109 protein-coding genes, 2 pseudogenes and 1 riboswitch (2 of these 112 cut by a window edge) are annotated in these 111865 nt (G+C 62.0%); of the genes and pseudogenes, 71 read left to right on the plus strand and 40 right to left on the minus strand.

The genetic code is table 11. From position 1 onward, the window contains the following. From ATY76_RS04715 to ATY76_RS04725, 3 genes are all read left to right on the plus strand, one after another. Positions 1-234, plus strand: partial view of a hypothetical protein gene (locus ATY76_RS04715; RefSeq protein WP_088673770.1) — the 3' portion only. It extends 162 nt beyond the left edge of the window; the window shows 234 of its 396 coding nt (coding positions 163-396); its start codon lies beyond the left edge, outside the window; the stop codon is at positions 232-234. Positions 235-378: 144 nt separating this feature from the next. Then, positions 379-1191 (plus strand): hypothetical protein, encoded by an 813-nt coding sequence (locus tag ATY76_RS04720; protein ID WP_088673571.1) that lies wholly within the window; start codon positions 379-381, stop codon positions 1189-1191. Positions 1192-1537: 346 nt separating this feature from the next. Further along, the gene (locus ATY76_RS04725) at positions 1538-2494 is read left to right on the plus strand and encodes a trypsin-like peptidase domain-containing protein (protein ID WP_088673572.1); all 957 of its coding nucleotides are present in this window, start codon (positions 1538-1540) and stop codon (positions 2492-2494) included. A gap of 344 nt (positions 2495-2838) precedes the next feature. On the opposite strand, the gene ATY76_RS04730 is transcribed toward ATY76_RS04725, so the two are convergent. After that, entirely contained in the window at positions 2839-3459 is a 621-nt protein-coding gene (locus ATY76_RS04730; RefSeq protein WP_088673573.1) for a helix-turn-helix transcriptional regulator, read from the minus strand. 362 nt (positions 3460-3821) lie between these two features. On the opposite strand from ATY76_RS04730, the gene ATY76_RS04735 reads away from it, so the two are divergent. The 6 genes from ATY76_RS04735 to ATY76_RS04760 all read left to right on the plus strand — a co-directional run bounded on the left by ATY76_RS04735 (position 3822) and on the right by ATY76_RS04760 (position 8290). Further along, positions 3822-4055, plus strand: coding sequence for a hypothetical protein (locus tag ATY76_RS04735; protein WP_088673574.1), 234 nt, complete (start codon positions 3822-3824; stop codon positions 4053-4055). Further along, on the plus strand, positions 4052-4264 hold the full coding sequence (locus ATY76_RS04740; RefSeq protein ID WP_088673575.1) for a hypothetical protein: 213 nt from the start codon (positions 4052-4054) through the stop codon (positions 4262-4264). The genes ATY76_RS04735 and ATY76_RS04740 overlap by 4 nt, the downstream gene beginning before the upstream one ends. A 96-nt stretch (positions 4265-4360) precedes the next feature. Continuing rightward, positions 4361-4825, plus strand: a complete 465-nt coding sequence (locus ATY76_RS04745) for a hypothetical protein (RefSeq protein WP_245309701.1) — start codon at positions 4361-4363, stop codon at positions 4823-4825. 86 nt (positions 4826-4911) lie between these two features. Then, positions 4912-5808, plus strand: coding sequence for a CHC2 zinc finger domain-containing protein (locus tag ATY76_RS04750; RefSeq protein WP_088673576.1), 897 nt, complete (start codon positions 4912-4914; stop codon positions 5806-5808). A 17-nt stretch (positions 5809-5825) separates the two neighbouring features. After that, complete coding sequence (locus ATY76_RS04755; RefSeq protein ID WP_088673577.1) at positions 5826-7256, plus strand: virulence-associated E family protein; 1431 nt, start codon at positions 5826-5828, stop codon at positions 7254-7256. 233 nt (positions 7257-7489) lie between these two features. Further along, entirely contained in the window at positions 7490-8290 is an 801-nt protein-coding gene (locus tag ATY76_RS04760) for a glycosyl hydrolase 108 family protein (protein ID WP_190233587.1), read from the plus strand. 433 nt (positions 8291-8723) lie between these two features. Here ATY76_RS04760 and dusA read toward each other — a convergent pair whose 3' ends face one another. The 6 genes from dusA to ATY76_RS04790 form a co-directional block, all read right to left on the minus strand. Continuing rightward, entirely contained in the window at positions 8724-9722 is a 999-nt protein-coding gene (dusA, locus tag ATY76_RS04765; RefSeq protein ID WP_088673579.1) for a tRNA dihydrouridine(20/20a) synthase DusA, read from the minus strand. A 180-nt stretch (positions 9723-9902) separates the two neighbouring features. Then, positions 9903-10115 (minus strand): cold-shock protein, encoded by a 213-nt coding sequence (locus tag ATY76_RS04770; RefSeq protein ID WP_003540801.1) that lies wholly within the window; start codon positions 10113-10115, stop codon positions 9903-9905. 507 nt (positions 10116-10622) lie between these two features. Further along, positions 10623-10823: a hypothetical protein gene (locus tag ATY76_RS04775; protein ID WP_088673580.1), complete on the minus strand. Its 201-nt coding sequence runs from the start codon at positions 10821-10823 to the stop codon at positions 10623-10625. A 23-nt stretch (positions 10824-10846) separates the two neighbouring features. Further along, positions 10847-13624, minus strand: a complete 2778-nt coding sequence (locus ATY76_RS04780; protein WP_088673581.1) for a cadherin domain-containing protein — start codon at positions 13622-13624, stop codon at positions 10847-10849. 392 nt (positions 13625-14016) lie between these two features. Next, positions 14017-14484: a DUF3828 domain-containing protein gene (locus tag ATY76_RS04785; protein ID WP_088673582.1), complete on the minus strand. Its 468-nt coding sequence runs from the start codon at positions 14482-14484 to the stop codon at positions 14017-14019. 112 nt (positions 14485-14596) lie between these two features. Then, positions 14597-14983, minus strand: a complete 387-nt coding sequence (locus tag ATY76_RS04790) for a GNAT family N-acetyltransferase (protein WP_088673583.1) — start codon at positions 14981-14983, stop codon at positions 14597-14599. Positions 14984-15140: 157 nt separating this feature from the next. Here ATY76_RS04790 and ATY76_RS04795 point away from each other — a divergent pair, with 157 nt between their 5' ends. Both ATY76_RS04795 and ATY76_RS04800 read left to right on the plus strand, forming a co-directional pair. After that, positions 15141-15863, plus strand: a complete 723-nt coding sequence (locus tag ATY76_RS04795; RefSeq protein ID WP_088673584.1) for an SOS response-associated peptidase — start codon at positions 15141-15143, stop codon at positions 15861-15863. 118 nt (positions 15864-15981) lie between these two features. Continuing rightward, positions 15982-16680: a hypothetical protein gene (locus tag ATY76_RS04800; protein WP_088673585.1), complete on the plus strand. Its 699-nt coding sequence runs from the start codon at positions 15982-15984 to the stop codon at positions 16678-16680. A 296-nt stretch (positions 16681-16976) separates the two neighbouring features. Here ATY76_RS04800 and ATY76_RS04805 read toward each other — a convergent pair whose 3' ends face one another. Beyond that, complete coding sequence (locus ATY76_RS04805; RefSeq protein ID WP_210199512.1) at positions 16977-18071, minus strand: hypothetical protein; 1095 nt, start codon at positions 18069-18071, stop codon at positions 16977-16979. A 176-nt stretch (positions 18072-18247) separates the two neighbouring features. Between ATY76_RS04805 and ATY76_RS04810 the strand changes: the two genes are divergently transcribed. Next, positions 18248-19630, plus strand: a complete 1383-nt coding sequence (locus tag ATY76_RS04810; RefSeq protein ID WP_141104986.1) for a hypothetical protein — start codon at positions 18248-18250, stop codon at positions 19628-19630. A gap of 67 nt (positions 19631-19697) precedes the next feature. On the opposite strand, the gene uvrB is transcribed toward ATY76_RS04810, so the two are convergent. Beyond that, positions 19698-22667 carry an excinuclease ABC subunit UvrB gene (uvrB, locus tag ATY76_RS04815; RefSeq protein ID WP_088673587.1) on the minus strand — a complete coding sequence of 990 codons (2970 nt, stop codon included), beginning with the start codon at positions 22665-22667 and terminating at the stop codon, positions 19698-19700. 214 nt (positions 22668-22881) lie between these two features. Here uvrB and ATY76_RS04820 point away from each other — a divergent pair, with 214 nt between their 5' ends. From ATY76_RS04820 to ATY76_RS04830, 3 genes are all read left to right on the plus strand, one after another. Further along, positions 22882-23223, plus strand: coding sequence for a lipoprotein (locus ATY76_RS04820; protein ID WP_088673588.1), 342 nt, complete (start codon positions 22882-22884; stop codon positions 23221-23223). Between the two features lie 245 nt (positions 23224-23468). Continuing rightward, positions 23469-23699, plus strand: a complete 231-nt coding sequence (locus ATY76_RS04825) for a DUF982 domain-containing protein (protein ID WP_245309727.1) — start codon at positions 23469-23471, stop codon at positions 23697-23699. Between the two features lie 148 nt (positions 23700-23847). Beyond that, on the plus strand, positions 23848-24237 hold the full coding sequence (locus ATY76_RS04830; protein ID WP_088673590.1) for a hypothetical protein: 390 nt from the start codon (positions 23848-23850) through the stop codon (positions 24235-24237). A gap of 56 nt (positions 24238-24293) precedes the next feature. Here the strand turns inward: ATY76_RS04830 and ATY76_RS04835 are convergent, their stop codons facing one another. From ATY76_RS04835 to ATY76_RS04845, 3 genes are all read right to left on the minus strand, one after another. Next, positions 24294-24695, minus strand: a complete 402-nt coding sequence (locus tag ATY76_RS04835; protein ID WP_088673591.1) for a GFA family protein — start codon at positions 24693-24695, stop codon at positions 24294-24296. 87 nt (positions 24696-24782) lie between these two features. After that, complete coding sequence (locus ATY76_RS04840; protein WP_088673592.1) at positions 24783-25238, minus strand: DUF805 domain-containing protein; 456 nt, start codon at positions 25236-25238, stop codon at positions 24783-24785. 139 nt (positions 25239-25377) lie between these two features. Then, entirely contained in the window at positions 25378-26145 is a 768-nt protein-coding gene (locus tag ATY76_RS04845) for an adenylate/guanylate cyclase domain-containing protein (RefSeq protein ID WP_088673772.1), read from the minus strand. Positions 26146-26367: 222 nt separating this feature from the next. Between ATY76_RS04845 and ATY76_RS04850 the strand changes: the two genes are divergently transcribed. From ATY76_RS04850 to ATY76_RS04870, 5 genes are all read left to right on the plus strand, one after another. Further along, entirely contained in the window at positions 26368-27156 is a 789-nt protein-coding gene (locus ATY76_RS04850; RefSeq protein ID WP_088673773.1) for a DUF899 domain-containing protein, read from the plus strand. Between the two features lie 335 nt (positions 27157-27491). Beyond that, positions 27492-27857, plus strand: coding sequence for a DUF4087 domain-containing protein (locus ATY76_RS04855; protein WP_088673593.1), 366 nt, complete (start codon positions 27492-27494; stop codon positions 27855-27857). 133 nt (positions 27858-27990) lie between these two features. Next, a complete protein-coding gene (locus ATY76_RS04860; protein ID WP_088673594.1) occupies positions 27991-28551 on the plus strand; it encodes an NADH-quinone oxidoreductase subunit B in 561 nt (186 codons plus the stop codon). A gap of 137 nt (positions 28552-28688) precedes the next feature. Beyond that, positions 28689-29066, plus strand: coding sequence for a response regulator (locus tag ATY76_RS04865; protein WP_088673595.1), 378 nt, complete (start codon positions 28689-28691; stop codon positions 29064-29066). A 73-nt stretch (positions 29067-29139) separates the two neighbouring features. Next, positions 29140-29391, plus strand: coding sequence for a hypothetical protein (locus ATY76_RS04870; protein ID WP_088673596.1), 252 nt, complete (start codon positions 29140-29142; stop codon positions 29389-29391). A 22-nt stretch (positions 29392-29413) separates the two neighbouring features. On the opposite strand, the gene ATY76_RS04875 is transcribed toward ATY76_RS04870, so the two are convergent. Beyond that, the gene (locus ATY76_RS04875; protein WP_088673597.1) at positions 29414-29713 is read right to left on the minus strand and encodes a HigA family addiction module antitoxin; all 300 of its coding nucleotides are present in this window, start codon (positions 29711-29713) and stop codon (positions 29414-29416) included. A gap of 63 nt (positions 29714-29776) precedes the next feature. Further along, a complete protein-coding gene (locus ATY76_RS04880; protein ID WP_088673598.1) occupies positions 29777-30058 on the minus strand; it encodes a type II toxin-antitoxin system RelE/ParE family toxin in 282 nt (93 codons plus the stop codon). Positions 30059-30240: 182 nt separating this feature from the next. Here ATY76_RS04880 and ATY76_RS04885 point away from each other — a divergent pair, with 182 nt between their 5' ends. The 3 genes from ATY76_RS04885 to ATY76_RS04895 all read left to right on the plus strand — a co-directional run bounded on the left by ATY76_RS04885 (position 30241) and on the right by ATY76_RS04895 (position 33935). After that, positions 30241-31041: a class I SAM-dependent methyltransferase gene (locus ATY76_RS04885; RefSeq protein ID WP_088673599.1), complete on the plus strand. Its 801-nt coding sequence runs from the start codon at positions 30241-30243 to the stop codon at positions 31039-31041. A gap of 375 nt (positions 31042-31416) precedes the next feature. Further along, positions 31417-32388, plus strand: coding sequence for a transposase (locus ATY76_RS04890; RefSeq protein ID WP_141104988.1), 972 nt, complete (start codon positions 31417-31419; stop codon positions 32386-32388). A gap of 293 nt (positions 32389-32681) precedes the next feature. After that, entirely contained in the window at positions 32682-33935 is a 1254-nt protein-coding gene (locus tag ATY76_RS04895) for an MFS transporter (protein WP_088673600.1), read from the plus strand. A 49-nt stretch (positions 33936-33984) separates the two neighbouring features. On the opposite strand, the gene ATY76_RS04900 is transcribed toward ATY76_RS04895, so the two are convergent. Continuing rightward, complete coding sequence (locus ATY76_RS04900; RefSeq protein WP_088673601.1) at positions 33985-34944, minus strand: RDD family protein; 960 nt, start codon at positions 34942-34944, stop codon at positions 33985-33987. A 215-nt stretch (positions 34945-35159) separates the two neighbouring features. Here ATY76_RS04900 and ATY76_RS04905 point away from each other — a divergent pair, with 215 nt between their 5' ends. The 3 genes from ATY76_RS04905 to ATY76_RS04915 all read left to right on the plus strand — a co-directional run bounded on the left by ATY76_RS04905 (position 35160) and on the right by ATY76_RS04915 (position 38325). Then, the gene (locus ATY76_RS04905; protein ID WP_088673602.1) at positions 35160-35507 is read left to right on the plus strand and encodes a DMT family protein; all 348 of its coding nucleotides are present in this window, start codon (positions 35160-35162) and stop codon (positions 35505-35507) included. Positions 35508-35628: 121 nt separating this feature from the next. Further along, positions 35629-37140, plus strand: coding sequence for a DUF1800 domain-containing protein (locus ATY76_RS04910; RefSeq protein WP_088673603.1), 1512 nt, complete (start codon positions 35629-35631; stop codon positions 37138-37140). A 12-nt stretch (positions 37141-37152) separates the two neighbouring features. After that, entirely contained in the window at positions 37153-38325 is a 1173-nt protein-coding gene (locus tag ATY76_RS04915) for a DUF1501 domain-containing protein (protein WP_088673604.1), read from the plus strand. Between the two features lie 344 nt (positions 38326-38669). Here ATY76_RS04915 and ATY76_RS04920 read toward each other — a convergent pair whose 3' ends face one another. Together ATY76_RS04920 and ATY76_RS04925 are read right to left on the minus strand one after the other, a co-directional pair. Then, complete coding sequence (locus tag ATY76_RS04920) at positions 38670-39257, minus strand: hypothetical protein (protein WP_088673605.1); 588 nt, start codon at positions 39255-39257, stop codon at positions 38670-38672. 25 nt (positions 39258-39282) lie between these two features. Then, entirely contained in the window at positions 39283-39669 is a 387-nt protein-coding gene (locus ATY76_RS04925) for an acyl-CoA thioesterase (protein WP_088673606.1), read from the minus strand. 659 nt (positions 39670-40328) lie between these two features. On the opposite strand from ATY76_RS04925, the gene ATY76_RS04935 reads away from it, so the two are divergent. The 9 genes and pseudogenes from ATY76_RS04935 to ATY76_RS04975 all read left to right on the plus strand — a co-directional run bounded on the left by ATY76_RS04935 (position 40329) and on the right by ATY76_RS04975 (position 52163). Then, complete coding sequence (locus tag ATY76_RS04935; RefSeq protein ID WP_088673608.1) at positions 40329-42149, plus strand: methyl-accepting chemotaxis protein; 1821 nt, start codon at positions 40329-40331, stop codon at positions 42147-42149. A gap of 210 nt (positions 42150-42359) precedes the next feature. Next, positions 42360-44927 carry an AMP-binding protein gene (locus ATY76_RS04940; RefSeq protein WP_245309702.1) on the plus strand — a complete coding sequence of 856 codons (2568 nt, stop codon included), beginning with the start codon at positions 42360-42362 and terminating at the stop codon, positions 44925-44927. Between the two features lie 259 nt (positions 44928-45186). Continuing rightward, complete coding sequence (locus tag ATY76_RS04945; RefSeq protein WP_088673610.1) at positions 45187-46488, plus strand: extensin family protein; 1302 nt, start codon at positions 45187-45189, stop codon at positions 46486-46488. Positions 46489-46638: 150 nt separating this feature from the next. Beyond that, on the plus strand, positions 46639-46986 hold the full coding sequence (locus tag ATY76_RS04950; protein ID WP_008535048.1) for a hypothetical protein: 348 nt from the start codon (positions 46639-46641) through the stop codon (positions 46984-46986). A 233-nt stretch (positions 46987-47219) separates the two neighbouring features. Beyond that, the gene (locus ATY76_RS04955; protein WP_088673611.1) at positions 47220-49151 is read left to right on the plus strand and encodes a hypothetical protein; all 1932 of its coding nucleotides are present in this window, start codon (positions 47220-47222) and stop codon (positions 49149-49151) included. Positions 49152-49177: 26 nt separating this feature from the next. After that, complete coding sequence (locus ATY76_RS04960) at positions 49178-49396, plus strand: hypothetical protein (RefSeq protein WP_088673612.1); 219 nt, start codon at positions 49178-49180, stop codon at positions 49394-49396. 296 nt (positions 49397-49692) lie between these two features. After that, complete coding sequence (locus ATY76_RS04965; RefSeq protein WP_088673613.1) at positions 49693-50325, plus strand: TetR/AcrR family transcriptional regulator; 633 nt, start codon at positions 49693-49695, stop codon at positions 50323-50325. Next, positions 50322-51470, plus strand: a complete 1149-nt coding sequence (locus ATY76_RS04970; RefSeq protein ID WP_088673614.1) for an NAD(P)/FAD-dependent oxidoreductase — start codon at positions 50322-50324, stop codon at positions 51468-51470. Before ATY76_RS04965 ends, ATY76_RS04970 begins: the two co-directional genes overlap by 4 nt. 72 nt (positions 51471-51542) lie before the next feature. Beyond that, positions 51543-52163, plus strand: a pseudogene (locus tag ATY76_RS04975) (hypothetical protein). Between the two features lie 9 nt (positions 52164-52172). Here the strand turns inward: ATY76_RS04975 and ATY76_RS04980 are convergent. Then, positions 52173-52811: a TetR/AcrR family transcriptional regulator gene (locus ATY76_RS04980; protein ID WP_088673615.1), complete on the minus strand. Its 639-nt coding sequence runs from the start codon at positions 52809-52811 to the stop codon at positions 52173-52175. Positions 52812-52954: 143 nt separating this feature from the next. On the opposite strand from ATY76_RS04980, the gene ATY76_RS04985 reads away from it, so the two are divergent. The 3 genes from ATY76_RS04985 (at position 52955) to ATY76_RS04995 (ending at position 55828) form a co-directional block, all read left to right on the plus strand. Then, positions 52955-54151, plus strand: a complete 1197-nt coding sequence (locus ATY76_RS04985; protein ID WP_088673616.1) for a TCR/Tet family MFS transporter — start codon at positions 52955-52957, stop codon at positions 54149-54151. Between the two features lie 141 nt (positions 54152-54292). Next, on the plus strand, positions 54293-54688 hold the full coding sequence (locus ATY76_RS04990; RefSeq protein WP_088673617.1) for an Ohr family peroxiredoxin: 396 nt from the start codon (positions 54293-54295) through the stop codon (positions 54686-54688). Positions 54689-54781: 93 nt separating this feature from the next. Then, complete coding sequence (locus tag ATY76_RS04995; RefSeq protein ID WP_088673618.1) at positions 54782-55828, plus strand: DUF3095 family protein; 1047 nt, start codon at positions 54782-54784, stop codon at positions 55826-55828. Positions 55829-56167: 339 nt separating this feature from the next. Here the strand turns inward: ATY76_RS04995 and ATY76_RS05000 are convergent, their stop codons facing one another. The 3 genes from ATY76_RS05000 to ATY76_RS05010 all read right to left on the minus strand — a co-directional run bounded on the left by ATY76_RS05000 (position 56168) and on the right by ATY76_RS05010 (position 58745). Beyond that, positions 56168-56641 carry a MarR family transcriptional regulator gene (locus ATY76_RS05000; protein ID WP_088673619.1) on the minus strand — a complete coding sequence of 158 codons (474 nt, stop codon included), beginning with the start codon at positions 56639-56641 and terminating at the stop codon, positions 56168-56170. 286 nt (positions 56642-56927) lie between these two features. Continuing rightward, on the minus strand, positions 56928-57818 hold the full coding sequence (locus ATY76_RS05005; RefSeq protein ID WP_088673620.1) for a DUF3800 domain-containing protein: 891 nt from the start codon (positions 57816-57818) through the stop codon (positions 56928-56930). A 156-nt stretch (positions 57819-57974) separates the two neighbouring features. After that, positions 57975-58745: a siderophore-interacting protein gene (locus ATY76_RS05010; RefSeq protein WP_088673621.1), complete on the minus strand. Its 771-nt coding sequence runs from the start codon at positions 58743-58745 to the stop codon at positions 57975-57977. A gap of 359 nt (positions 58746-59104) precedes the next feature. Between ATY76_RS05010 and ATY76_RS05015 the strand changes: the two genes are divergently transcribed. Next, a complete protein-coding gene (locus ATY76_RS05015) occupies positions 59105-59500 on the plus strand; it encodes a Rap1a/Tai family immunity protein (RefSeq protein WP_088673622.1) in 396 nt (131 codons plus the stop codon). A gap of 7 nt (positions 59501-59507) precedes the next feature. Here ATY76_RS05015 and ATY76_RS05020 read toward each other — a convergent pair whose 3' ends face one another. Continuing rightward, a complete protein-coding gene (locus ATY76_RS05020; protein ID WP_088673623.1) occupies positions 59508-60191 on the minus strand; it encodes a GntR family transcriptional regulator in 684 nt (227 codons plus the stop codon). Between the two features lie 326 nt (positions 60192-60517). Between ATY76_RS05020 and ATY76_RS05025 the strand changes: the two genes are divergently transcribed. From ATY76_RS05025 to ATY76_RS05035, 3 genes and pseudogenes are all read left to right on the plus strand, one after another. Next, positions 60518-61291 carry an alpha/beta hydrolase gene (locus tag ATY76_RS05025; RefSeq protein WP_088673624.1) on the plus strand — a complete coding sequence of 258 codons (774 nt, stop codon included), beginning with the start codon at positions 60518-60520 and terminating at the stop codon, positions 61289-61291. Positions 61292-61632: 341 nt separating this feature from the next. Then, on the plus strand, positions 61633-62592 hold the full coding sequence (locus ATY76_RS05030; RefSeq protein WP_088673625.1) for an acetylxylan esterase: 960 nt from the start codon (positions 61633-61635) through the stop codon (positions 62590-62592). Positions 62593-62678: 86 nt separating this feature from the next. Next, a pseudogene (locus tag ATY76_RS05035) lies at positions 62679-63406 on the plus strand (alpha/beta hydrolase-fold protein). A gap of 9 nt (positions 63407-63415) precedes the next feature. Here the strand turns inward: ATY76_RS05035 and ATY76_RS05040 are convergent. Beyond that, a complete protein-coding gene (locus ATY76_RS05040) occupies positions 63416-65056 on the minus strand; it encodes a dihydroxyacetone kinase subunit DhaK (protein ID WP_088673626.1) in 1641 nt (546 codons plus the stop codon). Between the two features lie 421 nt (positions 65057-65477). On the opposite strand from ATY76_RS05040, the gene ATY76_RS05045 reads away from it, so the two are divergent. The 5 genes from ATY76_RS05045 to ATY76_RS05065 all read left to right on the plus strand — a co-directional run bounded on the left by ATY76_RS05045 (position 65478) and on the right by ATY76_RS05065 (position 71960). After that, on the plus strand, positions 65478-66923 hold the full coding sequence (locus ATY76_RS05045) for an MFS transporter (RefSeq protein WP_088673627.1): 1446 nt from the start codon (positions 65478-65480) through the stop codon (positions 66921-66923). Positions 66924-67052: 129 nt separating this feature from the next. Then, complete coding sequence (locus tag ATY76_RS05050) at positions 67053-68117, plus strand: histidine kinase dimerization/phosphoacceptor domain -containing protein (protein ID WP_088673628.1); 1065 nt, start codon at positions 67053-67055, stop codon at positions 68115-68117. Between the two features lie 239 nt (positions 68118-68356). Further along, a complete protein-coding gene (locus ATY76_RS05055; RefSeq protein WP_088673629.1) occupies positions 68357-68908 on the plus strand; it encodes a DUF924 family protein in 552 nt (183 codons plus the stop codon). Between the two features lie 150 nt (positions 68909-69058). Then, the gene (locus tag ATY76_RS05060) at positions 69059-71581 is read left to right on the plus strand and encodes a mechanosensitive ion channel family protein (RefSeq protein WP_088673774.1); all 2523 of its coding nucleotides are present in this window, start codon (positions 69059-69061) and stop codon (positions 71579-71581) included. Between the two features lie 112 nt (positions 71582-71693). Next, complete coding sequence (locus tag ATY76_RS05065) at positions 71694-71960, plus strand: hypothetical protein (protein ID WP_088673630.1); 267 nt, start codon at positions 71694-71696, stop codon at positions 71958-71960. Positions 71961-71964: 4 nt separating this feature from the next. Here the strand turns inward: ATY76_RS05065 and arsK are convergent, their stop codons facing one another. Genes arsK through ATY76_RS05090 form a run of 5 tightly spaced genes read right to left on the minus strand, consistent with a single transcriptional unit; the run spans position 71965 to position 75421 of the window. After that, positions 71965-73200, minus strand: a complete 1236-nt coding sequence (gene arsK / locus ATY76_RS05070) for an arsenite efflux MFS transporter ArsK (RefSeq protein ID WP_088673631.1) — start codon at positions 73198-73200, stop codon at positions 71965-71967. Then, positions 73197-73922 (minus strand): arsenical resistance protein ArsH, encoded by a 726-nt coding sequence (arsH, locus tag ATY76_RS05075; RefSeq protein ID WP_190233588.1) that lies wholly within the window; start codon positions 73920-73922, stop codon positions 73197-73199. Before arsH ends, arsK begins: the two co-directional genes overlap by 4 nt. Next, on the minus strand, positions 73897-74319 hold the full coding sequence (gene arsC, locus ATY76_RS05080; RefSeq protein WP_088673632.1) for an arsenate reductase (glutaredoxin): 423 nt from the start codon (positions 74317-74319) through the stop codon (positions 73897-73899). The genes arsH and arsC overlap by 26 nt, the downstream gene beginning before the upstream one ends. Then, positions 74316-75014, minus strand: a complete 699-nt coding sequence (locus tag ATY76_RS05085; RefSeq protein WP_088673633.1) for an MIP/aquaporin family protein — start codon at positions 75012-75014, stop codon at positions 74316-74318. Before ATY76_RS05085 ends, arsC begins: the two co-directional genes overlap by 4 nt. Next, the gene (locus ATY76_RS05090) at positions 75014-75421 is read right to left on the minus strand and encodes a metalloregulator ArsR/SmtB family transcription factor (RefSeq protein ID WP_088673634.1); all 408 of its coding nucleotides are present in this window, start codon (positions 75419-75421) and stop codon (positions 75014-75016) included. Before ATY76_RS05090 ends, ATY76_RS05085 begins: the two co-directional genes overlap by 1 nt. A gap of 42 nt (positions 75422-75463) precedes the next feature. On the opposite strand from ATY76_RS05090, the gene ATY76_RS05095 reads away from it, so the two are divergent. Beyond that, positions 75464-75943, plus strand: a complete 480-nt coding sequence (locus ATY76_RS05095) for a hypothetical protein (protein WP_088673635.1) — start codon at positions 75464-75466, stop codon at positions 75941-75943. 85 nt (positions 75944-76028) lie between these two features. Here the strand turns inward: ATY76_RS05095 and ATY76_RS05100 are convergent, their stop codons facing one another. Then, the gene (locus ATY76_RS05100; RefSeq protein ID WP_088673636.1) at positions 76029-77012 is read right to left on the minus strand and encodes a squalene cyclase; all 984 of its coding nucleotides are present in this window, start codon (positions 77010-77012) and stop codon (positions 76029-76031) included. Between the two features lie 217 nt (positions 77013-77229). On the opposite strand from ATY76_RS05100, the gene ATY76_RS05105 reads away from it, so the two are divergent. Next, positions 77230-78060, plus strand: coding sequence for a response regulator (locus ATY76_RS05105; RefSeq protein ID WP_088673637.1), 831 nt, complete (start codon positions 77230-77232; stop codon positions 78058-78060). Positions 78061-78246: 186 nt separating this feature from the next. Then, positions 78247-79578 carry a diguanylate cyclase gene (locus ATY76_RS05110; protein ID WP_088673638.1) on the plus strand — a complete coding sequence of 444 codons (1332 nt, stop codon included), beginning with the start codon at positions 78247-78249 and terminating at the stop codon, positions 79576-79578. 134 nt (positions 79579-79712) lie between these two features. On the opposite strand, the gene ATY76_RS05115 is transcribed toward ATY76_RS05110, so the two are convergent. Further along, positions 79713-80732, minus strand: coding sequence for a GlxA family transcriptional regulator (locus ATY76_RS05115; RefSeq protein ID WP_088673776.1), 1020 nt, complete (start codon positions 80730-80732; stop codon positions 79713-79715). 461 nt (positions 80733-81193) lie between these two features. Here ATY76_RS05115 and ATY76_RS05125 point away from each other — a divergent pair, with 461 nt between their 5' ends. Then, entirely contained in the window at positions 81194-83986 is a 2793-nt protein-coding gene (locus ATY76_RS05125) for a DEAD/DEAH box helicase family protein (RefSeq protein WP_088673639.1), read from the plus strand. A 124-nt stretch (positions 83987-84110) separates the two neighbouring features. On the opposite strand, the gene ATY76_RS05130 is transcribed toward ATY76_RS05125, so the two are convergent. Then, entirely contained in the window at positions 84111-84311 is a 201-nt protein-coding gene (locus tag ATY76_RS05130; protein ID WP_088673640.1) for a hypothetical protein, read from the minus strand. 244 nt (positions 84312-84555) lie between these two features. Between ATY76_RS05130 and ATY76_RS05135 the strand changes: the two genes are divergently transcribed. From ATY76_RS05135 to ATY76_RS05145, 3 genes are read left to right on the plus strand one after another with little or no spacing between them, the layout of a single operon-like run. Further along, positions 84556-84789: a DUF2171 domain-containing protein gene (locus ATY76_RS05135; protein ID WP_088673641.1), complete on the plus strand. Its 234-nt coding sequence runs from the start codon at positions 84556-84558 to the stop codon at positions 84787-84789. A 50-nt stretch (positions 84790-84839) separates the two neighbouring features. After that, positions 84840-85049: a DUF2945 domain-containing protein gene (locus ATY76_RS05140; RefSeq protein WP_088673642.1), complete on the plus strand. Its 210-nt coding sequence runs from the start codon at positions 84840-84842 to the stop codon at positions 85047-85049. A gap of 18 nt (positions 85050-85067) precedes the next feature. Beyond that, the gene (locus ATY76_RS05145; RefSeq protein ID WP_003564288.1) at positions 85068-85253 is read left to right on the plus strand and encodes a DUF3008 family protein; all 186 of its coding nucleotides are present in this window, start codon (positions 85068-85070) and stop codon (positions 85251-85253) included. 24 nt (positions 85254-85277) lie between these two features. Here ATY76_RS05145 and ATY76_RS05150 read toward each other — a convergent pair whose 3' ends face one another. Continuing rightward, positions 85278-85997, minus strand: coding sequence for an MgtC/SapB family protein (locus ATY76_RS05150; RefSeq protein ID WP_088673643.1), 720 nt, complete (start codon positions 85995-85997; stop codon positions 85278-85280). A 211-nt stretch (positions 85998-86208) separates the two neighbouring features. Between ATY76_RS05150 and greA the strand changes: the two genes are divergently transcribed. Both greA and ATY76_RS05160 read left to right on the plus strand, forming a co-directional pair. Beyond that, complete coding sequence (greA, locus tag ATY76_RS05155) at positions 86209-86691, plus strand: transcription elongation factor GreA (protein ID WP_088673644.1); 483 nt, start codon at positions 86209-86211, stop codon at positions 86689-86691. Between the two features lie 116 nt (positions 86692-86807). Beyond that, entirely contained in the window at positions 86808-87149 is a 342-nt protein-coding gene (locus ATY76_RS05160) for a hypothetical protein (protein WP_088673645.1), read from the plus strand. A gap of 17 nt (positions 87150-87166) precedes the next feature. On the opposite strand, the gene ATY76_RS05165 is transcribed toward ATY76_RS05160, so the two are convergent. Then, positions 87167-88060 (minus strand): LysR family transcriptional regulator ArgP, encoded by an 894-nt coding sequence (locus ATY76_RS05165; protein WP_088673646.1) that lies wholly within the window; start codon positions 88058-88060, stop codon positions 87167-87169. 99 nt (positions 88061-88159) lie between these two features. Between ATY76_RS05165 and ATY76_RS05170 the strand changes: the two genes are divergently transcribed. Then, positions 88160-88768 (plus strand): LysE/ArgO family amino acid transporter, encoded by a 609-nt coding sequence (locus ATY76_RS05170; RefSeq protein WP_088673777.1) that lies wholly within the window; start codon positions 88160-88162, stop codon positions 88766-88768. A gap of 107 nt (positions 88769-88875) precedes the next feature. Here ATY76_RS05170 and ATY76_RS34060 read toward each other — a convergent pair whose 3' ends face one another. Beyond that, the gene (locus ATY76_RS34060) at positions 88876-89094 is read right to left on the minus strand and encodes a hypothetical protein (protein ID WP_088673647.1); all 219 of its coding nucleotides are present in this window, start codon (positions 89092-89094) and stop codon (positions 88876-88878) included. 72 nt (positions 89095-89166) lie between these two features. Between ATY76_RS34060 and ATY76_RS05180 the strand changes: the two genes are divergently transcribed. Continuing rightward, positions 89167-90108, plus strand: a complete 942-nt coding sequence (locus ATY76_RS05180) for a LysR substrate-binding domain-containing protein (RefSeq protein WP_190233589.1) — start codon at positions 89167-89169, stop codon at positions 90106-90108. A 99-nt stretch (positions 90109-90207) separates the two neighbouring features. Further along, positions 90208-90363, plus strand: a complete 156-nt coding sequence (locus tag ATY76_RS05185; RefSeq protein ID WP_088673648.1) for an entericidin A/B family lipoprotein — start codon at positions 90208-90210, stop codon at positions 90361-90363. Positions 90364-90469: 106 nt separating this feature from the next. Here the strand turns inward: ATY76_RS05185 and ATY76_RS05190 are convergent, their stop codons facing one another. After that, positions 90470-90817: a hypothetical protein gene (locus ATY76_RS05190; RefSeq protein WP_088673649.1), complete on the minus strand. Its 348-nt coding sequence runs from the start codon at positions 90815-90817 to the stop codon at positions 90470-90472. 34 nt (positions 90818-90851) lie between these two features. Then, entirely contained in the window at positions 90852-91853 is a 1002-nt protein-coding gene (locus ATY76_RS05195) for a glycine betaine ABC transporter substrate-binding protein (protein ID WP_190233590.1), read from the minus strand. A 641-nt stretch (positions 91854-92494) separates the two neighbouring features. On the opposite strand from ATY76_RS05195, the gene ATY76_RS05200 reads away from it, so the two are divergent. The 3 genes from ATY76_RS05200 to ATY76_RS05210 all read left to right on the plus strand — a co-directional run bounded on the left by ATY76_RS05200 (position 92495) and on the right by ATY76_RS05210 (position 96441). Next, positions 92495-93949, plus strand: coding sequence for a cobyric acid synthase (locus ATY76_RS05200; RefSeq protein WP_088673650.1), 1455 nt, complete (start codon positions 92495-92497; stop codon positions 93947-93949). A 368-nt stretch (positions 93950-94317) separates the two neighbouring features. Continuing rightward, positions 94318-95088 (plus strand): SDR family oxidoreductase, encoded by a 771-nt coding sequence (locus tag ATY76_RS05205; RefSeq protein WP_088673651.1) that lies wholly within the window; start codon positions 94318-94320, stop codon positions 95086-95088. A gap of 309 nt (positions 95089-95397) precedes the next feature. Then, entirely contained in the window at positions 95398-96441 is a 1044-nt protein-coding gene (locus ATY76_RS05210; protein ID WP_245309706.1) for an adenylate/guanylate cyclase domain-containing protein, read from the plus strand. Between the two features lie 3 nt (positions 96442-96444). Here the strand turns inward: ATY76_RS05210 and ATY76_RS05215 are convergent, their stop codons facing one another. Continuing rightward, a complete protein-coding gene (locus ATY76_RS05215) occupies positions 96445-98235 on the minus strand; it encodes a chloride channel protein (RefSeq protein ID WP_088673653.1) in 1791 nt (596 codons plus the stop codon). A gap of 258 nt (positions 98236-98493) precedes the next feature. Beyond that, a riboswitch (cobalamin riboswitch) is annotated at positions 98494-98890 on the plus strand. Between the two features lie 368 nt (positions 98891-99258). Here ATY76_RS05215 and cobU point away from each other — a divergent pair. The 4 genes from cobU to cobO are packed head-to-tail and all read left to right on the plus strand — an operon-like array spanning position 99259 to position 105558. Then, the gene (gene cobU, locus ATY76_RS05225; RefSeq protein WP_088673655.1) at positions 99259-99780 is read left to right on the plus strand and encodes a bifunctional adenosylcobinamide kinase/adenosylcobinamide-phosphate guanylyltransferase; all 522 of its coding nucleotides are present in this window, start codon (positions 99259-99261) and stop codon (positions 99778-99780) included. Positions 99781-99786: 6 nt separating this feature from the next. After that, positions 99787-100836, plus strand: a complete 1050-nt coding sequence (gene cobW / locus ATY76_RS05230) for a cobalamin biosynthesis protein CobW (protein WP_088673656.1) — start codon at positions 99787-99789, stop codon at positions 100834-100836. Positions 100837-100840: 4 nt separating this feature from the next. After that, positions 100841-104929 (plus strand): cobaltochelatase subunit CobN, encoded by a 4089-nt coding sequence (gene cobN, locus ATY76_RS05235; protein WP_088673657.1) that lies wholly within the window; start codon positions 100841-100843, stop codon positions 104927-104929. After that, positions 104926-105558 (plus strand): cob(I)yrinic acid a,c-diamide adenosyltransferase, encoded by a 633-nt coding sequence (gene cobO, locus ATY76_RS05240; protein ID WP_088673658.1) that lies wholly within the window; start codon positions 104926-104928, stop codon positions 105556-105558. Before cobN ends, cobO begins: the two co-directional genes overlap by 4 nt. Positions 105559-105589: 31 nt before the next feature. Here the strand turns inward: cobO and ATY76_RS05245 are convergent, their stop codons facing one another. The 3 genes from ATY76_RS05245 to ATY76_RS05255 are packed head-to-tail and all read right to left on the minus strand — an operon-like array spanning position 105590 to position 107632. Further along, positions 105590-106384, minus strand: coding sequence for a helix-turn-helix transcriptional regulator (locus tag ATY76_RS05245; RefSeq protein ID WP_088673659.1), 795 nt, complete (start codon positions 106382-106384; stop codon positions 105590-105592). Then, complete coding sequence (locus ATY76_RS05250; protein ID WP_190233591.1) at positions 106384-106797, minus strand: nuclear transport factor 2 family protein; 414 nt, start codon at positions 106795-106797, stop codon at positions 106384-106386. The genes ATY76_RS05245 and ATY76_RS05250 overlap by 1 nt, the downstream gene beginning before the upstream one ends. A 49-nt stretch (positions 106798-106846) precedes the next feature. Continuing rightward, a complete protein-coding gene (locus ATY76_RS05255) occupies positions 106847-107632 on the minus strand; it encodes a TSUP family transporter (RefSeq protein ID WP_088673661.1) in 786 nt (261 codons plus the stop codon). A 99-nt stretch (positions 107633-107731) separates the two neighbouring features. Between ATY76_RS05255 and ATY76_RS05260 the strand changes: the two genes are divergently transcribed. From ATY76_RS05260 to cobD, 5 genes are all read left to right on the plus strand, one after another. Continuing rightward, complete coding sequence (locus ATY76_RS05260; RefSeq protein ID WP_088673662.1) at positions 107732-108151, plus strand: cobalamin biosynthesis protein; 420 nt, start codon at positions 107732-107734, stop codon at positions 108149-108151. 69 nt (positions 108152-108220) lie between these two features. After that, positions 108221-109171, plus strand: a complete 951-nt coding sequence (locus ATY76_RS05265) for a nucleoside hydrolase (RefSeq protein ID WP_088673663.1) — start codon at positions 108221-108223, stop codon at positions 109169-109171. A 312-nt stretch (positions 109172-109483) separates the two neighbouring features. Beyond that, positions 109484-110323: a uroporphyrinogen-III C-methyltransferase gene (gene cobA, locus ATY76_RS05270; RefSeq protein ID WP_088673664.1), complete on the plus strand. Its 840-nt coding sequence runs from the start codon at positions 109484-109486 to the stop codon at positions 110321-110323. Then, positions 110320-111627 carry a cobyrinate a,c-diamide synthase gene (locus tag ATY76_RS05275; protein WP_088673665.1) on the plus strand — a complete coding sequence of 436 codons (1308 nt, stop codon included), beginning with the start codon at positions 110320-110322 and terminating at the stop codon, positions 111625-111627. The genes cobA and ATY76_RS05275 overlap by 4 nt, the downstream gene beginning before the upstream one ends. Further along, positions 111624-111865: the beginning of a threonine-phosphate decarboxylase CobD gene (cobD, locus tag ATY76_RS05280; protein ID WP_088673666.1), read on the plus strand. The gene runs 781 nt beyond the window's last position; 242 of the gene's 1023 nt are visible here — the first part of the coding sequence; its start codon is at positions 111624-111626; the stop codon falls past the right edge of the window. The genes ATY76_RS05275 and cobD overlap by 4 nt, the downstream gene beginning before the upstream one ends.

A 111865-nucleotide genomic window follows, 5' to 3' on the forward strand; every position in this document is an offset into this window, starting at 1 on the left:
GCCGAGGCTGCAGACCGCTGGAGCGCGATGAGGGTCGGCCGCTGGCTGATCGTCGTTCCCTTCGGCATCTGGTGGGCGTCGATCTATCTCGTTCAGATCGTCAATCCGTGGTTCGGGCTTCATCTTGTCGTAGTCGACGTTCCACCTGATATTCACAGTATGGCGTTAGTGCTGGTTCCGGCTATCGTGATCGGCGATGCTGGCGCGCTGATCGCGCGGCGAATTGCCCTCTGATATGTATGCCGATAGTACTATCTCCAATCGCCGTGTGGATTGTGGTGGACCACGTTCGTGTAAATACCGGAAGACCAAACATGAGTTGATTGCTGGGATCGATAGAAGTAGGAACTGCTCATCTGGCTATCCAAGTGGGTGAACATGCTATCGAAATTTGCGATTAAAATGCGGAATGCACTCGGCAAACGATGGCACTCATGGCATAACGAAACGCCAGGCGAGGTTTCTCCTAATCGCTGGATCGCCATCGGTGATGACCTTCCGATAGGTTATGAGTGGAAGGTCTATAAAAACAGCATTGATTTCGACGCGGATATTGTGCCCGTGCCTGTGACGGACGACACTCTCGCGCCGGGTGAAATCACTGTTGGCGTTAATTCCGACGGTGCTCGGGCGATCGTGTTGGCGGCAGCCTACGTATTCGCGAAGGTCTCACGGGAGCAGAACTCTATTTCTGTGCTCGATTTTGGCGGCGCGGCCGGGGGGTATTACCGGATCGCCCGAAACGCAATTCCCGAAGTCAAAATAGATTACACTGTTCAAGAATTGCCGGAATTATGTAGATTTGGATCGCGAGCACGGCCCGACGTACGCTTTGTTTCTGACAATGATTTACTTGCTACCGGCTACGATCTGGTATTCGCTTCCGGTGCAATTCAATATGTTTTGGACTGGCGGAAGCAGTTCGATCTCCTAGCAACGAGAGCTGATCCATGGCTCTTTGTTACGCGTGTGATGTCCCTGAGACGCACGAGTAAGATCATCGAACAAACTATAGATGGCGACGTAATATCCGTTTGGGCTATTGGACAAGAGGACCTTCTCGAGGAGGCGCGCCGACATGATATGAAATTGGTCGATATCTTTGATCTTCAAAGTGAATTCGAGCCAATCGTCGGGCTTAATGAATCGCCTGTTGTAAAGGGCTACCTTTTTCGGCGAGAGAATATATAACCACTGCGTGGTCTCATTGGTTCAAGTGTGGGCTCTGTAGCTGATTACCGCATCGGTTCGTATCTGAGGCGGACGAGCGCCTCAGGACAAAGGCGCGGATAGCGAATATTAGTAACACGAATCAGATCCGAGGAATGTTCAACACGCCTGCTTTCCAGTGTCGTCGTAACGCCTGTCCGTTCCTGCCAAAATGCGGATGTCCGCAAGGCATAGACCTGTCCCTCACTTGAACCCAACCCATACCCCAACCATCTAATCCTCATACACCAGCGCCATGGCGGACTGTTGCAACCGTGATTGCTTCGCCGGCGGCGGGGCGGCCGTTTTGCCGCCTGAGGATCAAATTATGGGTTATATGGATAAGGACATCGTGCCCCAGAGTGATGGGGCGCTGATCGATGCCTATTCACAATCGATTGCGGCGGCGGTCGATATGGTCGGGCCGGCGGTTAGCCGGATCGAGAGGGTGGGTGGCCGGCAGGGGCATGGGTCGGGCTTTGCCATTTCGCCGGACGGGCTCATCATCACCAACAGCCATGTGGTCGACGATGCCAAGGTGGTGCGCATCACCACGCCGGATGGGTTCGTCACCGAGGGGCGGGTGCTCGGCCGGGATGTCGATACGGATATCGCGCTCATCCGCGCCAATTCCAGCACCGGCGCCTGGGCGAAGCTCGGGGATTCCCAGCGCCTGCGCAGGGGGCATATCGCGATTGCGATCGGCAATCCGCTCGGCTTCGAATGGACTGTTACAGCCGGCATCGTTTCGGCGCTCGGCCGGTCGATGCGCGCGTCGAGCGGGCGGCTGATGGAGGACGTGATCCAGACGGATGCGGCGCTCAATCCCGGCAATTCGGGCGGGCCGCTCGTCTCTTCCGGCGGGGAGGTGATCGGCGTCAACACCGCCGTCATCCAGGGCGCGCAGAGCATCGCTTTCGCTGTTGCGTCGAATACGGCCAATTTTGTGGTTTCAGAAATTCTCCGCCACGGCCAGGTCAGGCGCGCCGTCATCGGCATTGCTGGCGATACGATCGTGCTGCCGCGCCGGGTCGCGCTTGCGGCGGGCACGGCGCAGACGACCTCGGTCCGCATCCGGCGGGTTGAGCCGAACGGGCCGGCCGCCAAGGGCGGGCTGCGGGAAGGGGATTACATTCTCGCGATTGACGGCAGCCCGGTCGGCGGCGTCGATGACATCGTCAGGCTGATGGACGGCAGCAGGATCGGCAGGGAGACCGCGATCCTGGTGTTTTCGGTGGCGGGGCTGATCGAGAAGAAGAGCCTGGTGCCGATGGCTCGGTCCTAGGCGGGGCGATATCGCGTTATGCCGTCGACGGTAGGGGCGACGTCCAGGAACGAGGCGGACGCTGCGATGGTCACGAGATGCAAGAAGCAGCGTTGGAACGCGTGCTTCGAGGCTCCGCCCTTTCGGGCTGCGCACCTCAGCATGAGGGAGGTTGGAGGATGCCGCGGCCATCAGCGGCCATCGAGGGATGCCCATGCCCAACGCTCAAAAGCAGCCTGCCTTGAGGTTCGCCGGCAAGTGCTTGGTGCCAACGAGAGCCTCATCCCGAAATGCCCTGCAGGGCTCCGAAGGATAAGGCGGACTGCGGTGCCCGATGATGAACCCGATATCGTGTGTGCACGGCCTTATGGAATGACGGCAAGCACAGGGGTGGCGGTGTCGAGCAGGGTTTCCTCGGTGGCGCCGGATGCTGTCTGAATGCGGGCTTCGCCGGTCTTTCTCGCGCGTTCGACCTTGGCCATGATCTGATCGCCGTTGCGGGTGCGGCAGATGGAGAGGACGCCGATCGCCGCCGTCTCGACCTCGTCGGTATGGCCGAAGAGGATCACCGCGTCGTCCCAGATCGACAGCGGGCCGGAGGCCGCGCGCACCTGGGCGGCGATGACCTGGCCGTCGACGAGATCGCGGACGGCCGCCTTGGCGCGGTCGATGACGGTCTGCGGCAGCGGGCGCGGCTCCTTCAGCCGCTCGACCGAGCCCGCCTCGTTGATAACAGCCGCCAGTAGGATGCGGGTGGGGGTACCGTCAGGCTCGACCGAAACGCCGGCGTGAGTGAGAACGTCCGAGAGCGAAACGCCCAGGAACAACGCAATCTGGCTTGCTTCTTCCATCTTCATTCTCCGCGTGCCAGACAGCATGCGCGACGCGGCGGAAGGATCTATGCTGAGATGCCGCGCAAGGCTCCTGACAGATTTCTGCCGTTCGTCCAGCTTCTGGAAAAACCACTTCTTATCGATTTCGGTCATCCCGGTTCCTCAAACATCATTTGGCGGAACCGAGTTGTTGCAGATTTCGCAACGAACGGCAAGCAGATGCGGCATCGCTGCATCACGTTGCGTTAACTGCATGCTTGCGGGATTGGGCCGGCGCTACCATGGCCGTCCCGGCCGAGTTGGGCTTCCCGTTGTTTCTCCTTCGTTCTGCAACCTAGATAATTGACATTCGCCTCCGGAGTCAATATCGAAGAGGAAAATATTCCTTTTTATGTCTGACCTGAAATTAGGATGAGCCCTTCATTCGGAATAAAATCCCATCTTCTGTTCGGGAAAGCTTGACGGTGCTGATATCGCATTATATGTTGCTATTATCGCATCAACGGGGAGCGCACGTGCAAAGGCTCGGTAAGGACGGCAAGACGCCATGGCGGAAAGTTCACGAGAAAATTGGCCTTTCCGCCGCGGAACTGGCGCGAGCGATGGGCCGCCATCGCTCGAAGATCAGCCGGGCACTCGGTGACGACGATGGGCTGATCAGCGGCCGCGACCAGCTGCTCTTGATGAAGGTGGCGCGCGAGCGCGGCATCGCGCTTTCGGCCGATGAGATGATGCCGGAGCGGCGATGAGCGGGCGGGCGTCACGGAGCATTCTCCGGCAGGCGGAGCTGCTCGATGGTCTCGTCGGCCATTGCCTGATGCGCGGCGGGGCGCCGGCCGGCGAGGCTCTCGTGACGATCACCCGCTCGGAGGCGGGCGAGCTCCAGGCGCTGGCGCGCAGGTTACGGCGCATGGCGCCTTATGAGGACGAGATCCGGCGGCTGGTCGCCGGTTCATGATCGCGCCGCCTGATGGGGCGGAGACGCAGGGTTTTCGAAGAAGCGACAGGCCGGACCAACGGAACGGCGAACAGACGGAAAGGAATGGTGAATCCGATGACGGCAGTGGACAGGAAAGTCAGGTTGGCGCCGGCCGCGCTGAAGCGGCCGATGTCAGGCGAGAGGGTCGAACCGGCCCGGAAAGAGCGCGTCATGGAGGGAGCGGGAGCGGCGGCGATGGAGCCGATGAACTGCCCCTGCTGCAAGCAGCCGGTGACGGCGCCCACGCTCGAGATCGTCGTCGACCGCTATGGCGTGACGCCGCTTCAGGCGCGCATTCTGGGTGCTGTCTGGCGTGGCAAGGGCATGCCCGTGCAGACCGAGCGGATCTTCGATGCGATGTATGTCGACGATGCCGATGGCGGGCCGTCGCCGACGCGCATGTATGCCGCCTTCAAGGTGGCGCTCTGCCATCTGCGGACCCGGCTGGAGGGTTCCGGCATCGGCATCGAGAATGTCGGCTATCGCCAGGGATACCGGCTGGTGATGGCCGGCAAGATCACACCCGCTCGCCGCAGCTGACGGCGGGCACGAGAGCCCAATCCGCCGCCCGAGCTTGCTTCCGCCAAAAGTTGTGACGATCACAACGACCAGATCAGGGGTCGGATATGACCGAAGTCGAACGTATCAGGCGCGAGGCCTGCCTGTCCGAGGTGGCGGCCCGCCATGGCGTGGCGCTGAAGCGGGCAGGGCGCGAATTCGTCGCCTGCTGCCCCTTCCATGCCGAGGCGACGCCCTCCTTCACCATCTTTCCCGGAAAGGATCATATCGAGCGCTTTCACTGCTTCGGCTGCGGCGCGCATGGCGACGTGATCGATTTCGTTAGAAAGATCAAAGGTATCGATCTCGCGGAAGCGCTCGGCATGCTCGGCGGCCGGGCCGCCGCGCCCGATCCCGCGCCTGCGCGGGCGCCGATGCTCGAGCCCTATGCCGGCATCGTACCGCTGGCGCCGCCTGCAGCGCCGATCGAATGCGGCAGGCCGGTGCGTCTCTACAATCCGAAGCGCCGAGGCGAACGATCCGAATGGGGAAGCTTCGCTCCGTCCATGGTCTTTCCCTATCGCGGGCAGGATGGCGGCCTGATCGGCTATGTCCTGCGCCACGAGCTTGGCCGGGGCGGCAAGGAGACGCCGATGGTCATGTGGGTGCGGCTGCCTGACGGCAGCGAGGCATGGTGCCGGTTTCCCTTTCCGAAGCCGCGCCCGCTCTATGGCCTCGACAGGCTGGGCGCGGCGAGGGCGGTCCTCGTCGTCGAGGGTGAGAAGTGCCGCGATGCGCTCTCGGCGGCAACCGGGCGCACCGTCATCTCTTGGCCGGGCGGCGTCCAGGGCGTCAAACATGCCGACTGGTCGCCGCTTGCCGGCCGCAACGTGGTGATGTGGCCGGACGCCGACCGGCCGCATCCGGAAACGGGCGTGATATCCGGGCTGAAGGCCGCTGACGATATCGGCGCGATCCTCACCGGCCTCGGCTGCAGCTACCGCGTCCTCGACGTCGTTCGGTAGGGCGGCACGCAGCACTCATGCCATCCCCTCCCTATCTCCATGCCGACTGGCTCTCCGGACGCGTGCCGCCGAAGGGCTGGGATGCGGCCGATGCCGTCGCCGACGGCTGGACCGAGGACGAGCTGTCCGGCTTTCTCCGGGATGCGGCGCGGCCATGGACGCCGCCGGCCGTGGAGACCGCGCACAAGGCGCGGCCTGCGGCTGCCGGCAAAACCATGGCCTGTGATGACTGGCAGATGGAGCTGCTGCGCGGCGAGAAGGGCAGGATCAAGCCGGGCGCCACCCGCAACTGGGCGCTGTTCCTCGAACGTCACCCAGATCTTTCCGGCGTCTTCGCCTTCGATGCTTTCAGGATGGGCGTCGTCTTGATGCGCCGGCCGCCATGGGATCCGGTCAAAGGCAGCTGGCGCGAGCGCGCGCTGCAGGATCGCGATTACAGCGAGGCGGTCATGTGGCTGGAGGCCAACGACATGACGCCGAAGGTCGCCAATATCGCCCCGGTGATCCAGACGGTGGCCGAACATGCGCGCTTCGACCGGCTGACCGATTATCTCGAAGGCCTGGTCTGGGATCGCAAGCCGCGGCTGCACAACTGGCTGACCTACTACATGGGCATCGAGGATACGCCCTATGCCCGCACGGTCGGCATGCGCTGGCTGATCTCCAGCGTGGCGCGCGGGCTGCAGCCGGGCTGCAAGGTCGATACGATGCCGATCCTCGAAGGGCCGCAGGGGGCGCGGAAATCCACCGCCGTACGCATGCTCTATGGCGATGATTTCTTCACCGACGAACTCTCCGATATTGGCTCGAAGGATGCCATGATGGAGATGCAGGGCGTCTGGGGCCTGGAGGTCGCGGAGATGCACCGCTTCAACGCCTCGGAAACCAGCGCGGTGAAGAAATTCCTGCGCAAGCAGACCGATCGTTTTCGTCCGCCCTACGGCCGATCGGTGATCGAGGCGCCGCGCCGCGTCTGCCTTTGCGGCACGATCAATCCCGACGGCAACCCCTATCTCAAGGACACGACCGGCGGGCGAAGCTTCTGGCCGCTGACCGTCGGGCGCATCGACATCGAGGCGATTGCCGCCGATCGCGACCAGCTCTGGGCGGAGGCCGTGGCGCTTTACACGGCCAAGACCCCCTGGTGGGTGCAGGAGGAGGAGCAGCCCGCCGTCGTTGCCGAGCAGGAGAAGCGCACGGATGTCGATGTCTGGGTCGAGGTGATCGCGCCGACGCTGAAGGGCCAGAGATCGGTCTCGCAGTTCGATATTCTGAAGAGCCTCGGCATCTCGCCCAAGGACGCCGACTGGCGCCACGCCGGCCGCATCGGCCGCATCATGAAGAAACTCGGCTGGGCCGCCAGCCGCGACCGCAGGGGCGGCGAGGACCGGGTGGTTTTTCGCCATCCGTCGTTTGCTGGGGATGGGGAGGAGGAGCAGGTGTTTTAAGATCCGGTGGGTTTTCGGCCGTGGCAGGGGGAAGCGGCAAGCGCCGGAGATAGTCCTCATGGTGAGGAGGCCTCAGGGGCCGTCTCGAACCACGAGGGCGGCGTGGGGCAGGCCCTTGCGGCGCGGTGGCGCTCGTCGCGGAGGATTGATGTAAGTGATGGCCAGAAGTGTTCGATCCCGACAACTCTTCATCGGCAATGGTTGTGGCGATTTTATCCGAAGGGAAAATTGTCATGGCCAAGGGAAATATGTCCGCCTGCCTGCCGATCACGCTGGCTTATGAGGGCGGCTTCACCAGCGACAGGCGCGATCCAGGGAATTGGACCGGCGGCGCCGTCGGCAGGGGCACGCTGAAAGGCACGAAATACGGCATCGCCGCCGCGAGCTATCCCAATCTCGATATATCGCGGCTGACGATCGCCGATGTGACGCCGATCTATCAGCGGAATTACTGGCGGCCGCTCGGCGCCGAAGCATTGCCGGCAGGTCTCGATCTGGTGACATTCGATTTCGGCGTCAATTCCGGCACGACGCGGGCGGCAAAGGCGCTGCAGGCGGTGGTCGGCGCGACGACCGATGGCGTGGTCGGCGGCGAGACGCTGAAGAAGGCGGCGACGAGCGATCTCAAACGGGCGATCCAGTCGCTCTGTGCCCGGCGTCTGAGTTTTCTCCAGGGGCTGAAGACCTGGGCGACCTTCCGCGGCGGATGGTCGAAGCGGGTCGCCGATGTCGAGGCGAGGGGCGTTGCCATGTGGCTCGCGGCGTCGGCGCATGCCGATCCGAAGGGGGCGCTTTCGCGGGAGGCGGCCAAGGCGGACGCGGTCTCGAAGAAGCAGCGGCGCACCGCAGGCGGAACCACCGCGCTCGCAACCGGCGGCGCCGGCTCGAACATGGCGGCTGGCGGCGAGATCAACTGGCTGCTGATCGTGGGGATTGTCGTGGTCGTTGTGGCAGTTGCGGGGCTGCTGGTGTTGAAGGCGCGGCGGAACAGGGAGCGGGCTGCCGCTTATCAAGCGTTGGCGAAGGTGGATTGAGCAGGGCGGGACGGTCTTGGATAGGCCTTCAGCGATCCTATGGATCGCATCCTGGGAGCGACATCCTCCTACGTCCCTCATGCTGAGGTGCGTAGCCCGGAGGGCGAAGCCTCGAAGCACGCGCTCGACGCTGCTCCCTGCATCCATCCACCGCCAGCGTGCCCGCCTCGTCCTTCGAGGCCCCTGCGGGGCGCCTCAGGATGAGGCTCTCTTGGGCGTTGGCGGATCTGCTCAGGCACCAGCGGCAGCTGCGGCATCCTGTCGGTGTTTGCCAACGGCGCGGCAATCTCCAACGTTCCCTCATGCTGAGGTGCGCAGCCCGAAGGGCGGAGCCTCGAAGCACGCGCTCGGCGTTGCTCCTTGCATCAATCAACCACCAAGCGCCCGCCTCGTCTTTCGAAGTGAAGCTCTCTTGGGGGGCGCAGCGGATCTGCTATGCGCTCACCGCCTCCGGCTCCGCGCCGGAAAAATCCACCGCCGCAAAGGCCGCAGCCAGCACTTCCGGACCGGCGCCGGTTTTCGCGGCGTCGGTGGAGAGGATCTGGCGGTAGCGGCGGGCGCCGGGCAGGCCCGTGAAGAGGCCGACCATGTGGCGGGCGACGTGCTGCAGCCGGCCGCCGCTTGCGATGTGGCGCTCGGCATAGGCCATCATCCTGTCGCAGAGCGCCTGCCAGTCCGGCTCGGCGGCCGGCGCGCCGAAGAAGCGATGGTCGATGTCGGAAAGAATCGCCGCATTCTGATAGGCGGCGCGGCCGAGCATGACGCCATCGACATGGGCGAGGTGCGCCTCGGCCTCGTCGAGCGTACGGATGCCGCCGTTGATGCCGATGAAGACGTCTGGCCAGCGCTGTTTCATCCGATAGACGATCTCGTAATCGAGCGGCGGGATCTCGCGGTTCTCCTTCGGGCTGAGGCCCTTCAGCCATGCCTTGCGCGCATGGATCCAGATCGCGTCGGCGCCGGCATCGAGCACGCGGGTTATCAGCGCGGGCAGCGCCTCTTCCGGTTCCTGCTCGTCGACGCCGATCCGGCATTTCACCGTCACCGGCACGGTCGCGACCGCCTTCATCGCCGCCACGCATTCGGCCACCGTCTCCGGTGTGAGAATCAGGCAGGCGCCGAAGGTGCCCGACTGAACGCGGTCGGACGGGCAGCCGACATTGAGGTTGATCTCGTCGTAGCCATAGGGCTCGGCGAGCCGCACCGCCTCGGCAAGCTTGGTCGGGTCGGAGCCGCCGAGCTGCAGCGCCAGCGGATGTTCGGCCGCATCATGGCCGAGCAGGCGCTCGCGCGGGCCGTGGATGATCGCATCGGCCACCACCATCTCGGTATAGAGCAGCGCCTCTCGGCTGATCTGGCGGTGGAAATACCGGCAATGCCGATCCGTCCAGTCGATCATCGGGGCAACCGCGAATATCGGCTTCTGCGTCATCGAGATTTCATTGGTCCTTGTCTGTAGCGCCGGGATCAGGCGCCGGTCATCGCGGCGCGGGCGGTCTCATATCAAGCGCGCATATAACACTTGCGGCTGCGATCGACAAATTGCGGAAGCACAAACGAAAACGGCGCCCCTTGCGGAGCGCCGTTCTTGCCGCCGAAGCGATATTCTGACTTAAGAAGCCGAGATGTTGACGGCCTTCGGGCCCTTGCCCATGCGATCCGGCTCGGTGTCGAAAGTGACCTGCTGGCCTTCGCGCAGCGACTGGATGCCAGAAGCCTGCAGCGCAGAAATGTGAACGAAAACGTCCTTTGCGCCGCCGTCCGGCGTGATGAAACCAAAACCCTTGTCCTGGTTGAAGAATTTTACGGTGCCCTTGGTGGCCATTGGGATAGTCCTTTTCCCTTAGTCTGTGGTTATCCGCGCCCCCGAGAGGAAGCGGACGGCTTTAGCTTTCGTCCTGATTGGGGTTGGGACGAAGGGTCAGTCGGAGAAGTCACGTACGGGGAAAGAACGTCTACGCAGGCGGGTCGTCCCGACCCCTTCCTTGAGGGGAAGGGATTGCCACATCAGTCCAGTCACCGGCATGCTAATGCCCGAGTGATTGAATTCGTGCCAGCATTTCGGGCAAAAAGCAAGCGGCTTTATTGTGGCATGACGGTTATTATGACAGGAAATACCGAAGATTCAGTTACTTGACGAAAAGTTAGCGACTGCTTGCATGCCTGTGCCATATCGGGATTGCGTGCCGAAATGGTGCGAGCGGCGGATTTCGAGCGGCGGCGCGGATTCCCTTAGAAGTAGTTGATGCGGAAAGATAATCGCATTGAAGGCGAGTTTGCTCAGCACATCGCGATCTTTCAGATTCGCTCGCCGCGCTTTAGGTCTTTGTTTTTACGCGCGTCGCGCAAAATCGCGCACACTTTTGCGCGACGCGCTTTCGTGCGGGCTGGTGTCGAGCAGGCGTGATTCGCCCGCCGGGATTGCAGCAAGCTGCGGCCGCAGTTTCGAGGTGCCGGCAAACGGCGTGCTCACAAAGCGAGCGCCGCTATCCCTGTGGATGCGGCGCTCGATATCGAAGCTCTTCTGACGCAAGTCTGCGTCATCAGGGGACGCGGCTAGATCAAAGCGTCGTGCAGCAGGCTCGATGGCTCGAAGACGTCCTTCACGGCGATGGTGAAGTCGTGACTGGTGGCGTTGCCGGCGGCGTCATAGGCTTCGGCGGTGAAGGTCAGGCTGTGGGTGCTTTCGTAGTCGATCGCGGCCTTGGTCTGGATCTTGTTGCCGACCAGCTTGAAGATGCCATCGGCATCATCCGTCAGCCGCCACTTCACCGTGCCGCCTTCCGGATCGCGTGCCGTCAGCAGGCCGACCGAGGTGCCGATCGCGACATTCTCGGAGATCGAGCTGCGCGAGAAGGCGAGATTGACAGGCGCCTTGTTGGCCGGCGCCTCGTTGACGTCGAGGACGCTGATCGTGATGTCCTTCTCGACCGTGACCTTGCCGTCTGAGACGGCGACCTTGATCGTGTGGGACTTCGCCGTCTCGTAATCCAGAGCCTTGGAGGTGACGATGCGGTTGCCGTTGATCCGGAAGTGATCGTCGGCGCCGTCGAGCAGTTTGTAGGTGAGGACGTCCCCGTCGGCGTCCTTGGCGCTGAGCAGGCCGACCGTGGTCCAGATCGGGGTGCTCTCGGAGAGGGCGGTTTTCGAGAGCTGGATATTGGTCGGTGCGCTGTTGCTGGCGTCCGGCGCGAACGTTCCCTTGGTGAAATCGTAAACGCCGTCGGCAAAGCGCGCGAATTCCATGTCGCGCAGCGTGTCCACACCTTCCTTGGCGCTGGTCAGGACGTGATCGCCGTTGTTCATCGCGAAGGTGTAATTGGCGAAATTGCTAGCGAAGACCGCCGTGTCGATGCCCGCGCCGCCAAACAGCGCATCGTTGCCGGCGCCGCCTTCGAACCTGTCGTTGCCATCGGTCCCGAAGAAGTAGTCGTCACCGCCGCCGGTCTTGACGTCGATGCCGAAGGCGGTGCCGAAGATATCGACATGGCGGTTTGCCAGCTCGTCGGAGAGATCGGCACGGGCGCTGTCCGTCAGCGTCAGCGCGAGCACATCGTTCTCATAACCCGGCTTGTCGTATTTGACGATCTTGTCGAAGCTTTCGAACTGGGCGGCCGAAGCGAGAACCTCGGCTCCCGCCGTTTCGAGAATTTCGACATTCTTGATAGTGAACCCGGCAAGACCGATGAATTCCGTGCCGGGGGCCAACGTCGGCTCGATCACACGCAGCGTATCCGTGCCGGCTCCGCCATCGATCGTTCCGGAAAGCGCGGAAGAGTGAGACTGCAGGTTGATGGCATCATTGCCGTCGCCGGCGTCGATATCGAAGGCTTCAGGAGCGGTGGAAACATTGTCGCCATCGGTGATCGCATCGTCGCCTGCGCCAGCCCTGATGACGTCATTTCCAGCGCCGCCGAAAATCTGGTCATTGCCTGCGCCGCTGTCGAAAATGTCGTTACCACCAGCGCCGGTCAACCGGTCATTGCCGCCGCCGGTCTTGATGTCGATGCCGAAGGCGGTGCCTTTGATGTCCGCCCCACGGTTTGCAAGTTCTTCGGAAAGATCGAGATGCGCGCTGTCGGTCAACGTCAGCTGGGCGAGGAGGTTGCTCTCGCCCTCGTTATAGACAATTTTGTCGAAGCTCTCGAACTGCGCGGCCGACCCGGAAACTATCGACCCCGCGGTTTCAAGAATTTCGACATTCTTGATCGTCAGGCCGTTAAGCTTGGAAGTCTGCAGCTTGTCGGTGCCGGCGCCTCCATCGATTGTTCCAGAAAATGCGACAGCGTAGGTCTCTAAGTCGATGCTATCATTGCCGTCGCCTGCATCAATATCGAAGACTCCGGACGCTTCGATGGAAAAGACATCGCCATCGACGATTATATCGTCGCCCGTTCCGCCTCTGATGACGTCATTTCCGGCTCTGCCGTAGATATAATCGTTGCCCTCACCACCGATCAGCAGGTCATTTCCATCCTTGCCGTCTAAGACATCATTTCCCGCGCCAGCGTTGAAAATATCGTTGCCGTCCGTTCCGTAAAAGCGGTCTTCGCTGCTCCCGGTGGTGACGTCGATGCCCGAGACTCTGCCATAGATGTGCACTGTGCCGCTTGTCAGCTCGTCGGAGAGATCGACATGCGAGCTATCTGTCAAGCTCATGGTGATGTCCATGCCCTGATACTGACTGACGATCTTGTCGAAGCTTTCAAGCTGTGCAGTCGATGCGAGCACAGTCTGTGGCCCGGTCTCGAGGATTTCGAAGTTCTTGATCGTCAGGCCCGTGATATCGGCGGCTTGTAATTTGTCTATGCCGGCGCCGCCGTCGACTGTTCCGGATACCGTAGTGAAGGTACCCTTCGATATAGCCACAGTGTCATTGCCAATACCGCCATCGATATTGAAAGTCTCAGTGACGTCCGAAAAAGAATCGCCGTCAACAATTGTGTCATCGCCCGCTCCACCTTTGATGACGTCATTGCCGAGGCCGCCGAACAGCCGGTCATTTCCGTCCCCACCATTCAGTGTGTCATTGCCGGTTCCACCATCGAGGAAATCGTCGCCGAATCCGCCGCTCAGCGTGTCTGCGCCGCCGCCACCCCGTATGGTGTCCTTGCCTGCGCCCGTTGTGATGACATTGGCGCTTGCTGAGCCTGTCACCTCTGCGGAAATCGCTCCCAGCTCATCGGCGAGGTCTGCCGCGCCGGAACCAGAAACCTGAAGAGTAACAGGTGCGGATGGGTTGGCTGCGGAGTTGCGGATGACATCGTAGGCTTCGAACTCGGCGCCGGTCTTGGTTATTGTTGCGCCGTTGGTGTCCAGAATATTCACGGCCATATAGACTTGCCCCCAATAGATGCGTTGTACTCTGAAAAATGAGAAATCCCCGAAAGAACTGTTTATTGGCCCGACGGTCGACAACCCCTCGGGGATCTATGCCAATCTGTAAACAAGTTTTCAATGAAAAATTGTGATTTTTTCTTGATTTTTTAACGAAAAAGTAAGGCGGAAATACTGCGGAACGACTTTGAATTTGCAAACCAAAAGTCGTATTTTAGTCTTTTAATTTATGTCCCGAAATGACACATATAATTCGCGGTATAGATGTGGGAGTATTTTGGCCGGCATGCGGCGGCGTTGCCGTATAGAGCGGCCATCCTCGCTAGGGATAGAGGAGTAGTGTGGGCGCCCGTTGCGCTCGGGCGCAGGGCAGCGTCGGCGGCGGTTGCCTATCTGTCGTCGCCGAGCAACGCGCCGAGGCTCCAGGGCGCGTCGCCCTGCTGGTCGGCGATGTCGTCGATTTTCCAGCCGCCATGTTCCCTGACCAGCGTGTAATAGAGCGTCACCTTTTCGCCGTTGCGGAACTCGACCTCGACCTCGGCGCGGTCGTCCATGAGGATCGGCTGGCCGATCTCGACGTCGCTCGCCTCGCCATCCTGGCCTGATATGACAGGATCGAAATCGAGCGCGCCGACTTCGCCTTCCGGCGTGTTGTCGAGATCCTGCTGCAGCAGCTCGTTCAGGTGGTCGGAGAAGAAAGCGGAATAGGGCGAGGGGCCGTCGTCATCGGCGCTTGCGGCATCGAAGCTGTAGAGCGCCCGCAGCAGCGCCTTCGGGCTCTTGTAGGTCTCGGCCAGAGCGGGCGAGGCGATGAGCGCCGAGAGGGCGAGGCCAAGGATGAATCTGGACAGGCGCATGCGGGCTCCTCCTTGCGGGAACCTATCCATAGCGGAGTCGCGCGGGCAGGTGGAGCGGCATTTTTCGGGCTCAAGCTAGGGCGAGTTGTTGCCGATCAATGACGGGCAGGCCTCAGGCCAGCTTGATGAGGCCGGCTTCGGTCGGCCGGAAGCCGCAGGCGCGATAGAAGGACGCCAAGTGGGGCTCGAAATCGACATGCAGCCATTCGGCGCCGCGCTCGCGGGCAATCCGCGTGGCCTCCCTGACCAGCCGCGTCGCGATGCCCTGACGCCGCATATCGGGGTGAACGCAGGTGTCGAGAAGGAAAGCATGAATGCCGCCATCCCAGGCGACATTGACGAAGCCGACGAGCCTGCCCTCGTGATAGGCGCCGATATGGGTGAGGCTGCGCGGCAGGATGCGGGAGAAGTCGGGTGCCTGGGGTGTGTTCCAGGCGGCGGACCAGAGGGTGTTGAGCTCGACGGGCGAAGGGAAGGGGTCGATGCGGAGTTCGGGCATGGTGGTCTTTCAGTTGGTGTCGCACATCAATGGAGGCTTGTCGCACGAGGAAGCATGCCGAGGCGCATTCCCGCAAGGGCACAACTGAGGCGCCGTTGACTCGGTCCCGCCACGGAACATAATCAGAACATCTAATATTCGGCTGCGGAGAGAGCCCATGTGCGGACGCATCTTCGTCAAGACATCGCTTGACGAGCTGATCAGCAATTTTCCCTTCGCGGTGAAGGGCGGGGATATAGACGGGCTTGGCAATCGCTTTCCCCGCTGGAACGGTGCGCCGTCGCAGGATTATCCCGTTATCATCAGGGATATCGTGCGCGAACCCGATATAGCAGGCCCGATCTTCGCGGTCGCCCGCTGGGGCCTGATGCCTTCCTGGGCCAAGCCGGGCGGCCGGCCGCCGCCGGTCAACATCCGCTGCGAGGGAATCGGCTCCAACGGCCTGTCCCGCGCCGCCTACCGCTCACGCCGCTGTCTTGTGCCGATCAACGGCTTCTTCGAATGGAAGGATATTCATGGCACCGGCCGGAACAAGCAGCCCTATGCCATCGGCATGCAGGACGGCTCGGCCTTCGCACTCGCCGGCATCTGGGAGACGTGGAAGGACGCGAACGGCGTGTCGATCCGCAACTTCGCCATCGTTACCTGCGAGCCGAACGAAATGATGGCCGACATCCACGACCGGATGCCCGTCATCCTGCATCGCGAGGACTACGAGCGCTGGCTGTCTCCCGAGCCGGATCCGCACGATCTGATGAAGCCTTTCCCGGCCGAACTGATGACGATGTGGAAGATCGGCCGGGATGTCGGCTCGCCGAAGAACGACAGGCCCGACATCATCGAAGAAGTCGAGGACGATCCCGAACCGACGCTGATCTAGAGCAATTCCGGCCGTGGCGGCGGCCTTGCGTCCGGAATCCTCTGCCATTCACCGGCTCGGACGGGAGCCATTCACGAAACCATGCGGCAAACACATCCTCACGAGGAGAGGACAACGCATGCAAGACGATATTGGAACGCTCCTGAGGTCGTTCCTCAACAATGCCCTGCGCAAACAGTCACAGCGCCGCATCCGCGATTTCGGCGGCTATGATATCGGCAAGCGCCGCAATCTTCACATCATCGAACCGATCGCGCGGGATACGGCGGAATTTCTCTGCACCTATCTCTGCATCAGCCTGCGCGGCGAACCGGCGAGCAAGGAGGGCGTCGCCTCCGCCGTCGCGGCAGCCTTGAGGAATGTTTCCGATGAGCTTGCCTACAGCCTGGCACGGCGCAGTGACGAGGCATGGCGGACCCTCTGCGATCTCGTGGCGGAGTTTCTGGAGGCCTGCCTGACGATCGACCGGAGGCCCTATGACGGCTCCCTGACGGCCAAGTCCGACTATAATGGCTGGAAGAGCTGGGAGATGATCCTCAGCGATGAGACACCGAGGGGCAAATGGCGCCACGCCTGGAAGGAAAAACCCGGCGACGATTTCATCGGCTTCCACGGCGATGCCTGCATGGGGCGGATCTTCAAGATCGAGCTGACGGGATATGAGGAGCGCTGGTACTGGCTCGTCACAGCCGACGGGAGCCCTAGGCGCGGCTGGCCGGCGGCGGGCTACGAGGCGAGCGCCAGGAGTGCGGCCTGTCGGGTGGAGCGGATTTATTTTGCACTGGTGAAGGGCGTGGAGAGGACTGGTGGTGGGTGAGTGATGAGCGGAGCGGCCATGACGCTTCACTGAGCCGCAGCTTTCGGCCTGCCCTCAGAAGGAATGTCGCAACCTAAGATACTACGAAGTCGTGCTCGGTGTGGTCCAACACTTCTAAATTCCAAGTTCTTGAATTAATTCCTCTCGATTTTGCATTGACAGCCAAATAAGAAAACTTCGATCTACCACATTTAGTACACGAGTAGTTTGATCATAGTCGATAATAATAGGGCGCACATTCTTGGTCACCTGAAGCGATGCCGAGCTTTGCAACGCCTGCGTGATGTTGCCTTCATTCAATTTTTCCCCAGCAGCGTGCTTTTCTTTTTAGAAAAGACGTTTCGCCGAATACCGCTCTGCAAATCGCCAGCATCGACACTGAGAACGACATACATCAGCCAGCGATACAAATCGTATTCGGTTTGCTGGAAGCCTTCCGAAAAATTTGTAATGAATGCTGAATACCGTCCCGATTGATTATTCACAATCTCGCGCATCAGATCCGGCACATTCACACCGCATCCTACGATTTTGTTTTCTCTTTGTGTCTCGATCACTCCATCACGTTCGCATATCTTAAAGCACGCCTCCTGGAGCAAAGAAACGCTTTCGGCGCTGTGGTTTATGATCTGCTCCACTGTAGCTTGATCAAATGTTATATTCAGAAGATACTGTCCAGCATTTACGACCTCGGCTAGGCTTTCTTTCGTCCACGCGTCAGCGTCAACCGACGCGACTCTATTGGTTAGATCACCGTTGTAGTAAATCAGCCTGTTTTTGTCTCTCCACACGCCGACAACTATAAAGCATATCGCGGAGTTTTCGTGATAGGCTTTCAATGCAAATGAAAAATCCTGTTGTGTTTGAACGGGAAGATAATGAAAATCCTCTAACACTATAAATTTGCGAAATTCGATCTCCTTTAACGATATTACAATGTCATTAACATCGTGTAGGTCTATTTCAAGTCGCGTCACTTCAATGGAATTCTGTTCGGTTTTCTCTTTTTCTGCTTTGGCGGCGGCGTTCACCGAGGCTACGAGTGGAACTTTTCCTTCACCTTTGAATTCGGCCCCAAATTTCAAGTGGCCTCCGACGGTGCGGGTTTGAGTCTGCTCAATTTGGTATCCTGCTGCCTTGAGGATGGCTCCATTAAGATCGTCAACGCTCATTGTGTTCAGGCATGACACAACAATATAATCGTCCTCATTTAGGCAGTGTTTTCGGAGCGTTGTTTTTCCTTGCTTAGATGATCCAAATATAACGATGTGTTTGTCGCGTGTTAAATTGGAAATGAATTCGTCATCAACGTCTTTGCGTGTCACATAGTTCAGCGGCATATCGCGCCCGACACCGTAAACGTCTCGAAGCTTATGGATGACCTCCACCACTTTCGTTCTCCTAGTCTTCGTAATGCCTGAGTCAATGATACTTTCAAAAGATAGCAGCTGGCCCCACTGAATATTTTTAGCCTAGAAGGCCACGCCAGCATATAACGCTTGTTGCATGGATGTATATACTCGCCGTAAACTGGTTGCTATCCAGGAATCACTATAGGCCCTAAACCGTGTCAGACGAGCTTCCGCCACTGCCTTCTAGTCTAAATTTGATTGCTATTCAAGAAGTTGAGGCGGATGACCTGCCCGCCGCTAGAGCCATCGATATTAGTTTCTTCTCGCACCGAGGTAGAAAGTCCACTCAATTGTTAGGAAATGCTGATGAAGGCAACTTCATAAAGGCAAGGCGCGAATGGATGGACTTCGATTTTGTGGATCTAATCTATGTTACAGAGATTTTGGTGCATGCGATCGGCTATGAGAACTATCATGAGCTCGAACTTAGCTTCCAGGATTTTATCTCTAAGACAACAAGCAATCTGCATGTCAAATTTGAGGGCGGCGCTTTTCGTTTCAGGATTGACAGGTTCATCGGGGGCTTTGGGCTTCGTCCGAATGAGCGGTGGTTCAAAGATTCCAAGCTGACCAGAATAGAAGTTAGCGGGATTGAGCAAAAGCATTTCTCAGAGGTCATCTCTGTTTTGCAAAATATAAATGGTGAGAAGCAGAAGGTCGAATCATTTCTTAATCAATACCTTCAAAGGGCGGAAATCGCTGAAAAGAGACATCAAGAACTAATCGATCAACTTGAGGAGCTGGAATCAGATCTTGTCAACAAGACAAGCGAAGGGGCGAAAATTAAAGAAGATATTCTGCAACACAGCCGCGAACTTGCGACGATACAAAAAGAGGTTGCGATCACGGAAGCGGTGCGAAGAAATGTCGATGATCAAGTTCAGACGGCTAACAATCACTTTGATTCAATGACTAAGAAGGCCGAAATTCTTGCGAAGAATATCTCAGACAAAGAGATCCAACTGCGATCACTGGAAAACGACATAAACCTGTTCCCGACAGAAATTGCTGGATACGTTACGCAGGGTGCTAAAAACGTGTCGTTATATGCTTGGCTTTGCCTTGCTCCATTGGCTGTAATAATTGTTGTTACAGTTCGTTTATTTATGAATTCTGAGAAAATACTTAGTTATTCATATGATGAACGCTTCACGATCATAGACTTTTTGATATCAAGACTGCCTTATGTCGCTGTCTCAACCATCGTATTGGCTGTTTGCTACACACTGTTGCACAGATTGATAACAGAAATAATAGGTATTAATCGGCGTAGGCAGGATCTATTCAAGGTAAGTATCATTGCGACGGATGTATCCTATGCATCCCAAATGGGCCTAAACCTTTCAGATGAAGAGCAATACAATTTGCGTACACAAACAAAGATGGATCTTCTAAAAGAACACCTGAGACGGCATATCGGGGAGGAGTATGTTTATAATCCTAAATCCAGCGTTGTTCACACTCTTAGCACCAAAATAGCAAGCACAATATCGGACGATACGAGGGAGGAATCACCTCACCCACAGGGTCACAGTTGATCGTGCTCATTGCCGCGAGGCCGTATGCATCGCTTTCATTGAATGTTTGTAGATGGTAAGACCCAACCTACCGCCCCGGCCGCCCGGTCTTCCCCTTCGTCCGGCTCTTGCGCTTCTGCTCGCCCGGCTCCTCATAGCTCCCGGCGCCGACGCGGCCGCGCACCACCGGCCGCACGCCGTCATCGCGTTCTGGCTGGCCCTCAAGCAGCGGCGAGAAGCGTTTCGTGCCCTTTGCGGCGTCCGGCTTTTCCGGTACGTGGCCGATCACCGGTTTTTCGGTGCGGCCGACTGTCATCTCGTCGAGGTCGTTCTTGCGGAAGAGGCTCTTGCCGGCGGGGGTGGTGGGGTCGTGGCCCATTTCGTCGAGGGTCGGCTTGGCGAAGTAGGAGGTTCCACGCCCGCCCTCGTGGTTCGAGACGGCCCCCTGGACCTCCTCACCATGAGGGCTGCCGCTGAAGGCCGCGGCTCTACTCTTACCGTTGGAGCGGCCGCCTTTGCCTTCCATTGCCTTCGACTCTTCGCGCGCCATCGGGTCGTCCATGACGGCCAGTTCGGCGGCCTTGAGGCGTTTGATTTCGTCGCGGAGGCGGGCGGCTTTTTCGAAGTCGAGGTCGGCGGCGGCGTCGCGCATGCTTTTTTCGAGCGCGTTGAGATGGGTCTGCAGGTTGTTGCCGACGAGGTTGCCGCCATCGGCGAAGCCTTTGCCCGAGACGCCCGAGATATCGGCGCGGACGTGGTCGCGTTCGTAGACGCTGTCGAGGATGTCGGAGATCTTGGCCTTGACCGATTCCGGCGTGATGCCGTTTTCGAGGTTATAGGCCATCTGCTTTTCGCGGCGGCGGCCGGTTTCCTCCATCGCCCGCTTCATCGAGCCGGTCACCTGGTCGGCATAGAGGATGACCTTGCCGTCGACGTTACGCGCCGCGCGGCCGATCGTCTGGATCAGCGAGGTCTCGGAGCGCAGGAAGCCTTCCTTGTCGGCGTCGAGAATGGCGACGAAGCCGCATTCGGGAATGTCGAGGCCTTCGCGCAGGAGGTTGATGCCGACGAGCACGTCGAAGGCGCCGAGGCGCAGGTCGCGGATGATCTCGATGCGTTCAAGCGTGTCGATGTCGGAGTGCATGTAGCGCACGCGCACGCCTTGCTCATGCAGATATTCGGTCAGATCCTCGGCCATGCGCTTGGTCAGCACGGTGCAGAGCGTGCGATAACCCTTGGCGGCGGTTTCGCGGATCTCGCCGAGCACGTCGTCGACCTGGGTGCGGGCCGAGCGGACCTCGACCGGCGGGTCGATCAGGCCGGTCGGGCGGATCACCTGTTCGGCGAAGACGCCGCCGGATTGCTCCATCTCCCAGCCACCGGGGGTGGCCGAAACGGCGATGGTGTCGGGACGCATGGCGTCCCACTCCTCGAAACGCAGCGGCCGGTTGTCCATGCAGGAGGGCAGGCGGAAGCCGTATTCGGCCAGCGTCGCCTTGCGGCGGAAGTCGCCGCGATACATGCCGCCGATTTGCGGCACGGTGACATGGCTCTCGTCGATGAAGACGATGGCATTGTCCGGGATATATTCGAACAAAGTCGGCGGCGGATCGCCGGGGTCGCGGCCGGTGAGGTAGCGCGAATAGTTTTCGATGCCCTGGCAGGAGCCGGTCGCTTCCAGCATCTCGATATCGTAGCGGGTGCGCTGCTCCAGGCGCTGGGCCTCCAACAGGCGGCCGGCCTTCTCCAGCTCGGCGAGGCGCAGCCGCAGCTCCTCCTTGATCGCCTTGATGGCGCCGTTCAGCGTTGGGCGCGGCGTCACATAATGCGAATTGGCGTAGATCTTCACCGATTTCAGGTCGCCGGTCTTCTGGCCGGTCAGCGGATCGAACTCGGTGATGGCGTCGATTTCGTCGCCGAACATGGAGATGCGCCAGGCCGCGTCTTCCAAGTGGGCGGGGAAGATCTCGATCGTATCGCCGCGCACGCGGAAGGAACCGCGGGTGAAATCCATGTCGCGGCGCTTATATTGCTGGGCGACGAGATCGGCCAGCAGCTGGCGCTGGTCCAGCCGGTCGCCGACCGACATCTGGAAGGTCATCGCCGTATAGGTTTCGACCGAGCCGATACCGTAGATGCAGGAGACCGAGGCGACGATGATGCAGTCGTCGCGCTCCAGCAGCGAGCGCGTCGCCGAGTGGCGCATGCGGTCGATCTGCTCGTTGATCGAGCTTTCCTTCTCGATATAGGTGTCGGAGCGCGGCACATAGGCTTCCGGCTGGTAATAATCGTAGTAGGAAACGAAGTATTCCACCGCATTGTCCGGGAAGAAGTTCTTGAATTCGGAATAGAGCTGGGCCGCCAGCGTCTTGTTCGGCGCCAGGATGACGGCCGGGCGCTGCGTTTCCTCGATCACCTTGGCCATGGTGAAGGTCTTGCCCGAGCCGGTGACGCCGAGCAGCACCTGGCTGCGGTCGCCATTCTCAAGCCCCTCGACGAGATCGCGGATCGCCGTCGGCTGGTCGCCGGCCGGCTTGTATTCGGAGTCCATGCGGATGGTGATGCCGCCTTCGGATTTGTCGGGGCGGGCAGGGCGGTGCGGCGTCCAGATCTTGCCGTTCTTGTGCAGCGGATTGCCGCTCTCGATCAGCTTCGACAGCGCCTCGACTGTGGCGGTGACGCCGCCGGGCGCGAGCTTGTCGGCATCCTCGAGCGAGATGTCGAGGCCGGCGACCGGGTTGAGGCCGGCCGCGGCGCGGGTCTTGGGATCGCTGGATCCGCCTATGGACACGCCACGCGCGGTCTTGCCGACGGTGGCCTTCTTGTTGACGCTGACGGCCTCCGAATGCTTACGCGCCGCATTCTCCACCGCCTTGCGGTGCTTGCCGGCCTTGGAGGCAATGTCGCGCTGGCTCTCGACGCCCGATGCCTCCGCATCGGCCTCCAGTTGCTTCACCCAGTCGGCGACGGAACCCGAGAGGGGAGCGCCTTCAAAGGACGATTGCGGGGCTTCCTCGAAACCATTCGAGGTCGGAGATTTTTTCGGAGATCTGGCCATGGCGCGAATATGGAGAGAGTCATCGGGAAAGTGAAGAGGCAAAGAGTACAAAAGGGAAACGAATGAATCGTTCCGATTGGTGAACAATGGTGGGCGGTGAGGACTCGCAATCAGTTCTTGAGCGAGCAAATAAAAAGTCTGTGGTTGAAGAGCGGGTTGCCTCCCGCATTGCGGGCGGCGATGTTACAGCTACTGCGGGAATTGGGGACCATTCATGAAGAAGATTATTATCGCATTCGCAGCGACGGCGGCACTCGCCGGCTGTGCCAAACGTCCTGACGCCATCGTGCAGGTCGATATTCCGATGGCTGCCTATACGAACCTCAGCTGTGGAGCTCTTGCCGCCGAACTCAAGAAGGAGCGGGCGAAGCTGGACGATCTGTCGAAGCAGCAGATCAGCGCGGCAAACGGCGATGCCTTCGGGGTCTTTCTCGTCGGCGTCCCAATCGGCAGCGTTGCCGGAGGCGACAAGGAAGGCGAAATCGCCGCATCGAAAGGCAAGATTTCCGCCATGCAGTCCGCCGGCATGAGCAAGGGCTGCAAGCTGCCGGGTTGATGGCGCGCGGGCAGGGTGGCGCCGCCAGGCCGGCGCACCCGCCTCGTCCTTCGAGGCTCCAGCTTTCGGCTTCCGCGCCTCGGGATAAGGCTCTCTTGGGTGCTGCCATCGGAGCCGCAGTGGAACCGTGATCGGCTTTCCGCAGTTACTTTGCAGTCCATTCAGCTGCAGGTGCGACTGCCATTAGCGACCATTCCGCCTTCTGGAAGAAACCGATCTCCATCAACCTTGATACCGGCGAACGGCTGGTTCTCCGCTCACCGCAGGATGCGCTGTATGCACTGGTGTCCGACTGGCCGGTGAATGGCGGGGTCCATCAGCAGCGGGCGATCGATTTCTGCCGCGCGTGGCTTGCCGGGCGGATGCCGGCCGAGACGGTAAGGCAGGCCTTCATCCTCGCGGCGCTGGAGGCCGGCGTGCCGATCGCCGATGATGAGAATGGGACCGCAAGTTCCGCTTCAAACCCTCAGGCATAGAGGGACGGACATAGTCCGTATCGAGGTGTCACGCGGCGACACGCGCGGCATCGCCAATGCTTATTTTCGTGTATTGCAAATATTGTTCGCGCTGTGTTTGTGGGAATGCGCAGTGTTATCATGCTGCGATTCTTGGAGATCCATCTGAATGAGAATAAAACTCCTTGCTTGCGCTGCCATGCTGATGCTGGCCGGCTGTAATGCTCCCGTGTCGCAATCCGTAGCGGATTCGCAGCGGCCTCCCTCGAATGACGTCCGGCAGAACTTCATCAACATCGTCTTCAAGAGAAGTTACCGGCACGAAGCGGGAGAAGTCGTCTGGGCCCGCATTTCGAGCGTGGTGCTGATCGAGCCCGAGAAGAAGATCTATGCTTATTGCGTGCGGGTAGTGCCCAAGCGCAGCTGGGGAGACTGGGCCTATCTCGGCGTCTCCTTCACGGATGGCAAAATACTCGGTGCGACGGCGAATGACCAGCGCTGCAAAGACAAGCGGCTGCGTTACTACCCGTTTAATGAGCTGACCGGCATGAAGACCTGACGCGGGAGCGCGGGCTGAGGCCGCGTCGCCGTTCCTGCTTTGGCGAGCGGCGGTTGTTAGAACCACATATCCCTTACGCACCGCCCGTCGGAAGGCACGTCGTCGAAGCTCTCCAGACCGTCGAAATGGTCGATCGGCAGGTCGGCGACGAGTTCCGGCGGCGCGAGGCGGATGTTGACGGCCATGCGGCGGCGGCCGTCCTTCTGCAGGCGCAGGCCGCGCCAGCTGAGCACGCAGGCGCAGGTCGGGCAGAACAGGATTTCGAGCGAGGACGTGTCCCGGCCGGAGCGGGTGTAGGAGGCGGCTTCGCCGCTCAGCGCGATGCGCTCTCCTTCAAAGTCATAGGCCCAGAGTGTGCCGTAGCGCCGGCAGAGCGTGCAGTTGCATGCGGTGATCGAGCCGGGATCGCCCGTAAGCGTCCAGCCCGTCTTGCCGCAATGACATGAGCCGGTCAGCATGAAGGTTGGACCATCCTGTATTCGACGACGGCATTCTGGCTCAACGGGACAACGCTTTCAACCAGTAGAACCGTCCTCAGGCAATGCTCAAGCAAAGACGCTTTCCCTGGAATGGTCCGCCCTGGGCGCTTTGCAGTACCATACGAGAGTGGCAATCGTTCCGATGGGAACCAATAGTCCGAGAAGCTGGTGCCATCCGCTTCGGTTAACGTCGTGAAGGCGTCGAGCGGCCATCGCGGTCGACGGGAGAAACGTGGCCAGTGACCATATATGGTTCAAGGTTTGGCTCCGATCCACGACGTATACGGCGATGGCCACGAGAGCGACGAAGAGCGTAGAAAACCAGAATTCCGATCGGCTCGCTCTGTCGCGGAAATTCACATAGTTCTTGAAATAACTTCCGATCGCCTGGCCGAAACCCATCGGCTCGGCCGGGCCGCCGAAGCGGTTCGGGCTGGCCGGCGGTTTTCTGAAGATGAAGATCAACGGCACGGCTATGACGATCAAGACGATCAGCCAGTGCCACAGAGAAAAACTACCCATGAAATACCCCCCGCGTTAAATGGTTTAATGAACGCTTTTTTTTGAGATTAGTCGATTGCACGGCGATTCGTCAGCAATCGGAGCGCGATAAATTCAGCCGCGCCTTTGAGGGGGCATGATGGCGCACAGGCGCAATGGCTCAGTGCTTGACGAGTACCCGCGCCTGCACCGGCTGTTCGATGCCCTTGAGTGTAAGCGTGCGCTCTTCCGCTCCGGCAACGAGGGCGGCGGCCTCGGCCGCCGTTTCGGCGGAGACGAGGATCTCGCCGGCGGCGGCCTGGGATTCCAGCCTCGCGGCCTGGTTGACGACGCCGCCGATGGCGGTGAAATCGCTGCGGAAGCTGGAGAATTCGCCGATCTGGACCTCGCCGGTATGAATGCCGACGCCGACACCGAGCGGCCGACCGGTCAGGGCATCCGGCGCCATGCCACTCAGCGCCGCGGCGCAATTGCGCTGGATCTCCCGGGCGGCCATGATGGCGGCGGCGGCATGATCTTTCCTGACGATCGGGAAATTGAAGATCGCCATCAGCCCGTCGCCCATCTGCTTGTTGACGATGCCGTCATGCGCCCAGATCGCCTGGGCGCAGCGATCCTGGAACTGGCTGACGATCTCGCTCAGGCGCACCGCCTCGATGCGTTCGGAAAGATCGGTGAAGCCCCTGATATCGGCGAACAGGATGGTCGCACCGACGGTGATCTGGCGCTGCTTTTTCACATATTGGAAGGAGCGCTCGCAGATCGTGCAGATATCGGGGTTCATCTTGCTGCGGGTGATGCCGAAGGCGCGGAAGGGCAGCGCCAGCGGCCCGCCGATCGGGATCGGCATGTGCATCTGGTCCCAGCAGCCGCGGCAGATCCTGGCGCTGCCGTGGCTGGGCATGGTGGAAGTGGTGGCTGTCGTCATATCGAACAATCCGTCGCCTGAACCGGAACAAGCTTCCGCCAGTCCCGCGCGTTTGGCAACCGTGCTGATTGTTGAAGCCGGCAATGGCGCGAAGTCCTCTGGCCGTCACACTTGTTACTCCCACTGTACGATATCAGATGCGAAACTATCTCCGACCCATGCGCGATGAACCGGCTTTCGACCACGGAGGCGGGGATTCGCCTCAAAGAGGAGATCGAAGCGATGACTGCAGCAACGGAGAATGGAGCAAGCGGGCAGGCGATGAAGACGCCGCCCGTCGTCTCGCAGGAGGCCTGGGAAGCGGCCCACAAGCAGCTTCTGGTCAAGGAAAAGGCGCATAGCCGCGCCCGCGACGCGCTTGCCGCCGAGCGGCGGCGCATGCCGTGGATGGCGGTGCAGAAGAACTATGTCTTCGAAGGGCCGCAGGGCAGGGTCAGCCTGCTCGACCTGTTCGAGGGCCGGCACCAGCTGATCGTCTACCGCGCCTTCTACGAGCCCGGCGTCTACGGCTGGCCCGAGCATGCCTGCCGCGGCTGCTCGATGGTGGCCGATCAGGTGGCCCATGTCGCCCATCTCAACGCCCGCGACACGACCCTGGTCTTCGCCTCGCGCGCGCCGCAGGCCGATATCGCCAGGCTGAAGGAACGCATGGGCTGGACGATGCCGTGGGTGACCGTCACCGATGACTTCGACTGGGACTTCGGAGTCGGCGAGTGGCACGGCACCAATGTCTTCTACCGTGACGGCGAGCGCATCTTCCGCACCTATTTCATCAACAATCGCGGCGACGAACAGATGGGCGGCACCTGGAACTATCTCGACATCACGCCGCTCGGCCGCCAGGAGGTCTGGGAGAATTCGCCCGAGGGTTATCCGCAGACGCCGACCTACAAATGGTGGAACTGGCACGATGCCTACACCGCCGATGCCGAGCCCGACAAGAAATGGGTCGAGGTCTCCGATGCCGGCGAGGCGGCGTTCCGGGAGGAAAGCGCAAAGGCGAAATCGTGAGCCCATGCTCTTGGCTGGGCCTCGGTTGCATGCTTAGAGGGGCGGTGGCCAGCCTCGTCCTTCGAGGCCCCTGCGGGGGCACCTCAGGATGAGGCTGGAGAGAAGCCCGCTGCTTGGCGCGACGGAAAACTGCGGCGATAGACGTAGCAACGGTTACATTCAATGCACGGCACACCGGTCAGCCCTCATCCTGAGGTGCCCCGTAGGGGCCTCGAAGGACGAGGGCGGGTGGCTCCCAGCGCTTGGAGGCCGGCCAGGCGGAGGCATCTGGAATAAGCTCTGTTGCCTTGCCGGCCGCGGACCATGCATAGTGACCGGCGACGCGGAGGGGGCTTATGACCAGATTGCATGCGTTTGTTCTGATGGTGCTTCTCGCGCCCGCGGCGGCGCATGCCGAACGGCGCTGCGGCTGGCTAGACAATCCCTCGACGGCCAACTGGTCGCTCATGGATGCCGGCGGCGGCTGGACCATCATGGAGAATGGCAGCGGCTACAAGGCCGAGGGAATGGACAAGATCCCGGATCTGACGACCGGCGAATATGTCTACACCCATGCCACGCATGGTTATGGCTGCGCCTGCATGGACGTCGACACGGACGGCGAGGGTGGGATCACCCGCATTCATTCCGTGCGGCAATTGCCGCTCTCGCGGTGCCGGAACGACGCCGCGATCCGCTGGTTCCTCGATAAGGATCCGTGATCGGTCAGGCTGTCGGCGCTGCGTCGAACCTCCTGGAAGAAGATGACCAAAAATGTTCGCTATCGTACCGGGCGGGTGCGGCAGGAACTTTGGCGTCTCAGCGTCGTTGGAGGTCGGCTCACAGGAGAAGACGATGCCGCCCTTTACGCAACCGCACCCGGCGCCGGGCGATTTCCAGTTTCCCGGCGAGCAACGGCAGGGCGACCCGACGATGGGGATGATCAACGCCGAGCTTGCCGACAAAGGCTTCCTCGTTACCAGCACCGACGAACTCATCACCTGGGCGCGCACGGGATCGCTGATGTGGATGACCTTCGGCCTTGCCTGCTGCGCCATCGAAATGATGCAGATGTCGATGCCACGCTATGATGTCGAGCGCTTCGGCATCGCCCCGCGCGGCAGTCCGCGGCAATCGGATCTGATGATCGTCGCGGGCACATTGTGCAACAAGATGGCCCCGGCGCTGCGCAAGGTTTACGACCAGATGCCGGAACCGCGCTATGTGATCTCCATGGGCTCCTGTGCCAATGGCGGCGGTTATTATCACTATTCCTATTCGGTGGTGCGCGGCTGCGACCGCATCGTGCCGATCGACGTCTATGTTCCCGGCTGTCCGCCAACAGCCGAAGCGCTGCTCTATGGCATCCTGCTCCTGCAGCGGAAGATCCGGCGCACCGGCAGTATCGAGCGGTAGCGCCGATGATGCGAGAAATCAGTTACCATTTTCACACGCATGTCTTTCGGATTGGAAACATTCGAGGGGAAGTTGCGTTCACCGAATACCGGCGGTGTGACCGCCGGTTCGCTTGCTCATTGGGAGGAGGATAAGCCGTGAAAGTCATGATCGTTGAAGACGAGAACTTCATCGCCATGGAGCTCGAGCGCATCGCGCAGGATGCTGGACACCAGACCGTCGGGCCGGTGTCGACGATCGAGCAGGCGCTCGCCTATGCTCCGCGAAGCGATGTCGCGCTCGTCGATCTCAGCCTTTCCGACGGGCTCAGTGGCGCCCAGCTCGCCAGGAGGCTGATCGACCGCTTCGGCGTCGACGTCATCTTCGTGACCGGCAGTCCGGAGAGCGTCGGAAACGGGATCGAAGGCGCGCTCGATGTGATCGCGAAGCCCTTCACCGACGAGAGGATTGCCGGCGCGCTCGCGCGAGCGCAGTCGCTGCGCATGGATTTCGAAGGCCGCAACGCCGTTTTCTGATGTCGCGGCTATGTTATGATATGTGGATTGGCGGCAGCGGCCCACTGGCGCCTGTCGGAGGACGCTCGCCCAGATGAAGCACGCGCTCATCGCCATTCCCCTCATCCTCGCCGGCTGCGCCAGCGCCGGTGAGCCCGAGCCTCTTCCGGGCAGCCTCACCTATGGCGGCAAGGTCGCCCATTCGCCCTATCGGCCAGGAACGGTGGTGAAGAACACCTTCCTCGGCGATTTCGGCTACCGCGTGTTCGAGACCTATGTCGTCCAGCCGGACGGGACGCTGAAGCTGACGATGCAAACGACGGGGCCGGATTTTCTGTGGCAGTGACGTTTCATGCAGGGCAGACCAATCAGGCTGTGCTATCCATCGCGGGGATCTTGTCCAATTCATGCGCAAGCGCGTGGGCCTGCTTCTTCAAATCATAGCCTGCCTGCATATTCATCCAGAACTCGGGCGTGGTGCGAAAGAACCTGGCAAGGCGAAGCGCCGTATCCGTCGTCACGGCGGTTTCCTCCGACGCGAGGCGCTCGATACGGGTGCGCGGCACGTTCAGCTTCCTGGCGAGTGCGCCCGCGCTCATCTTGAGTGGGGTCAGATACTCCTCGCGGAGGATTTCGCCGGGATGGACCGGCAAAAGACTATTAGTCATCTCTGAGTTCCTTCAGTCCTCGCATCGCGCTTCCTAATATCGATTCCGATTTCGGCCGATGCACTAGTGGTAGTCGACAATTTCAACGTCTTCGGCGCCATTGTCCCTCCAGACGAAACAGATACGCCATTGATCGTTGATACGGATCGAATGCTGGCCGACCCTGTTTCCTTTCAAGGCTTCGAGGCGATTCCCCGGAGGCGAACGAAGGTCTTCCAGAACATGCGCCGCGTCGATCATCGCCAGCTTGCGAATGGCTGGCCTGACGAGATCGGCCGGAAAGCCCTTCGGAGCCTTGCCGCTGGCAACGGCTTCCGTGACAGCGTCTTTGAACGAACGGATCAATGCCGGCTCCCTATATTGGTGTATCGTAGCGTGATACGGACGCAAGTCAAGAAGGATGTATCATGGCGCGATACATTTTACGCTTCGACTACGACAAGCACGCGCCGATACCCGCTTGCGATGGCCGTCCTGCAGAACGATAATGATCGTCAGCAGGCATCGTCCTTGAAGGGGAGGTTTCCATGCCGTCGAGTTTCCATGTCGAAAGTGCCGATGGTTATGAGCGGCTGATGGGACGCTGGAGCAAGCGGCTGGCGCCGATGCTGATCGATTTTGCCGGGTTGGCGGAAGGGGACCGGGTGCTCGATGTCGGCTGCGGCACCGGCAGTCTGACCTTTAAGTTGGCGGAAAGACCAGGCTTAAAGGAGATCGCGGCCATCGATTATTCGCCTGTTTTCGTCGAGGCAGCGAAGCGGGCGAATACCGATCCGCGGATCGCAATCCAGCGGGGCGACGCCTGCGCGCTGCCCTTCGAGGATAATCGCTTCGACAGGGCGATGTCGCTGCTGGTGCTGCATTTCGTGCCGGAGGCCGCCAAGGCGGTGGCGGAGATGGCGCGTGTCGTGCGCCCCGGCGGCGTGGTGGCCGCCACCGTCTGGGATCACTACGGCGGCATGTCCGGCATGCGGATGATGTGGGACACGGTCGTCATGCTCGACGAGAACGCGCTGCCGCTGCGCCGCAAATATTGCTTCCAGCCGATGATGCGGCCAGGCGAGATGAAGCAGTGCTTCATCGACCAGGGTTTGACCGAGGTCGAGGAGACGTCGCTGCTGATCCGGATGGATTATCTTTCCTTCGACGACTACTGGCAGCCGATCGCCGCCGGCGAGGGGCCGCTCGGCCGGTATGTGGCCGGGCTGGAGGCTGGCAAGCGGGAGGCGGTGGATGCGGCGATGAGGGCGGCTTACGAGGCCGGCGAGCCGGATGGACCGCGGTCGTTTGCGTCTGTGGCTTGGGTGTGCCGGGGTAGGGTGGCTTGAGATATTTAGGCGCGGTCTATCCCACTCTCCTCATTCCTGTGCTTGTCACAGGAATCCAGCCACGGCGCGTCTGCGCCGTGAATGAATCAACAGTTCAAGGAAAAGAGTCTTTGCACCCAAGGACTTGGGCGCTCTGGATTCCTGTGACGAGCACAGGAATTGTCTCTCAAATCTATGCTTTACTGTAGGAGAAGCTGGGATCGAACCCCGGGATGGCCATCCCGGGGTTCGCGCGACAAAGCGCCCGTACAGGAATAGGTGTCAACGACCGACCTCATGAAGGGACTTTGCCGCACCAGCTTCGCATCGCTTGCTGACTTGAATGGGCTATCCGAAGGACACGCCCGCAGACAATTCGAAGCATGGAGCCCAATTATGATAGCAGAACCCGCCGAAATCCAGTGCGTCCTCGGCCTGGACGTTTCCTGCAATACCGTCACCCTGTTCGACAGCTGCACCGGCCGCTGCCTGACCATTGCCAACGAGGCCGATGCGCTGCGCACCGCCCTGCAGCCCTATCAAGGCACCGCCACGCTCGCCGTCTGCGAGGCCACTGGCGGCCATGAAGATACCTTGCTCGGCGTGCTGTTGGAATTGGCCATCCCAGCCCATCGCGCCGATCCCGCCAAGGTCAACGCCTATATTAAATCCTTCGGCAAGCACGCCAAGAACGACCCGATCGATACTCGCTGGCTCCGCAGTTATGGCGGCGATCGCGTCGCCACTCTGGCGCGATGGCAGCCGGCCGAGCCCTGCCAGCAGAAGCTCGAGCTGCTCGTTGCCCGTCGTCTTGACCTCGTCGCCATGCGGGTGCAGGAGCAAAACCGTCTGAAGGCCCCACGCAGCAGCCTGATCGCCGACAATATCCAGGCCCATCTCGCCGAGATCAACCGCCACATCGACGCTCTCAACCAACAGATCGACGCCCTGATCGCCGAAAGCCGCAGCATGGTGCTGCGGGCCGAGGCTCTGCGCTCGGTGCCGGGCATCGGCCAGGTCCTGGTGCCGCTGCTGCTCGCCGTCATGCCCGAGCTCGGCAGCCTTAATCGGCGCCAGATCGCAAGCCTCGCCGGCGTCGCCCCGCATCCAAAAGACAGCGGCAAGGCCAGCTGGCACCGCTCCACAATCGGCGGAAGACGCCAGATCCGGCCGGCGCTCTTCATCGCCGCCCTTGCCGCCTGTCGCGGCGCAACGCCGCTTGCCATAGCCTACAAGGCAATGCTCAAGCGCGGAAAACCCAAACGTCTGGCCCTCACCGCCCTCATGCGCAAGATCATCACCATCGCAAACGCCCGCGTCAGAGACGCCTTGCGACAGAAAAACGAAATAATGCCAATCTCTGCATAACTGACTTGGTGAGGGAAGATAGGTTGGCGGCCCCGACTCCGTCGACGTCAAAGGATAATTACATGCTATGTCAGGAGGACGCGATGCAGGGGGTCTCAGCATAGGCCGTCGATCACGACAAACGTGATGGAACTCGGCCAGCATCGCTGCCGTTGTTTCCGCTGTCTCCGATTGCGAATGCGTTTTCCCGCAACCGCAGCCCCTGACAGCCGCAACCCGCCCGGTTCGGGCACCCCTTCCGACGGCATCCGGAATTGACCGCCTCGCCGCCGCTTTCGGACGGAGGAATTCATATGTCCGCTTTGGAAAGCCTGCGCCGGCTGACGCCGCAGCAGCGCAACAGCGTCATCGCCAGCTATCTCGGCTGGACGCTCGACGCTTTCGATTTCTTCATTCTCGTGTTCGTTCTCAAATATATCGCCGAGGAATTCCATACCGATGTTCCCGCCGTCTCGGTGGCGATCTTCCTGACGCTCGCCATGCGGGCGCTCGGCGCTTTGATCTTCGGGCTGGCCGCCGACCGCTATGGGCGGCGCATCACGCTGATGGCCGACGTGCTGCTCTATTCGCTGTTCGAATTCCTGACCGGCTTCTCCACCGGGCTCACCATGTTCCTGGTGCTCCGGGCGCTCTACGGCATCGCCATGGGCGGCGAATGGGGTGTCGGGGCTTCGCTCGTCATGGAGACGGTGCCGGAGGAGAGCCGCGGCATCGTCTCGGGCATCCTGCAGGCCGGCTATCCCTCGGGCTATCTGCTTGCCTCGATCGTGTTCTTCCTGCTCTTTCCCGTCATCGGCTGGCGCGGCATGTTCTTCGTCGGCGCGGTGCCGGCGCTGCTGGTGCTTTACATCAGGCGCAATGTCGAGGAGAGCCCGGCCTTCCTCACGCGGCAGGCGGCGGGGCGCCGGCCGTTCCTGACGGTGCTGCGGGAAAACATTCCGCTGTTCATCTGGGCGGTGCTGTTGATGACGGCGTTCAACTTCTTCAGCCACGGCACGCAGGATATCTACCCGACCTTCCTCGAGACCCAGCGCAACTATTCGACCCATACGGTCGGCGCCATCGCCATCGTCTACAATATCGGCGCGATTTGCGGCGGCCTGTTCTTCGGGGCGCTGTCGCAGCGGATCGGCCGCAAGCGGGCGATCGTCACGGCCGCGCTGATCGCGGTGCCGGTCGCGCCGCTCTGGGCCTATGCGCCGGGGCCGGTGCTGCTCGCCATCGGCGCCTTCCTGATGCAGTTCTTCGTGCAGGGCGCCTGGGGCATCGTGCCGGTGCATCTGAACGAGCTGTCGCCGGACGAGGTGCGCGGCACCTTCCCCGGCTTCGCCTACCAGCTTGGCAACCTGCTCGCCTCCGGCAACGCGACGCTGCAGGCAGGCCTCGCCGCCCGTTGGGATGGCGATTACGCCTATGCGCTGCTGATCGTCGCGGCTGTCGTCGCGCTCGTCGTCGCCCTGCTTGCCGGCTTCGGTTACGAGAAGAAAGATGTGCGCTTCGGCTCGGAGGAGGGCGAAGCGCCGCAGGGCGCGATGCACAGCGCCTGACTTCTTTTCGATGGAGGCTGCGCCAAGGGCGCGGCCTCCTATTCGCTGCTCAATACGGTACTCTCAGGTATGCCCTTCGCCTCCGGCGGCGGCTACCGCGAATAGGCGCCAGCCTGCGGTACATCCGCGGCCTGTTTTGCCTGACCGGTGCTTCAATGGGGCGGCTCGCCTCTTGGGTCGTCACGACTTTGCAGGCGCATATGCGATCGTAGAAGAGCTGTCCTTTCCACTCGGCGAACGGCAGGAGCCACCAGCCCATGATCGTGACTGTCCAGATGCCGTAGAGCCAAATCGTACTGATGTCTGAAGGCGTATATCCGTCGTGGAACATGGCAAGCAAGGCGTCGAAGTCTTGCGCCGGATAGGCCGGAAACAGAGAGATCGCGAATGCGGCGGCATTGAAAAGCAGGTTCGGGCTGAACTTCAGGATTTCGCGTTTCACCGCGGTGCCGAAGTCGGGGCTTTTGCCATCCACAGTCGTTACTTCGAGGAAGAAAACCGCCTTTCCGGCTGTGCGGCGGCCATTCGCAGAAAAACAGGCAAAAGTCAGCACGATCAGCATGGTGCTGGCTATGCCTGATATCAAATTGGAATAGGCAGGTATGGCTCTGGTGACCGGGTTGCCGTCTGCGTCCAGAGGGATGGTCAGCACTTGAGTTGGCGACACGTCGTCCCATGGTTCCATCAGAACTGTTGTCTGCAGGTATTGGTGCTTTCCGAACCCGAATTGGCGCAGTTCGCAGATTGCGGTGGTGCGAAATTCGTTCGGCTTCAACGGCCAACCTTCTTCGATTCGCTTGGCAAGCTGAGACGGCACCTCCGGGACGCACTCAATCGAACTCCAGCCGGGGAAGCGGAGGTTCGAGGGAAGGGCGGTTGAAATGTAATGAGTTGCTACAAGGATGACGGCTTGAAAGATGAGGATGTCGACGGCAAAGGCTACAAGGCGTTGCCAGAAGTGGCGTGAAGGCAAAGCAACGGGTTGCTGCATCGCAGCTGGATTGTCCATATGGTCCCCTGTCCATGCGGCGCTTTAAATCTGTCCAACAATAGATACGAATATCGGGGACTAAAACAATGTTTTGCCGGCGGCGATCCGCATTGCTTCGGTCGCCTGAGACGATCGGTCCGCATTCCGGGACTTGCCGTCGAACGAAGGCGTGCTAGGTAAAGCCCGCCGGTATCTCGCCGGATCGGATATTCTCTCCACAGCCGAGTTGCTTCATGTCATTTTCTCCCGCCGCCGTCTGGCCCGTCGTCATGCTGTTTGCCTCCAACATCTTCATGACCTTCGCCTGGTATGGGCACCTCAAGCACAAGGGCACGGCCATTTTCCTGGCCATCCTCGTCAGCTGGGGCATTGCCTTCTTCGAATATTGCTTGGCGGTGCCGGCGAACCGCATCGGCTCGGCGGTCTATACGACGGCGCAGCTGAAGACGATGCAGGAAGTGATCACGCTCCTCGTCTTCGCCGGCTTCTCGATCTTCTGGCTCGGCGAGGACCTGACGTGGAACCATGCCATCGGTTTCGCGCTCATCGCAATCGGAGCATCCTTCATTTTCCGGGCGTAAACCTTAGCTTTTTCAATAGATTACAAATCGTCCATGTCCGGAAAACGCCACATTTCCTACAGATTGGCGTCGCATTCGGCTGTCAGCCTCTCACCACCAAGTGATCAGGAGTTGACCGGCCATGAGCCTCTCTTTCCCGACGATGGCGGCGATCCGGTTCGGATATGGTTTCCGGCCGGGCGAGACGCCGCCACAGAACAAGGATGAGCTGATCGGGCAGGTCGGCAAGGGCGTGGAGGCGACGCCGGACTTTCCGCTCGGCGGCCCCGACATGCGCCACCGGGCGATCCTCAGCCTGCAGGAGCAGCTGAAGCAGATCCGTGAGGACGCCAAGACGGTGACCGACGATCCGGCGCGGCGCGAGATGCGCAAAGGCGTGCAGCGGCAGGCGCAGCAGCAGTTCCAGCATGATGCGAACCTCAGGCTGATGCAGGCGGTGCTCTCGCCCTACGGCTTTTACGAGCGGCTTTCGACCTTCTGGACCGATCATTTCTCCACCAGCGCCAACAAGAGCTTGCCGATGCGCCTCATCGTGCCGCTTTACGAGGCCGAGGCGATCCGGCCTTTCATAGCAGGCAGGTTCGGCGACCTGCTGCGCAACGCCACGGCCCATCCCGCCATGCTGATCTATCTCGACCAGGCGGATTCGCTCGGGCCGGATTCGGTCGGCGGCATGAAACGCAACAAGGGCCTGAACGAAAATCTCGGCCGCGAACTCTTGGAACTGCACACGCTCGGCGCCGGCAGCGGCTATACCCAGGCGGATGTGACGGCCGCCGCCATGGTGCTGACGGGGCTCACCATCGACCGCAAGGAGATGGACATCGCCTTCCGGCCGAATATATCGGAGCCCGGCACGCATGAGGTGCTCGGCGTCAGCTACGGCGGGCGCAATCGCTCGCGCGAGGATTATCTCGACATGCTCGACGATCTCGCCGTCCATCCGAAGACGGCGGCGCATATCAGCCGCAAGCTCGCGGTGCATTTCGTCTCCGACCAGCCCGACGAGGGCATGGTCTCCGACATGGCCGCGGCCTGGAAGAAGACAGATGGCGATCTCACCGCCGTTTACACCGCCATGCTCGACCATCCCGCCGCCTGGCAGAACGAAGGCTCCAAGGCCCGCCAGCCCTTCGACTATGTCGTCGCCGGTCTCAGGGCGCTGAATGCAGGGCCGGTCAACGGTGTCGTCGGCAGCTTCCTGGCGGCCAACCAGCAGGGCACCGATGAGGGCGACATGGCGGCGAATACACCAGGCATGGCGGGAGCGCCGGTGCAGACCGATCCCGCCGGCGAGGCGCGGGACAAGCGGCTCGAGGCCTTCCGGACGGCGCGGGCGCTGGGGCAGGGAGCGCTGAAGCGCATGGGCCAGCCGACCTGGCTGCCGCCAAGCCCGGCCGGTTTCGAGGAAGGTTTTTCCGCCTGGATCACCGGCAGCCAGCTCGCCGAGCGGCTGGCCTGGGCAAGGCGGGCCGCAGCGCAGTTCGGCCGCGACGAGGACCCGCGCGAGTTCCTGAAATCGACGCTTGCCGATGCGGCCCGCGACGAGACGATCCGCGTGGTGTCGCAGGCGCCGAACAAGATCAGCGGCCTGACACTGGTGCTGGCATCGCCCGAATTCAACCGCCGCTAGGAGATTGCCGTCATGAACCAGATCTCGCTTTCCCGCCGCGGCTTTCTGACCTCGGCCTGCTGTCTTGCCGCCGCGCCGATCTTCACGCCGGTCACCTTCGCGGCGATGCCTGGCGACAAGCGCTTCGTCACCATCGTGCTGCGCGGCGCGATGGACGGGCTGGATCTGGTGCAGCCCTATGGCGATGCCGGCTTTGCCGCGCTTCGGCCGACGCTGGCGCTGACGCCCGCGACCGGGCTGCTCGATCTCGACGGGCATTTCGGGCTCAATCCCGCCGCCGCTGATCTGATGCCGCTGTGGAAGAGCAAGGAGCTCGCCTTCGTGCATGCGGTGTCGACGCCTTATCGCGACCAGCGAAGCCATTTCGACGGGCAGGACATGCTGGAATCCGGCGGCGAGCATGTCGCCGAGGAAAAGACCGGCTGGCTGAACCGGGCGCTCGCCGTCATTCCGCGCTCGGATGCGCGCAAGGCGGTCGACGTCAACACCTCGACGGAGCTGATCCTTTCCGGGCCGAACGAAGTCGATGTCTGGGCGTCGGATTCCATTTTGGCGCCGGCGCGCGACGAGATGCAGTTCCTGGCGCGGCTCTATGCCGGCGATCCGCCCTTTGCCGCGGCACTTGCCGAGGCGACGCGGGCCGACACCGCCTCGATGATGGTTGAGCCGGACGGCCAGCGCGGCGCGAAGGTGACCGACGTGGCGGCGCTCGCGGCCAACATGCTGAAGGGCGATTACCGTATCGCCAGCTTTTCGATATCGGGCTGGGACACGCATATCGGCCAGGCCGGCCAGTTCAAGCGGCCGGCGCAGGATCTGGCTCAGGCGATCAATACGCTGAAGACGACGCTCGGGCCGGAGATCTGGGCAAAGACCGTGGTGCTCGCCATGACCGAATTCGGCCGCACCGTCCGCCAGAACGGCTCCGGCGGCACCGACCACGGCACCGGTGGCTGCGCGCTGCTCTCAGGCGGCGCCATCAACGGCGGCCGCATCCTCGGCAAGTGGCCAGGGCTCGGGGACGGGCAGTTGCTCGAGGATCGCGATTTGATGCCGACGGCCGATGTGCGGGAGCTGGCGGCGGCGATGCTCTACCGGCAGTTCGATGTCGGTGTGGATGATCTGACGGGGAAGATCTTCCCGGGGCTGGGGTTTGACAAGGGGTCGCAGTTTTTGAAGGTGTGAGTGGCAGCGATTTTCTTGCTCTTCTCAGGGACAGGCACTGTGCGGAGCGGCGGGGCGGCACGGCACACCGACCAGCCCTCATGGTGAGGAGGCCCGAAGGGCCGTCTCGAACCACGGGGGCGGGTGGCTTGGCGCCACGCCAGCCCTGGCATTTGGCGAAGCGGGTGGCCAGCCTCGTCCTTCGAGGCCCCTGCGGGGCGCCTCAGGATGAGGCTGGAGAGAGGTCGCGGGCTTGAGGCGCAGGTTTGTGGAGCAAGCCGCCGCCCGGCCCTTCGCTCGGGCTCAGGGTTCGGCCCTGCGATCGATCCACAGGATCGATCGCTCCCGCTTCACGGGATCGGGCCTCACTCCAACACATCATAAAGCCGAAAGATGAAGCTCACCTGATAGGCCAGGTTGGCGAGAATGAAGATCGTGTGGAAGCGGCGGTTGGGGGTCCAGGCGGCGATGGCGCAGAGCAGGATGTAGATGATGTTGCGGGCGGGGTATTCCCAGCCGAGGGAGAGGATGCGCTCCGGTCCCTTGATCGCGGTGTCGAGAATGTCGACGGCATAGATCAGGGCGAGGATGCCGAAGAACCATTTGCGCCTCGATATGAAATATTCCTCGTAGCCGCCATATTCGTCGAGAGTTGCGGGAAAGAGCAGGGCGCAGAGCAGGAAGAACAGGCTGCAGAAGCAGATGAGGAAGAGATAGATGCCGAAGCCGATGACGGGCACGGCCTGCAGGCGATATTCCCACCACCAGATGTGAATGATGAAGAGAAACAGGGAGAGCGCCCAGCCGAGGTGGATGGGATAGACCTTCGCCTTGGCGGGATGCTGGACGATGCCGGCGACGCCGGTCAGGAGCCTCGCAAGCGAGAGGCTGATGACCATGCCCATCACCACCTTGATGTGAAGGAAGACCTCCTGCGAGCTGACCGTTTCCATCCCTGTCCCTCGGGTTTCGAGCGTGTTACTCGGTGGGGACAACCTTCGGCTTGCCCTCTTCGTCGAGCGCCACCATGATGAAGGTGCCGGCAGTGACCTTTTCCATCTTGGCGTAACGCGAGCGATGCGCCCAGGCTTCGACGATCAGCGTGATCGAGGTGCGGCCGACGCGCTCGACATCGGTATAGACCGAGAGCGTATCGCCGATCTTGACCGGCAGTTCGAAGGCCATTTCCTTGACGGCGGCGGTGACGACGCGGCCCTTGGCGCGCTCGGCGGCGCGGATGCCGGATGCAAGGTCCATCTGCGCCATGACCCAGCCGCCGAAGATATCGCCGGCAGGATTGGCATCTCCCGGCATGGCGAGCGTGCGCAGCGTCAGTTCGCCTCTCGGCTTGGCGGCATCGGTCATCAAGGGCTCTCCAGTTGGTGCGGGGCGATTCACGGCAAATACCCTAGTGCATGATGACGAGACGTGTCAGTGGTTTTTCGAAGTCACGTCGTCACGTCCAGTTCGGTGGGTGCCAGGTTATAGACCAAGCGCAGCGGTCAAAAATTGTCTTTGACTTTTTAAGGGGCACAAAGCCAGGTTCGCGAGGTCAAGGTGATACGGAGTGATGATGCTCTCAGACATAGTCGGCTACATACTTCTCTTCGGAACCGCAGTTGGGGTGGTTGTGTTTTGTCTTCGTGCCATCTGGACAGGCCATTTGCCGATGAAGAGTTATTTCGGGTCACCCCCGGATTTGTACCGGAGTGAACGTCCGATTCAATTCTGGTTCGTCATAGGGATGTACTTATTCGGGACCTTCGGTGCATGTGTAGTCCTGCTCAGGCACATATTAGGCATCTGAAATAAGGGTATGCCTTCGAAAACATCAGAGCCAGCGTGACAGCATAGACGCAAGATAATTGCCGATGTTCATGTTTCGCGCGTTTTCAGCTGGCTGTATTTTTGCACTCTGCGCCTCCCCTTACGTTAATTAAGTGAATTCTAAATAAGCTTTACGCTCCAGTAATTCCGGTCGTGCAGTATGGCGCCGATATCTCATAAGAATCGCCGGGAACCCCATGCGCAACGTCAAGATTTCCACCCGCCTTTACTGCCTCGTCGGCTTCACGCTTGCCGTGCTCACGGCGACGATGGTCTTCTTTCTGAACTACTCTTACTCCGAGCTGGAAGCGGAGCGGAAGGCGGGGCTGGCGCAGCTCGATGCGACGGCGCTCGGCATCTTCGACAAATATTACAAGATGGAGCAGGCGGGCACGATGACCCGCGAGCAGGCGCAGACGGCCGCCAAGGACGTCATCGGCGCCATGCGCTACGGCGCAGACGGCTATTTCTGGATCAACGACATGCATCCCAAGATGGTGATGCACCCGATCAAGCCGGCGCTGAACGGCACCGATATCTCGCAGATGAAGGATCCGAACGGCAAGTTCCTGTTCGTCGAGTTCGTCAACAAGGTGAAGAAGGACGGCAAGGGCTTCGTCGATTATTACTGGCCGAAGCCGGGCGCCGATGAGCCGGTGCTGAAATATTCCTATGTCGCCGGCTTCGAGCCCTGGGGCTGGATCGTCGGCACCGGCGTCTATGGCGACGACCTTGCCGCGCTCTATCGCCAGAATGCGATGTGGGCCGCCGTGGTTTGCCTGATCGGCGCGCTGGCGACAATCGCGATCGCCTTCGCCATCGTGCGCAGCGTGACGGCGCCGATCGCGCGGCTGAAGACGGCGATGAATGCGATCGCCGCCGAAGAGGCATCGGTGGAGATTGCCGGCAGCGAGTGCCGCGACGAAGTGGGCCAGATGGCCAAGGTGCTGCTGGTGCTGCGCGATTCCGTCGATGAGCGCAGCGCTCTGCGCGGCCGGGAAGACGAGCGGCAGCGGCAGATCGAGGAAGAGCGCCGCGGCAACGAGGCGAGCCTGCGTTCGGCTTCCGAACGCCAGACCCAGGCGATGCAGGCGCTCGGCGTCGGCCTGGAGAAGCTCGCAGGCGGCGACCTGACGGTGTCGATCGGCGATATTGGCGAGGACTACGCCAAGCTCAGGGGCGACTTCAACGCCGCGGTCGATGCGCTGAACGGCGTCATCCATGCGATCGCCGAATCGAGCCGCGTCGTCAACGACAGCGCGTCCGATATCAGCGAGGCGACCGGCAATCTGTCGAAGCGCACGGAACAGCAGGCGGCGGCGCTCGAAGAGACGGCGGCGGCACTCGACGAGATCACCGCGACGGTCAAGACCGCATCCGAGCGGGCGAACGAGGCGCGCGAAATGGTGGCCGAGACCAAGGCGAGCGCCGGGCGCTCCGGCGATATCGTCCGCAACGCCGTGACCGCGATGGGCCGGATCGAGGAATCCTCGAGCCGCATCAACCAGATCATCTCCGTCATCGACGAGATCGCCTTCCAGACCAACCTTCTGGCGCTGAACGCCGGCGTTGAGGCGGCGCGGGCAGGCGAGGCGGGCCGCGGCTTTGCCGTGGTCGCCCAGGAAGTACGCGAACTCGCGCAGCGTTCCGCCAATGCGGCCAAGGAGATCAAGACACTGATCAGCAGTTCGGCGACGGAAGTCGAGGGCGGGGTCGCGCTGGTGCGCTCGACGGGTGACGCGCTGCTGGAGATCGAGGCGCTGGTCAATCAGGTCAACGATCACGTCGCCTCGATCGCGACGGCGGCGCGCGAGCAGGCGACCGGCCTGAACGAGATCAACAGCTCCGTCAATCACATGGACCAGATGACGCAGCAGAATGCGGCGATGGTCGAGGAGACGACGGCGGCAAGCCGCACGCTCGCCGACGAAAGCACGCAGCTGAAGACACTGCTCGCAAACTTCCGCCTGCGCGAGGCCGGGCGGCAGGCCGAGGCCAGATACACACGGGCCGCGTGACGATCTGCACCCAATCGTAATGCCTGGAAAAGAGCCGTCCCCGACGGCTCTTTTTCGTTTCTTGCGGATGACGGGCTGATTTTGCTCGTCTCGACTGTTTCACGGCTCTCCGCGGGCGACATAATTTGTTGACTTTGACATTCAAGGATTATAGGCGCCTCGCTATTTCCGATCGTTCTCAAGTTTTACCTTATGACCGCAGTCGACCTCATGTCCGTGATCGCTCGCGCAGAAGAGCGGCCGGCGCTTATGTTTGCCGATGGACATGCGCTTTCCTATGCGGAGCTCGACAGCCGGATGCAGCGTTTTGCCGATCGGCTGGGCGGTGGAAAGCGGCTCGTGGCAATTGCCGCCGATCTCTCGGAGCATGTGATCGTCGCCTATCTCGGCGCGCTGCGGGCCGGGCATGCGGTCGCAATGCTGCCGCCCTGCGATGAGCGGCTGTGGGATGATTTCCGAGACGCCTTCCAGCCGGATTTCACCTATCGGCAAGTGGATCAGCGGTGGCGTCTCGTTGCGGAAAATGAGCCGGATGCCGTCGGGCCGCCGCTGCATCCCGACCTTGCATTGCTGCTGATGACATCCGGCACGTCGGGCGCGGCAAAGGCGGTCCGCCTGTCTTATGCCAATCTCGATTCCAATGCGCGTGCGATTGCAGCCTATCTGAAGCTCTCGCCGAGCGATCGCACCGCGCTTGTGCTGCCGCTTCACTATTCCTACGGCCTGTCGGTCCTTCACTCGCATCTGGTCGCCGGAGGCAGCATTTTCCTTCCCGGCATGTCCGTGATGGACAGCGCATTCGCGAGGGCCATCGGTGAGAACGGCTGCACCAATCTGTCCGGCGTTCCCTATTCCTACGAGCTCATGGAAAAAGCGGGCTTCCGCTCGGCAATGCCGGATGGCCTGCGCTTCATGACGGTCGCGGGCGGGCGGCTTGGTCCCGATCTCATCCGCCTCTACCGCGATCATATGCATGCAAGCGGAGGCCAGTTCTTCGTCATGTATGGGCAGACCGAGGCGACGGCTCGCATCGCCTTCATTCCGCCGGACTGTCTCTCCGACAATGAGGAGCGCATCGGCATCGCCATTCCCGGCGGCTCCCTCGATCTCGTCGATAACGAGGGAAGGCGCGTCGTCGACGCCGGTGTTACCGGGGAGCTGGTCTATCGCGGCCCGAATGTGATGATGGGCTATGGCGAGCGGCGCGCCGATCTTGCGCGCGGCGCCGAGGTCCATGAACTGCGAACCGGCGATGTCGGCATGCGCTGCGAAGACGGCCTTTTCCGCATTGTTGGGCGCAAGGCCCGCTTCGCCAAGATCGCCGGTCTCAGGATCGGCTTCGACATCATGGAGCAGGCGCTGGCGCGCCACGACATTGCTGCGGCGGTGCTGGGCGACGATGCGAGGCTCCAGGTCTATGTCGACGATGCGGCGCTGGCTGAAAAGGCGAGGCACATCCTTGTCGAAGCCAGCCGGCTTCCGGCCAATCTCATCTCCGTTTCCGTCCGGCAAAACCTTCCCCGGCTTGGCTCGGGCAAGATCGATTACGCCAGGCTTGCCGAAGAGATGCTGGAAACCCGCTCCCGGCGCCAGTCCGAGGCGCATAGCCTTATCGAGGCCTTCGCCGCGGTTTTCTACCCGGTTCCCGTCGGGCGCAATGACAGTTTCGTCTCGCTCGGCGGCGATTCCCTTCGCTTCCTGCAACTGACCTTGGAGCTCGACCGGCTCGGCCTCGTCCTGCCCGAAGGCTGGGAGCGTATGCGGCTTGCGGAGCTCGGCGCTCGCCCGGAAATATCGCGGCCTCCGGCGAGAGGCGAGGCGGTGTCCGTGCCGTCCGATCTGATGCTGCGGGCAATCGCCATAATGATGGTGGTCATCCATCACCAGATGCTGTGGCCCATTCCAGGCGGATCGGGCGTCATGATGCTGCTCGTCGGTTTCAGCCTGGCGCGCTTCCAGTCCGACCATCTTCTCGCTGGCCGGTTCCATCACATGCTGCGGTCGGCGGGAAACGTCCTCATCCCTTATTTTCTGATCGTCGCGGCTTACGCATTCGTCTGGCGGACGATGCCCTGGGCTTCGCTGACGCTCACCGGCAATTTCGGCTATGCCGAGCCGGAGCGCCACGAAATGATCCCTTATCTCTACTGGTTCATCGAGGCTTATGCGCAGACGCTGCTGGTCTTTTCGCTAATCTTCGCAATACCTTTCGTGCGCAGCTTCGCGGTGAAGCGGCTTTTTGCTTTCTCGCTTGCGCTTCTGGGGCTCGCGATCGCCGCGCGCTTTTCAATGCCGCTCCTCGTCGGTGAGGGCAAGCGGCAGATATTCACGCTCTATTGGGTATTCCATATTTGCGTTTTCGGTTGGTGCGCCGGCCTTGCCGACACTCGTGCAAAGAGGCTTGCCGTTGCCGCCATGGCGATCGCGATGCTGGGTTATCTGGGCTTCGGCGAGTCCCTTTGGATCGGCACGACGATGAAATATATGAGCATCCTGGCCGCGCTCCTCGTGCTGCTCTATAAGCCGCATCTTCGCCTGCCGGCGGCATTGAGCCGATTTGTCACGGTGATTGCCGCATCCGCTTTTCCGATCTATCTCCTGCATCGTTTCGTACCGGAGCTGTTGATGACGCCGGCATTCGATGGGCTTGCATCACCGGCCTTCGATTTCGTCGCGATTGCAGGCGGTGTCGCTGTCGGGGTCTCGGCCAATCGGGCAATATCCCGGCTCGGAAGCCTGTCCTGGATTCTGACGGCGCGGCGTTGGCTGGCGGCCTGATCGGGCGGCCTCGTCTGTTGCTGAGCCACCGATAATTCAAAGAATGCGGCGTCTTCGCCGCAGCGGGATCATGCATTTCATCCTGTGCTTGCGCCGAGTCAAAGTTGCATCTGGCGCCGATCCCGGAGCCGCGAGAGCGGCTTTTTTCGTTTCCGTCGCCTTCAGATTGTGCCGGTAAGTTTTCATTCACCGTTTTTAATTAAAATTGGACCGAGTTTTTTCGGTCACTGCACTGCCGGCCTGCGGAAGCGATAAGAGTATGGCGTTTGTTTCCTTTCCTCGGCGTTCCCTTTTGCCCGTGCTGCTTTCGGTGGCGCTGACGACCTGTTCGATCAGCGACGGGCTGGTGCCACCTGCCAATGTCGACAGCGGCACAAGGGTTAGTTCGATCTCGCCGGCGCGGGGCGCGGCGCGTATGGCGCCGGCGGTGCGCATGGCGCCCGTGGAGAGCCAAGCCTCCTATCCCGTTTCCAGCGCGCCTGTCGGCAATAGCCAGAGTTCCGTCGATTATCTCGATACGCCGAACCTTGCCGGCACCGGTCACGCCGCCTCCGCGCAGCCGGCAGCGCGTGGGCGCCGGCTGCCGATGATCGACAGCGACGAGGCGATGGCGGCAGGCCAGCAGACCGGGAACTGGGGCGGTACGCAGAACCTTGCGATCCCTTCCGGCGGCGTCAACATGGATGACGAGCTTGGGGCCGAGCCGGTCGTCGGCCTGGCGCAGGAGCAACAGCAGCAGATCGCCGAGGGCAATGCCACCCAGCCGGTCGTCGACGGCATCGGCACCGATAGTCCGACCCAGCTGAACCAGCCAGAGCGGCAGATCGTGCCGCAGCCGGCGGCGCAAGCTGAGATGAGCCGGGCGCCGACCTGGAGCGACGGCAGCCCCATTGTGGCGCCGACCCGCGTTCCCGAAGAGGACGAGGCCGAGGAAGTCGCGATGCTGCGGCCGAACAATCCGATGATGAGCGAGCCGGCCGCACCTGTCGATCCCAGCGTCATGCCGGCCTCCGAGCTTGCCTGCCGGCGCGAGCTGAAGCGCATGGGCGTGCTCTTCGACGAGAAGCCGCCGATCTCGCAGGGGCCGGCCTGCCAGGTGCCTTATCCGGTGTCGCTGAAAGGGCTTTCCGGCAATATCGGCGTCAAGCCGGCGGTGACGCTGAACTGCCAGGTGACGCTAGCGTTTGCCAAATGGGTGAAGAACGAGTTGGCCCCATCGGCCCGCTACCGCTACTGGAGCGGCATCCGGACGATCCAGCCGCTCGGCGGCTATTCCTGCCGGCGCATGAACAACAGCCGGCAGCGATACAATCCGATGTCGGAACATGCCCGCGGCAATGCCATCGACGTCGGCACGTTCGTGCTGAAGAACGGCCATGCGATCGACGTGCGCAAGAAGGGCCTGTTCTCCCTCCGCGAAGGCCGGCTTCTGAAAGCGGTGCGCAGCGACAGCTGCCGTTATTTCAACACCGTGCTCGGGCCGGGCAGCAACCCGGAGCATTGGAACCACTTCCACTTCGATCTGCGCTCCCGCAAGAGCGGCAAGGTTTATTGCAACTGACTGGGTTGCGGGAGCGATCCGGCCAAGCCCTTTGAAAAAGGGTTCATCCCGGCCGCCGGGCGCGCTATAGAAGGGCGAGGCGGATTGCCGTTGGAGAGTTTTACGCGTGTCGTTATCGCAAAACCGCGCACGCTTTGGCGAGTTTGATCCATGAGCTATGAATTCCACGTCGGCCAGAAGGTCGTCTGCATCAACGATACCTTCAAGCATGTCAGCATCGATCAGCTCATCCGCAAGGGCGAGATCTATACGATCCGCTGGGTGGGCGAATACACGCATTATGTCGACGGCACCTTCATCGGCGTGAAGCTTGCGGAAATCCATCGCGGCAATGATGATGGGCCGGAAGGTTATGGCGCGGCCGACATGCCCTATCGCGCGACGCGCTTCCGCCCGCTGGTCAAGGACAAGATCGCCTCGCTGCGCAAGCTTCTGGCGCCGACACCGGATGCGCCGGTGGAGCCCAAGGAAAAGACCAGGAAGAAAGAAAAGGTCTGAGCATCGCTCCGCGGCTGCGGCCGGCAGGCGCAGGTAAAACCGGCTGCGAATACATCCGGAAATTCATTGGATCGGTGTAAAAACATAAGTAAAGTTTGCACGGCACAAGCTTGTTGAATTTCCCCAGAGGTTAAGACAGAGTGCCGGCCGGCTGAACTTGGCGCCTCCTTTTGTTGCGTATCGCACATTCCGTTTCACGCGAACGACATCCCTTGTGGTGACTTAGACGCAAAATGACTTTCATTCTGAAGACTTTCGGCAGCTTGCAGCTCGTTGACCGGAGCGGAAATCCGGTCGCCTTTCCCGAGAAGGGCCTTCTGCTTCTCGCCTATCTGTTCACCGCCGATCAGGGGGCGGCGGACCGGTCGACGCTCGCCCGTTTCCTCTGGGGCGAAGCTGACAAGAGCGCCTCGCTTTCGACGCTGCGCAAGGTGATTTCGCGGATCAACGCCCGCCAGGCCGAGCTTGGCGTGAACCTGCTTGCGCTGCAGGCCAATCTGGTTTCGTTGAACCGGGAGACCCTGTCGTCCGATCTGCTGCTGCCCGGCCAGGGGGAGGATGCCGAACCGCTTGTTCGGCTGGAGCATGTCGTGAAGCTGATGAACCAGCCCTTTCTCGGGCCGGTCAACTGCCATAGCCGCGAGTTTCAGCGCTGGCTGGCGGAACGCGAAAGCTGCCATGTCGAGCTTCTCGGAAATACGCTGAGAGCGGCATCCGGGTTGGCGCGGTCGCGACGGGAATCCGAGCTCCTGCGGAAGGCCGCGGTCATCCTGTTTCGGACGGAGCCGAAGGATCCGGATACGCTGCAGATGCTCATCCCGATCTTCCAGGCGGAGGAAGAGGTCGAGCACCTTCGCGATCATTTCGAGAAGCGGCAGAATTCCATTCTGCGGGGGATCGCCGTGCTCGACGGTGCCGATGGCGGTGACGGACGCTCTTCCCGTCCCGCGCCGGCATCTGCCAGAGAAGGACACGAAGCCGCTCTTTCCCTGGAGGCCGAGAGGATCCGGCTCGAAATCCCACGCCTGGTGCTGCTTCCGCCGAAGAGCCAGTCGATCCGGCCCGAGGCCGGTTTCCTCGCCGCCTCGCTGGTGGAAGACATCACCATCGGTTTCTGCGCTTTCAACAGCCTGCAGGTCATAGCGCCCTATTCGGCAGTCCTGATCGGCCATCACACCGAAACGCAGAAGGCCTTCTTCGAACGCCAGAAGGTCAATTACATCCTCGATACCAGGATCAGCAATGCGGGCGACGAGGTGACCTTGTTCGCCCAGCTGATCTTTTTCGACCAGAACCAGATCGTCTGGGCCGAGAGGTTCAGTCTCGATCACATGGAGTTGCTGAAGGACAGGCGAGCCGTCGCCCGGCAGATCGCGCTTTCGGTGTCGAGCGAAATCGAACGCCATGAAGCGTTGCGCGAGGATCTCAATCCGGTCGCCTATCATCGCTACCTCGTCGGCAGGCGGCATCTGGCGCGGCTGACCCTTCCGAATCTGAGGCGGGCGCGCAAGGAAATGAAGGCCGCGCTCAGCGTCAGCCCCGATTTCGCGCCTGCGCTGAGCTCGATGGCGCGGACCTATTCCAAGGAGTGGCTGCTGACCGCTCGAGGCGATATCGAGCTGCTGAAGACGGCGGAAACCTCCTCGAGGCAGGCGATCGAGAAGCGGTCCGACTTCGCCGACGGCTATCGCGAATTTGGCGTGGCCAAGCTGCTGCAAGGGGCCTTCGACGAAAGCGCCGAGGCGATGGAAGTGGCGGAAAACCTCGCGCCGCATTATGCCGACGTGATTGCCGACTATGCGGATACTTTGGTGCACTGCTCGCTTCCGGCCATGGCGCTCAGAAAAATCGAGCGGGCGATCGAGCTGAACCCGCTTGCTCCGGATACCTATTTCTGGACCGCGGCGGGCGCGAACTACGCCCTTGGCGAATTCGAATCTTCACTGGATTACATCGGGCAGATGGCGGACTCCAGCCTGGCGGACAGGCTGTCGGCCGCAAGCTGCGCGATGTTGGGCCGCCACGACAAGGCGCGGGTTTTCGTGCGCAGGTTTCGCGAAGCCAATCCGGACTTCGATGTGGATAAGTGGCTGTCGGCAGTTCCGAGTAAAGAGCAATGGCATAAAGATCTTTATCGCGAAGGTCTGAAGAAAGCTGGATTTTAAGTATCAATCAATAGAAGGGGCAAAGCATGGCTAGAGTGGTTGTCATCAGTATTGAAGGTGAAGATAATCTTTGGGTGGCGGATCTCGACGCCAAGACCGTACAGCCTCTCGCTGCGCCGAAATCCGGCGGCCTGCAAACGATCGCCAATCTCCGCGCCACCGGCGCAGTCGTGACCAAGGGCGTCAATGTTGCCGTGGTCGTGAAGTCGGCGGAGGCAGCGCTTTCGGGTCATTACGACGGCTGAACGCATAATCTAAGCTGAGGATACTCGACGGCAAGCCGGTCAGGGCTGCCGTCGAGAGCTGGAAGGGCCGAACTTCAGGCCTGTACTCCGGACACGCTATTTCGCACCGGCTTGCTCTCCATTCGGAGCCGCCGAGCCCGTATCGTTGCCACCTATTTCTACCATCTATGGCCGTTCTACCCTCGACGTCTTGACATTTAACAACGAACATGTTCGTTAAGAACACGTTCGTGGTGGAGTGGAAACATATGGGGCGACAACCCAGGAGCCGGCGGGAAAGGCCGAGCAAGCCAGCCTTGAGCCGGGAAGGGGTCGTTGAAGCAGCGCTCGCGCTTTTCCACGAGGAGGGGCTTGCGAAGGTAACGATGCGGCGCGTGGCGGCCGCGCTCGATACCGGCCCCGCCTCGCTCTACGTCTATATCAGCGACACGGAGGATCTTCATGCCGAGATCCTCGACGCGCTGCTTGCCGGCGTCGTCGCGCCTCCTTTGCCGGCGGACTGGCGCGGACGGCTGAAGGGCACGCTTCGCAGCTACATGTCGGTGCTTTTCGATCATCCCGAACTGGCGCGCATGGCGATGTCGACCATGCCGAGCGGGGCGAACTACCTCGCGCTGGTGGAAAAGATCCTGGTGCTGCTGAAGGAGGGCGGCGTGCCGGATGCCGAGGCGGCTTGGGCGGTCGACCTGCTCCTGCTTTACGCCACGGCCCAGGCCGCCGAGAAGGCAGCCTGGAAAGCCTCGCCACGCTCGCCGTCGGAATTCTCGTCGCTGAGCGCGGCGATCGAAGCGGCTGATGCCGGGATCCTGCCGAACATCGTGCGGCTCGGCGACGATCTGCTTTCAGGCGGCGGCCACCGGCTGGATTGGGGTTTCGATGTGCTGATCAACGGCATTCTGATGACACGACGCGCGGAGACGAAAGCATGATCACCATTCTTGGAGCCGGCCTCGGCGGGCTGGTGCTCGCCCGTATCCTTCATATCAGCGGGATGGATGTGCGCATCTTCGAAAGCGACGCCTCCGCCGACGCGCGCCATCAGGGCGGCATGCTCGACATGCATGTCGAGACCGGGCAGGCGGCGCTGAGAGCCGCCGGCCTTTACGAGACATTCCGCAGGATCGTCCTGGAGGATGGTGATGCGTTCCGCGTTCTCGACAAGACGGGCAGGCTGCATCTTGCCGAGGACGGCAACGATCTTCGCCCTGAAGTCGAGCGCGGCCAGTTGCGGGCCATGCTGATCGCCGCGCTGCCGGAGGGCATCATTCGGTGGGGGCATCGCGCCACCGAAGTCGCCGCCGCGGCGGATGGCGGCTATATCGTCACCTTCGCGAACGGGCTCTCGGTAAGAACGGATGTGCTGATCGGCGCCGACGGCGCCTGGTCGAAGGTGCGGCCGCTTCTGACCGATATCCAGCCCGTCTATACCGGCCTGTCCTTCGCGGAAGCGCGTTTGACGGAGGTTTCCTCCCGGTTTCCCGAGCAGGGTGAAATCGTCGGAAAAGGGACGGTGATGGCGCTTTCCGAGCGCAAAGGCATTCTCGCGCACCGAGAGCCCGGCGATCTGATCTGCAGTTACGCCGCTTTCGAGGCGCCGGCCGAATGGTCGAGTGAGGTCATGTCGAAGCCCGGCGGCTTGCTCGAAGACGTGTTGACGCGCTTCTGTGACTGGGACCAGTCGCTTGTCGGTCTCATCGCCAAGAGCGAGGCGCCGCTGATCGCAAGACCGCTCTTTGCCCTGCCGGTGGGCCACCGCTGGGTCCGCAGGCCGGGCATCACGCTGATCGGCGATGCCGCCCATCTTATGTCTCCTTTTGCCGGCGAGGGCGCCAATCTGGCCATGCGCGACGGGGCGGACCTGGCGCAGGCGATCCTTGCCCACGACGATATCGAAACGGCGCTCGCCGCTTATGAAGCCATGATGTTTCCGCGCAGCGAAACTGCCGCGGCGGAGTCGTCCGCTGGTCTGGACATGTGTTTCAACGATCGCACGCCCGGCCCGGTCGTCGAGTTCTTCCTCGGCATGCAGCCCGGCACGGCGGCGTCGATGGGCGCCGGCTCGTCCGCCGGCTGACGTGTGACGCGTGATTGTGCCGCCGTTCGGCCTGTGCGACAGTCGGCGCCGTGACACGCCGAGGAGGGGCCGGTGCGGAGGATTTCGGCAGTTCCGGCGCTTTGCGCCACCTTGCTCATGCATATTGCGGCAGCGGGAGCGGCGGCTGCCGATCCGCTCGTTTTCACCTATCATGGCTGACAGGTCGATCTGACCAATGCCAGGGGCGCCGAGCCCGACAAGGAGATGGTCGCGGCCGTCAAGCGGCAGCTCGACATCGTCGAGCATGTCAATCTGAAGCCCGATGTTCTTGTCTTCATGCGCGGGATTCCGATCTGGGCGAACCCCGCCGCTGCCGCTTTCGGCCCCGGCCATTACAGCAGCAAGACCGGCATCGACCTGCGCGTCAGGAGCCTCGACCCGGACAAGCCGATCATCCTGCACGAGGTTCTGCACGCTTATCACGACAGGATGCTCCCCGGCGGGTTCGGCAATGGCGATGTCAGGCAATTCTTCAACAACGGTCGCGGGCTCTGGCCGGGTGATGCGTACATGATGAGCAACGACCGGGAATTCTTCGCGGTCACGGCGAGCGTCTATCTCTATGGCGATATCGGCCGGCCGCCTTATTCGCGCAGGCAGTTGCGGGAGAAGCAGCCGAAATATTATCAGTGGCTCGCCACCTTGTTCGACGACGGCCGGCCGCGCTCCTAAGCAGCTTGCTCAGGCGTAAGGCGTTCCCGCCATCGCCGCTTTGATGCCGATCGTGCCCTGATCGACGAGGGCGAGGAAGGCGGCTCTCGCTTCCTTAGGATTGCGATCGCGCCGGAAGGTCTTGTGCGCCTCGATGAAGGCTACGCTCCATATCGAAAGCAGCATGCCGGCGGCGAGATGGGCGGCGGGATCGTCCGTTCCTCGGCCCGTGCATTCCGCCAGCCCGGCCGCGACGACGCCGGCGAGTTCGTCGCGGATCGCTCTCGCCCGCGCCTTGAGGGTCTCGCTGCGTTCGACCGTCTCGATGAACTCCTGGCTTCCAGCAGAGAATTGAACGAAAGGCGCCTGCTCCTCGACGAGGCGGTGGGCAAGCCGGCGCAGCGTCTCGATCGGCGAGATGGCGGGGTCGCGCTGGCGCAAGGCCTCGCGCAGTATCTCGCGGCCTTCCTCGTCGCGATCGAAGAACATGTCCTCCTTGCGGGGGAAGTGGTTGAACACCGTCATCCGCCCGACATCGGCCGCAGCGGCGATCTCATCGACCGTCACGTGTTCGAAGCCGCGCTCGCGGAAGAGACGGTCGGCAGCCAGGGTGATGGCGCGCCGGGTGGCGAGGCGCTTGCGGGTGCGCAGGTCTGATGGTGTGGACATGGCGTCACCGATAGCAGGGATTTTATACTCAGTACACATTTATGTTGACTTCGTGGCTTCCTGGCGCATTAGTGTACTCGGTACATATTTAATCTCGGTCTACATTTTCCGCAAGCGCGCGGCACGCACCGAAGGAAGCCCCAATGAATAAGCCCCTCATCGCTATCTTCACCGCCATCGGCCTCGATGCCGCGGGCATGGGCCTGATCTTCCCCATCCTGCCGCGGCTGCTCCAGGAGGTGACCCATGCCGGCAATGTCGCTGCCTATATCGGGATCATGACTGCGCTCTATGCGCTGATGCAGTTCGTCTTCGCGCCGGTGCTCGGCGCCTTGAGCGACAATCTCGGCAGGCGCCCCGTGCTGCTGATTTCGCTCGGCGGCGCGGCGATCAATTATCTCGTCATGACCTTTGCGCCTCAGCTCTGGATGCTGCTGCTCGGCCGCGCCATCGCCGGCCTGGCCAGCGCCAACGTCTCGGTGGCCATGGCTTACATCACCGACATCTCGGCGGAGGATAAGCGAGCCCGCCCCTTCGGCCTGTTCAACGCGACCTTCGGCATCGGCTTCATCGTCGGGCCGGTGCTCGGCGGGCTGCTCGGCGACCAGTGGCTGCGGCTGCCATTCATCGCCGCTGCCGTGCTGAATGCCTGCAATCTCCTGCTGGCCTTCTTCATTCTGCCGGAGTCCCGCACGCCGGCGCGCGAGAAGATCGAGCTCGCCGCGCTTAACCCGCTTCGGCCGTTCAGCAGGGTTCTGTCGATGAAGGGGCTCCTGCCGGTCATCCTGGTGTTTTTCATCCTGAGCGCCACCGGCGAGGCTTACGGCACCTGCTGGGCCCTGTGGGGTTTCGACACGTTCCAATGGAATGGCCTCTGGATCGGCCTTTCGCTCGGCGCATTCGGCATCTGCCAGACGCTGGTGCAGGCGCTCTTGCCAGGCCCGGCCAGCAAACGGCTGGGCGAACGCGGTGCCGTCGTCGTCGGGATCGCCTGCGCCTGCATCGCTCTCGTCGCCATGGCCTTCGCGAGGGAAGGCTGGATCGTCTTCGCCATCATGCCGGTCTTCGCGCTTGGCGGCATCGGCACACCGGCATTCCAGGCGCTCGCCACCCGGCAGGTCGAAGCCGCCCTCCAGGGGCAGTTGCAGGGCGTGCTGACCTCGGCCGTGAGCCTGGCCTCGATCATCGGCCCGCTCGCCTTCTCGACATTCTACATCGCCGTTCAGAAAGCGTGGCCGGGCGCCGTCTGGCTCTCCGTCGTCGCCATCTACATCGTCGCGGTTCCGCTGGTCCTCCTGGGAACCCGGACCGGCCGTTCTGTGGCACCCGCGAGCGCATAAAGGCGAGCCTCGGCATTCGGTTGATGTAAATCGCATCCGATTTAATCGGAATGGTGTTGACATCGAAATCGGCCCGGCGTATTAGAGCGCATCCGATTTAATCGGATACGTTATAAACGACAAAACCGAAAGGAAATGACAATGACCGAGAAGCTTCTTTTCACTGGCAAGACCCACATCGCCGGCGGCCGCGAAGGCTATGCACGCAGCAGCGACGGCACGCTCGACATCAAGCTGCCGCAGCCGCACCCGGCTGCCGAAAACCTGTTCGGCGCCGCCTGGTCGGCCTGCTATCTCGGTGCCATTGAGCTCGCCGCCTCGCAGCGGAAGATCAAGCTGCCGGCCGGTCCCGAGGTCGATGCCGAGATCACCCTCAACGCCGATGGCGGCTCCTTCTTCCTGCGCGCACGCTTCGACGTCAGCCTTCCCGGTATCGAGCGCGGCGTCGCCGAGGAACTGATCGAGGCAGCGCACGGGATCTGCCCTTACTCCAAGGCGACGCACGGCAATATCGGCGTCGAGACTCGTCTCGTCTAAACGGACGTGCCTGAAAGCGGGGTCTGCCGATCGGCGGCAGACCCGTTTCCGCGCCAGCATCCATCGAAACGCCACCGATCCGGAGAATATGCCATGACCCACAGCCATGCAGAGCCGCACCGGGCCTATGACGAGTTTTCGCTTTTGCTCGATCCCGATGTCTACGAGCCGCTGCCTGATGATTGGCTGATCGGGCTCACCGATGTCGTCAGCTCGACGGCGGCAATCGGGCAGGGGCGTTGCGAAGATGTCAATTATGCTGGCGCTGCGATCATCGCGGCACTCGGCAATGCCTGGGGCTCCTTCGATTTTCCCTTCGTGTTTCGTGGCGACGGCGCGGCTTTTGCGCTGCCGCCGCATGGCCTCATGGCCGCGACCTCGGCATTGCGGCAGGTCGCGAGTTTTGCCAGGACCGACCTCGACCTGACCCTGCGTGTCGGGCTGCTCACCGTCCGCGAAATCCGCGCTGCCGGGCGTGACGTGAAGATCGCCCGCTACGCCGCCTCCGAAAAGGCAACCTATGCGATGTCTGCAGGCGGCGGGCTCAAATGGGCGGAGCAGCAGATCAGGAACGGCCGCTATCTCGTCAAGCCCGGGCGCTACCCGTCGCGGCCCGACCTGACCGGCCTCAGCTGCGACTGGGCGCCGTTTCCGAGCCGGCAGGGCGAGATCCTGTCGCTGCTGGTCGAACCGCGCGATCATACGAGCCCGGAAGTTTTCGCCGCGCTGGCCAGGCGCGTGCTTGCGGTTTTCGATGCCGCGCCGCGCCGGTCCTATCCGATTTCGGCAGAGAATGCGGTCCCGAGGGACAGTGCGAAGCCGGTCAGTGCGACAGCTTGGTCGGAGGTCGCTTCCAATTCGGACTTTCGCAAGTTCGACGACGGTCTGCGCCTGACGCTGGACTGCACGCCCGAACAGATCGACAGCGTCGAAGCCATTCTCACGGCGGCGAGGGCGCGCGGCGAAATCGACTTCGGCCTGCACCGCCAGTCGCACGCGCTGATGACCTGCCTCGTCCCCTCCGGCCGCCCGGATTCGCACCTGCATTTCCTCGACGGCATGGGCGGCGGTTATGCGAGAGCGGCGGAGATGATGGAGGAGGGGGCGCTTGTGGAGGTCGTGCGGCCGCTTGCGCTGTAGGGCTGGGAGGAAAGGCGCTGCCCTCTCTTTCGTCATGCTCGGGCTTCTCCCAGGCATCTGCGGCTCCATTCGTTGCTAAGGTTTCGATCCTCGGCACAAGGCCACCGCTGTCCGGTTCGCACCGATGGATGCCCCTCACCCTAACCCTCTCCCCGTAAACGGGGCGAGGGGACGTGCCATGCGAGACGTGGGCGTGGGACGGAGAGGTCGCGGCACAGTCCCTTCGCCCCGTTTACGGGGAGAAGGTGGCGGCAGCCGGATGAGGGGCTATTCCGCCGATCTCTGTGTTGCGATCGCGATTTCGGGCATGTCACCGAGCATCGACATACGCCTTTAACCTCATTTTCCCGGTTCGGCCTGCGCCCGCAGCAGGTTGTCGCGCAGCCGCGCCACGGATTCTTGCACGACCGGGAATTCATCGCCGAGGCCGATGGCGTCGGTCAGGGCGGAGCCGGGGTCGGTTTCGACAAGATCGCGGCCGGCCGGCGTCAGGCTGACGCGCACCTGCCGTTCATCGGCAGGATCGCGATGGCGGGTGATAAGGCCGGAGGCTTCCAGCTTCTTGAGAATGGGCGTCAGCGTGTTGGATTCGAGGAACAGCTTTTCCCCCAGCGTGCTGACCGTCTGGTCATCCTCTTCGGAGAGCGCCACCAGGGCGATATATTGGGTGTAGGTCAGGCCGAGCGCGTCCAGGAGCGGCTTGTAAGCGCGGCCGAAGGCGAGGTTGGCCGAATAGATCGCGAAGCACAGGAAATTCGAAAGCTTGCGGGGTGCGGGCGCATCGGACTGTTTTGCGGTTTTAGACGTGGGCATCGGCCTATCCTGTCCGGATATTCAAGGATGGCCCTATATATATCGCATCCGATTAAATCGCAATATCTCTTTCCGTGCTAGCTGCTCCGGGGCATTCCCACTTCTATGTCAACATCGCATGATTAAAACTTGCGCTCAGTAACAAAAGTTCATTTGAAATAGCGGATAAAATTCCTATAATCGTATTCGGTAGGAACGCCGAACCATCCCGATGCAATAGCATCTTATCCGGGGTATGGCTGCGCAGATGCAGCCTGCAAGCGCCGGACGAAACGGGACTCGGGGCCTACCACCTAGGTTTTCGGAAGTCATAATCATAGTGTAGGAATATTTTCTTTTGCTCCTCACTTATATCGACTTCCCAACATGGCGTCGGCTGTAAGACCACGCTGTAATCACGGCGCTCGCCATCAGGTCCAAGAGCCATACGGTTTTCAAGGGCGATGGCATACTTGGGCTCACAGGGGCCGGTGTCCAAATTGTCGACGGCCTGATAAAATGCGCTAGCCACTACATCAGCAAGCTGAAGCCCTGCTCGTTGATAATGCGGATAATTCTCGACGAGCTTAAAGCTCATAACTTCCCACCTTGGAACTCTCTTCGTAAGAACCATGCGACCGCCTCGAGACTGCATCTTCAGTAACTCGTGATAAGCCGCCGTCTGGCTGTAGGAGTGGCCGCCAGACTGTGAAAAAATAAACTTAACGTGCCTCCGTTCTAAGCGTCGGCGATTTGCATACCGGAAGCACCAATCTGTTACACGTTCGATTAGTAGTCGTACTAACCAGTTATAGAACCACTGTTTTGAGCCAGCTTTTTCAGCTCGCTCATTTTTGTAACCCCGCATATTCTTTTTGTTAGACGCTACTACAAATAATCTCACTGGAAGTACGTTGAGTTCGGAGCAGACGGTTAGTTTTTGATCTGCGGTAAGATCCTTGAAATGAATAATTTGCGTGTTGGAATTTTCAATTTTTCGATTGATGTCGGCAACCCACTGCACCAAATTCGTATCGCGCTCTCGTCGAATAACGACGGCCGAAATAGTCATCCACTCTGTGCTACCGGTTGCATCAATTGGCCTGACTCTCTTGAGCCCAGGGTCACCAGATTCGTCAATATACGCTACAAATTCAAAATCCGGTTCACCCAAACGTACGCCCTCAAAGACCGCCATCACCCGGTAACGACCAGAGAATCAACTCTAAGTGAAAGTTTTACCGCGTCATAGATATACTTTTAGGTTTGGTGGGGATTGCGTCAGCGAATCCATCTGATGGTTACAAAAATGCTTGGGCGACAAATGGCTGTTCGTCGCCCTCTACCACCGCCCCTAGCCGAATTTCTCCGTCGCATCTGCCTTGCCGAACACCCAGTAGCCGGATGCCTTCATCCAACTCAGGGGATAGCCCCGGGCCGTCAGCATATGGTTGCGGATGTTGCGTGTCACAGCGGCTTCCGCGGCGATCCAGACGAAGGTTTCGGGCTTTATATCAACCGTGCTCAACAGTTTCAGCAGCGCTGCGGCGTCCGTTGCCTGCGATAGCGGCCGGTGTGCCCAGCGGATATCGAGTTCGGCGCGGCTGTCGAAGGTCTGCTCTTCCAAGGGGCCGGTGACTGCAGCGATCGTCGTGATGACGGTTCCTGCGTTGCTTTCCTCGATCCGGCGGCCGATCGCCGGCAGCGCCGTTTCGTCGCCGATAAGCAGCCAGCGCTTGACGTTCGCGGAAATGACGGCCGAGCCGCGCGGTCCGCCGATCTCGAGCCTGTCGCCGGGGCGGGCGCCGAGCGCCCATTGCGTCACCGGGCCTGCTTCGTGCAGGGCAAAATCGATGGTGAGCCTGCGTTCGGCATTGTCATAGCGGCGCGGCGTGTAGTCCCGGCGCTCTTCGCCCTCGGCCGTGGGAATGAAGATCTTGATGTGGTCGTCGGGCGCGAGGCTGATGAAATCGGCAAGCTCATCGCCGCGCAGGATGATGCGGCGCATGCCGGGGGTGATGTCGGTGATGGTTTCGACGGTCAGCGAGCGCCGGCGCGTGTCGTGGCGGATCCGTTCGATGCCGGGAGCCGATGAAGCCTGTTCGTGGAAGTGTTTGGTGTCCATGTGTCCTCAGGAGCTTTCAAGGCTCGATCCGCAGGACACAGTCGCGCAGATCGAAGCCGCAAAGCCGTTCGATCATACGCGTTGAGTGACGTTAACGCTTACGTGGCCGGGATTGCCCGGCCATTGACGGGCTTGATGTAGCCGACCGCGCCGGGATGCGCAACGACTTCAGAGCCATCAAAGCCGATCATTGCCGAAGTTTAACTTTCGGCCGTCGATCCGGTCGGGACGACCTCGCAACCACACCAATCGCCGCTCATTGCTACTTTTGCACGCGGCGCCAAAGATGACACGTTTGAAGCTCATTTCCGACACTTTCCCGATCGAAGCTCCGCGCCTTCGAGACTTGGGGAGACGCGATGTCGGGCATTCTTATCGCCACCTTGTTGGCAACGGCTTCAGCAAAGATTCCCGCCGGATTGTCCGGTGGTGAGGTTCTCTATTCCGACTGCCGCGGGTCCCGGCAGTTCGTCGTCGGCTATGTCGCGGGTTGGCTGGACAAATGGAACAGTGACGAATATCTCGCCCGCCGCATTTTTACCGAGGCGCCTCCCAAGCCCAGCCGAATGGTGAATTCGGCGCATTTTGCCATCGCCGTTGGCGTCAACGTCTGTATTCCCGAGGGAACCACGCCGGAAGCAGTTGGCAATACGCTGTGCACCTTCCTGGAAGAAAATCCCGGCATACGCGAGGCGACCGGCGATGAGCTGATGACCACCATGACGCACTATAAATACCATTGCCCGATTCCCTGAGGGTTGGTCACGCCGGCTTGTTGGCCTCGATGAAGCGGCTGAGCGAGGTGGCGGCGTTCAGCATGTGCGCGCGCATGCGCCGCGAGGCCATTTCGCCGTCGCCTTCGGCGATCGCCTGCATGATGGCTTCGTGCTCGTCGCGGGAGCGGCTCAGCCTTTCGCCCTGGCGCAGCTGCGTGCGGCGGAAGGCGTTCAGGCGGTTGCGGATGGCGATCGCCTGTTCTTCCAGGAAGCCGTTATGGGTGGCGCGGTAGATGGTTTCGTGGAACTGGCGGTTGAAACTATCATAGGCATCGACGTCGCCGCTTTCGACGATCGGCCGGGAGAACTCGTGCAGTTCGATCAGGCGGCTGCGCTCCAGCGGCGTCATGCGGTAGGTGGCGAGCCGGACGCAGACGGCCTCGATCTCGGCCACGGTCTCAAACATATCCATGATGCGCTCCGGCGTCATGCGGGCGACGACGCCGCCGCGGCGGGCGCGAAGCTCGACAAGGCCGCCGGCCGCAAGCTGGCGCAACGCTTCTCTGACCGGGGTGCGGGAGGCTCCGAAGCGATCGGCGAGCTGCTGTTCGTCGAGCGCAGCGCCCGCCGCGAGCGTGCCGGCGGCGATCTCGTCGGTCAGTGCGTTGCGGATGCGGTCGGAGATGAGGCCGCGATCGTCGTCATCCTCGGTTTCGAAACCATTCGCCATTGCTGATCTCCTGACCTCTTCCTGTATGCAAACTACACCTAGAGCGTCGCGTATGTATGCGCGCGTCGCTTCACGAAGGTTTTACGTATCCAATAATTGACATTCTGCAGAGGTGGAATACAAAAATCCCCTGTCGGCGGGGTTTTGTATACGCGGTCCACCAAGCACGCCGAACCGGAATACGGAAGCACGCTCTCGACGCCATGCGCCCGCGATGAACGCTTCCAGCACAGTGTCATCGATCAGCGATTTTGCCGGGCGCCATCAGTGCCTCGGCTCCATGTTCTCGACCCTTTCAACAGCCTCAGATGTAAGGAAACCAGATCATGATGATGAACAGACGGGCTTTTTCGGCCGCCCTCGTTGCCGGCGCCGCCGCCACTCTTCTTTCCAGCCGCGGCATGGCCGCGATGGCTGCTCCGGTCAAAGCGCGCAATGTCGTGCTGGCGCATGGGCTGTTTGCCGACGGCTCCTGCTGGAGCGAGGTGATCGCGCGGCTGCAGGCGGCCGGGCTGAATACGACGGCGGTGCAGAACCCGCTGACCACGCTTCCCGAGGCGGTTGCTGCCGTGAAGCGGGTACTCGACCGGCAAGACGGCCCGACCGTGCTCGTCGGACATTCCTTCGCCGGCATGCTCGTGACCGAGACCGGGGTTCATGAGAACGTCTCGGCGCTCGTCTATGTCGCGGCCCGTGCGCCGGATGCCGGTGAGGATTATACGGCGCTCGCCAAGACCTATCCGACGCCGCCGGCCTCTGCCGGCATCGTCTTCGACGGCGACGAGGGCCGCTTGAGCGAAGCCGCCTTCCTCAAGGATTTCGCCGGCGACCTGCCGGAAGCCAGGGCGAAGGTGCTCTTTGCCGTGCAGCAGCCGTTCCAGAAAGCACTGCTCGCCGGCAAGACGACCGAAGCCGCCTGGCGCTCCAAGCCGAGTTGGTATGCGGTTTCGACCGAGGACCGGACGATCAATCCCGATCTCGAACGCTTCATGGCCAAGCGCATGGGCGCGAAGACCATCGAGGTGAAGGCCAGCCACCTGTCGCTGATCTCCCATCCCGACGAAATCAGCCAATTGATCCTGGAGGCGGCGGGGCAGTAGTTTCCGCGGCCCGGGGGCGTTTACGGAACGAGCAATCCCTATCCTGGCTGAACCCGTCCTACTGCTCATCACCCGCCCCCGTCCTTCGAGGCTTCGGCCTTTGGCCTGCGCGCCTCAGGATGAGGGCTGATCGGCGTGCCGCGCGGCAGGTGGACTGAACCCGACAAGGCGCGATGCGTCTCTCCACCCTCATCCTGAGGTGCCCCGCAGGGGCCTCGAAGGACGAGGTGGCCACTGATGTCTCTCTCCGTAATGTCACATTGCGGCAGCGGCTAGCCACTCGCCCTGAGCGCCCGCCATATAGCCTTGCACGGCCGGCATTTTCGCGGGACAAACCTTGAATGAGCATCCCCAACACACATCCCTTCGCCTTCGATCCCACCTATGGCATGACGCTCGAAGAGCTTCTTGCGGTGAAGCCGCCGGAGGAGCCGGAGGGTTTCGATGCGTTCTGGGAGGCGCGGTATCGCAGAGCGCTGGCGGTCGATCCGCGGCCGGGGCTTTCCCGCAGCGAGCTCAGTCATCCGGACTGGCATGTGCTTGATCTTGTCTATCGCTCGACCGGAGACTTCAGGATCGGCGGCTGGCTGCTGCTGCCGCGTAAGGGGCAGGTGCGTCGCGGCCTCGTTGTCGGGCATGGTTATGGCGGGCGGGACCGTCCGGATTTCGATCTGCCGGTGGAGGAGACGGCGCTTCTCTTTCCGTGTTGCCGCGGGTTATCGCTCAGCGCCGATCCTGCGATTTCGCAGAACCCGTCCTGGCATGTGCTGCACGATATCGACAAGCGGGACTCCTACATTATCGGCGGCTGCGTTGAGGATATCTGGCTTGCCGTCTCGACGCTGGTTGGGCTTTACCCCTGGCTTTTGGGCCATATCGGCTATAGCGGCATCAGTTTCGGCGGCGGCGTGGGCGCGATGGCGATCGCCTACGACCCGCGCATCGACCGCGGCCATTTGGCGCTGCCGAGCTTCGGCGACCAGCCGCTGCGCCTGAGGCTGCCGAGTGTGGGCAGCGCTGAGGGCGTGCAGGAATATCAGGCGGAACATGGAAACGTGCTGGAAACGTTGCGCTACTACGACGCGGCGACCGCTGCCCGGCGGATCAAGGTGCCGATGCTGACGGCGGTGGCGCTTTTCGATCCTGCCGTTGCGCCGCCCTGCCAGTTCGCTGTCGCAAATGCGATACCGAAATTTAATGAAATCTTCATCCTGGACGCCGGTCATTTCGATTACCCTGGAAGTGCTGAGCAAGACGCGGTTCTCCGCGACAAGATCGGGCAGTTCTTCAGGGTGTCATGAACCGCGAATATCTCAGCTGGTACAGCCAGCGTCTGCATCGGGACATGGAGATGCCGCTGCATCCTTCAATCGGAATCGATTGAAGGATGCAGCCATTCAAAAGTGCTACAGCGTCCTTTGCGCGTCTGAAGACGCGCGGCGCTGTAGTGTTCGGCCATGCCGGCGCCAAGGTGCTGGTCTTTCCGACGCGGGAAGGGGGCTTTTCGAATATGAACAGCTCGGCCTGGTCGCAAGCCTTGCAGACAAGCTGCAGGCCGGCCATCTCCAGCTCTATTGCATCGAGGGCCTCGCCTTTGAGAGCCTATATGGCTTCCACCACCATCCGGCCGAACGCATCCACCGGAATGCGGCGCTGGAGGATTACATCCTTCACGAGGTGCTGCCGCTGATGGCGGGGAAGAATGGGCATGACTGCACCATCGTGCATGGATGCAGCCTCGGCGCCTTTCAGGCGGCGAGCCTCGTCTTCCGCCATCCGCATCTCTTCCGCAAGCTCGTCGCCTTTTCCGGGCGCTACGACCTGACGGTGAAGGTCGAGTCCTTCGGCGATCTGTTCGACGGCTATTACGATGACAGCGTCTATTTCCACACGCCGACGCATTTCCTGCCCGGCCTCGGCGGCGACTGGCGGCTCGACCGGCTGCGCGAGATCGACATCGTGCTGACGATCGGCGATGCCGATCCATTCATCGACAACAACCGCTATCTCAGCCGGCTGCTCGGCGAAAAGAACATCCGCCATCAGCTGCATGTCTGGGACGGCCGCGCCCCCCGCGCCGGCGCATGGCGGAAGATGGCGCCGCTTTACATCTGACCTAGGTGTTTAGGCCAGGCCAGCCGCCACCGCGAAGGCCGCGGCGACCGCCACCGCGCCGGGATCGGCCACACCGGCCAGATCCCTTTCGCCGACATAGGAGGCGCGTCCGGCTCCGGCCTTGGTCATCGTCTTCGTCGCTTCCGCGCCCGATGCCGCAGCTTTCGCTGCCCCGGCAATGCCGCCCGAGGAGAGCGCATGAAGGGCAGGCGAGAGCGCGTCGATCATCGTCCGGTCGCCGACCCGGGCTCCGCCGTAGAAGGTCATCCTGTCGAGCCCGGCCAGAAGGGCGGCCGATATATCCGGCTTGTCGGCCAGGGCCTTACCCGCGGCGGTGAAGAAGATCGACAGCAGCACGCCGCTCGATCCGCCCATGCTGGTGCCGAGGATGTCGCCGATCGCAGCAAGCAGTGCGGGCGGGCGGTCGAGCGGCAGGGTGTCGAGGCGGGCAAGCAGGCTGCGGGCGCCCGTCGCCACCGTCGAGCCGGTGTCGCCATCGCCGACGCGGCTGTCCAGGCGGTTGAGTTCGTCTTGCAGCGAGATCAGATGCTCGCAGAGCGTCGTGATCAGGCGGCGGTTGCCGGCGTGGTCCCCGGCCGCGCCTTCGGCGACCAAGCCGCCGGCCGCTCTTGGTGCTGCGATGATTTCGATCTCGCTGCGTTCGACGGCCGGCATCCAGGCATGCGGCTCGACCTCGGACCTGAGAGCCGCTTCGCGGTCGGCGTCGAGCGGGATCAGCGACAGCGAAAAACCGTTCATGTTGAGCGCGGTCATGAGAGGCGCCGGGCCGATGATCAAGCGGACGCGGCCGCCGAGCGTCGAGGACAGCACCGCATTGGCGATGACGGCCATTTCGAGCGGCGGCACGGCGCCAAGATTGTTGATGAGGAGCGCATGGTCCGACACATCGCCGAGCGCTGCGGAGAGCCGAGCCACCATGGTGGCGACGATATCGGCGACCGGCTGCAGCGCGATGCGCTCGGCGCCCGGCTCGCCGTGAATGCCGAGGCCAAGTTCGCCCTCGTTGGCGCCGAGCCGATCCGCATGCGCCTGGCCGGGCACGCTGCAGGTGGAAAGCGACATGCCGAGCGAGACGATGTCGCCGGCGGCACTTTTGGCCCGGGCGGCGACTGTCTTCAAGTCTTCGCCTCGTTCGGCGTGGTAGCCCGCGATCTTGTGGACGAAGAGGGTGCCGGCGACGCCGCGCGGCTGGTTGATGCCGGGCAGGGCGATATCGTCGGCGACGATGACCATTTCGACGTCGAAGCCCTCAGCGCGGGCCTTTTCGCCGGCGAGGCCGAAATTCAGGCGGTCGCCGGTGTAGTTCTTAACGATCAGCAGCGCGCCTTTCTGCCCGGTCACGGCGCGAATTGCCGTCAGCACCGCATCGACGCTCGGCGAGGCAAAGATTTCGCCCGAGACGGCAGCGGTCAGCATGCCCCTGCCGACGAAGCCGGCATGGGAGGGCTCGTGGCCGGCGCCGCCGCCGGAGATGATCGCGACTTTCGACCTGTCCCAGTCGGCGCGCAGGATCACCTTGATATCGGGAAAGCTGTCGAGGCGGGCGAGGCGGCCCTTGCCGCTCGTGAGGAGCAGGCCATCCAAGGCTTCGGTGACGATAGTTTCCCTGCGGTTGAAGAAGTGTTTCATCGATTGAGCCCGTCCGTTCTTCGTGCTGTCGTCTTGCCTTTTTGCCGGTCTGGAGCGGCGCTGTCCACCCGCATTGAAGGACGTCCGGTCTTTGACGAATCGCAAAATTTCGAGCGCGAGCGTACCGATACGGCGTAATCTGGCCTCGCTGGCGGATGGGCGGCAGGGTATGGACCTCTACGCCGCTCCTGTTTTCCCGGGAGCGGATCAAACTTGGGCCTCGCTTCGGCGGGGCTTTTTTCTTGAGACGCCGGCCGCATCGGGAATATTCCCGCGCAGTGCTAGATTTAGTCTTTCCGGCTGGCCGCAACGGGCGTATTCAGCCAGGGCGCGACATTTTCCGCGCCCCTCGCGCGGCAGATTTCCGATCGGTTTCCTTCCTGTTCCCTGCCGCATCATCCGGAATTTCATTGGCGGATCCATGACCACGGCAGAGACGAGCGAGCAAGGGCAGGAGGCGGCGGGCGGCCGCCAGGCGAGGATCGTGGCACTGGTCGTTGCCGTTTCCTTCTTCATGCAGATCCTCGACGGTACGATCGTCGCGACCTCGCTGCCGCAGATGGCCGAGAGCTTCGGCGTGCAGCCGGTGTCGATGAGCATCGGCATAACAGTCTACATGCTGACGATGGCGGCCTTCATTCCGCTGTCGGGCTGGCTCGGCGACCGCTTCGGCGCGCGCCGGGTGTTTCTGGTGTCGATCGGCGTCTTCACCGCCGCCTCGCTGTTCTGCGGGCTTTCCGGCAGCCTCACGGAATTCGTGCTGTGGCGTGCGCTGCAGGGGGCGGGCAGCGCGCTGATGACGCCGGTCGGGCGCATCATCGTGCTGAAGAACGCCCGCAAGTCCGAACTCGTCCAGGCGATCGCGCTGATCACCTGGCCGGCGCTGACCGCACCCGTCGTCGGCCCGGTGCTCGGCGGCTTCATCACCACCTATGCCAGCTGGCATTGGAACTTCCTGATCAACATTCCGATCGGCATCATCGGTATGGGGCTGGTGCTGCGCTTCGTGCCGGAACAGCGCGAGGCTGATCCCGGCCGGCTGGATATTCTCGGCTTCATCCTGAGTGCGGCGGGGCTCACCTTCCTGCTCGCCGCGCTGGAGCTTTCGGTCAAATGGGAAGGCGGGCTCTGGCCTGTTGTTTCGATGCTTGCGGCCGGCGTTGCGCTCTCCGTCATGGCGACGCGGCACTTTCTCGCCGTCGACAATCCGCTGCTCGATCTTTCGGCCTTCCGCGTCCAGACCTTTTCGATGTCGACGCTCTCGGCGGGCACGGCCTGCCGCACCGCGATCAATGCGACGCCATTCCTGCTGCCGCTGCTGTTCCAGCTCGGCTTCGGGCTGAGCTCGATTGCGGCAGGCACCTATCTGCTCGTCTATTTCCTCGGCAATTTCAGCATGAAGGCGGTGACGACGCCGCTCTTGCGCTTCTTCGGCTTCCGCACGGTGCTCGGGCTCAACGGGCTGATCGCCGCACTTTCGATCGTCGGCTGCGGCTTCCTGACCCCCGGCACGCCGCCCTTCCTCATGCATGCGCTGCTGTTTCTCGCCGGCCTGTCGCGGTCGATGGAGTTCACGGCGCTGAATACGCTCGCTTTCGCCGATATCGGCCCGGCGCAGCGAAGCTCGGCCTCGACGCTGTCGAGCATGCTGCAGCAGGTGTCCATGCTGCTCGGCGTGGCGGTGGCCGCCGCGGTGCTCAACATTTCCGCGGCTCTCAGAGGTGCGGACAATCCCGTCCTTGCCGATTTTCGTTGGGCCTTTCTCGTTGTCGGCGCGATCGGCATCGTCTCGTCGCTGCGCTTCCTGCAATTGCCGAAGGAGGCGGGCGCCGAGGTTTCCGGCCACCGGAAATTCCAGAAGAGCTAGAGCCGTCTGCGACAAGAGCGAGGGGTGAGCGATGTTTACCTCGGGCGGTCAATGCAATACGACATTGCCCATGCCGACGACTCGGACGCTTGCGGCCGTCGTTGCTTAGAGAGAACGCCGGGAGACGGAATGAGCAATTCTAGCGGCGATGCGGATGCTTTGATCCACATCCTCTATATCGACGACGATGAGGGGCTCGCCCTCATGATGCAGAAGAACCTCTTGCGGCGCGGTTTCTCGGTCGAGTGGGCGCAGAATGGCGCCGCCGGCCTGGCGCGGATCGCCGAGGGCGGCATCGATGCCGTCGTGCTCGATCATCTCCTGAGCGGCGAGACCGGGCTCGACATTCTGCCCTGCATCACCTCCGTGCCGGATCATCCGCCTGTCATCTATGCGACGGGTTCGGATGACACCGGCATTGCGGTGGCGGCGCTCAAGGCCGGCGCCGACGACTATATGCTGAAGGGAATTTCGGCCGATTATTTCGACCTGCTCGCCGCCGCTCTCGAACAGGCGCTGGAGCGGGCGCGTTTCCGCCGCGAGACAGCGCAGGCGCAGGAGGTGATCCGCCAGCAGCGCGACCAGGCCGAACTGCTGCTTGCCGAGGTCAATCACCGCATCGCCAACAGCCTCGGCCTCGTCGGCGCGCTGATCCGCATGCAGTCCTCCATGACAAAGGACCAGGTGGCGATCGACGCGCTGCACGAGACGCAGATGCGCATCAACGCGATTGCGAGCGTGCATCGCCGGCTCTACACCAACCGGCAGGTCGGCTCGGTGCAGGTCGACGAATATCTGGACAGCCTGCTCACCGAACTCGAAGCCTCGATGCGCGACGAAAAGCGGCCGCACCGCATCGTGCTCAACGCAAAACCGGTCAATCTGGCGACCGACAAGGTGATCACGCTCGGGCTGATCGTCAGCGAGCTCGTCACCAACGCGTTCAAATACGCCTATACCGAAGCGGTGCCGGGCGAAATCCGCGTTGCCGTCGACCAGACCGACGGCGAATTGCGGGTTGTCGTCGAGGATGACGGGGCGGGGTTCGATCCGGAGGGGCCGGCCAGGGGAACGGGGCTCGGCACGCGGATATTGACGGCGATGGCCGCGAGCTTGAAATCGGATTTCGCTTATGATCCCGAGCATGCCGGGACGAGGGCGACGCTGGTGTTTTCGTTGCATGAGGGGAAGTAGGATTTAGCTGGTGGAGGTTGTTTCATCTGCCGCTGAGTTTGCCGCCCCCTCATCCGGCTGCCGCCACCTTCTCCCCGCTGGGTAGAAGGGGGATGAGGCGCTGCCCCAAGTCTCTTCTCCCCCTCGGGGAGAAGGTGGCGGCAGGCGGATGAGGGGGCTGCTTTGGCACATCATTTACCGCCTATATCAATAGCTTGCTACAATCATATAAAACGCCTAACGCAAGGGGAGGAAGAGATATGACGACCATCCGCACACCGCGCGAAGTCTTTGATTTCTGGTTCGTCCGGTGCGGCCGGGAGCTGTGGTTTCGTGCGCCGCCGGAACTCGACGTCGAGGTCCGCGATGTGTTCCGCGACACGCATCTGGCGCTTGCCGCCGGCGTCGGCGAGGAGTGGCGGGCCGATCCGGTGAGCCGGCTGGCGGCTGTCATCGTGCTCGACCAGTTTCCGCGCAACATCTATCGCGGCACGGCGCTTGCCGTTGCGACCGACGGCTTGGCGCTTCGGGAGGCGAAGCTCGCGCTTGCCGCCGGCGCCGATCAGGCGGTGGAGCATGCATGCCGGACCTTCTTCTACATGCCGTTCGAACATGCCGAAAACCTCGACGAGCAGGACCGTTCGGTGGCGTTGTTCAGCGCGCTCGGCGACGAGGAATATCTCGATTATGCGATCCGCCACCGCGAGGTGATCGCCGCCTATGGCCGTTTTCCTCATCGCAATGCCATGCTCGGGCGGGAAACGACGGCGGCGGAACGCGACTACCTCTCCAAGCCCGGTGCCGGCTTCTGAGCGGTTACGCCCACGGGGCAGGGACGGCCTCGGACGGCGGATGGAACAGTTCGGCGCAAGGCGTTTTCGGCATCTTCCGCCTTTGTGTCGCCTTTCTTTGCTAGGAAAAGCGGGCATTCTAATTCAATGACAACCTTTCCGGAGGCGTTTTTGCGGCTGAGATCCCTTCTGCTTCGCACTATTCTTCTCGTGACGCTGGCACTCGCCGGCGCGCATTTTGAGAGTGCGGCGGCTTTCGCGCAGGAAACGCAGCCGCAGGTGGCAGCGGAGGCGCCGATCGTCGAGACGCCGTCGGCCCAGGCGGCGAAGGAGATCGAGAAGGCCAAGGCGCAGCTTGCCTCGCTTCAGGACAGCGTCAAGGAGAATGCCGACAACGACGATGCGTTGGTCGGGCTGGCGGCCAAGGCTGACGAGCTCAGCCGCGCCGTCATCACCGTATCCGTCAATCTGCGGCCGCGTTTCGACCAGATCAAGAACCGGCTCACCGAGATCGGCGAGCCGCCGAAGGACGGGCAGCCGCCGGAGGCGCAGATCGTCACCGATGAGCGCAATGCGCTTGCCGCCGAGCGCGCGCAGATCAATGCGGTGACGGGTGACGCGGAAAACCTGTCGATCGCGGTGACGAAGCTCGTCAACGAAGTCATCGAGATGCGGCGGCAGCTTTTCGCCGACACGCTTTTCAGGCGCACGGAGATTTCCGTCTCGGTGCTCGACGATGCCGCCAGCGCCTTCGTGCGGGAGACCGGAGAGTTCTCGCAGGCGCTGGCGAGCTGGGCGACTTTCGTCTGGAAGTTCAAGCGTTTCCCGCTGTTTGCGGCGATCTTCCTGTCGCTCGCCTCCGCGCTGATCCTGCTCTCCGGCAGCTATCGGGTCTTCGGTTCCTATCTCAGGCGCGACGAGGCGGTGGAGAACCCGTCCTATATCGGACGGCTGTCGATCGCCTTCTGGTCGACGCTGATCCGCACGCTGGCGCTGGCGGTGCTGCTCGTCACCTCGTTCTTCTTCCTCAACAGTTTCAATGTGCTGAGGCCCGACATCGCGCCCGTGATCGGCGCACTGTTCGGCACCATCGGGCTCGTCTATTTCGTCGGGCGCTTCGTCAATGCCATCTTCGCGCCGCGCGAACCGCACTGGCGGCTCGTCAAGCTTTCCAATCTCGGCGCGCGCTCGATCGGTTACTGCCTGCTGGCGATGGCCGTCATCAACGGGTTCGACTATCTTTTCGGCACCATCGGCGAAGCGATGGGTTCGCCGCTGGTGCTGACCGTGGTCAGGAGCCTGATCGCGGCGCTCATCATCGGCCTGATCCTGATCTTCGCTTCCTTCGGCAAGCCGATGCTGGCGAGAAGCGGCGATCCGGATGCGCCGGGCCGGCATTGGCCGCGCGGCATGGCGATCATCCTGCGTGTCGTCGGCGCCGCCCTGATCGTTTCGGCGCTCTCGGGTTATGTCGGGCTGGCGCGCTTCGTCGCCACGCAGCTCATCATCACCGGCGCCGTCGTCGCCACCATGTATGTCGGCCTGCTCTCCGGCAAGGCGATATCGCGGCAGGAGAGCTTCGGCGATACCTTCTTCGCGCGTTTCCTGACGCGCCGCTTCAACCTCGGCCCTGTGGCGATCGACCAGGTCGGCCTGCTCGTCGGTCTTGCCATCTATGCGGTGGCGCTGATCGTCGGCATTCCGCTCATCCTGCTGCTCTGGGGCTTCCATGTGCAGGACCTGCAGCTCATCGCCTTCCGGCTGTTCACCGAGGTCAAGCTCGGCGGCATCAGCATTTCGCTGCTCGGTATCTGCACCGGCATCCTGCTCTTTGCCGGCGTCTACCTGCTGACGCGCTGGATACAGCGCTGGCTCGACGGCAATGTGATGGCGCGAAGCCATGTCGATCTCGGCGTGCGCAATTCGGTGAAGACGGGCATCGGCTATCTCGGCGTCGGCATTGCCGCGATCATTGGCGTTTCGGCCGCCGGCATCGATCTGTCGAGCTTCGCGCTCGTCGCCTCGGCGCTTTCGGTCGGTATCGGTTTCGGCCTGCAGAACATCGTCTCCAACTTCGTCTCGGGCCTGATCCTGCTCGTCGAGCGGCCGTTCAAGGTCGGCGACCATGTCGTCTCGGGCACGGCCGAAGGCATCGTCAAGCGCATCTCGGTGCGCGCCACCGAGATCGAGACTTTCCGCAAGCAGTCGATCATCGTGCCGAATTCGGAGCTGATCAACGGGCTGGTCGGCAACTGGACGCACCGAAACAAGATCGGCCGCTCGGAAATTCCGGTTTCCGTCAGCTACGACGCCGATCCGCAGAAGGTGATGGATATCCTGCTGGAGCTGACGGCGAAGATCCCGCTCGTCATGCGCAATCCCGAGCCGCATGTCGAATTCCTGCGCTTCGGTCCCTATTCGCTGGATTTCGAGCTGCGCTTTTTCCTGGCCGACATGGGCGACGGCATGACGGTGCGCAACAATCTGAGGATGGAGATCCTCCGGCGCTTCAAGGCCGAAGGCATCGAAATTCCGATGCCGCAGAGCGATCTCACCATTCATCGCGATGCCGTGCCCGGCCTTCCCGCCGCGCGCAAGGAGCCGGCGGAGAGCCAGGAGGCTCAGAAGGACAAGCCGATAGAGGAAGAGGATCGGCCGGTGCGGCAGCTGCGCGGACGGGCCGCCGAGAGCTGAACGGCTCATTCAGCCATCATTCACAGGTCTATGTGCATGATCTCAACAATCGGGATCGCTGCCGAGGGCAGCACCGATCGTTCGAGGGGAGGGCGCAGCCGCGCCGCCGCACATGATGGCAAGATTTGCCGCCGTTCTGCTTGTCCCGCTGCTTGCCGCGCCGGCGGCCCATGCGGCATCCATCACCAACACCGACCCTGCCGCCGTGGTGCTCGTCATCACCGAGGGCGGCCAGCGCGTCGAGGTCGTGGTCGATGCCGGAGCTTCAGAAAATCTCTGCCCCTCCGGCTGCTTCATGACGACGCCCGACGGTGACCGCATCGGCCTCGACGGCGGCGAGACGATCGACATCATCAAGGGCTCGGCCGTCGTCAAGTAAGGCTCTAAGGCTCTTCGCGCGCCAGCACCGTTTGCGCCGGCGCGGACGTCCGCATCAGCGGCCGGATGGCGAGGAATGCCGCCACGGCTGCGGCGCCGAGCGCGGCGGTAATCGACAGCGACCAGGACACGCCGATATCGCCCATCAGGAAGGCCAGCGCGAACGGCGCCGTCGAAGAGACGGCGAGGCGTGCCGACATTACTTTTCCCTGCCGCTGGCCATAGCCCTCGCTTCCGAAGAGCGCCAAAGGCAGCGTTCCCTGCACGATGCTGCTGAGGCCGGAGCCGAGGCCGAAGATCACGGCGAAGCCCACTGCGCCGGGAACGGATGGCGCGGTGAGGAGGAGAATAACAAGGGCCGCCGGCAGGGGCACGGCGGAAATGACGGCGAGCGTGAGCTGCGGCAGGCCGCCGCCGAAGACCATATTGACGAAGCGGCTCAGCACCTGCGACGGGCCGAAAAGCGTGCCGGCCATGACGGCCATGGCGCCGAGCCCAAGCGCCGACATCACGGGCACCATATGAACCAGAAGCGCGGCATTGACGAAGCTTTGCAGCGCAAAGCCGGTGACCATCAGGATGAAGGCCGGCCTGCGCGCGGCGGCGGGAAGGCCGGGTTCGATGCGCTTCGCCGTGCCGCTCCCCTGGCCCATGCCGGCATCGCCGGCGCTGCCGGCCAGCCAGGCGTGAATGGGAAGGCAGACGAGGAGATTGAGCGCGGCGAAGAGAAGGTAGACGTTCTGCCACGAGAGATGGGCATGCAGGACGGTGGTGATCGGCCAGAAGATGGTCGAGGCGAAACCGCCGATCAGGGTGAGATAGGTGATGCTGCGCTGGGCCGCGCGCGGCCGGATCTGAACGAGAAGGGCGAAGGCCGCGCCATACTGCACCAGATTCGACGCCGTCTCCACGGCGATCAGGGCGATGACGAAAGCGGCCTTGCCGGGAGCAAAGGCGCAGCCGGCAAGTGCGATCGCCGCAATGGCCGAGCCCACGGTCATCACCCGGCCGGCGCCGAAGCGGTCGATCCATTTGCCCATGGCGGGTGCCGCCAGGCCGCCGATCAGCAGCGCCGCCGACAGCGCGCCGAAGATCCATTCCACCGACCAATCGAGCTCGCGCGCCATGTCGGGCGCGAGAATGCTGAAGCTGTAATAGAGGGTTCCATAGCCGATGATCTGCGTCAGGCCGAGCGCGAGGATGGCGGCAAGCGGCGGCCGTTCGGAAGCAGCGGGCGTCATATGGATTTGAGGCCCACGCGTCGTTCGAGCTTTTCGGCTTCTTCCCTGCGCTCGCTGTAGCGGTCGGTAAGGTAGGCCGAGGCGTCGCGCGTCAGCCACGTGAATTTCACCAGTTCCTCGCAGACGTCCACGACGCGGTCGTAAAAGGATGAGGGCTTCATGCGCCCGTCGCTGTCGAACTCCTGGAAAGCCTTGGCCACCGACGACTGGTTGGGAATGGTGATCATCCGCATCCACCGGCCAAGGATGCGCATCTGGTTCACGGCATTGAACGACTGCGACCCGCCGGATACCTGCATGACGGCAAGCGTCTTGCCCTGCGTCGGCCGGACCGAACCCACCGCGAGCGGTATCCAGTCGATCTGCGCCTTCATGATCCCGCTCATTGCGCCGTGCCGCTCGGGGCTGACCCAGACCTGGCCTTCCGACCAGGCGGAGAGCTCGCGCAATTCCTGCACCTTCGGATGGGCGACCGGCGCTCCATCGGGAAGGGGAAGGCCTTCGGGATCGAAGATCCGCACTTCGCAGCCGAAATGCTCGAGCAGGCGTGATGCCTCATGCGCGAGGAGACGGCTGTAGGATACGGCCCTGAGCGAGCCGTAAAGGATGAGGATGCGCGGCTTGTGCGTCGAGACGGGCGGCCGCAGAGCCTCCAGATCCGGCTGGTGAAGATGGGCCGACGAAGTGGCTGGAAGGTCAGACAATGCGTTTGCCTTCGGCATCGAGCACCTTCTCGCCGTCTTCCTTGGTGAAGGCGCCCTTGTGCGTCTCCGGCAGGATTTCGAGGACCAGCTCGGAGGGCCGCGACAGGCGCGTGCCGAGCGGAGTGACGACGAAGGGCCGGTTGATCAGGATCGGCTGGGCGAGCATGGCGTCGAGCAGCTGGTCGTCGGTCAGATCGGGATTGCCGAGGCCGAGTTCGGCGTAGGGCGTATCCTTCTCGCGCAGCGCCTCACGCACGGTCAGGCCGGCATCGGCGATCATCTTGGCCAGCTCCGCGCGCGACGGCGGCGTCTTCACATATTCGATGATATCAGGCTCGATGCCGGCATTGCGGATCATCGCCAGCGTATTGCGCGAGGTGCCGCAGGCGGGATTGTGATAGATGGTGACCTTCATAATTTTGCCTCGGAGGATAGGGTTGACGATGTCTCGGCTGGCTGCAGCAGCCAGTTGAAGAGGAGGAGGGCTGCGACCGCACCAACGATTTCGGCAAGCCAGAAACCGGGAAGATCGACCGGGCGGATGCCGGAGAAAGTGTCGGTCAGGGAGCGGGCGAAGGCCACCGCCGGATTGGCAAACGACGTCGAGGCGGTGAACCAGTAGGCGGCGGTGATGTAGAGCCCGACCAGCCACGGCACGGCTTTCTGCTCGAAGCGGATGCCGGCGAGAATGACTGCGACGAGGCCGAAGGTCGCGATCCCCTCGGAAAACCATTGCGCCCCGCCGGTGCGGATCTTGCTCGACAGTTGCAGGAGCGGCAGGTTGAACATCAGGTGGGCTGAGATCGTCCCGGCCACACCGCCGGCAAACTGCGCCAGCACATAGAAGCCAAGGTCACGTTTCGGCAGCGAGCCCGACATCGCGAAGATCAGCGAGACGGCCGGGTTGAAATGGGCTCCGGAGATCGGCCCCAGCACCGTGATCAGCACGACGAGGATGGCGCCGGTCGCCAGCGTATTGCCGAGCAGGGCAAGCCCGACATCGGCAGTCAGCGATGTCGCCATGATGCCGGACCCGACCACGGTTGCGACCAGCATGGCGGTGCCGAGGGCCTCTGCGACCAGCCGGCGCGATAGATCGTAGGAAGCCATCAGCCGGCACCTGCCGGTTTTGCGGTCGTGCCTTCCATCTGGCGCGGCGGAGATTCCGGTGCCAGATTGTTTGCGGGTGCACAGCATGCGGCGACGGCGGCGGCGGGCGCGCAGATCTCGGCGTTCCCGCCGCAGCAATCCTCCATCAGGAAGCGGATCAGGCCGCCGAGCGCCTCGTAATGGGCTATGTAGATGATCGAGCGGGATTTGCGCTGCTGCGTGATCAGCCCGGCGCCTTCCAGCTCCTTCAGATGGAAGGAGACGTTGGACGGGGAAACCTCCGCCTTTTCGGCAATGGAGCCCGCCGCCATTCCATCAGGACCCGAAACGACGAGCATGCGGATGATGTGAAGCCGCGTTTCCTGCGACAGCGCGCCGAATGCGGCGAGGGCTTGACGTTGATCCATATTTCAATAGTCCTTGAATCGTTGAAACGAGGATAAACGCAGATGAATGCGATCGACAACAATAAAATTCAGACGGGGGAGATCAGCCTTGGCCTGCTGCTGGATGCGCTCTCCGGCAGTAAAGACGCGCCGCTGGTTTTCCATTACGGCGGTCGGCCGGTGAAGCCCGGCTATCACGTCACCGAGGTCAAGGCGGGCCAATTCTCGGCGCAGCTCTGGGACATCGAGGAGGGCGGGCGCACGCATATTCCGGCCGGCAAATTCCATGCGATCTTCCGTAAGGTATCGGAGCATGTGAAGCTTGACGGTTCGGCCAGGCTTACCTTCGAAGTGAGTGACGGCGTGCGGCCGATGCAGCTCTATTGCGCGGCAATGCCGGTTTTGCGTGACGGGGCCGTGCATGTCGAACTTTCGCCGCGGCCGGCAAGCTGCAAGCCGCGCGACCGCTGGCTCGCCGAGGAGAGCAGAAAGATTGCGGCCTGCTGCGGTCCATCAGCGGCGGGGAGCGCCTGCTCCGCATAGAGAGTTGATAGGACGACCAAGGGGCATTGACTGACAGCCAGTGCAGAAGATCGAGGCACATTTCCTGCACTCGCTGGGCCTGCCGTCAGGGTCGGATTGACGACTGCATATCCCACCATCGCAGCACCCGCATCGCCCGGAGGGTGATCCATCGCGAGGGCTTGCCCGGTCCGTCGTCGACCTCGAACCACACGCGGCCCGGCAGGCTCCAATCGAGCGGCCATCGGCCGTCCTCGCGGCGTTTGGAACGCAGGTGCTGAATTGCCTCGGCAAGGCGCGGATCGGAAACGGCGCCGGTCAGCATGGCGCTGGCGCGGAAATAGTCGAGCGCGCGAAGAATGTCGTAGCGCCACCGGTTCGGGTGGAGGAAGCGTAGGAAGCGTTCATCCGCAGGTTCGCCGGTGCCGAGGCGACGGAAAAGGCTGCGTTCGAGCAAGAATTCCTCGCCCGTCCGGCGCGCCTGCCGGGATTGCGGTGTGCCGCCGGTCGCTCGCTCGAACTCCAAGAGGCCCTCCAGCACGTTGATGGTGCTGGCAAAGGACGAGCGAACAGAGCCGTTGCAGCGTTCGCAGTTCCAGCCGCCATCCTTGAGACGCTCGCCGGTCAGCCTCCCGACGATGGCGGAGACGTCGACGCCGAAATAGGCGCCGTCGGCGACGGTGCGGCCGTTGATGCATTCCTCGACTTCGCCTTGCCAATAGGGCTGGCCGCCTTCCTCCCAGCGGGCGTTGGCACCGATCAGTTCGACACTGCGCCTCGCTCTTTCGCTGGCGGGGTCGAGACCGAATTCGCGCAGCTGCGACAGCGAAAAATTCGTCGCCGTCCACGGCTGGCCGCGTTCGCGCCATTCGCGCGGATCGAAATCGGCGGGCAGGAAGGCGCCGCCCGCCCATTGGCCGTCCTCGTCCTGGAAGGAAAGGAGCTTGGCGCCCCAGCCCTCGGTCTCCACTTTTGCCCGCTCGGCCATCCATTCCGGCTCCGGCGCGTCGATGAGGTCGCGCATCACCTGCCAGCGGATGGCCGGGTCGGAATCGAGAAGCCATTCGATCACGGGATCGGATCGGGTCATGGGAACCTGTCGGCGTTTCGGATCGATGGCTTCTTATAATGGCTTCGCAGGAGGTCGGCCAGCCGGATGAATTTCTTAATCATATCCGCAAAGAAATCGCAGGCGCACCATTGCGCCGCGTGTTCATTTCGTAACGGCAGGTGCTGATTAATAATTATTCAAATCAATTGATGTATCGAATTGGGCCGGGGACAGAATTTACATCAAAGGTTTGCTTATGGCGTTTCTAGGTATTTCGGGGATGCAATATTCCGGAGAGATGTTTGCCGGCGCGCGTATTATTGTCGCGGAAGATTCCAACGTATTCACCTCGATGATCAGCAAACGCCTCAAGGAGCTGTTCGACATCGACGTCGAGATCTGCCGCAGCTTCGAGGATCTGCAGTTTTCCTACGACAAGTCTTCCGATCCGATCACGCTGGCGATTTCGAACATCAATCTGCCCGGCGCAGAAAACGGCGAGGCGCTCGAATATCTGGTCGACCTCTCTATTCCCACCATCGTCTTCACCGGCACCTTCCACGAAGGCATGCGCGATAAGCTGATGGCCAAGGATATTGTCGATTATATCCTCAAGGACAACGTCTTCGCCGTCGATCTTCTGGCCGAATCGATCTGCCGGTTCCTGACCAATCACCGCCATCACGTGCTGATCGTCGACGACAGCGCGACGGCCCGCGCCCTGCTGTCGAGCCGGCTGAAGCGCTATAATTTCCGCGTCAGCACCGCCGAAAACGGCGCCAAGGCGCTGGAGATCCTGAAGGCCAACCGCGACATCGGCCTGATGATCACCGATTACAATATGCCCGATATAGACGGCTTCGAACTGACCCGGCGCATCCGGGCCCATATCGGCTCGCACGAACTGCGCATCATCGGCGTTTCCTCCTCGTCGAACCGGTTGCTTTCGGCGCGGTTCCTGAAGGCGGGCGGCAATGATTTCATGCTGCGCCCCTTCATCGACGAGGAGTTCTACTGCCGCGTCAACCAGAACCTCGATACGCTGCTGCAGATCCAGTCGATGCGCAAGGAGCGGGCGGTTGCCTGACGGCTGCTCCAGAATCCGGGTTGCGAGGAGGCCCGGGGCGAGCTTCGCCGCCGGGCGCCGGATTTCTGCAATTACAGGTAATCACAATATTTGTCCCCTTCACGCGGACGGGCCTCTCGGTTATCGTTCGCCGCGCCGGGGGGAGGGCCGAGTCGAGCCCGTCAGGCGCATGGGGGAGTAGCGGCGGTGGCTTTTCAGGGGGATTTTCAGCGGGATGGTATCGGGCTACGCTCCAGCGGCCTCAAAATACTTCTGGTTGAAGATTCCAGGATGTTTTCCGCCGTGCTCTGTCACCGGTTCCAGACGGAGCTCGGCCTTACCGTCAAAGCTTGCCCGTCGCTGAAGGCGCTGCGCAGGGAGCTTGCCGAGGACAGCCACGGCTACACCATGGCCGTCGTCGACCTCAACCTGCCGGATTCGCCCTATGGCGAGGCGCTCGACTGCACGATCGAGCACGATATTCCGGCCATCGTCTTCACCGCCACCTTCGATCTCAATACGCGCAACAGGATCATGGAGCGCAATGTCATCGACTACGTGCTGAAGGACAATGAATTCGCGCTCGACAATCTGGTTGCCACCGTCCGGCGCGCGATCTCCAACCGCAAGACGCGGGTGCTCGTCGTCGATGATGTCGTCTCGGCCCGCCAGGTGCTCGTCGATCTCCTAAAGGCACAGCAATATTTGGTCGTCGAGGCGAATTCCGGGCTCGAGGCGTTGGCCGCGCTCGAAGCCTATAGCGATATCGAACTCGTCGTCACCGACCATCATATGCCCGATATGAGCGGCTACGAGCTGACGCGGCGCATCCGCCATCGCTTCGGTTCGGACCGGCTGCGCGTCATCGGCGTTTCCTCCTCCAACGACCGCATGCTGTCGGCGAGTTTCCTCAAGGCCGGTGCCAGCGATTTCGTCTACCGGCCCTTCGTGGCCGAGGAACTGCAATGCCGCATCGCCAACAATGCCGAAACGCTGGCGCAGATGCGCCAATTGCGGGCGGCGGCGGCCTGCGACTACCTGACCGGCCTCTTTAACCGCCGCTATTTCTACGACAACGGCCCGAAGCTGGTGAACGAATGCCTGCGGCTGAAAGTGCCGAGCTCGGTGGCCATCCTCGACATCGACCATTTCAAGCGGCTGAACGATACCTACGGCCACGAGATCGGCGACAAGGTGCTGAAGGCCGTCGCAAATAGGCTGTTCACAATCTTCGAAGGCAGCGACAACCTGCTTTCGCGCCTCGGCGGCGAAGAATTCGCCATTCTCTTCCCGCAGATGGATTCGGCCGCCGCAACCAAACTCTGCGACGAGATCCGCTCCGACATTTCGCGGCTGAAGGTGACGGCCGACGACGAGGAACTCGGCGTCACCATCTCGATCGGCATTGCCGAAATCGGCAGCTATGAAACCTTCGAAAACTACCTCAACGCCGCCGACCAGTTCCTCTACATGGCCAAGCACCGCGGCCGCAATCAGGTCTATTCCGACGCGAAGATGACGGAGGAGGCGGCGCAGTAGGGCGGCCTGTCGCCACTGGTCGTCATCCTCGGCCTTGTGCCGAGGATCTGCTGCCTTATCAACCCGTGGTTAGATGCTCGGCACAAGGCCGAGCATGACGAAGGAATGGGTCAGCTTCTTGTGTTGCGGTCGCCTCAAGCCGCAACCGCCTGCCGTGCAGTCGCCATGGTCATCTTGCGCTCGGCGCGCTCCTGCTGCGGAGAGCGGTGGTAGAGTTCGCGATAACACTTGGAGAAATGCGAGGCCGAGACGAAGCCGCAGGCGACGGCGACTTCGACGACGGGCATGGAGGACTGCACCAGCAGGTGGCGGGCGCGGTCGAGGCGGATTTCCAGATAGTAGCGGGCAGGCGAACGGCCCATCTCCTGGCGGAACAGCCGCTCGATCTGGCGGCGCGAGAGGCCGGCGCCGTCGGCGATCTCGATCAGCGACAGCGGCTCGGCGAGGTTGCTTTCCATCAGCTCGATGATCGACAGGACCTTGGCGTTCTGCACGCCGAGGCGGGCGCGCAGCGGCAGGCGCTGGCGGTCATGCGGGTTGCGCACGCGGTCGGTCAGGTGCTGCTCGCAGATGCGGTTGACCAGGCTTTCGCCGAAATCCTCGCCGATGAGATTGAGCATCATGTCGAGCGAGGCGGTGCCGCCGGCGCAGGTATAGAGATTGCCGTCGACCTCGTAGAGATCGGCATAGACCTCCGCCTGCGGAAAGGCTTCGGAAAAGCCCGGCAGGTTCTCCCAATGGATGGCGCAGCGCTTGCCGTTCAGGAGACCAGCCTGGGCAAGCACATGCGCGCCCGTACAGAGGCTGCCGACCGCGACGCCGCGATTGTAGCATTCGCGCAGCCAGGCATTGACCGACTTGTTGTTGAACTCTTCGATGTCGATGCCGGAACAGACGAGCACCATGCCGGGCCGGTTTTCGCCGCCGAGATGACGGCGCTCCTCGGCAAGCGAGGAATTCGCCTCGATGCCGATGCCGCAGGAAGAATAGACCTTGTCTCCATCGACGGAGGCGAGCCGCCAGGTATAGGCCTGGTAGCCGAGCATGCGATTGGCGATGCGCAAGGTGTCCACGGCCGCCGAGAAGGGCAGCATGGTGAATTGCGGTACCATAAAGAAGACCAGCGAACGCTTCTTGATCTGCATCCTGTTCATAGCGAAATCCATGCTCGAGGGACGATGACATATTCGTTGCGCGGAATGCGTCGCGCCGATGTCCTGAAAGCGACACTGGCATGGATAAATGCGGCCGTGAAGAGCAAATATGCGACATTGACCGCGATTTGACTGGTCGGATCGTCGTCAACCCGGGAGTCGAATGTGGGAAAGGCCCGTCGAAGGCGGAAATTTGGGGATCGAAGCGGCTCGGAATTCGATCGTCCGAAGACGAAAAAGGCGGCGTTGCGCGAAGCAGACGCCGCCCTCATCTCGGCAGGAATGTCGCATTCATTACATGGTCCGGTGCCCGTGCGATGCCGCTGCAATTTCGTCAAAAGACGTGCGCGAGGCATAACCGGCGTTGCATGACTCAAGCTAAGATGGTGCAGTGCTCCTCAATAATTTCAATCGTAACTTTCGCGACGACTCGTCGCCTTTTATCCCAAAGGCAGCATTGAATGAGAAATCTCGCTTTTCAGGGCACGTGGCGAGCATATCAGCAGAAGATACTTGATGATCTGGCAAATCTCATAGGCGATGATGGTTTGCATATCGTCGCAGCACCCGGCTCAGGCAAAACGATTTTAGGCCTTGAGGTGATGCGCAGGCTTGGCGAAGCGACTTTGATCCTGGCCCCGAGCAAGACCATCCGGGATCAATGGGCGCAGCGGCTGCGTGCGATGTTCCTACCCGCGGACGTTGCTGAACCGGATTGGATTTCCCATGATGTAAGGGCGCCTGGCACCGTCACGATCATTACCTATCACGCTCTGCATGCGGCGTTTTCGGGCCGTGCATCTGAAGAAGAAATCGCCGACAGCGAAGAGGAGGACAACGACCGGGCACAATCCGTCGAAGCAGGCAAACAGGAGACGGATAAGGCGAGAAAGAAAATCATCGCGAAGCTGCGTGAAGGGAACGTTCGCACGCTTGTGCTCGATGAAGCGCACCATCTTAGAAACGAGTGGTGGAAGGCCCTGACGATGCTCAAGGAAGCATTGGGCAAACCGACCGTCGTCGCGCTGACAGCTACGCCTCCATACGATGTCGATCCGCAGGAATGGGACCGCTATCAGGCGCTTTGCGGGCCGATAGACGGTGAAATTTCCGTGCCTGAGCTCGTGCTGCAAGGCGACCTTTGTCCCCATCAGGACTATGTCCATTTCAGCCTGCCGAGCACGCTGGAAGCACAGAAACTTGCGGAGTTTCGCGCGCAGGTCGCTGACTTCATCGAAACGCTGCTCGAGAGCGCAGAATTCAAGCTGACAATTCTGCATCACCCGTGGATTATGCAGCCGATCGGAAATGTGGAGCATATACTGGATGATGCCCGCTTTTTCTCCAGCATGTTGATCTTCCTGAACGCGCAATATGTCGACCTGCCGCAATCGACTCTCGACATTCTCGGCGTCAAGGCGCGGGAAATACCGGATCTGACGCTTGAATGGATAGAGGTATTGCTGAACGGCGTCATCTACACCCACCGCGATGATTTCCAAGACGCGGAGCGGACAATCCGCTACCAACAAGACAGGCTGAGGGAAATCAAGGCCGTGGAGCACGGCAAAGTGCGACTGACCGATCCACGATCGGTTCAGAAGCTGTTGGTATCGAGCGTGAGCAAGCTCAACGCGATCGTCGATATCACCCGGCTCGAAAGCGCGTCGATGCGTGACGAACTCCGTATGGTTATCCTTTCCGACTATATAAGGAAGGATATGTTGCCCACCGGGCCCGCAGACGTTCCGCCTATCGAGAGAATGGGCGTGGTGCCTATCTTTGAGACCTTGCGGCGGTCCGGAGTTGATCTCAAGCTTGGAATTCTGACCGGGAGCATGGTTCTCATTCCGGCGGGATCGAAAGGAATTCTCGATGAGATCGCAGACGATCTTGGCATAGGTGCGGAGCATATCCGCTATCAGCAGGCAGCGTTCGATGCGGGCTTCGTCAGCGTGGAACTCGCGGGCGAGCGGGGCCGCAATATCGTCCATATGATCACCGAACTGTTCGGCCGGGGCGGGATCACGGTCCTGGTCGGCACCCAGGCTTTGCTGGGCGAAGGATGGGACGCACCCTCCGTAAACACCCTGATCCTGGCAAGTACGGTAGGATCATATGTGCTTTCCAATCAGATGCGGGGCCGCGCCATTCGCATCGACCCTCAAGCACCTCAGAAGGCTGCCAACGTCTGGCATCTGGCAGTCATCGACCCTGAAAAGCTCGAGCAGAGAATCCCGCTGCGTTTCGGGAGGAAATCGACCGACAGAAAAGCGCCTGATCCGTTTGACACCATGACAATAGACCTGGGTAGCGACGTCGATGCGCTGAAACGCCGGTTTTATGCCTTTGAGGGATTGTCCTTCGGCGAGCCTCCGCTGATCGAAAGCGGCTTTCAACGATTGATGCTAGGCACAGCGCGGTGGGACGCGCGCGGTGTCGATGACATCAACAAGATGATGGAACGGCGGGCCATCGACCGTAAGGCGCTGAAAGCCCGCTGGCATAGCGCGCTGCACAGCAAACGCGCTGTTGCCAGGATGCAGGAAACATTGAAGAGCAACTATACCCCCAAGGGGCTGGTTAACTGGAACACGACAAAATTTCTCTTTGCGCAGAGTATCGCGCTCGCCGGCCTGATCTTGGGCGAATTCTTGCAGGACTTTGAGGTGACCGATATTCGATCGCTGCAAGAACTGGAGTCGGTCCTATTCGTTGTCTTTGCATTGCTGGCCATCTTCTGTTTGCCGGGCGCGTTCAAAGCTGGCCGGTTGCTGCTTAGGAACGGCTCATTGGAAGGGAGCATGAAGCAGGTGGGGACGTCCGTTCTGGAGGCGCTCCATCATATGGGCGTCATAAGGACCGGGTTGGAAAAAGTAAGCGTCGAGGCGACGCTCGACCAAAACGGCATCATTTACTGCCGGCTGGAGGGTGCGACTACAATCGAACGATCCCGCTTTCTCGACGCCATGCGGGAAGTCCTCGTCCCCCCACAGAATCCCCGCTACATTCTCGTCAGGTCGTCAAAACTCTGGCGGTGGAAGCGGGTGGATTATCACGCGCTCCCTTCGATCATCGGCCGAAAAAAGGAGGATGCCATATATTTTGCTCAGCTGTGGAATCGCTATGTCGGTGATTCAGAGCTTGTCTACACGCGCAGCGCTGAGGGTCGCCTGATGCTACTCAAGTTCCGCGCAAAATCATTTGCTTCGGCATTTACCAGGAAAACAGACAGAGTCAGCCGTTGGGAGTGATCAGAGGTCACTGCTGAAGGGATAAGTGAGCCCATCCGACGGAACAAATCCTACGTTTGAGACGAAAAAGGCGGCGTTGCGCGAAGCAGACGCCGCCCTCATCTCGGGAGGAATGTCGCATTCATTACATGGTCCGGTGTTTGCTGTCGTCCGTGCTCGGCCAGCCGATGTCCTTGCGGATGTCGAAAGGCATGGCTTCGATTTCGCGGGCAGTCCGCCAGCGCGTCCAGGCGAGGACGAGCCTGTGGGCATAATCGACCAGGTCGAAGTGGCCCCTGCCTGAGGTGAGGTGCTTGCCGCTGCCCCGATAGGTGAGCGTGGTCATTTCCGGTTCCTTTCTTTAAGGTCTGGGCATGGGGTCTTTGGGAGTTTCGCCCATGTCCATGATGCTAATATGGGCCTCCGCAACTCATCATTCAAACGAATAGAGCTTATGGATAACATCAACGAGATTGAATGATCGTGCGTGGGCGGCCAGCGTCATCGCGGGCGTGACAAAAGGCCTTGGAACTATCTCCATTCCCCGTCGTTGCGACCTGGTAACTGCCAGTGACGCAAAGGAGGAAACGATGATTTCCGCAGATCAGATTCGTGAGCATATGGAAGTCAGGGCAGCCGACGGCACCCATATGGGGACGGTCGACCATCTCGACGGCCCCACCCGGATCAAGCTCACCAAGACCGATTCCGAAGACGGCAAGCATCACCTGATTCCGCTCGACTGGGTCGACCATGTCGACGCTCACGTTCACCTGTCGAAGAACGCGCGTGATGTTCGCAGCCAGTGGGCAACCATCAACTGACGCGCGATCGGCTGCGGCTTCGGCCGCAGCCTTCACTGCAAGGAGCCTCCATGGCAAAGCAATTGAAGGCGGGCGACGAGGTGAGCTGGGATACCAGCCAGGGAAAGACCAAGGGCAGGGTGGTCAGGAAGCAGACCAGCCCGACCAGGATCAAGGGACATAAGGTCAAGGCGTCGGCGGCGGACCCGCAATATATCGTTGAAAGCGACAAATCGGGAAAGCGGGCCGCACACAAGCCCGATGAACTCGGGAAGCTTTGACGGGCAAAGGAGATCGATATGCCAGCCAAGTCGAAAGCCCAGCAAAAGGCCGCGGGTGCCGCGCTCTCGGCCAAACGCGGCGAGACGCCGAAGAAGGAGCTGAAAGGCGCTTCGAAGCAGATGGTCGAATCCATGAGCGAAAAACAGCTCGAGGAATTCGCCTCGACCAAGCGGAAGGGTAAGCCGGAGCACGCTTCGAAATAGACGGAGCGCGATCACTCTTCCGGCTTAGGTCGTCGTCGATTGCATCGAAAATTCCGCGACCTCGTGCGCTTCGGAGACGGCGGTCAGGATTGCGCGGGCGGATGCGTCGGGATCTTTCGCGAGCCATCGCAGCTCGAAGCCCAGCGCGGTGCGGTCGTCGTCTGTCCGCTTCAGCGAGCCGAACGATGCACTGCATCCGAGAGGCTCGAGCAGCTTCGAGAGATCGGCAATGGAGGAATTCGAACCATAGATGACGAGGGTTGCCTTGCGCTCGCAGCGCAGCCAGCTATCCAGGCGTTTCATCGGCGACAGGACGACGAAAGCGACGGCGGTCGCGATCGTTCCGGTGACGATCTGGCCGCCGCCGAAGCAGAGGCCGACAACGGTCATGAACCACATGGTGGCAGCCGTCGTGACGCCGGTCATCGTGTCGCCGCGTCTCAGGATTGCGCCGCCGCCGATGAATCCGACGCCGGTCAGGACGCCGAGGGGAAAGCGCAGCACGTCCATTTGCGTGAAATAGCTGAAGGTTTTGCCATAGGTCGAGAGAAGCAGGTTCGCCTGGATCATCGCCAGGCAGGCGGCAAGGGCGACCAGGATCGTGGTCCTGAAGCCGGCCGCGTGGCCGCCGCGTTCGCGGTCGAGGCCGATGAGGCCGCCGGCGATCACCGTCAGCGCCATGCGCGCGCCGATATCCCACCAGCTCGGCGTCAGCGGCATGGCCTCGTTCAGAAACGAAAGCATGTCACGCTCCCGAGCGTTTCTTTCTGCCGTTCGCCAGGCATCGATCCTCCTCGGCCGCTGTTGCCATGGTCTAAACGCCATGCGGCGCGGGACGTTCCCCTTGCCGATGCGCCGTGATTGGCGGTTCGCCGGCAGCGGGTGTATGTATGTTTCGGATGCGGGCAATCGCCCGTCCGCCATAAGCGCATCGCGTTCACAACGGAGTATAGAATTGGCAGTCGCCTTCACCAAGGAAGAGAGTTTCGAAACCGCGTCGGAAACCCTGCTGCCCGACCGGCCGGTTTCGCCGCATCCGAACCTCGTGACCGAAGCCGGCCTGAAAGCGCTGGAGCTGCAGTTCCAGCAGGCGCGTCAGGCCTATGAGGCCGCCAGCACCATTGAAGACGTGAACGAGAAGCGGCGGCAGACGGCGGGTCCCGTGCGCGATCTGCGCTATCTCTCAGCGAGACTTCGCACCGCGCAGGTCATGCCTGAGACGGCATCGACCGACATCGTCGCCTTCGGCAGCACGGTGACCTTCAGCCGCGATGACGGACGCGTGCAGACCTATCGCATCGTCGGAGAGGACGAAGCCGATCCCAAGACCGGATCGATCTCCTATGTATCGCCGGTGGCGCGGCTCTTGATGGGCAAGTCTGTCGGCGATGTCGTGGAAAATGGCGGCCAGGAGCTTGAGGTCATGGCAATCGCCTGAGGGCGAAGCCAGGTGAGGGCGTTGAGGATAAAATTAGTACCAATTGGTACTTTATTTATCGGGCATTTACGATTCGCGACCTAGAAGGGTGACATATCATCATCGAAGGTCATCCCATGGTCAGCGCCATTTCCAGTTCGGCATCCACCATTCTGAGTTCGTCGGCTTCCAGCTCTTCGGATCAGTTCGCCTCTCTCGAGGCGCAGCTCGCCGAAAAGGAGGCGGCGCTGTCGCAGACGCGGGACGAAGAGGAGAAGGCGACGATCGAAAAGGCGATCGAGGCGCTGGAAGCGAAGATCGCCAAGCTCGAAGCGTCGGAAAGCAGCAAGAGCCAGGCATCTGCCGCATCGAAGCCCGCCGCCGAAGCTTCTGGAGAATTCTCCGGCGAGAGCGATCGTATCGGCACGAAGAATTTCGACGAGACCAGCGAGTTCGGCAGCCGCACGGCCTACGTTTGAGCGCGCGGTAATGGCGATCAAAGACGGCGCTTGGCTACCGTGACGATTTCGCGCGTCAGGTCCGCCAGGCGGTCGGCGGCGAGGCGGTTGATCTGCCAGTAGAGCGGGATGTCGAGCGGGGTGCCGGGAACGAGTTCCACCAGACGCCCCGAGGCGAGATGGTCGCGGGTCAGCTGGATCGGGTTCATGCCCCAGGCCATGCCCGAAAGCGTGGCCTCGACGAAACTCTGCGGCGACGGCAGCCAATGGGTGGGATAATCGAGATCGGCTCCTAATGTCTGCCGCACCCAGCTGCTTTGCAGCCTGTCCTTCTGGTTGAAGGTGAGGGCAGGAGCGTGGCGGAGCGCCTCGGCAGTGACGCCATGGGGGAAGTGGCGGGCGACGAATTCGGGTGTTGCCGTGGCCTGGTAGCGCAGGACGCCGAGTTCGAAGCGCCGGCATCCCCGGACCGGCTTTTCCAGGCTGGTGACGGCCGCGATCACCCGGCCGCGCTGCAGCCATTCGGCAGTATGGTCCTGGTCGTCGACGGCGATGTTCAGCAGATAGGAAGAGCTCTTGGCGAAATTGGCCATGGCCTCCACGAACCATGTGCCGAGACTGTCGGCATTGGTGGCGATCTGCAGCGTCACCTTTTGCAGCGGCTCGTCGGGATCGATGAGGGCCGGCAACTGGCGGAAGAGTTCGGCCTCCAGCATGCCGACATTTTCCATATGGCGGCAGAGCCATTCTCCCTTTTCGGTGGCCGTGCAGGGCGTGCCCCGGACGATGAGGACGGTGCCGAGACGCTCTTCGAGCTGCTTGACACGCTGTGAGATGGCCGAGGGCGTGACGTTGAGGATGGCGGCGGCTCGTTCGAAGCTGCCAGTCTGGACGATGGTTGCGACGGCGCGCAGGGCGGGATAGTCGAGCATGGATTAGTTTCACTTAATTGGGATAAGATTGATTAATTAGACTAATTCGTGCGCCGGCGCTATCGCAACTCCAACGAGGTGTGGGGCATTGCCGAGCAGATGAGTTTTCCGATCTATTTTACCGGCCTGATGATGGGCCTCAGCCTGATCGTGGCGATCGGGGCGCAGAACGCTTTCATCCTTCGCCAGGGGCTGCGCAACGAACATGTCTTCGCCGTGTGCCTTACCTGCGCTCTCTCCGATGCGGCGCTGATCCTGCTCGGGGTGACCAGCCTCCAGCAGATCGCCAGTCTGCTGCCTTGGCTCGATCCAGTCATGCGTTATGGAGGCGCGGCGTTTCTCGCCTGGTACGGAGCCAAGAGCCTCTATTCCGCTATGCGGTCATCCGCCACTCTCACGGCGGCGGAGGCCAAGACGGCGAGCTTTCGGCAGACGCTCGCGACCTGCCTCGCGCTCACCTGGCTCAATCCGCATGTCTATCTCGATACGGTCGCGCTGCTCGGCACGATTTCGACGCGCTATCCCGGCCAGCAGGCCTCTTTTGCCGCCGGCGCGATGACAGGTTCCTTCCTGTTCTTCTTTGCCCTCGGCTATGGCGCGACATGGCTGCGGCCGATCTTCTCGAAGCCGGCGTCCTGGCGGATGCTGGAGACGCTCGTCGCTGCGACGATGTGGATCATCGCCTTCAAGCTCATCGGCGGGATGTGATCAGGTGACGAGTGGGATGACGCAAGACTGGATCGAACGGGCGAGCGCTTAAAGCTACGATACGCAGTCTTGGAAGCCGAAGAGTCGCCGATTGGCGGGGCCGCGCCTTAGGCGCGGCTCGGTGATTCCACGATCCTCAGAGCCCGCCGCGGTCGTATGACCGTCTTCAGAGGGGGTAGTTCGATTTCGCGCTGGCAATCCGCCATCAGGTGCGACGGGAATCGCTTCAACTCCCGCAGCGCATGTTCATGGTTCGCGTCCCTGCGCCGGCGTGACTTGAACGCGGAGAGGGCTTGTACGATATTCCATGTGCTTGTTTGTGCCATGTCCGGTCTCCTTTGCTGCATCAGTTGCCGATACGCAAACTATGGGGGCCGATTGACATTCAATCAAACAAAATGATATGGCTTTATAAATCAGAAAAATTGAAAGATGCGACGATGAGCCTACCCTTTCGCCGTCCCATTCCTTTGCTTGACAACGATGTGCTGCGCACCTTCGTCGCCATCTCCGAAACGGGCAATTTTTCCACTGCCGCCGAAGCGGTCTTCCGCACACCGTCGGCGGTCTCCATGCAGATCAAGAAGCTCGAGGAACAGCTCGGCGCGACGCTGTTTTTGCGCGACGCCCGCTCGGTGACGCTGACGCGCCACGGCGAGATGCTGCTTTCCTATGCGCGCAACATATTGGCCCTATCGAACGAGGCGGTGTCGCGCTTCATCATGCCGGAGCTGACCGGCGTCGTCAGGCTCGGCGCGCCCGAGGATATCGGCGAGCGGCTGCTGCCAAGAATCCTGAAGAGTTTTGCCGAAAGCTATCCCGGCATCATGGTCGACGTGACGATCGACATGAGCGTCGGCCTGAAGAAGCGCATGGAGGAGCAGCGGCTGGATCTCGCGCTGATCAACTGCGCGACCCGGCCGTTCCCGACCGGCGGTGAGGTGGTGTTCCGCGAGCGGCTGGTCTGGGCCGGCGCACGGTGCGGTTCGGCCCACAGGCGCGATCCCCTGCCGATCTCGATCTGGGAGGATGGCTGCATCTGGCGGCAGGAGGCGCTCGCCCAGCTCGAGCGCAACAAGCGGCCTTATCGCGTCGCCTATCTCAGCGGCCACACGATGGCGCAGCGCGCCGCCGTGCTCTCCGATCTGGCCATCGCGCCGCTGCCGCTCTCCTATGTCAGCGAGGACATGGCGATCCTCGGCCTGCAGGAAGGACTGCCCGAACTCGCCTCCTTCGACATCCGGCTGCTGACCGCCTCGCAGATGTCGGGACCGATCGAAACGGTGGCCGACAGCATTCGCGATGCTTTTGCCGAAAGAGCCAAGGCGGTCGCCGCCTGAGGATATCGTCCAGCCGCTGAACCTTTTGTTCGCTTGTGCGTTATCGGCGCGGATGGCATGAGTGCCGTTCGGGGTTGATTTCAAACAAGGATATTCGAAATGACGACAACGGCCAAAATTGCCGCAGCCTTCATGGTTCTTCTTGCTCTTTCCTCCTGCGGCAACACGATCCGCGGCGTGGGAAAGGATACGGCGAACGCCGTCAACGCCACGCAGGATGCCGGGCGCTCGGTTGATCGCGCTGCGAAGAAGTAAGCGGTAGACGTTAGGTCTGAGCCTGAAACCGGACCACTTTGGCAAGTGGCCGGATCGGGCCGGGGTCCGGACCACTCTAACGAGTGACCGGGGCCGGACCACCTTATCAGGTGGCCGGGGGATGTGCTCTTTCGAGGCCGCCGGATCGGCTGAGGCCGGTCCGGAAGGCCTGGTAGGCGGGGTGCTGGCTGGAGCGGGCCGTTTCCATCAGCCGGATTTGTAGGCGGTCCGGCGCCTGGGTCCCCAGCCACAATCCAAGATTTTCGAGTTTCAGCGAGTTCAGGAAACGCGATCCCGCGGCAAGATCGAGGTGGCGGCGCAGGCCGTCGAGCAGGTTGTCGTCCTGGGCGGCATTTTCCATGAGCAGCGTCAGGTAGGATTTGTCGGGCTCCGACAGCGCGGCGAGCTTTTCCGCAACGGTATCGCGGTCGGGAAAGGGAACGTTGCCAGTCATCTCGAATCGTCCGGTCGTTGATCGTCTCCCGCGTTTATAAGCTCGCCTTGACCTTCTCGGCTACATCGGCCGGCACCCATTTCGTCCAAAGGCTCTCGTAATTGCGCAGGAAGTGGATGGCGGCATTCTCGTTGCTTTCGCGGTTTTCGTCCTGCCAGGCGAGCACCTGGTTGATCGTCGCATTGTCCCATTTTCGGGTCTTGAGATAGGCGGTGACCGGCCCGGCGCGGCTGGCGAAGGATCTGGTCATCAGCGTGAAAGCGCGCGAGACCGGGTAGGAATTGAGCTGTGGCCTGGCGCAGCCGGCAACGGCGGTGCAACCGTCCCATTCGCTCTTGTCATGGCCGACGCCGAAGCTCAGGCGCGTCATGTCGTATTTGCCGAGGATGGCGGTCGGCGCCCAGTAATAGCCGAGCCAGCCGACCTTGTTCTCGAAGGCGCGGGCGATCGAGGCGTCGAGCCGTTCGGGACTGCCGGTCTCGACGAGCTCGAAGCCCTTCTTGTCCGCGGCAAGCGCCCGGAAAAGGTTGGTGGTCGATATGTGGCAGCTCCAGTCGGCCGGGCAATTGTAGATTGCGCCCTTGGATGGATCCTCTTCGCCCGGAAAAAGCTCGGGATGCTTCAGCGCATCCTCGACCGAGCGAATGTCGGGATTGGCGTCGGCGATGAATTTCGGAATGAACCAGCCCTCGACGGCGCCATCGGCAAGGATCTCGGCACCCTGCACCAGCCGGCCGGTTTTGACGGCCTGATCGAGCAGGGCCCTGACGGAATTGATCCAATATTCCGAAGCGATGTCGGGCGTGCCTTTCTCGTTCATCGAGGCGAAGGTCGGCAGCGTGTCGCCGTCGACGATGGTGACGGAACAGCCATAGCCCTTTTCCAGGATGATCTTGTCGAAGTTTGCCGCAATGCCGGCCGAGGCCCATTTCATCTCGGCGATCGTCACCTGGCCGCAGTCGGCGGCGGCGGCCGGCGCGGCAATGGAAAAAGCCGCGGCAAAGACGGCCGAAATCAGAAGCGTCTTCATCGTCATTCCCCGAATCTTCGTTGCTCGGACGCGCCGCCTTGTAAAAATCGTCAGCAAAACTTTGCGGCGCCCGAAAGGGAGGAGGCCCGCCGGGCGATGGCTCAGCAGGCCTTCCTGTTCACGGACGCCGTTCATCCTTGCGGCTTCGCGGCGGGTCGCAGGTCATGTTCAACAATGGCGCATTTTGGCCAAGCCTACGCGTTCGCCCGCAGAAATCAACCGTCTTCTGCTCATGGTTGCGCCACTAAATGATTGAATTCGAAGAATTTATGTCAATAGCCCGAAAATGGAGACACGGATGGGGCTCGCCACCGGCGAGGGGGCTTCGCCAGAAAAAACGACGGAAATGCCGAAAAAGGTCAAAATTAACATTTGCGTAAGCCTTCAATAACTCTCCGGTAAGAATGTGCCGTTATCAGTGAGGTCGCAGCCGGAACAACTGCTGCTTCTCTGGTTCAGGTAGTGCGTACCGGAGAAAGCGAGCTTCGCCGCGTAGAGGGTGAAGACGCCAGAGTTTTCGGCAAACCGCGCAGAGCCAAGGCCATGCGCGGTTTTCGCGTTTTTAGGCTAAGCATTCCCAGCCCCTGCAAGTCTTGACCCGGGATTGGCGCCCATTGTAGGCCTCGCCTCAACGAAAGGCGGCCGCCATGGCAAGAGCGATCATGCTGCAGGGAACCGGCTCGGATGTCGGCAAGACGGTGCTGGTCGCGGGCCTCTGCCGGCTGGCGGCCAATCGCGGGCGTATCGTCCGGCCGTTCAAGCCGCAGAACATGTCGAACAATGCGGCGGTCGCCGATGACGGCGGCGAGATCGGCCGGGCGCAGTGGCTGCAGTCGCTTGCTGCCCGCACGCCGTCCTCGGTGCACATGAACCCGGTGCTGCTGAAGCCGCAATCGGAAAACGGCAGCCAGATCATCGTCCAGGGCAAGGTCTTCGGACAGGCAAAAGGGCGGGACTATCAGCGGTTGAAACCCCAACTGCTCGGCGCGGTGCTTGCAAGCTTCGAAAAAGTTGCCGACGGCGCCGATCTCGTCATCGTCGAGGGCGCCGGATCGCCGGCCGAGATCAATCTGAGGCCCGGCGATATCGCCAATATGGGTTTTGCAACACGGGCTGATGTGCCCGTCGTGCTGGTCGGCGATATCGACCGGGGCGGCGTCATCGCGTCGCTCGTCGGCACGCATGCGATCCTCGAGGCGGGCGACCGGGCGATGATCGCGGGCTATATCATCAACAAGTTTCGCGGTGACGTTTCGCTCTTCGATGACGGCATCCGCGCCATCGAAGGCTTCACCGGCTGGCCGTGCTTCGGCGTCGTGCCGTGGCTGGCAGGTGCCGCGCGTCTGCCGGCCGAGGATTCGGTCGTGCTCGAACGTCTGGCGAAGGGCGGCGCAGGTGCCTTAAAGGTCGCCGTGCCGGTGCTGCCGCGCATCGCCAATTTCGACGATCTCGATCCGCTGTACGCCGAGCCGGATGTCGAGCTGATTTACGTGCGATCGGGCGAGCGGCTGCCAGCCGATGCCGGCCTCGTCATTCTTCCCGGCTCGAAATCGACGATTTCCGATCTTGCCGATTTCAGAGCCGCGGGCTGGGATCGCGATCTCGAAATGCATGTCAGACGCGGCGGCCGGGTGATCGGCATTTGCGGCGGCTACCAGATGCTCGGCCGCACCGTGCACGATCCGCTTGGGCTCGAAGGCGGGACGCTGGAGACGCCGGGCCTCGGGCTTCTCGATGTCGAGACCGAGATGGCGCCTGAGAAGACCGTGCGCAACAGCCAGGCCCGCTCGACCGAATATGACGCGCCGCTTTCCGGCTACCAGATCCATCTCGGCATTACCCGCGGCCCGGATAGCACCAAGCCTTCGGCGATCGTCGACGGCGCGCCCGACGGAGCGGTGTCGGCGGACGGCCGGATCATGGGAACCTACCTGCACGGGCTCTTCGGCAGCGATGCCTACCGGGCCAGGCTGCTTGAAAGCTTCGGGCTATCGGGCGAGCGGAGGAACTACCGCGAGGGCGTGGAACAGGCGCTCGACGAGATCGCTTGGGAATTGGAACGTCATCTTGATGCGCGCTGGCTTGCGGGGTTGCTGGAGTAGGGATGGATGTGTGTTGAGCGGGGATTGCCGCGCTGCCTTGCTCCTGCTGGAAGGCCGTCCGCTACGACATATCAGGTTGATCAGAGGCGCCTAACCTTTCCTCCTCATTCCTGTGCTCGTCACAGGAATCCAGTGCGCCCAGGTCCCTGGGCGCGAGAGACTCCTTGTTTGGGAAAGAATCATTCACGGCGCAGACGCGCCGTGGCTGGATTCCGGTGACAAGCACAGGAATGAAGGAGGACGCGTCTTTCGAAGGAAGTTGCTCTAAGCAGGGAATTGGTGTTTACCGACCGCCGTTCCGTACTTGCCAAATTAGTTGACTGAGTCCATTAATTGCCGTGGCAGGGCCCCGTTGAGAGCGGTGAATCATGAGCATATTCGATAGATTTTCTCTGGCGGATCAGGTGGCGCTCGTGACCGGCGGCGGCCGTGGTCTCGGTTTCGAGATGGCGCGCGCCCTTGCCGAGGCCGGCGCGCATGTGATCGTTACAGGACGGACCGCCTCAACGCTGGACGATGCCGTGATGGCCATTCGCGCCGCAGGCGGTACGGCGGAGGCTGCCGTGTTCGACGTTGCCGACCGCGAGGCCCAGCGCGCATTGATGGCCGATATCGAAAAGACCCACGGCCGTCTCGATATATTGATCAACAATGTCGGCGCCCGCGACAGGCGGCCGCTCGCCGAATTCGACGACGATGCCATCATCGAGCTGCTGCGCACGGATCTCGCCGCGGCGATGACGCTTTCACGCGACGCCGCCGTGCTGATGAAGCGGCGCAATTACGGCCGTCTGATCGCGGTGACCTCGATCAGCGGTCATGTCGTGATGCCCGGCGACTGCGTTTATCCGGCAGCCAAGCAGGGCCTCACCGGCCTGATGCGCGGCATGGCGGTCGAATTCGGCCCGTACGGGATCACCAGCAACGCGATCGCGCCCGGCTGGTTCGCGACCGAGACGAACGCGGCAATGGCTCAGAACGAGGAACTCATGCCCTTCGTGCGCCAGCGCATCCCTGTCCAGCGCTGGGGACGCCCCGATGAAATCGCCGGCGCGGCGCTCTATCTCGCCAGCGCCGCCGCCTCCTTCGTCAATGGTCATGTCCTGACTGTTGATGGCGGCATGACCGTCAGGATGTGAACCGCGATGCCCGCAGGCGTTGTGGCGCCGGCTTGCTGACGAAAGGACTTTCAATCGTCGACGGCTGGGATTATCGGTAGGGCGCGGCTATCAATCGAGATGAAGCCAGCCGGTTCGGCGTTGTCGCCGATTTGCCCGATTTTCAATCATAAGATCGCGCCGGCTCACGCGGAGGTTTCCAAAATTAGCGATCATATTCATTGGCTTATAGAGCAGGGAATCACCAGCGAGCATATCGGCGATCTCGTCACCGGCCTGTGTGAACGGCTAATCGCGGCGGGATTTCCGATCTGGCGGGCGAGCATCAGGATGCCGTCGCTGCACCCGATGTATCGCGGCGTATCGGCGAATTTCTCGCGCGGCGGCGTCACGATCATCGAAACCGCCGAACATGGCAGCGAGACGGAACGCAACTTCGAGCAGACGCCGATATTCTACCTTCTGAACCGCGGCGAGAAGACGGGGCGGTGGAACCTGGCGAAGGGCGAGGGCCTGCACTATACCGAGCTGCACGAATTCGCGCTCGACGGGGGCACGGACCACGTGATCAGCATCTTCGAATTCCCGAAGGAAGTTGCGCTGCGCGGGCTCGGCTTCTCGCTGACCAGCGACGCGCCGGACGGATTTTCCGATGAACAGCTGGCGGCCATCCAGGCACTTTTCCCGGCGCTGGGGCTTGCGGCCTACCGGGTCGCGACGTCGAAAACCGCCAGCGATATCCTTGCCGTCTATACTGGCGCCAGGACGAGCGCGCGAATTCTGGCGGGTGAAACCCGAAGAGGAACGGGCGGCTCGATCAATGCCGCGATCCTGCTTGCCGACCTTCGCAATTTCACCGCCTTGACCGAGGTCTATCAGCCGGGGGAGATCGTCGGCTTTCTCAACGATCACTTCGAGCTGATCGACCGGCATGTCGAGGAGAATTCCGGCGAGATCCTGAAATTCATGGGCGACAGCGTGCTGGCCATCTTTCCGACCGACGCGGACGATCCGCAGCCGGCCTGCTTGGCCGCGCTGGCATCCGCCGGGAGCCTGCTGAAGGCGAACGAAGCGCTCAATCGCGAGCGGACGCTGGTTGGCGGCCCCGACATCGGCGTCGATGTGGTGCTGCATCTCGGCGAGGTTTTCTACGGCAATGTCGGCGCCAAGGGCAGGCTCGATTTCACGGTGATCGGCAAGGCGGTCAACGAGGTTTCCCGGCTCGAAAAGCTGTGCGGCATGCTCGAGCAGCATCTGTTGATGTCGGAGAGCTTCGCGACGACCTGCGCCGTGCCCTGCGAATATCTCGGATCGTTCGATCTGCGCGGCGTCTCGAAGAAGGCCGAGGTCTTCAGGCTTGCCGAAGCGTCCTAACAATCAGATCTCACCCGACACCTCGCGGCGGCGGCGGTCGAGTTCCTCGCTGTAGCGGCGCAGCGTGTGGCTTTCGCTGAGCTGGCCGACCACCTTGCGCTCGATCAGATTGTTGACGACGGCGAGCGCTTCGCTTTCGCTCTTGTCGAAGATCGCCGCCGCCTGCCTTGCATTCATCTGCGGCTGCAGGAAATCGTTGCGGTAGCGGATGAAATCGGCAAGCGTCGTGCCTTCGTCCTGCACGTCGGTCGGATTGGCGTAGATCTCCGGCACCAGCACGAGGCCCGCATATTTGTCGCTCTCCTCGACCAGGATGACGCGCTGGGTCGAGCCGATTGGAAAGGCCTGCTTGAATTCTTCCAGCGAGATGCCGGCTTTCGCCGTCTTGACGTCGGCGCGCATCAGCTTGTCCACGGTCAGATTGCGGATCCAGCCGACATCATGGGCGCTGCGGATGCTTTCGCCGCGCAGATGGAAGCGCCATGTGGCGAAGGAGTAGCCGAAGGTCGAGCGCACGACGAGCGAGGAGGTGATGACGGCGGCAAGCACCAGCGCCGTGATCGGAAAGTCGCCGGTGATTTCGAGCGCCAGGAACGTCATCGTCAGCGGTCCGCCAATGACGGCGACGGCAAGCGAACTCATGCCGACCACGGCATAGATGACCGGCGTCAGCGTCGCATCGGCGAAATAGGGGCCGCAATAGGCAAAGAGCTTGCCGAGCAGGGCGCCCATGAACAGCGAGGCGAAGAACAGGCCGCCCCTGAAGCCGGAGCCGATCGAGATCGCCGAGGCAAGGGATTTCAAGAGGAAGAGGCCGATCAGCGCGGGAATCGCCACCTCGCGCGCGAGGTTGAGATGCAGCGCGCCGTGGCCAGCCGACAGCACCTGCGGTGAAATCATCGCCAGCAGCCCAACGATGATGCCGCCGAGGGCGGGACGGAAGGGCGGGGCGATCGAACTCTTGCGGGCCAGTTCCTCGATGAAGGCGACACCCTGCATGAGGAGGATGCCGATACCGGCGCAGAAGACGCCGAGCAATAGTGCCGGAACATAGTCGGCTGGCACGACGGAGCCGAAACTGCCGATATCGATGGTGAAATCGCCCTCGGCGAGCAACCGTGCGACGAGAGTGGATACGAGGGCGGAGACGACGACCGGGGTCAGCGACACGATCGTATAGGTGCCGATGATCAGCTCGAAGGCATAAAAGGCGCCGGTCAGCGGCGCGTTGAAGGCGGCGGCGATGGCGCCGGCCGCGCCGCAGCCGACGAGGATGCGCAGGTCGGAGCGGCGCAACTGCAATTTCAAGCCGAATTTCGAGGCGAGGCCGGCGGCAAGCTGGGTATAGCCGGCCTCCAGGCCGACGGAGGCGCCGAAACCGTTGGAGATCAGGTTCTGCGCGGCAACGATGATGCTGTCGGTCAGCGACAGGCGGCCGCCATGCAGCGCATTGGCCTCGATCGGGTCGACCATCGGCTTCTTGCGCCGTTTGGTCAGAATGAAGAGCAACAGGCCGAGCAGGACGCCGCCCATGACAGGGGCGGTGAGCAGCAGCAGCTTGTCGTCGATCAGCGACGAGCTCAGCCTTTCCTCGTCGGCGATGCCGAAGATCAGCTGGTGCAGCTCGTTGGAAACAAGGCTCATGCCGGTGACGGCAAGCCCGGAGGCGATGCCGACCACGGCACCGGCCAGCGACAGGCCGACTTCGCTGCGGCGGGTCAGCGCGCGCAGCCGCCCCGGGTCGAAGAAAACACGCAGCGCCCGCAGGCGGCGCCGATCCAATTTCATAAGCATGGCTAGGACAATTAGGCGGGGAGAAGCCCGGTCAAGGGCGGCGGCGCAGTCGGCTTGCAATGCAATTGCGGCGAAAAGCCGGCGCGCCGATCAAATTTTCATGACGTAAGCCCCTGATAAAAGACGATATTTCCGGTAGGGTCAGTCGTATTGGTCCCGGTAGCCCTGAGACGATCCGGCGCGGGGACGGCGGCGAAGGCCGTTGACTTCAATCACCGGCTTGCCTAACCATCTTTCCTATACGGATGGTCGCCTGACCATCCCGATATAACGGATGGTTCCGGATCGGCGGTGCGCCCTTCCGGATGAAAAGGGAATGTGACGGGGCGGACCCAATCCGGGCGCCTTCATCACAGCCGACCCCGCGACTGTAGAGCGGTCAGGGTCTTCCATCCGGCATTCAGCCTTTTCCGCCGGCAGCCAGCAATGGTGCTGGCGGGCGGAACGGACTAGATGCCGGAAAGGCCACTGGAAATGCATGGTGATCAACCGGGGTCGGACGCCTCTATTTCTACGAATCGTCCACCTCTTCACCAAAGCAGCCGGGAAGGCGAGGCAGATCCGCCGGCACGATCAGGGCGACCGGTTTCCGGTCCGCCCCGATCGCCGCCGATACCCGCGAGCCAGGAGACCTGCCATCCCGTGCCGGGCGAGAAGCCCAATCCTGGGCAAAGAGCCCGCTGCCAGCACGGAGGTTGTTTTGGCTGAACGAATGAATTCGGCGCTGCCTTGTGTGGCGCGACGGTGGCCGGGTCCGGACGAGGGGCTTTCGGCCTCTTATGCCGAATATGCGGCACCCCCCTCTGTCCTGCCGGACATCTCCCCCACAAGGGGGGAGATTGAATCGTGGAGAGCTTCATCCCAAACAACCGATGTGGAGCTGAGGTCGTGCCTCTGGCCGATCTCCCCCCCTGTGGGGGAGATGTCCGGCAGGACAGAGGGGGGTACTACGTCCTCGGCGGCCAACTATAGTAAATGCAGAGCAAATCGAAGCGCCGCCCTCCCTAGAGGGAGCGCTTCCGCATGATCGCTCTCTCCAATTCCAGTCTCGTGCTCGGCGGCGCGCGCTCCGGCAAATCGCGCTTCGCCGAAAACCTCATCACATCGAGCGGCCTCGAGCGCCATTACATCGCGACCGGCCGGGCGTGGGACGACGAGATGCAGGCGCGGATCGACCAGCACAAGGCCGATCGCGGCGGCTCCTGGACCACGCATGAGGAGCCGCTTGATCTCGCCGAACGACTTAAGGCCATCGATGGCGCGGGCAGGGCGATCATCGTCGATTGTCTGACGCTGTGGCTCACCAATCTGATGATGGAGGGGCGCGATATCGCGCTACAGGCAGCCGCGCTTGCAGCGTGGCTGCCGCAGGCAAAGGCGAAACTTGTCATCGTTTCCAATGAAGTCGGTCTCGGCATCGTGCCGGAGAACCGCATGGCGCGGGAGTTCCGCGACCATGCCGGCCGGCTGCACCAGATGATCGCGGCGAAAGCCGACGAAGTTTATTTCATCGCGGCGGGACTGCCGCTGAAAATGAAGGGTTGAAGTTCCATGAACCAGCAGAAAATTCCCGCAACGGTCATCACCGGCTTCCTCGGCGCCGGCAAGACGACGATGATCCGCAACCTGCTCACCAATGCCGGCGGCAAGAAGATCGCGCTCATCATCAACGAGTTCGGCGATCTCGGCGTCGACGGCGATGTGCTGAAGGGCTGCGGGGCGGAGAACTGCACGGAGGACGATATTATCGAGCTCACCAATGGCTGCATCTGCTGCACGGTGGCCGACGATTTCATTCCGACCATGACCAAGCTTCTGGAGCGCGACCAGCGCCCCGACCATATCGTCATCGAGACCTCGGGCCTTGCGCTGCCGCAGCCGCTGGTCGCCGCCTTCAACTGGCCGGATATCCGCAGCGAAGTCACCGTCGACGGCGTCATCACCGTGGTCGATAGCGCCGCCGTTGCCGCCGGCCGTTTCGCCGACGATCACGATGCCGTCGATGCGCGCCGCGTCGAGGATGAATCGCTCGATCACGAAAGCCCGATCGAGGAGCTCTTCGAGGATCAGCTGACCTGCGCCGATCTGATCGTGCTCAACAAGACCGATCTCATCGACACGGACGGGCTCGGCCGCGTGAAGAGCGAAGTCGCCTCGCGCATCGCCCGCAAGCCGGTGATGATCGAGGCCAGGAACGGCGAGGTGCCGGCCAGCGTGCTGCTCGGCCTCGGTATCGGCACGGAAGACGATATCGTCAACCGCAAGTCCCATCACGAGATGGAACACGAGGCTGGCGAGCCGCACGATCACGACGAATTCGACAGTTTTGTCGTCGAGCTTGGGGCGATTGCCGATACCGCTGCCTTCGTCGAGAAGCTGAAAGGCATCATCGCCGAACATGACGTGCTGCGCCTGAAGGGCTTCATCGACGTCTCCGGCAAGCCGATGCGGCTGCAGCTGCAGGCCGTCGGCAGCCGCATCGACCAGTATTTCGACCGCGCCTGGACGCCTGGTGAAGCGCGGCGCACGCGCCTTGTCGTCATCGGTCTGCACGAGATGGATCAGGATGCGGTGAGGGCGGCGATCGAGGCACTGGCATAAGCCCATGCATCTGCTTCTGGCCCAGCAGGGAACGATCAGCGACGGCGACGAGGCCATCGATCTCGGCCAGTCGCCGGGCGATATCCTGTTCCTGTCTGCCGCTGACACCGAGCTTGCGGCGATCGCCGCGGCTCATGCCGGCTGCGCGACGGGGCATTCGCTGCGGCTTGCGAGCCTGATGAGCCTCAAGCACCCGATGTCGGTCGATACCTATGTCGAGCGCACGGCGCGGCATGCGAAGCTTATCATCGTGCGGGCCCTGGGCGGGGCGAGCTATTTCCACTATGCGCTGGAGGCGCTGCACGCGGTAGCAGCCCGTAGCGGACCGCTGATTGCGGTGCTGCCGGGCGATGCGAAGCCGGATGCGGGACTGACGCCGTTTTCCAATGTGGCGCTGGACGATCTGAATGCTCTCTGGGGCTATCTGATCGAGGGTGGCGATGCCAATGCGCGGGGCTTCCTTGCCTATGCCTCGGCGATGCTTTCGGGAGAGGAAAAGCCTGCGCCGGCTGCGCCGCTGATGAAGGCGGGGATATGGTGGCCGGGGCGGGGATTGGTTGGAATCGACGGATGGAAGAGGCTTGTCTCGGGGGTTTCTTCCGCAGGCGTCGAGAGTGTGGCACCCCCCTCTGTCCTGCCGGACATCTCCCCCACAAGGGGGGAGATCGGCAAGCGGCAGGACCATCGCCCTACATCGGTTGTTTGGGGAGAAGCCCTCCACGATTCAATCTCCCCCCTTGTGGGGGAGATGTCCGGCAGGACAGAGGGGGGTATGGTAGCGGAGGAGGGATTTGAACCCCCGACAGTCGCCATCGCCTTCTATCGCGCCCTAGTGCAAAGCGGCGAAACCCGCCCCGTCGAAGCCATGATCGAAGCTTTGCAGGCTCAGGGTTTTCGCCCGCTGCCGGTCTTTGCCTACAGCCTTAAGGACCCGGTCTCCAAAGGTATTCTCGAATCCATCTTCGCCGAGCTGAAACCCGACGTCGTCATCAACACGACGGGCTTTGCCGTCTCCGCCCCCGGCGCCGATCGTCAGCCGACGGTGCTGGAGGCCAATGACGCCGTCATACTGCAGGCGATCTTTTCCGCTTCGTCGCGGGAAGCCTGGGCGGTCTCTTCGCAAGGGCTGTCGGCCCGCGATCTCGGCATGAATGTAGCCTTGCCGGAGGTGGATGGGCGTGTGCTGTCGCGCGCCGTCTCCTTCAAGGCGGCTGCCCGCTATGACGCTGCGGTCGAGGCCAATATCGTTTCCAGCGAGCCGGATGCCGGGCGTATGGCCTATGTCGCAGCCCTTGCCGGCAACTGGGCGCGGCTACGGCGGAAAACGACTGCCGAGCGGCGCGTCGCTCTGGTCATGGCGAATTATCCGAACCGTGATGGGCGGCTCGGCAATGGCGTCGGCCTCGATACGCCGGCCGGCACGATCGAGGTGATGCGGGCGATGGCGAAGGCCGGTTATCCCGTTGCCGACATCCCCGCCGATGGCGATGCGCTCATGCGGCATCTGATGGAGGGGCCGACCAATTCCGGCTTCGACGGCAAGGTGGTGCGCGAAACGCTTTCCCTGAGTCGATACAAGAGCTTCTTTGCATCTCTTCCCAAACAGATTCAGGATGAGGTGACGGCGCGCTGGGGCGATCCCGAGGCCGATCCCTATCTGCGCGAGGGCGCTTTCGCTCTGCCCTTTGCCCGGTTTGGTGGCTTGCTCGTCGGCATCCAGCCGGCGCGGGGCTACAATATCGACCCCAAGGAGAGCTACCATTCGCCGGATCTGGTGCCGCCGCATGGCTATTTCGCCTTCTATGCCTTCCTGCGTCAGGAGTTCGGGGCCGATGCTATCATTCACATGGGAAAGCACGGCAATCTGGAATGGCTGCCGGGCAAGGCGCTGGCGCTGTCGGAAAGCTGCTATCCCGAGGCCATCTTTGGACCGCTGCCGCATCTCTACCCCTTCATCGTCAACGATCCCGGCGAGGGCACGCAGGCGAAGCGCCGCACCGGTGCCGTCATCATCGACCATCTGACGCCGCCTTTGACGCGGGCGGAAAGCTATGGGCCGCTCAAGGATCTGGAGGCGCTGGTCGATGAATATTACGAGGCCTCGGGTGGGGATCCCAGGCGCATCCGGCTGCTGTCGCGGCAGATCCTTGAGCTTGTTGCCGATATAGGGCTCGACCGGGATGCGGGGATTGCCAAGGGTGAGAACGAAGGCGAAGCGCTGAAGAAGCTCGATGCCTATCTCTGCGATCTCAAGGAAATGCAGATCCGCGATGGGCTGCATGTGTTCGGAGTTTCGCCGGAAGGGCGGTTGCTGACAGATCTCACCGTGGCGCTGGCGCGGGTGCCGCGCGGGCTGGGTGAGGGTGGGGACGCGAGTTTGCAGCGGGCGATTGCTGGGGATGTGTTGAAAAACCCCTCCCCAACCCCTCCCCACAAGGGGGAGGGACTTGCCGTTGAGCGCGCGGTTACCTCTGAGATCAAAATCGATGACGAGACAGCGCGCTCAGCAAGCCCCTCCCACCCGTGGGGAGGGGTTGGGGAGGGGTCTTCTTTCGACCCTCTCGACTGCGACATGGCCGCCCCCTGGACCCGCCCACGACCACCAATCCTGGCCGATCTCCTCGACGCCCCCTGGCGCACCAACGGCGACACGGTCGAGCGCATCGAGCTGCTCGCCGCCAAGCTCGTGTCCGGCGAACTCGCCTGCCCAACCCTCTGGTCCCAGACCAAAGCGGTGCTCGACGAGATCGAAGCCCGTCTCAAGCCCTCCATCCTCGCTTGCGGCCCGGCCGAGATCGCCAGCCTGCTGCGTGGCCTCGATGGCCGTTTCGTGCCGCCCGGTCCTTCCGGTGCGCCGACGCGGGGGCGGCCGGATGTTTTGCCGACGGGGCGGAATTTCTATTCGGTGGACAGCCGCGCGGTGCCGACACCGGCGGCCTATGAGCTTGGGAAAAAGTCTGCTGAGCTGCTGATCCGCCGCTATGTGCAGGATCATGGCGAATGGCCCGTTTCCTTCGGGCTGACGGCCTGGGGCACCTCCAATATGCGCACCGGCGGCGATGACATCGCGCAGGCCTTGGCGCTGATCGGCGTCAAGCCGGTCTGGGACATGGCCTCGCGGCGCGTTACCGGCTACGAGGTCATTCCGCCGGCCATGCTGCGGCGGCCGCGCGTGGATGTGACGCTGCGGATATCCGGCTTCTTCCGCGATGCGTTTCCGGAGCAGATTGCGCTTTTCGACAAGGCGATCCGCGCCGTCGGCGCGCTGGATGAGGATGCGGCCGACAACCCGATCGCCGGGCGCATGCGCGGCGAAGCGGCGCGGCTCGCCACTGCCGGGCTCGACGAGAAGACGGCGGCGAAGCGGGCGGGATATCGCATCTTCGGGTCCAAGCCGGGTGCCTATGGCGCGGGTCTGCAGGCGCTGATCGACGAGAAGGGCTGGGAGCGGCGTGCGGATCTCGCCGAAGCCTATCTCGTTTGGGGCAGCTATGCCTATGGCGCGGGCGAAGAGGGGCAGGCCGAGCGCGGGGTGTTCGAGGAGCGGCTGCGCTCCATCCAGGCCGTCGTGCAGAACCAGGACAATCGCGAGCACGACCTGCTCGACAGCGACGATTACTACCAGTTCGAAGGCGGCATGGCGGCGGCGGCGGAAGCGCTCGCCGGTGAGCGGCCGGCGATCTACCACAATGATCATTCGCGGCCGGAAAAGCCGGTCATCCGCTCACTGGAAGAAGAGATCGGACGGGTGGTGCGCGGTCGCGTCGTCAATCCGAAGTGGATCGATGGCGTCATGCGCCACGGCTACAAGGGCGCTTTCGAGATATCAGCGACGGTCGACTATCTCTTCGCCTTTGCGGCGACGACGGGTGCGGTCGGCAGCCATCATTTCGAGGCGGTCTATCAGGCTTTTGTCGCCGATCCCAAAGTGCGCGATTTCATGGCCGAGAAGAACCCTGCCGCCCTTGCCGAAATGAAGGAGCGGCTGCTGGAGGCGATCGAGCGGCAGCTCTGGACGCCGCGCAGCAACTCGGCGCAATTCGATCTCACAGACATCAACGAAACCAAGAAAAGAGCAGGCAGCCAATCATGAGCGAAGAGCCAATCGTACCCGCCGAAAAGGACGATGCCCGTCATTCCGAGAAGATGGCGAAAAAGAAGGCCGCGCGCGACAAGATCATGGCGACCAAGACGGATGAGAAGGGGCTGATCATCGTCCATACCGGCAAGGGCAAGGGCAAGTCGTCAGCGGCCTTCGGCATGATCTTCCGCCATATCGCCCATGGCAAGCCTTCTGCCGTTGTGCAGTTCATCAAGGGGGCGATGTGGACGGGCGAGCGCGATCTGATCGAGAAGCATTTCTCCGATGTTTGCCAGTTCCACACGATGGGCGAGGGCTTTACCTGGGAAACGCAGGACCGGGCGCGCGACGTGGCGGCGGCCGGTGCTGCCTGGGAAAAGGCCAAGGAACTGATCCGCGACGGGCGCAATTCCATGGTGCTGCTCGACGAGATCAACATCGCACTGCGCTATGACTATCTCGACGTCAACGAGGTGGTGGCGTTCCTCAAAAACGAGAAGCCTTATATGACGCATGTCGTGTTGACGGGGCGCAATGCCAAGGAAGAGCTGATCGAGATCGCCGATCTCGTGACCGAGATGGAGCTCGTCAAACATCCCTTCCGCTCCGGCATCAAGGGGCAGCCCGGCGTGGAATTTTAAAAGAGTGCGGCGGAATTGCGCGGAAAAGCGTTTAATTCGCCAGATGGCCGCGCAGGATCGCGGCCGTTTCCTCATCGGCCGGGAAGAGCGTTTCGATCGCCAGTTCCGAGAGGGTGATATCGACTGGCGTGCCGAAGACGGTCGTCGTCGAGATGAATGAGAGCAGGCCGGCTTTCGTCGAAAGCTTCAGCGGAACGGCGATGCCGGCGAGGTCGGCATGGCGCTCGCCGGCAGCTTCGCGGGCGGGATAGGAGAGCAGTTCGCTCAACAGCTTTTCCAGCACGGGATCGCCCGAGACCGATATCTGCTGGCGTAGCCGATCCAGAAGATGGGCGCGCCACTCGGCGAAGTTGACGATATCGCGCGCAAGGCCCTGCGGATGCAGGCTGAGGCGCAGGACGTTGACCGGCGGCTCCAGCAAAGATCGATCGGCAACCGCCTGGAGCAGTGGCGCTATGGCGGCGTTTGCGGCTACCAGCGTCCAGTGACGGTCGATGGCGATGGCGGGGAAGGGCTCGTGGCCCTTCAGCACCATGTCGATGGCGCGCCGCGCCGGTTCCAGGGCGGGATCGTCCAGCCTGCGTTCGGCAAAGACGGGGGCGAAACCCGCGGCCAGCAGCAGCGGGTTCCGCTCGCGCAGCGGCACGCCGAGGCGTTCGGCCAGATGCAGCAGCATTTCGCGGCTCGGGGTCGAGCGCCCGCTCTCGATGAAGCTCAGGTGTCGTTGCGAGATTTCGGCTTCCAGCGCCAGATCGAGCTGGCTCATGCGGCGGCGCTGGCGCCATTCGCGCAGGTGATCTCCGAGAGAGCGGGCGGTCGGCGTCATCAGGCGGCTTCCGGCAATTGATCGATGAAGCCGCGCACCGCTTTGAGCTTGCCGTCTTCGAGTTCGGCAAAATCCGTGCCCTTGATCAGCGATTCGCCATTTTCCGGGCCAAGACCCCAGGAAAAGCGCAGGTGATCGCCGAAGCCATCGGCCGCGCCGATCAGGGCGAAGCGGAAGCCGGGAAAGCGGCTTTGCACGGCTTCGACCAGCGAATTGATCTGTTCATGGCCTTGTCCGCGCATCAGCGGATCGACATAGGTGGCCGCTTCCGTCCAGCTTTCGGCGATGAGAGCGCGGCGGTGCGTTGCATCCGTCTCGTTCCAGATCGCGATATAGCGTTCGGCGTTGGTCTTTGCGTCGTTCATCGGGTCATCTCCTTTTGACCGCCCGGCCATTCCAGGCAGCGCGATCATCGGCGAAGGCGGTGCACCCTATCAATTACGCCAGAGGTAATGGAAGGCTTTAGATCCCGAGCCAGACGCGCAGCGGGTTGGCGGGATCGGCGAGCAGCTTTACCGCGAGGGCGACGCAGACGATGACGAGCAGCGGCTTGATGAGCTTTGCGCCGATGCGCATGGCGAGCCGTGAGCCCAATTGCGCGCCGAGGAACTGGCAGACGCCCATCAGCAGGCCGATCTTCCAGAGGATCGCGCCGAAGCTTGCGAAGACGATCAGCGCGCCGAGGTTCGAGCCGAAATTGAGAAGCTTGGTATGGGCCGTCGCCTTCAGCACGCCGAAGCCGGCGAGGGTGACGAAGGCGAGCATGAAGAAGGAACCGGTGCCGGGACCGAAGACGCCGTCATAAAAGCCGATGGCCGGCACCAAGGTCATGCCGAAGACGAAAGGCGTGATGATCCGGTGTTTGTCGAGATCGTTGAGGTTCGGCTTGACGGCAAAGAAGATCGCAATCGCCAGTAGCAGCACCGGCATGATCGCCTGCAGCACCTCTCCGGGCACGATCGTCGCAAGGGCAGCGCCGATCGCTCCGCCCATCACGGCCGTCAGCGCCATCGGCAGCTGTTCGTGCAGCTGCACATGACCCTTGCGGGCATAGGCGAGCGTGGCGGAAGCGGCGCCGAAGATCGACTGCACCTTGTTGGTGCCGAGCGTCTGGAGCGGCGGAATGCCCGCAATCAACATGGCGGGGACGGTGATCAGGCCGCCGCCGCCGGCGATGGCATCGACGAAACCGGCGAAGAAGGCAGCCGCGCAGAGCAGCAGAAGCAGATGGAGGGCGATGTCAGGCAAGATGCTATTCCAGAAGGGCTTTCAGCCGGTCTTGTTGCATTTCCCCCTCCAAGCTGCAATGGCTGCGAGGACACAGCGCGGGCGCATTCGACGGCTTCCATGAGTGATATTTCTTTCGATAAAGCGAGGCGACATGTGCTCGGGCTCGGATGCGAGCGCGGGACGCCGCCTGCGGAGATGCTGGCGCTTGCGAACGCGGCGCTGAAGGCGGCCGGCATCGGCGAGTCGGAGCTTGCGGCCGTCGCTTCCATCGACAGCCGCGGGCAAGAAGCGGCGATCCTTGCCGTTGCGGCGCATTTTGGCACGCCTGCCGTTTTCTTCGATGCGGAGCGGCTGGAGCAGGAAACGCCGCGGCTCAAAAATCCCTCCGCCATCGTCTTTGCCCGCGTCGGCTGCCATGGCGTGGCGGAATCGGCAGCGCTTGCGGCCACCGGTGCGGATGGCGAACTGGTGCTCGGCAAAATCAAATCCGCGCATGCGACGGCGGCGATTGCCCGGATCGGGTTGCAGAAAGCCTGACGGTCGTTATGGTGGCGGCAATTCGCGGCGCCGTCCGGCACGTCAGCGATTCATATCTAGAGGACAATCATGCACAAGGTCATTTATGACACGGATCCCGGCGTCGATGACGCTATGGCGCTTCTTTTCCTGCACCGCCATCCCGAGATCGATCTGATCGGCATCACCACCGTTTTCGGCAATGCCTCGGTCGAGACGACGACGCGCAACGCGCTTTTCCTCAAGCGGGAATGGGATATTCAGGCGCCCGTCGCCAAGGGTGCGAGCGTCACCATCGATGCCGCGCGCGCCGAGCGGGAATGGCCTGCCATGGTGCATGGGGACAACGGCCTCGGCAATATCGAGGTGCCGCACACGATCGACCTGCCGCTCGATCCCCGGCCGGCGCACCGCTTCATCATCGACACGGTACGGGCCAATCCCGGCGAAGTCAGGCTGGTGGCCGTCGGCCGGATGACCAATCTGGCAATGGCGCTGAAGGAAGACCCGGAGATTGCCGGCCTGGTCAAGGATGTCGTCATCATGGGCGGCAATTTCTATGTGCCGGGCAATGTCTCGCCCGTCGCCGAGGCCAATATTCATGGTGATCCCGAAGCGGCTGACATCGTCATGACGGCGCCGTGGAAGGTGGTCGTCATCGGCCTCGACGTTACCTCGATCACCACGATGAGCCGCAGCTATCTCGGCGCAATGGCGGCCAAGGGCGACGCGGCGGTGAAACTGCTCGACGGGTTGTCGCAGCATTACATCGATTTCTACAGCCATGCGGTCGAGGACGGCATGATGGTGCATGACAGCTGCGCCGCCGTTTACGTCGTGGCGCCCGAGCTTTTCACCACGATCACCGGCGCGGTCCGCGTCGTCTGCGGCGGCATCGCCGATGGCCAGACGGTGATCAAGCCGGACAGCCGCCGCTTCCCGCCGGGTGACTGGGACGGCCTGCCGAGCCAGATTGTCGCCACGGGAATCGAGTCGGAGAAGGTGCTCGACCTGATCCGCGATACGCTGCTTCGGGCTTGACGGGCTTGAAGCTTGGCTGCATCGCGATCGGCCAAGGATTGCCGACGCAATTGCCAACGCCTCTTCCGTCATGCTCGGGCTTGTCCCGAGCATCTGCCTCCATTCGATAGGGCAGCAGATCCTCGGCACAAGGCCGAGGATGACGACGCGCGAGGAGGGGCGTTATTCACTAGAATATTCATAGCCTTGCCCGGGTTTTCCGAGAATTCGAATCCGCTTACTCGTAAAGTGAGTCGCCGCCGTCTCAGCAACTTCAAGTGAGGTGGCGCGGGCGGCGTTGACCTTGCTTCTTGCTGGGCCTAGATCAACACAATGATGAACAGCCCATTCTCACATTTGCCGGCGCTGGAGCCGGGCAGCGTCTGGCTCGTCGGGGCCGGTCCCGGCGATCCCGGCCTGTTGACGCTGCTTGCCGCCAAGGGATTGGCGGAGGCGGATGTGGTCGTGCACGATGCGCTGGTCAACGAGGACTGTTTGAAGTTCGCACGGCCGGGTGCAGAACTGGAATATGCCGGAAAGCGCGGCGGCAAGCCCTCCGCCAAGCAGCGGGATATTTCACTTCGGCTGGTGGAGCTGGCGCGCGCCGGCAAGCGGGTGCTGCGGCTGAAGGGGGGCGACCCCTTCGTCTTCGGGCGGGGCGGGGAAGAAGCGCTGACGCTGGTCGAGCACAACATTCCCTTCCGCATCGTGCCCGGCATTACCGCCGGCATCGGCGGGCTTGCCTATGCCGGCATTCCGGTCACGCATCGGGAGATCAATCACGCCGTGACCTTTCTCACCGGCCATGATTCCTCCGGGATCGTACCAGATGCGATCAATTGGGAAGCGATCGGCAAGGGGTCGCCCGTCATCGTGATGTACATGGCGATGAAGCATATCGCCCAGATCAGCGCCAATCTGATGGCGTCGGGCCGCCCGGCATCCGAGCCCGTGGCTTTCGTCTGCAATGCGGCGACCGGCGCGCAACAGGTGCTGGAGACGACGCTCGGCGAAGCGACCGATGCCGCTGTCGCCTCGGGGCTCGAGCCGCCGGCGATCGTCGTGGTCGGCGAGGTGGTGCGGCTCAGGGCCTCGCTCGACTGGCTCGGCGCCCTTGCGGGCAGGCGGCTGCAGCCCGATCCGTTCGGGCGCTCCGGCAAGGTGACGGCATGAGCGGCCTCCTGATCGCAGCTCCTTCCTCCGGCGCCGGCAAGACGACGGTGACGCTCGGGCTGCTGCGGGCGCTCCGGCGGCGCGGCGTGGCGATTGCGCCCGGCAAGGCCGGCCCTGACTACATCGATCCCGCTTTCCATGCCGCGGCGAGCGGCACGCCCTGCCTGAATTTCGACCCCTGGGCGATGCGCCCGGAACTGATCTCGGCCAATGCCGCGCTGCACCGTTCCGGCGACCGTATTCTCGTCATCGAGGCGATGATGGGCCTGTTCGACGGGGCGGCCGACGGGAAGGGGACGGCGGCCGATCTCGCCGCCCAACTCGGCCTTTCCGTCGTGCTCGTCGTGGATGCCTCGCGCATGTCGCAATCGGTCGCGCCGCTGGTCTCAGGCTTTGCCGGCTTCCGCGCCGATGTGCGCGTAGCCGGCGTCATCCTCAACAAGGTCGGCAGCGAGCGGCACGAAGCGATGCTGCGCCAGGCGCTGGAAGCGATCCGCATGCCTGTGATCGCGGTCATCGGCAGCGACAAGGCGCTTGCCTTGCCGGAGCGCCATCTCGGGCTCGTCCAGGCCGGGGAACATGCGACGCTCGAAAATTTCATCGACCATGCGGCGGATGCCGTCTCCGAAGAGTGCAATTTCGAATTCCTGCTGCGCATCGCAAGGCAAGGGCTCAACCGGCCGTCGGCCGCCAATATCGATCGGCTGATGCCGCTGGGTGCACGCATCGCCGTGGCGCGCGATATCGCCTTTGCCTTTTCCTATGAGCATATGTTGCTCGGCTGGCGCCGCCGGGGTGCTGCGATCTCCTTCTTTTCACCGCTTGCCGACGAGGCGCCAGCGCTGGATGCCGATGCGATCTATCTGCCCGGCGGTTATCCCGAGCTGCATGCCGGACGGCTGGCGAAGGCGCAGAATTTCCGTGCCGGCATGCTCGATGCGGCCGCGCGCGGCGTCAGGATCTACGGCGAGTGCGGCGGCTACATGGTGCTCGGCGACGGATTGATCGATGCGCAGGGCAAGCGCCATCAGATGCTCGGCCTGCTGCCTGTCGTCACCAGCTATGCCGAGCGAAAGCGCCATCTGGGCTATCGCCGTGTCGTGCCGCTCGACGGGGCCTTCTTCGCGCGGATGATGACGGCGCATGAATTCCACTATTCTACTGTCGTCTCCGAGGGTGAGGGGAAGCGGCTGTTTCAGGTACAGGATGCGCTCGGGACCGATCTAGGTGCCGCCGGGCTGAGATGCGGGCAGGTGGCGGGCTCCTATATGCATCTGATCGATCTTGCGAGAGCGGCCGCGTGAGCGCGCCGATCGCCCATGGCGGCGGCATTACCGCCGCTGCTGCTGCCTTCGGCGGAGCGCCGGAGGATTGGCTCGACCTTTCCACCGGCATCAATCCGTGCCCCGTCGCTCTGCCCGAGATCCCGGCAAGGGTGTGGCACCGGCTGCCGGACAGACATGTTTTCGACGAAGCACGGCGGGCGGCGCGCGATTATTACGGCAGCCGCGAAATCCTGCCGCTGCCGGTGCCGGGCACGCA

This window comes from Rhizobium sp. R339, from assembly GCF_002211395.1.
GTDB lineage: Bacteria > Pseudomonadota > Alphaproteobacteria > Rhizobiales > Rhizobiaceae > Rhizobium.

Excerpts from the sequence above, each read along its gene's own strand:
- ATY76_RS04790 (WP_088673583.1), bottom strand. The coding sequence starts at position 14,983 with ATGCCCGAACTCCGCATCGACCCCTTCCCTTCGCCCGTCGAGCTCAAC.
- ATY76_RS04730 (WP_088673573.1), bottom strand. The coding sequence starts at position 3,459 with ATGACCGAAATCGATAAGAAGTGGTTTTTCCAGAAGCTGGACGAACGG.
- ATY76_RS04980 (WP_088673615.1), bottom strand. The coding sequence starts at position 52,811 with ATGTCCACACCATCAGACCTGCGCACCCGCAAGCGCCTCGCCACCCGG.
- ATY76_RS05170 (WP_088673777.1), top strand. The coding sequence starts at position 88,160 with ATGAGTTTTCCGATCTATTTTACCGGCCTGATGATGGGCCTCAGCCTG.
- ATY76_RS05095 (WP_088673635.1), top strand. The coding sequence starts at position 75,464 with ATGAATGCGATCGACAACAATAAAATTCAGACGGGGGAGATCAGCCTT.
- ATY76_RS05030 (WP_088673625.1), top strand. The coding sequence starts at position 61,633 with ATGAGCATCCCCAACACACATCCCTTCGCCTTCGATCCCACCTATGGC.
- ATY76_RS04995 (WP_088673618.1), top strand. The coding sequence starts at position 54,782 with ATGACCCACAGCCATGCAGAGCCGCACCGGGCCTATGACGAGTTTTCG.
- ATY76_RS05025 (WP_088673624.1), top strand. The coding sequence starts at position 60,518 with ATGATGATGAACAGACGGGCTTTTTCGGCCGCCCTCGTTGCCGGCGCC.
- ATY76_RS04950 (WP_008535048.1), top strand. The coding sequence starts at position 46,639 with ATGAGCTATGAATTCCACGTCGGCCAGAAGGTCGTCTGCATCAACGAT.
- ATY76_RS04940 (WP_245309702.1), top strand. The coding sequence starts at position 42,360 with ATGTCCGTGATCGCTCGCGCAGAAGAGCGGCCGGCGCTTATGTTTGCC.
- ATY76_RS04935 (WP_088673608.1), top strand. The coding sequence starts at position 40,329 with ATGCGCAACGTCAAGATTTCCACCCGCCTTTACTGCCTCGTCGGCTTC.
- ATY76_RS04875 (WP_088673597.1), bottom strand. The coding sequence starts at position 29,713 with ATGACTAATAGTCTTTTGCCGGTCCATCCCGGCGAAATCCTCCGCGAG.
- ATY76_RS04925 (WP_088673606.1), bottom strand. The coding sequence starts at position 39,669 with ATGACCGATGCCGCCAAGCCGAGAGGCGAACTGACGCTGCGCACGCTC.
- ATY76_RS04895 (WP_088673600.1), top strand. The coding sequence starts at position 32,682 with ATGTCCGCTTTGGAAAGCCTGCGCCGGCTGACGCCGCAGCAGCGCAAC.
- ATY76_RS04910 (WP_088673603.1), top strand. The coding sequence starts at position 35,629 with ATGAGCCTCTCTTTCCCGACGATGGCGGCGATCCGGTTCGGATATGGT.
- ATY76_RS04785 (WP_088673582.1), bottom strand. The coding sequence starts at position 14,484 with ATGCGCCTGTCCAGATTCATCCTTGGCCTCGCCCTCTCGGCGCTCATC.
- ATY76_RS04960 (WP_088673612.1), top strand. The coding sequence starts at position 49,178 with ATGGCTAGAGTGGTTGTCATCAGTATTGAAGGTGAAGATAATCTTTGG.
- ATY76_RS04850 (WP_088673773.1), top strand. The coding sequence starts at position 26,368 with ATGACTGCAGCAACGGAGAATGGAGCAAGCGGGCAGGCGATGAAGACG.
- ATY76_RS04770 (WP_003540801.1), bottom strand. The coding sequence starts at position 10,115 with ATGGCCACCAAGGGCACCGTAAAATTCTTCAACCAGGACAAGGGTTTT.
- ATY76_RS05245 (WP_088673659.1), bottom strand. The coding sequence starts at position 106,384 with ATGACGCCGACCGCCCGCTCTCTCGGAGATCACCTGCGCGAATGGCGC.
- ATY76_RS05145 (WP_003564288.1), top strand. The coding sequence starts at position 85,068 with ATGCCAGCCAAGTCGAAAGCCCAGCAAAAGGCCGCGGGTGCCGCGCTC.
- ATY76_RS05115 (WP_088673776.1), bottom strand. The coding sequence starts at position 80,732 with ATGAACAGGATGCAGATCAAGAAGCGTTCGCTGGTCTTCTTTATGGTA.
- ATY76_RS05250 (WP_190233591.1), bottom strand. The coding sequence starts at position 106,797 with ATGATCGCGCTGCCTGGAATGGCCGGGCGGTCAAAAGGAGATGACCCG.
- ATY76_RS04800 (WP_088673585.1), top strand. The coding sequence starts at position 15,982 with ATGCAAGACGATATTGGAACGCTCCTGAGGTCGTTCCTCAACAATGCC.
- ATY76_RS05000 (WP_088673619.1), bottom strand. The coding sequence starts at position 56,641 with ATGCCCACGTCTAAAACCGCAAAACAGTCCGATGCGCCCGCACCCCGC.
- ATY76_RS04745 (WP_245309701.1), top strand. The coding sequence starts at position 4,361 with ATGACGGCAGTGGACAGGAAAGTCAGGTTGGCGCCGGCCGCGCTGAAG.
- ATY76_RS05200 (WP_088673650.1), top strand. The coding sequence starts at position 92,495 with ATGGCAAGAGCGATCATGCTGCAGGGAACCGGCTCGGATGTCGGCAAG.
- ATY76_RS05160 (WP_088673645.1), top strand. The coding sequence starts at position 86,808 with ATGGTCAGCGCCATTTCCAGTTCGGCATCCACCATTCTGAGTTCGTCG.
- ATY76_RS04870 (WP_088673596.1), top strand. The coding sequence starts at position 29,140 with ATGAAGCACGCGCTCATCGCCATTCCCCTCATCCTCGCCGGCTGCGCC.
- dusA (WP_088673579.1), bottom strand. The coding sequence starts at position 9,722 with ATGACGCAGAAGCCGATATTCGCGGTTGCCCCGATGATCGACTGGACG.
- ATY76_RS04740 (WP_088673575.1), top strand. The coding sequence starts at position 4,052 with ATGAGCGGGCGGGCGTCACGGAGCATTCTCCGGCAGGCGGAGCTGCTC.
- ATY76_RS04840 (WP_088673592.1), bottom strand. The coding sequence starts at position 25,238 with ATGGGTAGTTTTTCTCTGTGGCACTGGCTGATCGTCTTGATCGTCATA.
- ATY76_RS04835 (WP_088673591.1), bottom strand. The coding sequence starts at position 24,695 with ATGCTGACCGGCTCATGTCATTGCGGCAAGACGGGCTGGACGCTTACG.
- ATY76_RS04860 (WP_088673594.1), top strand. The coding sequence starts at position 27,991 with ATGCCGCCCTTTACGCAACCGCACCCGGCGCCGGGCGATTTCCAGTTT.
- ATY76_RS04855 (WP_088673593.1), top strand. The coding sequence starts at position 27,492 with ATGACCAGATTGCATGCGTTTGTTCTGATGGTGCTTCTCGCGCCCGCG.
- ATY76_RS05040 (WP_088673626.1), bottom strand. The coding sequence starts at position 65,056 with ATGAAACACTTCTTCAACCGCAGGGAAACTATCGTCACCGAAGCCTTG.
- ATY76_RS04820 (WP_088673588.1), top strand. The coding sequence starts at position 22,882 with ATGAAGAAGATTATTATCGCATTCGCAGCGACGGCGGCACTCGCCGGC.
- ATY76_RS34060 (WP_088673647.1), bottom strand. The coding sequence starts at position 89,094 with ATGGCACAAACAAGCACATGGAATATCGTACAAGCCCTCTCCGCGTTC.
- arsC (WP_088673632.1), bottom strand. The coding sequence starts at position 74,319 with ATGAAGGTCACCATCTATCACAATCCCGCCTGCGGCACCTCGCGCAAT.
- ATY76_RS05190 (WP_088673649.1), bottom strand. The coding sequence starts at position 90,817 with ATGACTGGCAACGTTCCCTTTCCCGACCGCGATACCGTTGCGGAAAAG.
- ATY76_RS05265 (WP_088673663.1), top strand. The coding sequence starts at position 108,221 with ATGCACAAGGTCATTTATGACACGGATCCCGGCGTCGATGACGCTATG.
- ATY76_RS05010 (WP_088673621.1), bottom strand. The coding sequence starts at position 58,745 with ATGGACACCAAACACTTCCACGAACAGGCTTCATCGGCTCCCGGCATC.
- ATY76_RS05260 (WP_088673662.1), top strand. The coding sequence starts at position 107,732 with ATGAGTGATATTTCTTTCGATAAAGCGAGGCGACATGTGCTCGGGCTC.
- ATY76_RS05215 (WP_088673653.1), bottom strand. The coding sequence starts at position 98,235 with ATGCTTATGAAATTGGATCGGCGCCGCCTGCGGGCGCTGCGTGTTTTC.
- arsH (WP_190233588.1), bottom strand. The coding sequence starts at position 73,922 with ATGCCGAAGGCAAACGCATTGTCTGACCTTCCAGCCACTTCGTCGGCC.
- ATY76_RS04755 (WP_088673577.1), top strand. The coding sequence starts at position 5,826 with ATGCCATCCCCTCCCTATCTCCATGCCGACTGGCTCTCCGGACGCGTG.
- ATY76_RS05210 (WP_245309706.1), top strand. The coding sequence starts at position 95,398 with ATGCCGTCGCTGCACCCGATGTATCGCGGCGTATCGGCGAATTTCTCG.
- ATY76_RS04725 (WP_088673572.1), top strand. The coding sequence starts at position 1,538 with ATGGGTTATATGGATAAGGACATCGTGCCCCAGAGTGATGGGGCGCTG.
- ATY76_RS04760 (WP_190233587.1), top strand. The coding sequence starts at position 7,490 with ATGGCCAAGGGAAATATGTCCGCCTGCCTGCCGATCACGCTGGCTTAT.
- ATY76_RS05020 (WP_088673623.1), bottom strand. The coding sequence starts at position 60,191 with ATGGCGAATGGTTTCGAAACCGAGGATGACGACGATCGCGGCCTCATC.
- ATY76_RS05105 (WP_088673637.1), top strand. The coding sequence starts at position 77,230 with ATGGCGTTTCTAGGTATTTCGGGGATGCAATATTCCGGAGAGATGTTT.
- ATY76_RS04970 (WP_088673614.1), top strand. The coding sequence starts at position 50,322 with ATGATCACCATTCTTGGAGCCGGCCTCGGCGGGCTGGTGCTCGCCCGT.
- ATY76_RS04915 (WP_088673604.1), top strand. The coding sequence starts at position 37,153 with ATGAACCAGATCTCGCTTTCCCGCCGCGGCTTTCTGACCTCGGCCTGC.
- ATY76_RS05150 (WP_088673643.1), bottom strand. The coding sequence starts at position 85,997 with ATGCTTTCGTTTCTGAACGAGGCCATGCCGCTGACGCCGAGCTGGTGG.
- ATY76_RS04890 (WP_141104988.1), top strand. The coding sequence starts at position 31,417 with ATGATAGCAGAACCCGCCGAAATCCAGTGCGTCCTCGGCCTGGACGTT.
- ATY76_RS04885 (WP_088673599.1), top strand. The coding sequence starts at position 30,241 with ATGCCGTCGAGTTTCCATGTCGAAAGTGCCGATGGTTATGAGCGGCTG.
- ATY76_RS05195 (WP_190233590.1), bottom strand. The coding sequence starts at position 91,853 with ATGACGATGAAGACGCTTCTGATTTCGGCCGTCTTTGCCGCGGCTTTT.
- arsK (WP_088673631.1), bottom strand. The coding sequence starts at position 73,200 with ATGACGCCCGCTGCTTCCGAACGGCCGCCGCTTGCCGCCATCCTCGCG.
- ATY76_RS04720 (WP_088673571.1), top strand. The coding sequence starts at position 379 with ATGCTATCGAAATTTGCGATTAAAATGCGGAATGCACTCGGCAAACGA.
- ATY76_RS05065 (WP_088673630.1), top strand. The coding sequence starts at position 71,694 with ATGATGGCAAGATTTGCCGCCGTTCTGCTTGTCCCGCTGCTTGCCGCG.
- ATY76_RS05140 (WP_088673642.1), top strand. The coding sequence starts at position 84,840 with ATGGCAAAGCAATTGAAGGCGGGCGACGAGGTGAGCTGGGATACCAGC.
- ATY76_RS05135 (WP_088673641.1), top strand. The coding sequence starts at position 84,556 with ATGATTTCCGCAGATCAGATTCGTGAGCATATGGAAGTCAGGGCAGCC.
- ATY76_RS04945 (WP_088673610.1), top strand. The coding sequence starts at position 45,187 with ATGGCGTTTGTTTCCTTTCCTCGGCGTTCCCTTTTGCCCGTGCTGCTT.
- ATY76_RS05205 (WP_088673651.1), top strand. The coding sequence starts at position 94,318 with ATGAGCATATTCGATAGATTTTCTCTGGCGGATCAGGTGGCGCTCGTG.
- ATY76_RS04905 (WP_088673602.1), top strand. The coding sequence starts at position 35,160 with ATGTCATTTTCTCCCGCCGCCGTCTGGCCCGTCGTCATGCTGTTTGCC.
- ATY76_RS05090 (WP_088673634.1), bottom strand. The coding sequence starts at position 75,421 with ATGGATCAACGTCAAGCCCTCGCCGCATTCGGCGCGCTGTCGCAGGAA.
- ATY76_RS05275 (WP_088673665.1), top strand. The coding sequence starts at position 110,320 with ATGAGCGGCCTCCTGATCGCAGCTCCTTCCTCCGGCGCCGGCAAGACG.
- ATY76_RS04750 (WP_088673576.1), top strand. The coding sequence starts at position 4,912 with ATGACCGAAGTCGAACGTATCAGGCGCGAGGCCTGCCTGTCCGAGGTG.
- ATY76_RS04780 (WP_088673581.1), bottom strand. The coding sequence starts at position 13,624 with ATGGCCGTGAATATTCTGGACACCAACGGCGCAACAATAACCAAGACC.
- ATY76_RS05055 (WP_088673629.1), top strand. The coding sequence starts at position 68,357 with ATGACGACCATCCGCACACCGCGCGAAGTCTTTGATTTCTGGTTCGTC.
- ATY76_RS05180 (WP_190233589.1), top strand. The coding sequence starts at position 89,167 with ATGATATGGCTTTATAAATCAGAAAAATTGAAAGATGCGACGATGAGC.
- ATY76_RS04830 (WP_088673590.1), top strand. The coding sequence starts at position 23,848 with ATGAGAATAAAACTCCTTGCTTGCGCTGCCATGCTGATGCTGGCCGGC.
- cobN (WP_088673657.1), top strand. The coding sequence starts at position 100,841 with ATGCATCTGCTTCTGGCCCAGCAGGGAACGATCAGCGACGGCGACGAG.
- ATY76_RS05100 (WP_088673636.1), bottom strand. The coding sequence starts at position 77,012 with ATGACCCGATCCGATCCCGTGATCGAATGGCTTCTCGATTCCGACCCG.
- ATY76_RS04900 (WP_088673601.1), bottom strand. The coding sequence starts at position 34,944 with ATGGACAATCCAGCTGCGATGCAGCAACCCGTTGCTTTGCCTTCACGC.
- cobO (WP_088673658.1), top strand. The coding sequence starts at position 104,926 with ATGAGCGAAGAGCCAATCGTACCCGCCGAAAAGGACGATGCCCGTCAT.
- ATY76_RS04795 (WP_088673584.1), top strand. The coding sequence starts at position 15,141 with ATGTGCGGACGCATCTTCGTCAAGACATCGCTTGACGAGCTGATCAGC.
- ATY76_RS05130 (WP_088673640.1), bottom strand. The coding sequence starts at position 84,311 with ATGACCACGCTCACCTATCGGGGCAGCGGCAAGCACCTCACCTCAGGC.
- ATY76_RS05185 (WP_088673648.1), top strand. The coding sequence starts at position 90,208 with ATGACGACAACGGCCAAAATTGCCGCAGCCTTCATGGTTCTTCTTGCT.
- cobW (WP_088673656.1), top strand. The coding sequence starts at position 99,787 with ATGAACCAGCAGAAAATTCCCGCAACGGTCATCACCGGCTTCCTCGGC.
- ATY76_RS05015 (WP_088673622.1), top strand. The coding sequence starts at position 59,105 with ATGTCGGGCATTCTTATCGCCACCTTGTTGGCAACGGCTTCAGCAAAG.
- cobU (WP_088673655.1), top strand. The coding sequence starts at position 99,259 with ATGATCGCTCTCTCCAATTCCAGTCTCGTGCTCGGCGGCGCGCGCTCC.
- ATY76_RS05050 (WP_088673628.1), top strand. The coding sequence starts at position 67,053 with ATGAGCAATTCTAGCGGCGATGCGGATGCTTTGATCCACATCCTCTAT.
- ATY76_RS04990 (WP_088673617.1), top strand. The coding sequence starts at position 54,293 with ATGACCGAGAAGCTTCTTTTCACTGGCAAGACCCACATCGCCGGCGGC.
- ATY76_RS04985 (WP_088673616.1), top strand. The coding sequence starts at position 52,955 with ATGAATAAGCCCCTCATCGCTATCTTCACCGCCATCGGCCTCGATGCC.
- ATY76_RS05045 (WP_088673627.1), top strand. The coding sequence starts at position 65,478 with ATGACCACGGCAGAGACGAGCGAGCAAGGGCAGGAGGCGGCGGGCGGC.
- ATY76_RS04955 (WP_088673611.1), top strand. The coding sequence starts at position 47,220 with ATGACTTTCATTCTGAAGACTTTCGGCAGCTTGCAGCTCGTTGACCGG.
- cobA (WP_088673664.1), top strand. The coding sequence starts at position 109,484 with ATGATGAACAGCCCATTCTCACATTTGCCGGCGCTGGAGCCGGGCAGC.
- uvrB (WP_088673587.1), bottom strand. The coding sequence starts at position 22,667 with ATGGCCAGATCTCCGAAAAAATCTCCGACCTCGAATGGTTTCGAGGAA.
- ATY76_RS04845 (WP_088673772.1), bottom strand. The coding sequence starts at position 26,145 with ATGACGACAGCCACCACTTCCACCATGCCCAGCCACGGCAGCGCCAGG.
- ATY76_RS04920 (WP_088673605.1), bottom strand. The coding sequence starts at position 39,257 with ATGGAAACGGTCAGCTCGCAGGAGGTCTTCCTTCACATCAAGGTGGTG.
- ATY76_RS05125 (WP_088673639.1), top strand. The coding sequence starts at position 81,194 with ATGAGAAATCTCGCTTTTCAGGGCACGTGGCGAGCATATCAGCAGAAG.
- ATY76_RS05005 (WP_088673620.1), bottom strand. The coding sequence starts at position 57,818 with ATGGCGGTCTTTGAGGGCGTACGTTTGGGTGAACCGGATTTTGAATTT.
- ATY76_RS05085 (WP_088673633.1), bottom strand. The coding sequence starts at position 75,014 with ATGGCTTCCTACGATCTATCGCGCCGGCTGGTCGCAGAGGCCCTCGGC.
- ATY76_RS05165 (WP_088673646.1), bottom strand. The coding sequence starts at position 88,060 with ATGCTCGACTATCCCGCCCTGCGCGCCGTCGCAACCATCGTCCAGACT.